Annotated in this window: 107 protein-coding genes, 1 tRNA gene, 1 other RNA gene and 2 riboswitches (1 of these 111 running past the window's edge); of the genes, 86 read left to right on the plus strand and 23 right to left on the minus strand. The window is 59.1% G+C overall.

Going from position 1 to position 115343, the window contains the following annotated elements:
- Positions 1–134: 134 nt before the first annotated feature.
- From GXN74_RS01045 to GXN74_RS01065, 5 genes are all read left to right on the plus strand, one after another.
- The gene (locus tag GXN74_RS01045; RefSeq protein WP_162369064.1) at positions 135–500 is read left to right on the plus strand and encodes a NifB/NifX family molybdenum-iron cluster-binding protein; all 366 of its coding nucleotides are present in this window, start codon (positions 135–137) and stop codon (positions 498–500) included.
- Positions 501–668: 168 nt separating this feature from the next.
- Positions 669–974 (plus strand): carboxymuconolactone decarboxylase family protein, encoded by a 306-nt coding sequence (locus GXN74_RS01050; protein WP_162369065.1) that lies wholly within the window; start codon positions 669–671, stop codon positions 972–974.
- A 7-nt stretch (positions 975–981) separates the two neighbouring features.
- Positions 982–1587 carry a DNA-3-methyladenine glycosylase gene (locus GXN74_RS01055; RefSeq protein WP_162369066.1) on the plus strand — a complete coding sequence of 202 codons (606 nt, stop codon included), beginning with the start codon at positions 982–984 and terminating at the stop codon, positions 1585–1587.
- Positions 1584–2057 carry a VanZ family protein gene (locus GXN74_RS01060; RefSeq protein ID WP_162369067.1) on the plus strand — a complete coding sequence of 158 codons (474 nt, stop codon included), beginning with the start codon at positions 1584–1586 and terminating at the stop codon, positions 2055–2057. The genes GXN74_RS01055 and GXN74_RS01060 overlap by 4 nt, the downstream gene beginning before the upstream one ends.
- Positions 2044–2808, plus strand: coding sequence for a nitroreductase family protein (locus GXN74_RS01065; RefSeq protein WP_162369068.1), 765 nt, complete (start codon positions 2044–2046; stop codon positions 2806–2808). Before GXN74_RS01060 ends, GXN74_RS01065 begins: the two co-directional genes overlap by 14 nt.
- Positions 2809–2814: 6 nt before the next feature.
- Here the strand turns inward: GXN74_RS01065 and sfsA are convergent, their stop codons facing one another.
- On the minus strand, positions 2815–3510 hold the full coding sequence (gene sfsA / locus GXN74_RS01070) for a DNA/RNA nuclease SfsA (protein WP_162369069.1): 696 nt from the start codon (positions 3508–3510) through the stop codon (positions 2815–2817).
- On the minus strand, positions 3507–4166 hold the full coding sequence (locus GXN74_RS01075) for an alpha/beta hydrolase (protein WP_162369070.1): 660 nt from the start codon (positions 4164–4166) through the stop codon (positions 3507–3509). Before GXN74_RS01075 ends, sfsA begins: the two co-directional genes overlap by 4 nt.
- Positions 4167–4288: 122 nt before the next feature.
- Between GXN74_RS01075 and GXN74_RS01080 the strand changes: the two genes are divergently transcribed.
- Complete coding sequence (locus tag GXN74_RS01080; RefSeq protein ID WP_162369071.1) at positions 4289–5677, plus strand: hypothetical protein; 1389 nt, start codon at positions 4289–4291, stop codon at positions 5675–5677.
- On the plus strand, positions 5631–6029 hold the full coding sequence (locus GXN74_RS01085) for a HEPN domain-containing protein (RefSeq protein WP_162369072.1): 399 nt from the start codon (positions 5631–5633) through the stop codon (positions 6027–6029). The genes GXN74_RS01080 and GXN74_RS01085 overlap by 47 nt, the downstream gene beginning before the upstream one ends.
- Before the next feature lie 56 nt (positions 6030–6085).
- Here the strand turns inward: GXN74_RS01085 and melA are convergent, their stop codons facing one another.
- The 5 genes from melA to GXN74_RS01110 are packed head-to-tail and all read right to left on the minus strand — an operon-like array spanning position 6086 to position 11587.
- Positions 6086–7384, minus strand: coding sequence for an alpha-glucosidase/alpha-galactosidase (melA, locus tag GXN74_RS01090; RefSeq protein ID WP_162369073.1), 1299 nt, complete (start codon positions 7382–7384; stop codon positions 6086–6088).
- A gap of 45 nt (positions 7385–7429) precedes the next feature.
- A complete protein-coding gene (locus GXN74_RS01095; RefSeq protein ID WP_162369074.1) occupies positions 7430–8464 on the minus strand; it encodes a LacI family DNA-binding transcriptional regulator in 1035 nt (344 codons plus the stop codon).
- A 57-nt stretch (positions 8465–8521) separates the two neighbouring features.
- Positions 8522–9361: a carbohydrate ABC transporter permease gene (locus GXN74_RS01100; RefSeq protein ID WP_162369075.1), complete on the minus strand. Its 840-nt coding sequence runs from the start codon at positions 9359–9361 to the stop codon at positions 8522–8524.
- 11 nt (positions 9362–9372) lie between these two features.
- The gene (locus tag GXN74_RS01105) at positions 9373–10272 is read right to left on the minus strand and encodes a carbohydrate ABC transporter permease (protein WP_162369076.1); all 900 of its coding nucleotides are present in this window, start codon (positions 10270–10272) and stop codon (positions 9373–9375) included.
- Between the two features lie 31 nt (positions 10273–10303).
- Positions 10304–11587: an ABC transporter substrate-binding protein gene (locus tag GXN74_RS01110; protein WP_162369077.1), complete on the minus strand. Its 1284-nt coding sequence runs from the start codon at positions 11585–11587 to the stop codon at positions 10304–10306.
- A gap of 392 nt (positions 11588–11979) precedes the next feature.
- Between GXN74_RS01110 and GXN74_RS01115 the strand changes: the two genes are divergently transcribed.
- The gene (locus tag GXN74_RS01115; protein ID WP_162369078.1) at positions 11980–13323 is read left to right on the plus strand and encodes a glucose-6-phosphate isomerase; all 1344 of its coding nucleotides are present in this window, start codon (positions 11980–11982) and stop codon (positions 13321–13323) included.
- Positions 13324–13399: 76 nt separating this feature from the next.
- On the opposite strand, the gene GXN74_RS01120 is transcribed toward GXN74_RS01115, so the two are convergent.
- Complete coding sequence (locus GXN74_RS01120; RefSeq protein WP_162369079.1) at positions 13400–13918, minus strand: shikimate kinase; 519 nt, start codon at positions 13916–13918, stop codon at positions 13400–13402.
- 164 nt (positions 13919–14082) lie between these two features.
- Between GXN74_RS01120 and GXN74_RS01125 the strand changes: the two genes are divergently transcribed.
- The 13 genes from GXN74_RS01125 (at position 14083) to recR (ending at position 26716) form a co-directional block, all read left to right on the plus strand.
- On the plus strand, positions 14083–15447 hold the full coding sequence (locus tag GXN74_RS01125) for an FAD-dependent oxidoreductase (protein WP_162369080.1): 1365 nt from the start codon (positions 14083–14085) through the stop codon (positions 15445–15447).
- A 40-nt stretch (positions 15448–15487) separates the two neighbouring features.
- Positions 15488–16894, plus strand: coding sequence for an NADP-dependent phosphogluconate dehydrogenase (gndA, locus tag GXN74_RS01130; RefSeq protein ID WP_162369081.1), 1407 nt, complete (start codon positions 15488–15490; stop codon positions 16892–16894).
- A gap of 240 nt (positions 16895–17134) precedes the next feature.
- Positions 17135–18418, plus strand: a complete 1284-nt coding sequence (locus tag GXN74_RS01135) for a glucose-1-phosphate adenylyltransferase (RefSeq protein ID WP_162369082.1) — start codon at positions 17135–17137, stop codon at positions 18416–18418.
- Positions 18411–19532, plus strand: coding sequence for a glucose-1-phosphate adenylyltransferase subunit GlgD (gene glgD / locus GXN74_RS01140; protein WP_162369083.1), 1122 nt, complete (start codon positions 18411–18413; stop codon positions 19530–19532). Before GXN74_RS01135 ends, glgD begins: the two co-directional genes overlap by 8 nt.
- A 174-nt stretch (positions 19533–19706) precedes the next feature.
- Positions 19707–21086: a PhoH family protein gene (locus tag GXN74_RS01145; protein ID WP_162369084.1), complete on the plus strand. Its 1380-nt coding sequence runs from the start codon at positions 19707–19709 to the stop codon at positions 21084–21086.
- A 34-nt stretch (positions 21087–21120) separates the two neighbouring features.
- A complete protein-coding gene (locus GXN74_RS01150; protein ID WP_162369085.1) occupies positions 21121–22059 on the plus strand; it encodes an AAA family ATPase in 939 nt (312 codons plus the stop codon).
- A 118-nt stretch (positions 22060–22177) separates the two neighbouring features.
- Positions 22178–22876: a 5'-methylthioadenosine/adenosylhomocysteine nucleosidase gene (locus GXN74_RS01155; protein ID WP_162369086.1), complete on the plus strand. Its 699-nt coding sequence runs from the start codon at positions 22178–22180 to the stop codon at positions 22874–22876.
- Positions 22877–23026 carry a hypothetical protein gene (locus GXN74_RS01160; protein WP_162369087.1) on the plus strand — a complete coding sequence of 50 codons (150 nt, stop codon included), beginning with the start codon at positions 22877–22879 and terminating at the stop codon, positions 23024–23026. It abuts the gene before it with no gap.
- Between the two features lie 206 nt (positions 23027–23232).
- On the plus strand, positions 23233–23694 hold the full coding sequence (gene tadA / locus GXN74_RS01165; RefSeq protein ID WP_162369088.1) for a tRNA adenosine(34) deaminase TadA: 462 nt from the start codon (positions 23233–23235) through the stop codon (positions 23692–23694).
- Between the two features lie 58 nt (positions 23695–23752).
- Positions 23753–24014, plus strand: an RNA gene (gene ffs / locus GXN74_RS01170) — signal recognition particle sRNA large type.
- Positions 24015–24111: 97 nt separating this feature from the next.
- On the plus strand, positions 24112–25731 hold the full coding sequence (gene dnaX / locus GXN74_RS01175; protein WP_162369089.1) for a DNA polymerase III subunit gamma/tau: 1620 nt from the start codon (positions 24112–24114) through the stop codon (positions 25729–25731).
- 34 nt (positions 25732–25765) lie between these two features.
- Positions 25766–26113 (plus strand): YbaB/EbfC family nucleoid-associated protein, encoded by a 348-nt coding sequence (locus GXN74_RS01180; protein WP_162369090.1) that lies wholly within the window; start codon positions 25766–25768, stop codon positions 26111–26113.
- A 3-nt stretch (positions 26114–26116) separates the two neighbouring features.
- Positions 26117–26716 carry a recombination mediator RecR gene (recR, locus tag GXN74_RS01185; protein WP_162369091.1) on the plus strand — a complete coding sequence of 200 codons (600 nt, stop codon included), beginning with the start codon at positions 26117–26119 and terminating at the stop codon, positions 26714–26716.
- A gap of 90 nt (positions 26717–26806) precedes the next feature.
- Here recR and GXN74_RS01190 read toward each other — a convergent pair whose 3' ends face one another.
- The 3 genes from GXN74_RS01190 to pflB all read right to left on the minus strand — a co-directional run bounded on the left by GXN74_RS01190 (position 26807) and on the right by pflB (position 30083).
- A complete protein-coding gene (locus tag GXN74_RS01190; RefSeq protein WP_162369092.1) occupies positions 26807–26977 on the minus strand; it encodes a DUF362 domain-containing protein in 171 nt (56 codons plus the stop codon).
- 113 nt (positions 26978–27090) lie between these two features.
- Complete coding sequence (pflA, locus tag GXN74_RS01195) at positions 27091–27828, minus strand: pyruvate formate-lyase-activating protein (protein ID WP_162369093.1); 738 nt, start codon at positions 27826–27828, stop codon at positions 27091–27093.
- A 23-nt stretch (positions 27829–27851) separates the two neighbouring features.
- Positions 27852–30083, minus strand: a complete 2232-nt coding sequence (gene pflB / locus GXN74_RS01200) for a formate C-acetyltransferase (RefSeq protein WP_162369094.1) — start codon at positions 30081–30083, stop codon at positions 27852–27854.
- A 195-nt stretch (positions 30084–30278) separates the two neighbouring features.
- On the opposite strand from pflB, the gene GXN74_RS01205 reads away from it, so the two are divergent.
- Together GXN74_RS01205 and GXN74_RS01210 are read left to right on the plus strand one after the other, a co-directional pair.
- A complete protein-coding gene (locus GXN74_RS01205) occupies positions 30279–30983 on the plus strand; it encodes a GntR family transcriptional regulator (RefSeq protein ID WP_162369095.1) in 705 nt (234 codons plus the stop codon).
- Between the two features lie 67 nt (positions 30984–31050).
- Positions 31051–31254, plus strand: a complete 204-nt coding sequence (locus GXN74_RS01210; RefSeq protein WP_162369096.1) for a DUF1858 domain-containing protein — start codon at positions 31051–31053, stop codon at positions 31252–31254.
- Between the two features lie 75 nt (positions 31255–31329).
- On the opposite strand, the gene GXN74_RS01215 is transcribed toward GXN74_RS01210, so the two are convergent.
- A complete protein-coding gene (locus GXN74_RS01215) occupies positions 31330–32037 on the minus strand; it encodes an adaptor protein MecA (RefSeq protein ID WP_162369097.1) in 708 nt (235 codons plus the stop codon).
- Positions 32038–32297: 260 nt separating this feature from the next.
- Here GXN74_RS01215 and GXN74_RS01220 point away from each other — a divergent pair, with 260 nt between their 5' ends.
- The 6 genes from GXN74_RS01220 to GXN74_RS01245 all read left to right on the plus strand — a co-directional run bounded on the left by GXN74_RS01220 (position 32298) and on the right by GXN74_RS01245 (position 40877).
- Entirely contained in the window at positions 32298–33572 is a 1275-nt protein-coding gene (locus tag GXN74_RS01220; protein ID WP_162369098.1) for an adenylosuccinate synthase, read from the plus strand.
- A 122-nt stretch (positions 33573–33694) separates the two neighbouring features.
- Positions 33695–34261: an aminoacyl-tRNA hydrolase gene (gene pth / locus GXN74_RS01225; RefSeq protein ID WP_162369099.1), complete on the plus strand. Its 567-nt coding sequence runs from the start codon at positions 33695–33697 to the stop codon at positions 34259–34261.
- 14 nt (positions 34262–34275) lie between these two features.
- Positions 34276–34950 carry a class D sortase gene (locus tag GXN74_RS01230; protein ID WP_162369100.1) on the plus strand — a complete coding sequence of 225 codons (675 nt, stop codon included), beginning with the start codon at positions 34276–34278 and terminating at the stop codon, positions 34948–34950.
- Positions 34951–35077: 127 nt separating this feature from the next.
- Positions 35078–35159, plus strand: a riboswitch (cyclic di-GMP riboswitch).
- 63 nt (positions 35160–35222) lie between these two features.
- A complete protein-coding gene (locus tag GXN74_RS01235; RefSeq protein ID WP_162369101.1) occupies positions 35223–36140 on the plus strand; it encodes a transglutaminase-like domain-containing protein in 918 nt (305 codons plus the stop codon).
- Between the two features lie 100 nt (positions 36141–36240).
- A complete protein-coding gene (mfd, locus tag GXN74_RS01240; RefSeq protein WP_162369102.1) occupies positions 36241–39774 on the plus strand; it encodes a transcription-repair coupling factor in 3534 nt (1177 codons plus the stop codon).
- 59 nt (positions 39775–39833) lie between these two features.
- On the plus strand, positions 39834–40877 hold the full coding sequence (locus GXN74_RS01245; RefSeq protein WP_162369103.1) for a SurA N-terminal domain-containing protein: 1044 nt from the start codon (positions 39834–39836) through the stop codon (positions 40875–40877).
- A 107-nt stretch (positions 40878–40984) separates the two neighbouring features.
- Here GXN74_RS01245 and GXN74_RS01250 read toward each other — a convergent pair whose 3' ends face one another.
- Positions 40985–41929, minus strand: a complete 945-nt coding sequence (locus GXN74_RS01250; RefSeq protein ID WP_162369104.1) for a magnesium transporter CorA family protein — start codon at positions 41927–41929, stop codon at positions 40985–40987.
- Between the two features lie 189 nt (positions 41930–42118).
- On the opposite strand from GXN74_RS01250, the gene GXN74_RS14665 reads away from it, so the two are divergent.
- The 15 genes from GXN74_RS14665 (at position 42119) to GXN74_RS01325 (ending at position 57572) form a co-directional block, all read left to right on the plus strand.
- The gene (locus tag GXN74_RS14665; protein WP_162369105.1) at positions 42119–43582 is read left to right on the plus strand and encodes a protein kinase domain-containing protein; all 1464 of its coding nucleotides are present in this window, start codon (positions 42119–42121) and stop codon (positions 43580–43582) included.
- On the plus strand, positions 43528–44142 hold the full coding sequence (locus tag GXN74_RS01260) for a hypothetical protein (protein ID WP_162369106.1): 615 nt from the start codon (positions 43528–43530) through the stop codon (positions 44140–44142). Before GXN74_RS14665 ends, GXN74_RS01260 begins: the two co-directional genes overlap by 55 nt.
- Positions 44143–44179: 37 nt before the next feature.
- The gene (locus GXN74_RS01265; protein WP_162369107.1) at positions 44180–45016 is read left to right on the plus strand and encodes an SAF domain-containing protein; all 837 of its coding nucleotides are present in this window, start codon (positions 44180–44182) and stop codon (positions 45014–45016) included.
- A 12-nt stretch (positions 45017–45028) separates the two neighbouring features.
- Positions 45029–45589 carry a hypothetical protein gene (locus tag GXN74_RS01270; protein WP_162369108.1) on the plus strand — a complete coding sequence of 187 codons (561 nt, stop codon included), beginning with the start codon at positions 45029–45031 and terminating at the stop codon, positions 45587–45589.
- 4 nt (positions 45590–45593) lie between these two features.
- The gene (locus tag GXN74_RS01275; protein WP_162369109.1) at positions 45594–46406 is read left to right on the plus strand and encodes a CpaE/TadZ family protein; all 813 of its coding nucleotides are present in this window, start codon (positions 45594–45596) and stop codon (positions 46404–46406) included.
- Positions 46391–48268 (plus strand): ATPase, T2SS/T4P/T4SS family, encoded by a 1878-nt coding sequence (locus GXN74_RS14815; RefSeq protein WP_162369110.1) that lies wholly within the window; start codon positions 46391–46393, stop codon positions 48266–48268. The genes GXN74_RS01275 and GXN74_RS14815 overlap by 16 nt, the downstream gene beginning before the upstream one ends.
- The gene (locus GXN74_RS01285; protein ID WP_162369111.1) at positions 48265–50322 is read left to right on the plus strand and encodes a hypothetical protein; all 2058 of its coding nucleotides are present in this window, start codon (positions 48265–48267) and stop codon (positions 50320–50322) included. Before GXN74_RS14815 ends, GXN74_RS01285 begins: the two co-directional genes overlap by 4 nt.
- A gap of 63 nt (positions 50323–50385) precedes the next feature.
- Positions 50386–50871: a hypothetical protein gene (locus GXN74_RS01290; protein ID WP_162369112.1), complete on the plus strand. Its 486-nt coding sequence runs from the start codon at positions 50386–50388 to the stop codon at positions 50869–50871.
- 3 nt (positions 50872–50874) lie between these two features.
- The gene (locus tag GXN74_RS01295; RefSeq protein WP_162369113.1) at positions 50875–51306 is read left to right on the plus strand and encodes a hypothetical protein; all 432 of its coding nucleotides are present in this window, start codon (positions 50875–50877) and stop codon (positions 51304–51306) included.
- Entirely contained in the window at positions 51303–51821 is a 519-nt protein-coding gene (locus tag GXN74_RS01300; protein WP_162369114.1) for a hypothetical protein, read from the plus strand. The genes GXN74_RS01295 and GXN74_RS01300 overlap by 4 nt, the downstream gene beginning before the upstream one ends.
- Entirely contained in the window at positions 51808–52674 is an 867-nt protein-coding gene (locus GXN74_RS01305; protein ID WP_162369115.1) for a hypothetical protein, read from the plus strand. Before GXN74_RS01300 ends, GXN74_RS01305 begins: the two co-directional genes overlap by 14 nt.
- Before the next feature lie 57 nt (positions 52675–52731).
- Positions 52732–53787: a rhomboid family intramembrane serine protease gene (locus GXN74_RS01310; protein WP_162369116.1), complete on the plus strand. Its 1056-nt coding sequence runs from the start codon at positions 52732–52734 to the stop codon at positions 53785–53787.
- Positions 53788–53874: 87 nt separating this feature from the next.
- Positions 53875–54291 (plus strand): HIT family protein, encoded by a 417-nt coding sequence (locus GXN74_RS01315; protein ID WP_162369117.1) that lies wholly within the window; start codon positions 53875–53877, stop codon positions 54289–54291.
- A gap of 213 nt (positions 54292–54504) precedes the next feature.
- Positions 54505–54695: riboswitch (cobalamin riboswitch) on the plus strand.
- 133 nt (positions 54696–54828) lie between these two features.
- Positions 54829–56919: a ribonucleoside triphosphate reductase gene (locus GXN74_RS01320; RefSeq protein WP_162369118.1), complete on the plus strand. Its 2091-nt coding sequence runs from the start codon at positions 54829–54831 to the stop codon at positions 56917–56919.
- Positions 56919–57572, plus strand: a complete 654-nt coding sequence (locus tag GXN74_RS01325; protein WP_162369183.1) for an anaerobic ribonucleoside-triphosphate reductase activating protein — start codon at positions 56919–56921, stop codon at positions 57570–57572. The genes GXN74_RS01320 and GXN74_RS01325 overlap by 1 nt, the downstream gene beginning before the upstream one ends.
- Before the next feature lie 52 nt (positions 57573–57624).
- On the opposite strand, the gene GXN74_RS01330 is transcribed toward GXN74_RS01325, so the two are convergent.
- Positions 57625–58689, minus strand: coding sequence for an undecaprenyldiphospho-muramoylpentapeptide beta-N-acetylglucosaminyltransferase (locus GXN74_RS01330; RefSeq protein WP_162369119.1), 1065 nt, complete (start codon positions 58687–58689; stop codon positions 57625–57627).
- Between the two features lie 172 nt (positions 58690–58861).
- Here GXN74_RS01330 and GXN74_RS14670 point away from each other — a divergent pair, with 172 nt between their 5' ends.
- The 6 genes from GXN74_RS14670 (at position 58862) to GXN74_RS01360 (ending at position 70944) form a co-directional block, all read left to right on the plus strand.
- Entirely contained in the window at positions 58862–60013 is a 1152-nt protein-coding gene (locus GXN74_RS14670) for an S-layer homology domain-containing protein (protein ID WP_162369120.1), read from the plus strand.
- A gap of 444 nt (positions 60014–60457) precedes the next feature.
- The gene (locus GXN74_RS01340; protein WP_162369121.1) at positions 60458–63208 is read left to right on the plus strand and encodes a DUF5704 domain-containing protein; all 2751 of its coding nucleotides are present in this window, start codon (positions 60458–60460) and stop codon (positions 63206–63208) included.
- A 130-nt stretch (positions 63209–63338) separates the two neighbouring features.
- Positions 63339–64679 (plus strand): efflux RND transporter periplasmic adaptor subunit, encoded by a 1341-nt coding sequence (locus GXN74_RS01345; RefSeq protein WP_162369122.1) that lies wholly within the window; start codon positions 63339–63341, stop codon positions 64677–64679.
- Positions 64676–67798, plus strand: coding sequence for an efflux RND transporter permease subunit (locus GXN74_RS01350; protein ID WP_162369123.1), 3123 nt, complete (start codon positions 64676–64678; stop codon positions 67796–67798). Before GXN74_RS01345 ends, GXN74_RS01350 begins: the two co-directional genes overlap by 4 nt.
- On the plus strand, positions 67795–68442 hold the full coding sequence (locus GXN74_RS01355) for a TetR/AcrR family transcriptional regulator (protein ID WP_162369124.1): 648 nt from the start codon (positions 67795–67797) through the stop codon (positions 68440–68442). The genes GXN74_RS01350 and GXN74_RS01355 overlap by 4 nt, the downstream gene beginning before the upstream one ends.
- 129 nt (positions 68443–68571) lie before the next feature.
- Positions 68572–70944: an S-layer homology domain-containing protein gene (locus GXN74_RS01360; protein ID WP_162369125.1), complete on the plus strand. Its 2373-nt coding sequence runs from the start codon at positions 68572–68574 to the stop codon at positions 70942–70944.
- Between the two features lie 895 nt (positions 70945–71839).
- Here the strand turns inward: GXN74_RS01360 and GXN74_RS01365 are convergent.
- Positions 71840–72091, minus strand: coding sequence for a hypothetical protein (locus GXN74_RS01365; protein ID WP_162369126.1), 252 nt, complete (start codon positions 72089–72091; stop codon positions 71840–71842).
- 7 nt (positions 72092–72098) lie between these two features.
- Positions 72099–72233, minus strand: a complete 135-nt coding sequence (locus tag GXN74_RS14675; RefSeq protein ID WP_281355197.1) for a hypothetical protein — start codon at positions 72231–72233, stop codon at positions 72099–72101.
- 789 nt (positions 72234–73022) lie between these two features.
- Here GXN74_RS14675 and GXN74_RS01370 point away from each other — a divergent pair.
- The gene (locus GXN74_RS01370) at positions 73023–73592 is read left to right on the plus strand and encodes a DNA-3-methyladenine glycosylase I (RefSeq protein ID WP_162369127.1); all 570 of its coding nucleotides are present in this window, start codon (positions 73023–73025) and stop codon (positions 73590–73592) included.
- Positions 73593–73924: 332 nt separating this feature from the next.
- Here the strand turns inward: GXN74_RS01370 and GXN74_RS01375 are convergent, their stop codons facing one another.
- Entirely contained in the window at positions 73925–74224 is a 300-nt protein-coding gene (locus GXN74_RS01375) for a hypothetical protein (protein ID WP_162369128.1), read from the minus strand.
- A gap of 486 nt (positions 74225–74710) precedes the next feature.
- Between GXN74_RS01375 and GXN74_RS14890 the strand changes: the two genes are divergently transcribed.
- The 5 genes from GXN74_RS14890 to GXN74_RS01400 all read left to right on the plus strand — a co-directional run bounded on the left by GXN74_RS14890 (position 74711) and on the right by GXN74_RS01400 (position 79549).
- Positions 74711–75115 (plus strand): DUF6431 domain-containing protein, encoded by a 405-nt coding sequence (locus tag GXN74_RS14890; RefSeq protein WP_425481800.1) that lies wholly within the window; start codon positions 74711–74713, stop codon positions 75113–75115.
- Positions 75116–75204: 89 nt separating this feature from the next.
- Complete coding sequence (locus GXN74_RS01385; RefSeq protein WP_162369130.1) at positions 75205–76449, plus strand: DDE-type integrase/transposase/recombinase; 1245 nt, start codon at positions 75205–75207, stop codon at positions 76447–76449.
- Between the two features lie 1593 nt (positions 76450–78042).
- Complete coding sequence (locus GXN74_RS01390) at positions 78043–78612, plus strand: DNA-3-methyladenine glycosylase I (protein WP_162369131.1); 570 nt, start codon at positions 78043–78045, stop codon at positions 78610–78612.
- A 294-nt stretch (positions 78613–78906) separates the two neighbouring features.
- Positions 78907–79272 carry a type II toxin-antitoxin system RelE/ParE family toxin gene (locus GXN74_RS01395; protein WP_162369132.1) on the plus strand — a complete coding sequence of 122 codons (366 nt, stop codon included), beginning with the start codon at positions 78907–78909 and terminating at the stop codon, positions 79270–79272.
- Positions 79247–79549 (plus strand): helix-turn-helix domain-containing protein, encoded by a 303-nt coding sequence (locus GXN74_RS01400; protein WP_343032780.1) that lies wholly within the window; start codon positions 79247–79249, stop codon positions 79547–79549. The genes GXN74_RS01395 and GXN74_RS01400 overlap by 26 nt, the downstream gene beginning before the upstream one ends.
- A 416-nt stretch (positions 79550–79965) precedes the next feature.
- Here the strand turns inward: GXN74_RS01400 and GXN74_RS01405 are convergent, their stop codons facing one another.
- Positions 79966–80709, minus strand: coding sequence for a YkgJ family cysteine cluster protein (locus tag GXN74_RS01405; RefSeq protein ID WP_162369133.1), 744 nt, complete (start codon positions 80707–80709; stop codon positions 79966–79968).
- A gap of 191 nt (positions 80710–80900) precedes the next feature.
- On the opposite strand from GXN74_RS01405, the gene GXN74_RS01410 reads away from it, so the two are divergent.
- Both GXN74_RS01410 and GXN74_RS01415 read left to right on the plus strand, forming a co-directional pair.
- A complete protein-coding gene (locus GXN74_RS01410; RefSeq protein ID WP_212505673.1) occupies positions 80901–81806 on the plus strand; it encodes a DMT family transporter in 906 nt (301 codons plus the stop codon).
- Between the two features lie 12 nt (positions 81807–81818).
- Complete coding sequence (locus tag GXN74_RS01415) at positions 81819–83003, plus strand: winged helix DNA-binding domain-containing protein (RefSeq protein WP_162369134.1); 1185 nt, start codon at positions 81819–81821, stop codon at positions 83001–83003.
- A 5-nt stretch (positions 83004–83008) separates the two neighbouring features.
- On the opposite strand, the gene GXN74_RS01420 is transcribed toward GXN74_RS01415, so the two are convergent.
- Positions 83009–84160 carry a serine hydrolase domain-containing protein gene (locus GXN74_RS01420; RefSeq protein WP_162369135.1) on the minus strand — a complete coding sequence of 384 codons (1152 nt, stop codon included), beginning with the start codon at positions 84158–84160 and terminating at the stop codon, positions 83009–83011.
- Positions 84161–84336: 176 nt separating this feature from the next.
- Between GXN74_RS01420 and hprK the strand changes: the two genes are divergently transcribed.
- The 4 genes from hprK (at position 84337) to GXN74_RS01440 (ending at position 87250) form a co-directional block, all read left to right on the plus strand.
- Complete coding sequence (hprK, locus tag GXN74_RS01425; RefSeq protein ID WP_162369136.1) at positions 84337–85251, plus strand: HPr(Ser) kinase/phosphatase; 915 nt, start codon at positions 84337–84339, stop codon at positions 85249–85251.
- Positions 85252–85605: 354 nt separating this feature from the next.
- On the plus strand, positions 85606–86655 hold the full coding sequence (locus GXN74_RS01430; protein WP_162369137.1) for a Wzz/FepE/Etk N-terminal domain-containing protein: 1050 nt from the start codon (positions 85606–85608) through the stop codon (positions 86653–86655).
- Between the two features lie 72 nt (positions 86656–86727).
- Entirely contained in the window at positions 86728–86994 is a 267-nt protein-coding gene (locus GXN74_RS01435; RefSeq protein WP_162369138.1) for a type II toxin-antitoxin system Phd/YefM family antitoxin, read from the plus strand.
- Entirely contained in the window at positions 86987–87250 is a 264-nt protein-coding gene (locus GXN74_RS01440; protein ID WP_162369186.1) for a Txe/YoeB family addiction module toxin, read from the plus strand. The genes GXN74_RS01435 and GXN74_RS01440 overlap by 8 nt, the downstream gene beginning before the upstream one ends.
- Before the next feature lie 101 nt (positions 87251–87351).
- Here the strand turns inward: GXN74_RS01440 and GXN74_RS01445 are convergent, their stop codons facing one another.
- Positions 87352–87813 (minus strand): hypothetical protein, encoded by a 462-nt coding sequence (locus GXN74_RS01445; RefSeq protein WP_162369139.1) that lies wholly within the window; start codon positions 87811–87813, stop codon positions 87352–87354.
- A complete protein-coding gene (locus GXN74_RS01450) occupies positions 87810–87998 on the minus strand; it encodes a helix-turn-helix transcriptional regulator (protein ID WP_162369187.1) in 189 nt (62 codons plus the stop codon). The genes GXN74_RS01445 and GXN74_RS01450 overlap by 4 nt, the downstream gene beginning before the upstream one ends.
- A 447-nt stretch (positions 87999–88445) precedes the next feature.
- Between GXN74_RS01450 and GXN74_RS01455 the strand changes: the two genes are divergently transcribed.
- The 20 genes from GXN74_RS01455 to GXN74_RS01550 all read left to right on the plus strand — a co-directional run bounded on the left by GXN74_RS01455 (position 88446) and on the right by GXN74_RS01550 (position 109083).
- Complete coding sequence (locus GXN74_RS01455; RefSeq protein WP_162369140.1) at positions 88446–88922, plus strand: heme-degrading domain-containing protein; 477 nt, start codon at positions 88446–88448, stop codon at positions 88920–88922.
- A 12-nt stretch (positions 88923–88934) separates the two neighbouring features.
- The gene (locus GXN74_RS01460) at positions 88935–90629 is read left to right on the plus strand and encodes an S-layer homology domain-containing protein (protein ID WP_162369141.1); all 1695 of its coding nucleotides are present in this window, start codon (positions 88935–88937) and stop codon (positions 90627–90629) included.
- A gap of 38 nt (positions 90630–90667) precedes the next feature.
- Entirely contained in the window at positions 90668–90961 is a 294-nt protein-coding gene (locus tag GXN74_RS01465) for an acylphosphatase (RefSeq protein WP_162369142.1), read from the plus strand.
- Between the two features lie 238 nt (positions 90962–91199).
- Positions 91200–92777: a M23 family metallopeptidase gene (locus GXN74_RS01470; protein ID WP_162369143.1), complete on the plus strand. Its 1578-nt coding sequence runs from the start codon at positions 91200–91202 to the stop codon at positions 92775–92777.
- 143 nt (positions 92778–92920) lie between these two features.
- Positions 92921–93619 carry a response regulator gene (locus GXN74_RS01475; protein ID WP_162369144.1) on the plus strand — a complete coding sequence of 233 codons (699 nt, stop codon included), beginning with the start codon at positions 92921–92923 and terminating at the stop codon, positions 93617–93619.
- Between the two features lie 30 nt (positions 93620–93649).
- Entirely contained in the window at positions 93650–95428 is a 1779-nt protein-coding gene (locus GXN74_RS01480) for an ATP-binding protein (RefSeq protein WP_162369145.1), read from the plus strand.
- Between the two features lie 92 nt (positions 95429–95520).
- Entirely contained in the window at positions 95521–96024 is a 504-nt protein-coding gene (locus GXN74_RS01485; protein WP_162369146.1) for a hypothetical protein, read from the plus strand.
- Positions 96025–96039: 15 nt separating this feature from the next.
- Positions 96040–97422: a hypothetical protein gene (locus GXN74_RS01490; protein WP_162369147.1), complete on the plus strand. Its 1383-nt coding sequence runs from the start codon at positions 96040–96042 to the stop codon at positions 97420–97422.
- A 24-nt stretch (positions 97423–97446) separates the two neighbouring features.
- Positions 97447–98316: a two-component system regulatory protein YycI gene (locus GXN74_RS01495; RefSeq protein ID WP_162369148.1), complete on the plus strand. Its 870-nt coding sequence runs from the start codon at positions 97447–97449 to the stop codon at positions 98314–98316.
- A 145-nt stretch (positions 98317–98461) separates the two neighbouring features.
- Positions 98462–99748: a UDP-N-acetylglucosamine 1-carboxyvinyltransferase gene (locus GXN74_RS01500; RefSeq protein ID WP_162369149.1), complete on the plus strand. Its 1287-nt coding sequence runs from the start codon at positions 98462–98464 to the stop codon at positions 99746–99748.
- A gap of 169 nt (positions 99749–99917) precedes the next feature.
- The gene (locus tag GXN74_RS01505; protein WP_162369150.1) at positions 99918–100199 is read left to right on the plus strand and encodes an HU family DNA-binding protein; all 282 of its coding nucleotides are present in this window, start codon (positions 99918–99920) and stop codon (positions 100197–100199) included.
- A gap of 72 nt (positions 100200–100271) precedes the next feature.
- A complete protein-coding gene (locus tag GXN74_RS01510; protein ID WP_162369151.1) occupies positions 100272–100547 on the plus strand; it encodes an RNA-binding S4 domain-containing protein in 276 nt (91 codons plus the stop codon).
- Complete coding sequence (locus tag GXN74_RS01515; RefSeq protein WP_162369152.1) at positions 100528–100824, plus strand: septum formation initiator family protein; 297 nt, start codon at positions 100528–100530, stop codon at positions 100822–100824. Before GXN74_RS01510 ends, GXN74_RS01515 begins: the two co-directional genes overlap by 20 nt.
- Before the next feature lie 8 nt (positions 100825–100832).
- Complete coding sequence (gene tilS / locus GXN74_RS01520; protein ID WP_162369153.1) at positions 100833–102254, plus strand: tRNA lysidine(34) synthetase TilS; 1422 nt, start codon at positions 100833–100835, stop codon at positions 102252–102254.
- On the plus strand, positions 102247–102774 hold the full coding sequence (gene hpt / locus GXN74_RS01525) for a hypoxanthine phosphoribosyltransferase (protein ID WP_162369154.1): 528 nt from the start codon (positions 102247–102249) through the stop codon (positions 102772–102774). The genes tilS and hpt overlap by 8 nt, the downstream gene beginning before the upstream one ends.
- A gap of 83 nt (positions 102775–102857) precedes the next feature.
- Positions 102858–104720 carry an ATP-dependent zinc metalloprotease FtsH gene (gene ftsH / locus GXN74_RS01530; protein ID WP_162369155.1) on the plus strand — a complete coding sequence of 621 codons (1863 nt, stop codon included), beginning with the start codon at positions 102858–102860 and terminating at the stop codon, positions 104718–104720.
- A 91-nt stretch (positions 104721–104811) separates the two neighbouring features.
- Complete coding sequence (locus GXN74_RS01535) at positions 104812–106935, plus strand: glycoside hydrolase family 13 protein (protein WP_162369156.1); 2124 nt, start codon at positions 104812–104814, stop codon at positions 106933–106935.
- A 51-nt stretch (positions 106936–106986) separates the two neighbouring features.
- Positions 106987–107072 (plus strand) — tRNA-Ser (locus GXN74_RS01540).
- 185 nt (positions 107073–107257) lie between these two features.
- Positions 107258–108544 (plus strand): 3-isopropylmalate dehydratase large subunit, encoded by a 1287-nt coding sequence (locus GXN74_RS01545; RefSeq protein WP_162369157.1) that lies wholly within the window; start codon positions 107258–107260, stop codon positions 108542–108544.
- A gap of 14 nt (positions 108545–108558) precedes the next feature.
- Positions 108559–109083, plus strand: a complete 525-nt coding sequence (locus tag GXN74_RS01550) for a 3-isopropylmalate dehydratase small subunit (protein ID WP_162369158.1) — start codon at positions 108559–108561, stop codon at positions 109081–109083.
- Between the two features lie 146 nt (positions 109084–109229).
- Here the strand turns inward: GXN74_RS01550 and GXN74_RS01555 are convergent, their stop codons facing one another.
- Positions 109230–109499: a hypothetical protein gene (locus GXN74_RS01555; RefSeq protein ID WP_162369159.1), complete on the minus strand. Its 270-nt coding sequence runs from the start codon at positions 109497–109499 to the stop codon at positions 109230–109232.
- Between the two features lie 398 nt (positions 109500–109897).
- On the opposite strand from GXN74_RS01555, the gene GXN74_RS01560 reads away from it, so the two are divergent.
- The 3 genes from GXN74_RS01560 to GXN74_RS01570 all read left to right on the plus strand — a co-directional run bounded on the left by GXN74_RS01560 (position 109898) and on the right by GXN74_RS01570 (position 113523).
- The gene (locus GXN74_RS01560) at positions 109898–110887 is read left to right on the plus strand and encodes a sugar ABC transporter substrate-binding protein (protein WP_162369160.1); all 990 of its coding nucleotides are present in this window, start codon (positions 109898–109900) and stop codon (positions 110885–110887) included.
- 92 nt (positions 110888–110979) lie between these two features.
- Positions 110980–112506 (plus strand): sugar ABC transporter ATP-binding protein, encoded by a 1527-nt coding sequence (locus GXN74_RS01565; protein WP_246208544.1) that lies wholly within the window; start codon positions 110980–110982, stop codon positions 112504–112506.
- 39 nt (positions 112507–112545) lie between these two features.
- Positions 112546–113523, plus strand: a complete 978-nt coding sequence (locus GXN74_RS01570; RefSeq protein ID WP_212505674.1) for an ABC transporter permease — start codon at positions 112546–112548, stop codon at positions 113521–113523.
- 6 nt (positions 113524–113529) lie between these two features.
- On the opposite strand, the gene GXN74_RS01575 is transcribed toward GXN74_RS01570, so the two are convergent.
- Complete coding sequence (locus tag GXN74_RS01575) at positions 113530–114366, minus strand: AraC family transcriptional regulator (RefSeq protein WP_162369161.1); 837 nt, start codon at positions 114364–114366, stop codon at positions 113530–113532.
- Positions 114367–114587: 221 nt separating this feature from the next.
- On the opposite strand from GXN74_RS01575, the gene GXN74_RS01580 reads away from it, so the two are divergent.
- Positions 114588–115343, plus strand: partial view of a Gfo/Idh/MocA family protein gene (locus GXN74_RS01580; protein ID WP_162369162.1) — the 5' portion only. 417 nt of this gene lie beyond the right edge of the window; only the first 756 of its 1173 coding nucleotides appear in the window; it begins with the start codon at positions 114588–114590; its stop codon lies beyond the right edge, outside the window.

Raw genomic sequence — 115343 nt, forward strand, 5'->3', positions numbered from 1 at the left:
AATAGCCTTAATCCAGATAGATCCTTATTCCATACTTCTATTATCTAGGAATAGGGTTCAATATCCAAGTGGTTTAAGAAAAAAGCAACTGATAAACCTATGATTTAATTTTATTATACGAGGAGAAAGAGTATATGAAAATAGCGGTAGCAAGTGAAAAGGACATGGTCACAGGACATTTCGGACATTGCGAGAACTTCCACATCTTTGAGGCGCAGGATGCGGAGATCGTGGCAAGCAGCTCCATCCCCAATCCGGGGCACAAGCCCGGGTTCCTGCCCAACTACCTGAACGAACTTGGGGTGAACGTGATCATCTCCGGGGGGATGGGCGGCGGCGCCGTGGACATCTTCAACGAGAAGGGGATCCAGGTGGTCACAGGAGCCAAAGGCCAGGCAAAGGCTGCGGCGGAGATGTTCCTGCAGGGGATGCTCAAATCCTCGGGGGCCGTATGCAGGGACCACAGCCACGGGGACCCCGGGGCCGGCTGCGGGAAATAAGGAAAACAAGCCGGGAATGTGGAAAGGGACTGCCGCGCCAATCGATTGGCGCGGCAGTCCCTTTCCACATTCCCGGAGCCCTTGCCCCCGGGGCCGGTTCGGGGTATAATCCTACCATAGGCAATCAACCGGGGAAGACTCCCCCAGACGACGACAGGAGGAACCGCTATGGGAAGGAATCCGTTGGAACCGATCATGCACCACCATCCCGCCCTTTTCAAACAGATGTCGGAGGCCAGGAACGCCTCCCTTGCCCCCGGGGCTTTGGACAAGAAGACCAAGCTGCTGGTGGCCATGGCCTTGGACGCCACCAAGCATGCCCCCAACGGCGTGCGTGTCCTGGCCAAGCTGGCCATGGAAGCGGGGGCCACCAAGGAGGAGATCATGGAAGTGCTCCATGTGGTCTATTTCATCGACGGCATCGGCAGCATGTACACGGCGGCGGAGGGCATCGAAGGCCTCTTCGAGGAGTAGGGGAGCCATGTCCGGACTGGATCTCGCGTTCTACGGAAGGGACACCTTGGAGGTCGCCCCGGACCTGCTGGGGAAGGTGCTGGTGCGGGTGGTGGCCGGCCGCAGGCTGACGGGCAGGATTGTGGAGGTGGAGGCCTACAAGGGTCCCGTGGACAAGGGCGCCCACAGCTACAACTACAGGAGGACACCCCGGACAAGGACCATGTTCGGCCCTCCGGGGCACGCCTATGTGTACCTGGTCTACGGCATGCACCACTGCCTGAACGCCGTCACGGAACCCGAGGGGGAACCCTGCGCGATCCTGATCCGGGCGGTGGAGCCCCTGGAGGGAAGGGAAACCATGGCCCGCTTCCGGTACGGGAAGGACTGGGACGACCTGACCGCCAGCCAGAGGCGGAACATGACCAACGGTCCGGGAAAAGTGTGCCAGGCCTTTTCCATCACCCGGGAATGGAACGGGGTCCCTCTGGACCGGGAGGAGTTCCACATCGCTCCCGGCGGCCTGGAGCCCGGGGAGCGGGTCCTAAGGAGCCGGCGGATCGGCATCGACTATGCGGAAGAAGCGGTGGACTTCCTGTGGAGGTTCACCTTGGAAGAGGAGGAAGAGGCGTGACGAAAAAAATTGGAGCCTGGCTGCCGGTGGCTGCCTGGTGCATGGTGATCCTTTGGTTCTCCGGGGAAACGGGGGAGGACTCGGCCCAGCGCAGCGGGTGGCTTCTGGAATGGGTCCTGGGGCGGGGAGCCTGGCTGGAGCGGTGGGGAATCCACCGGGACCTGCTGCATCTGGGTCTTAGGAAGGGCGCCCACATGTTCAACTACGCGGTCCTGGGAGGCCTGACGGCGAACGCCTTCGGGCGGACCACACTCCTGGCAGGCGGAAAGGTCCTGGCCGCGGCCCTGGGATTCTGCATCCTGTTCGCGGGGATGGACGAGTGGCGGCAGACCTTCGTGCCAGGCCGGGCGGGGGCCTTCACAGACGTGCTGGTGGACACCGCCGGAACGGTCCTGGGAATCCTGCTCTTGTACGGAATCCGGCTGGTGTCGGGATGCAGAGGGGAGGTGCTGGAAAATGCTTTGGACTGATTGGGAAGGGGCCATCCGGGAGCGGAAATCCGTAAGGAGCTTCCAACCGGAGGCCGTGGAAGAAGGGAAGATGGAGAAGCTTAAGAACTTCCTCCGGCAGATGCGGGTGCCCTTCGAACACCAGGTGGAATGCCGGCTGTTCAGGGCGGAACAGGGAGAGGGCCTGTATCCGGGCATGGACACGCCCCCGGACAACGTGGCCTTCGTCACGGAACTGGATCCGGTGTCCGTCTCCAAGGCGGGATTCGTGGGGGAGTTGCTGCTGCTCTACGCCCAGTCCCTGGGAATCTCCAGCTGCTGGCACGGGACCTACCGGAAGAAATGGGAGGGGGCGGCCCCGGTATGTCTCTCCCCCCTGGGGACACCGGCTCCGGAGCGGCGGGGGCTGCTGGAAAGGGTGTTCAAGGCCGTCACCGTGGGGGGGCGGAAGCCGCTAGAAGAGCTGCTGGTCCGGAAAAAAGGGATGACCATCAACCAGATCACCAACACCGTGCAGTTCGCCCTGCATCTTGCCAGGATGGCCCCTTCGGCCTACAACGGACAGCCCTGGAGGTTCGACGTGTCCGAGGACAGCAGGACGGTCCGGCTCCTCCTGGGGAGCGGAGGCAAATCCAGGAAATGGAAGCACCAGGACCTGGACCTGGGGATTTGCGCCTGCCATTTCTGGCTGGGGTTGACCCTCCGGGGGGTGAAGCCCCGGGTGGAGGTGAAGGAGGAGGACGGCCGGGCCGCCTGGACCTTCTCCCTCTAGGAAACCCTATGCGAGCACCACAGGCAGGGGATCCCCCATCCGGATGCTTCCCGGCGTGACCAGGGAGCCGTGGCAGTGGATCCGCACGCCCGCTTCCGCGGCCGCCAGGAGGGCTTCGGCGAAGCGGGGGTCCGTGGACCGGTTGGGCTCGAACCGATGGACACCTTCCATCTGGACCAGGAAGAAGACATGGTTTTGGTACCCTTGGGACTGTAGGGCCGCAAGCCCGCAAAGGTGCTTTCGGCCCCGCTGGGTGGGGGCATCGGGGAAGCGGGCCACGCCCCCTTCCTCCAGGGTAACCCCCTTCACCTCGATGAAGCCCCTGGCTTCGGCGGTTTCATAGTACAGGTCATAGCGGGAGTCGCCGAAGGCGACTTCCTTTTTCAATTCCCGCAGGCCGGAGAATCCGGGGACCAGGCCCTGGGAGAGGCCTTCGAAGACCACCTGGTTGGGAACCTGGGAATCCATGTTCACCAGCAGGGACAGGGGACCCTTCTCCACCGCCACCAGGTCGAACTTGGTCTTCCGGTGGGGCAGGTCGGCGGGGACCAGGTGGACCCGGGTCCCCGGGACAAGCAGCTCCCGGCAGCGTCCGGTGTTCTTCACATGGACGGTTTCCACGGCCTCCCCCACCCGCACCCGGGCCACGAAGCGGTTGGGGCGCTCCAGGAAGATTCCCTCCACGGTTTGGGGATAGTTCATGGTGTTCCCTCCCCGCCGAAGGCGTCCGCAAGAAGCCATGCGGTCAGGTCCCGGAGGGTTTCGAAAGACACGGTGTGACCCTCAGGATAGGTCCTGTAGGTCGTCTCCTTCCCCAGGGAGGCGAAATGCTCCGCGTTGGCGTTTCCGACCTCGATGGGGAAGACCGGGTCGTAAAGCCCGTGGGCCAGGAAGACGGAAATCCCATCCAGAGGGCGGACGGGGGCCAGAGCCCGCACGTAGGAGGGGAGGAAGCCGTTCAGGGAAACAATCCCCTTCAGGGGCAGGGCGGTCCCCAGGAGCAGGGTCATGGACAGGATGGCTCCCTGGCTGAACCCCAGCAGGTAGACCCGCTCCGGATCCGCCGGCTGGGAGGTCACCACCTCCGGTAGGAACGTAGACAGCTTCTTAACGGCGGCATCGAACAAGTGGCGGACAGGCTTCTTGGGGTTCTTCACATGGAAATAGGCGTAGCCGAAGCCCTGGGGCAGGTCCCCCCGGACGCTGACGACAATGAAGCGCTGCCGCAGCCCCTGGAGCATCTGGTGCATTTCCAGTTCGTTCCCTCCCCGTCCGTGGAGGGAAAAGAGGATGGGAGCGGGATGTTCCCTGGAGCAGCCTGGGGGAAGGCTGATCCGATATTCGTAGTCTGGTTCCATGGTGTTCCTCCTTCTTTCGTTTTCACTCGTTGTGCCGTCCTACCAGTGTACACCCTTTCCGGTCATTGCTCAAGGGAAGGATCCTGTGTTATGATAAGGGAAATGCGGGGAGGTGGAACGGGATGGATTTCGTCCAATGGATCAAGAACCTGGGGAAGAACGACCTCCAGGACCTGGTGTGGTCGGAGGCGAAGAAGATCAACTGGAAGGAAGTGAACAGGGAATCGAACCTGCCCTTCTCCCTTGCCTACGTGGGGGAGGAGGCAGGATTCACCCGGTTCCTGGAGTGGCTGGAGTGGACCCGGTACGGCTTCCTGGGGGTGGCGCTGGAGAAGCGGATCCCCCTGACAGGGATGGCCCGTGCCAGGCTGCTGCATGTGGAGCCGGCCGGGGCCCCGGAGCGCCGGCATCTGCTGGAGAAGGCGGACGTCCTGGTGCTGGAGGCGGGAGGACTGCCGGAAGGGATTCCTCCCAAGGGGTTCCACCTCTTCCTGGGGGATGGCCCCCAGGGGCTGGCCGAGGAGGTCCTGGAGGCGCACAAGCCCATTGGACAAGCGTTGGCCCACCATTTCCCGGCTTTTAGGACCGCCCTGGCCAAGAAGGTCCTGGGGGACGTTTCCCTGCAGAACGCCCTTTTTGCCGGAGCCTCGTCGGCGGCCAATGCGGTGCCGGGTCCCCACCAGGCCGTCACGGCCCCCCTGGAGGCCCTGTCGGACTTCGCGGTGCTGACGGGGAACGAGCTTAGGATGGTCTTCCTCCTGGCGGGAGGATGCGGCAGGCAGGTGTCCCCTTCCCGGCTGGTGCCGGAGTTCCTGGTGGTGCTGGGAGGGGGGAAGGCCGCCCAGATGCTTGCCACCCAGGTCCTGGGGAAGATCCCCGCCGGCGCGGGCAGCCTGGCCAAGGGAACCATCGCCTACGCCTTCACCTATGCCATCGGGGAAGCCGCCTTCCAGAGCCTGAATTTCGGGATCCGGGGCAGAGCCGGGAGCATCCGGCGCCGGATGCGGGAGCTGGAAGGATATGCCAGGGAGCAGCTGAAGGGAGCCGTCGGCATGGGCAAGCCCAAGGAAGAGGATTTCTTCCGGGAGATCGAGGGGCAGCTTAGGTTCGGCCATCCGGGGACGGTGAACCGTTTTCCCCTGGTGGTGGAGGAGGAGCGGTACCGCCGGATCCATCCGGTGAAGCAGAAGGTGCTGGCCCGGCTGGTGAAGGACCTGCTGGAGAAGGACAGGGAGGGGAAGATCCGGAAGATCCTGGTGTTCGGAAGCGCCCTGACCCTCTACTGCAACAGCTTCAGCGACATCGACCTGGTGGTGCTGGGGGATTTCCGGGAATTCGACCCGGGGCTGCACCTCTACGAGTACGGGGATGTGGACCTGTTCGGCTACAACGAGGAGGAATTCATGAAGGAGCTTAAGGACAACCGGTTCTACCGGGAAGTATGGGAAAGGGGGTATGTGCTGTATGAGCAGTTTCCTGCATCTGGCCAAGGCGGACCTGAAGTACGTTAGGTTCGGCCTGCAGAATTGCGACGACGAAATCGAGCTGAACTATGCGGCCTACCATCTCCATCAGGCCATCGAGAAGCTGGTGAAGGCCTCCCTGGAACTCGCGGGGATCGACCTGCTGGACCGGACCTTCCGGACCCACGACATCGATTTCCTGATCTCCCGCCTGCCGAAGGAGGTGGAGGTGCCGGAGGCCATCCGCAAGAACCTCTACAAGATCAACCGCTGGGTTTCGGAACCCCGGTACAACATCAACTTCCGCCAGTCCCGGGAGGACGTGGAGGCCATCTACAAGGCCGCCCTCTGGTGGCTGGACGGGATCCTGAAGGACATCGGACAGGGGGAGGAATCCTGAGCCGCCTTCCATGGGAGCAAACGGAAAGAGACCCGAAGGTCTCTTTCCGTTTGCTCCTACTTGTATTTGGGAAGCCAGTCCCCGTGGGCGGAAATCATGTCGTCCACCATGCTGCGGATGTCGTCCAGGGACAGTTCCGCGGAGGTGTGGGGATCCAGCATGGCCGCATGGTAGATGTGCTCCTTCTTCAGGGTGCGGGCGGCCTCCAGGGTCAGCAGCTGCACGTTGATGTTGGTCCTGTTCAGTGCCGCCAGTTGGGCCGGCAGTTCGCCCACATGGCAGGGGGTGACGCCGCTGCCGTCCACCAGGCAGGGCACCTCCACCACCGCCTGGGAGGGAAGGTTGGTGATCAGGCCGGTGTTCAGCACGTTCCCGTTGATCTTGTAGGGCACGTTGGTCTCCATGGCCTCCATGATGTAGGAAGCGTATTCGTGGGAGCGCTTGTGCTCCAGGCTGGCGTCGTTCACGATCTGCTCCCGCATGGTCTCCCAGTCGGCGATCTGCTTGACGCACCGCCTGGGGTACTCGTCCAGGGGGATGTTGAAGCGGTCGACCAGCTCGGGATACCGGGACTTGATGAAGTAGGGCAGGTATTCGGCGTTGTGCTCGCTGGACTCCGTCACGTAGTAGCCGAACTGCTTCATCATCTCGTAGCGAACCATGTCGTCGTGCTTCCCTTCCCTTGCCAGGGCCCGCCGCTTGATCTCCGGATAGAGGTCCTCCCCGTCCCTGGTGACCTCCAGCAGCCAGGCCATGTGGTTGATGCCAGCGATTTTGGCGACCACCCCTTCGGAGGGCATGTCCAGGCCCTTGAGGAGGTCCGGGGCGCAGACCTGGACGCTGTGGCAGAGGCCCACGGTCTTCACTCCTGTGTCGTGGAGCATGGCTCCGGTGAGGATGGACATGGGATTGGTGTAGTTCAGGAACCAGGCGTCGGGGCAAAGCTCCTCCATGTCCCGGGCGAAGTCCATCATCACAGGGATGGTCCGCAGGGACCGGAAGATGCCGCCGATGCCCAGGGTGTCCGCGATGGTCTGGCGCAGGCCGTACTTCTTGGGGATCTCAAAGTCCGTGATGGTGCAGGGGTCGTAGCCGCCCACCTGGATGGCGTTGACCACGTAGTCGGCACCCGCCAGGGCCTTGCGCCGGTCCGTATAGGCGACGATGTCCGCCCGCCCCCCGTTGCAGTTGCCGTTGATGTTCTCGAGCATCCGCTGGGATTCCCCCAAGCGCTTCTGGTCGATGTCGTACAGGGCGATTTCGGATTCCCGGAGGGCGGGGGTCAGGAGGCTGTCCCCCAATACGTTCTTCGCGAAAATGGTGCTTCCGGCACCTAAAAAAGTGATTTTTGGCATGATTTTCTCCTTGTATGTGGCGGCCTTTCCAAGAAGGCCCCACCCTCAATACAAGGGCCGGCAGGAATCCCGCAGGACCAGCTTCGTATTGAGGATCACCTTCTTGTAGCCGGTATTTTGTCCGTTCTCTATGGTATCGATGATCATCCGGGCCGATTGGAGGCCCAATTCCTCCGTGTTGATGTCCACGGTGGTCAGGAGCGGATTGCTGATCTTGGCCAGCAGCCCGTCGTCGAAGCCCACGATGGAAAGGTCTTCCGGAACGCTCAACCCCAATGCCTTGGCCCCGTGGATCAGGGAAATCCCCATGACGTCGTTGGCGGCGAAGAAGGCGGTGGGAGGGTCCGGTTTCTGGAACCTGCTCCGCAGGACCTCCACCGCATCCGCCACCTCGATGATCCGGGTACCCAATTCCCCGGGAAGGCGGAGGATGTTGTCGGGATTGAAGGGAAGCCCCTTCTCCTGGAGGAACTCCTTGTAGGCCTTCTCCTTGATGCCGTATGCGTAGACCTTGGGGTCCAGGCCGGTGACATAGGCGATCTTCCGGTGGCCCAGGGAATGCAGGTAGCGCAGGGCGTCCTTGGCCCCCGTCTCCTGGTCCGCCATCACATGGTTGACCTTGTATCCCTGGTGCAGGCCGTTGATCAGCACCAGGGGGACCTCCTTGGAAATCCTTTCGAAGTAGCCGTTGTTCCGGTTCTCCGAGGTGCCGTCCACGATGATGATGCCGTCCACGCTGCGCTGGATCAGGTTCCTTATGTAGTCGTACTCTTCCTTGGCGGTCACCGCATAGCAGAGGAACGCCATGTAGTTGTGTTCCTTCAGCACGGCCTCGATCTTGTGCACGATCTGCCAGAAGTAGGGGTTCATCACGCTGGGAATGACGACTCCTATGGAGTTGGTCCTTTTCATCATCAGGCCTTTGGCCAGGATGTTGGGGCTGAACTCCAGCTTCTCTATGGCGGCCTCCACCCGTTCCCGGGTCTTGGGGGCGACGGGATAGTTCCTGTTGATGACGCGGGACACGGTGGCGGTGGATACGCCGGCCTCCCGGGCGACATCGTCAATGGTAACCTTCAAGCGGGTCACCTCCTTTGTTTGAGCATGGTTGCAACAAAGGAATTATAGCATAGTTTCTTAATTTTTGCTTCCGGTGGATGCAATCCCTTCGATGAATTGGCGTTGGAACAGGATGAAAAGAAGGATCATGGGCCACATGGCGATCAGGGAGCCGGCCATGAGCACCGGATAGTTGGTGGTGAAGGTCCCCTTCAGGTTGGCCAGCCCGGTGGATAGGGTCATCTTGTCCGCCGAGGTGTTGACGATCAGGGGCCACATCAGGTCCTTCCAGGCGAAGAGGGCGGTGAAGATGCCCAAGGCCACCATGCCGGAGCGGGCCAGCGGCATCATGACATGCCAGTAGGTCTGCCACTGGTTGCAGCCGTCGATCCGGGCCGCCTCCTCCAGGTCCTTGGGCAGGCTCAGGAAGAACTGCCGCATGAGGAAGGTACCGAAGGCGCTTACGATTCCTGGGGCCACCAGGGCCTTCACCGTATCCAGCCAGTCCAGCCGGGCCATCAGCAGGAACTGGGGAATCAGGAAGATCTGCCCCGGCACCATCATCTGGATCAGGACCATGGCGAAGAAGAAGTTCTTCAGCGGGAAATCGATCCTGGCGAAGGCGTAGGCCGCCATGGTGCTGAACATGATGGCGGCAAGGGTGCGCGCCCCCACCATGACCGCCGTGTTGTAGTAAAGGGTCCCGAAGTCCACCCGGATCATGGCTTCCGTGTAGTTGGCGAAACGCATGGCCTCGGGGAGCAAGGTCGGGGGAATCCGCATGGATTCCGTGATGCTCTTCAGGGAGGTGGTGATGGTCCAAAGGAAGGGGAACAGCATCAGCAGGGACCCCAGGACCAGAATAAGGTAGACCAGCAGGGTGTTGCGGTTCGTTCGTTTGTTCTTACTGCTTTTCATGGTTTGCCTCCTCAATCATAGTGCACCCACTTCTTCTGCAGATGCATCTGCAGCGCCGTGATGGCCAGGATGATGGCCAACAGGAAGACCACGATGGCGGAAGCGTATCCGCGGTCATAGATCTGGAACGCGTATTTGTAGAACAGGAAGACCAGGGTCTGTACGGAACCCATGGCCACATTGCCCCGGTCCACCATCATGTAGATGAAGTCGAACATCTGGAGGGAGCTGATGAAGGTCAGCACCAGCACGAAGAACAGGGTGGGGGAGACCAGGGGCAGGGTGATGAAGAAGAATTTCCGGATGGGGCTGGCTCCGTCGATGTCCGCCGCCTCATAGAAGGTCTTGGGTATCTCCTGGAGGCCCGCAAGGAGCAGGACCATGTTGTAGCCCAAGGTGCTCCAGATCCCCACCACGATCAGGGAGAACATGGCGTATCGGGAGGTGGTCAGCCAGCCGACAGGACCCGCCCCGAAGAGGGAGAGGAGGTAGTTGAGCAGCCCGAACTCGGTGTTGTAGAGCCACCTCCAGACCATGGCCACCGCAACAGGAGTGGAAACCACGGGAAGGAAATAGATGGTCCGAAAGAGGGTCTTCCCCTTGATGTTCGCATTCAGGAGCACGGCGAAGAACAGGGCCAGCAGCACGCCCACAGGAACCACGCCGATGGTGTAGCGGAAGGTGTTCCAGGTGGCCTGCAGCACCTCCGGATCCTTGAACATTTTCGTGTAGTTGCCGATGCCGGTGAAGCTGGAAGCACCGAAATCGCCGGTTTTCGTGAAACTTAGGTAGATGGTGCTGATTACCGGATAGATGTTCAGCACCAACAGGCCAAGGATGGTGGGGGCAATCATCAGATATGCCCAGCCCAGGTCGCCCCACCTCCTTTTTTTCATTTTCTGCAGCTTCATTTCTTTACCCCTTTCGTGGGCTTTAAAAGGTTCACTCGTCCGCCAGGATCGCATTCATTTCGGATGCGAGGGCCTTGCAGCCTTCCTCCACGCCCAGCTGTCCGGACAGGATCTGGCGCATGTAGTCGTTTTCCGCAACGTCCCAACGGGGGCGCGTTTTGGAGGTGGGATAGATGTACGCATACTCCAGCATGTCCACATATTTGCCCACATTGAAGGTGGTGATGCTGTCGATCCAGGGCTGCTGGGTGCCTTCATAAGCGGGGATGGCGGATACATGTTCGGCCTGGAGCAGGTTGGCTTCCTCCGTGCCCGTGAACTGCACGAACTTCAGTGCGGCCTCCTTGTTGGGGGACTTGGCGGAGACGGCGTTGCCCAGACCGTTGTAGACGGTTGCCCTCTGCTTCATCTGGGGCAGTACGGCCACGTCGGCGTTGGCTGCGGAGTACTCGTTGTTCTTGAGCTCGGTCACCATCCAGGATCCCAGCATCACCATGGCCACCCGACCGGAAGTGAACAGGTTGCTTGCGCTGCTTTCCACCAGGGTCTCATAGGGCGGGGACACCTTGTGTTCGTGGATCAGGTCGTGCCATACCTGGACCGCCTCGATGGTCTCCGGCAAGTCGTATCCGGAGGACTTCTTGTCTTCGGAAATCACATGGCCTCCGTTCTGGAAGATCAGGTTGTAGAAGCCCTGCTGGTTCTCGGCGGAGTGGCCTGCCATCAGCCCGAATACCCCCGCAGACGGGTCGGTCAGCTGTTTGGCGACCTCGATGGCCTTGTCCCAGTCCCAGCTCTCATCGGGGTAAGGGATGCCCTTTTCGTCGAACATGGTCTTGTTGTACCAGAGGCCGATGGTGTCGAAGTCCTTGGGCACCGCATAGCTGGTTCCGTCGACGGTGTAGAGGTCCACAAGGCCTTCGGGGAACTTGGACATGTCCACACCCTCAGTGATGGGCTCCAGCATGGCGGCATCGGCATACTTGCGGAAGTTGTTGATGTGCATCCAGAACGCGTCCGGCAGCACGCCGCCGGTGGCGCCCGCTTCCAGCTTGGTCCAGTACTCGTCCCATCCGGTCACTTCCACCTTCACCTTGATGCCGGGGTTCTGGGCTTCGAAGGCGTCTGCGATGGCCCGCATGCCGGGCTCCTGGTTCTTGTCCCAGATGGCGTAGGTGATGGTGGTTCCTTTCCCGCCACCGGAACCGTTTGTCTGTGAACCGCCTGACGGTGTGGTGCTGGAATTGCCGCAGGCTGTGATGCCCAGGGTCAGGGTCAGTGCCAGGAACAAGGCGACCAATTTCTTTGCTTTCATGTTTTTCCTCCCTAAATCGTTTTCTTTGTAGGTTTGGTGGCAAAGGTGTTTCTCCAAAGATTTTCCTGTAGAATAGCAAGCGCTTACTATGAGTATCATTATAGATGCGGATGGAGAATATGTCAATATAGATTCATAAGAAAGGATAATAAGGGGGTAAGTTTGTTTAAAACCTACAAAAAACAATAAAAAAACCCCGGGAAAAGGGAGGTTGCCATGGAAGAATCCCATAGTAAAGAAAAAGTAAAATAGCAAACGTTTTCTGAAAAAGCGGAGAGAGGCCGAAAAAGACCCTCCAGGATGCGCTTGTCAAAGGAGAACCAATCTTGTACAATGGATGGGAGAACCGCTGAAATGGGCGGTCCGAGAGAGAGAAGGAGGAGGATTCGAATATGTTGAAAGTGGATTTGAGCAAGTTGAAGGGATTTCTGAATGAGGGGGAACTGGAGAATCTGGCGCCCATGGTGGAGCTGGCACATACGATCGTAAAGGAAAAGAGCGGCGCCGGGAACGATTTCCTGGGATGGGTGGACCTTCCTGTGGATTACGACAAGGAAGAGTTCGCCAGGATCAAGGCTGCGGCGGAGAGGATCCGCAAGGATTCGGACGTCCTGGTGGTCATCGGCATCGGCGGCTCCTATCTGGGAGCCAAAGCGGCCCTGGAGATGCTTACCCACCGGTTTTACAATGAGCTGGACAAGAGCGTGCGCAAGGGGCCCAAAATCCACTTCCTGGGACAGAACATTTCCGGGGACTACATGAACGACCTGCTGGAAGTCCTGGAAGGCAAGGATGTTTCCGTGAATGTCATCTCCAAGTCCGGAACCACCACCGAGCCGGCCATCGGATTTCGGGTCATGAAGGACCTTCTGGAGAAGAAGTACGGAAAGGAAGAGGCTTCGAAGCGGATTTACGCCACCACCGACAAGGCAAGGGGAGCCCTGAAGACCTTGGCGGACGCGGAAGGCTATGAAACCTTCGTGGTCCCCGACGATGTGGGGGGGCGGTTCACCGTGCTCACCGCCGTGGGCCTGCTGCCCATCGCCGTGGCGGGACTGGATGTGGACAAGATGATGGCGGGAGCCGCCGCCGCCAGGGAAGAGTACCTGGGAAAGAGCTTCGCGGAGAACGACTGCCACCGGTATGCGGCAGCCCGGGCGGCCCTCTACAACAAGGGCAAGGTGACGGAGATTCTGGTGAACTACGAGCCCTCCCTGCAGTACTTCTCCGAGTGGTGGAAGCAGCTCTTTGGGGAAAGCCACGGCAAGGACGGAAAAGGCCTGTTCCCGGCATCCGTCAACTTCTCAACGGACCTCCATTCCATGGGGCAGTACATCCAGGACGGCATGCGCAACATCTTCGAGACGGTCATCCATGTGAAGAATCCCCGCAGGGACTTCGTCCTGGAGTCCAACGAGGACAACCTGGACGGCCTGAACTTCCTGGCGGGCAAGACCATGGATTTCGTCAACGGGAACGCCTTCAAGGGGACCCTGCTGGCCCATATCGACGGAGGCGTCCCCAACATCGTGGTGGATGTGGACACCCTGGACGAGGAGAACTTCGGAGCGCTGGTGTATTTCTTCGAGCTGGCCTGCGGCATCGGCGGCTACATGCTGGGAATCAACCCCTTCGACCAGCCGGGTGTGGAGGCCTACAAGAAGAACATGTTCGCCTTGCTGGGCAAGCCGGGGTACGAGGAGCTGAGGGCGGCTCTGGAGGAACGGCTGAAGTAAGCCCTTTCTGTCAACTTTTCAATGAAGGAGGAGCCGGCGCATCCCAAAGACTGGGGCTGCGCCGGCTCCTTCGGTTTCATGGCCGCCGCTGTCCGCAAGGGGCCCCCAGCAGCTCCAGGATGCGGGCCACGCTCTCTTCCAGGGATTCCTGCCGCCAGGCGTAGACCAGGTCCGCATGTTCCCGGTACAGGGGCTCCCGTTCCTGGTACAGGTCCCCCAGGCTGCGGCCGGGGGCCGCGGCGATGCCCCTGGTGGCGATGTTGCTGACCCGCCGCTGGATCTCCTCCAGGGGAATCTGCAGGTATACCACGGTCCCCTGGGACCGCAGGTGTTCCATGGCCTTCCGGCCGTATACCACGCTGCCGCCGGTGGCGACGACCGTCTCCCGGGGGCGGACCCCCAGGATGACCTGTTCCTCCAGGGCCAGGAACCGGTCCAGGCCCTGGGTGGCCAACAGCTCCGGCAGCAGCATGCCGGCTTCCTGCTGGAGGAGCAGGTCCGTGTCCAGAAAGCGGTATCCCAGGCATTTGGCCAGGAGGACGCCGATGGTGCTTTTGCCCGAGCCGGGCATTCCGATCAAGGTGATGTTCTTCATGGCAAAGCGTTCCTTTCTTGAAAACATGGAATAATTCACCATCATACCATAGGATGCGGAAATTATGTGAAAAAATGAAGATTTTTTAGCGGTTGCTTGATTTGTCCGTATGGCGTAAAATACAAGAAAGCATACCAATGAAGCTTGCTGGAGGAGGAATTGTGATGGAGAAGGCGTTCAGATGCATGGTCTGTGGATATGTCCACTACGGGGAGGCTCCCCCGGAAAGCTGCCCCTTGTGCGGTGTGGGACCTGAAATGTTCGAAGAGATAGAAAACACGCGGCAGCCCGCGGCCGATGCGGTCCTGGAGGCGGACCGGCCGAAAGGGGACTGGAAGGTGGTCGTCGTGGGCGGAGGCGTCGCAGGATTCTCCGCGGTCCAGGAGATCAGGAACGAAAACCGGCAGGTGCAGGTGACCCTGGTTTCCGGAGAACCCCATCTGCCCTATTACAGGATGGGGCTGACCAAATACCTGGCAGGCGAGATGAAGGAGGAGGACCTTCCCTTGGAAGGGGAGGACTGGTACGGGGAGAACGGCATCCGCCTCCTACGGGGCGCTGTGGTGGAGAAGGTCCGACGGGAAAACAGGGAGGTGGTCCTTGGGGACGGCCGGATCCTTCCCTACGACGCGCTGGTGCTGGCCACCGGAGGGAACCCCTTTGTTCCCCCCATCGAAGGGGCGGACAAGGCTGGGGTGCATACCGTGCGCACCCTGGATGACGCCAAGAACCTGCTGGAAGGGCTTGCGGGAATCAATACCTGCATCTGCATCGGAGGAGGCCTCCTGGGGCTGGAGACGGCGGGAGCCATCGCCAGAAAAGGCGTGGGGGTGAAGGTGCTGGAGGGGTTGCCTTGGCTGATGCCCCGGCAGTTGAACCGCCAGGCGGCCGAAGTGCTGAAGGGGCATGTGGAAGCCATGGGCATGGAAGTCCGGGAAGGGGTGAAGATCGTCCGGATCCTGGGGGAAGGCGCATGTGAAGGCGTGGCGCTGGATACGGGAGAGGAGATCCGAGGGGATATGGTGGTCATCACCGCGGGCATCCGCCCGGAAACCGGACTGGCGAAGGCGGCGGGACTGGAAGTGGAGGGGGGCATCGTGGTGGACGACCGGATGCGCACCTCGGATCCTGCCATCCATGCGGCCGGGGACTGCGCCCAGCACCGGGGGGTCCTGTACGGCGTATGGCCTGCGGCCCAGTACCAGGGGATGGTGGCGGGGCTCAACGCGGTATCCGTGGATACGGAATTCGGCGGCATCCCCAGAGCCGCAACCCTGAAGGTGCTGGAAGTGAAGGTCACCAGTGTGGGCGACGCGGCGGAACCGGAGGATACGGACGTGCTGCTGGAGTCTGCGGCCGACGGAAACTACACGGGATTCCTGCTCCGGGGGGACAGGCTGTCCGGAGCCATCCTCATCGGCAACGACGCCCTGGCCTTCAAGGCCAAGGAGTGGATTGAAAAGGAGAAGACGCTTGGGCCGGAATGCCGGAAGGATGTGGCGTCCCTGCAGGCCTGCCTGGAGAAATGAAAATAATCATCCGCAAAGAGCGGATATGGAAAGGAGCATTATGGGAAAACAAAAAATAGGCGTGGTGGGCCTGGCCGTCATGGGCAAGAACCTGGCATTGAACATCGAAAGCAAAGGATTTGGGGTGTCCGTCTACAACAGGACCGCCACCAAGACGAAAGACCTGGTGGCGGAAGCGGCCGGGAAGGACCTGGTGGGCACCTACAGTCCGGAGGAATTCGCGGCCTCCCTGGAAGTCCCCAGGAAAGTGGTCATCATGGTGAAGGCGGGAAAGGCGGTGGACGACACCATCGAAGCGCTCAAACCCTACATGAGCCCCGGGGACATCTTCATCGACGGAGGGAACTCCTTCTATGAGGACACCATCCGCAGGAATAGGGCGCTGGAAGCGGAGGGGTTCCGCTATATCGGTGCAGGGGTTTCCGGCGGAGAAGAGGGGGCCCTGCTGGGACCCGCCATCATGCCGGGAGGACAGAAGGACGCCTATGCGCTGGTGGAGGAGATCCTGACCGCCATATCGGCCCATGTGGACGGGGAACCCTGCTGCACCTACATCGGAGCCGACGGGGCCGGGCACTATGTGAAGATGGTCCACAACGGCATCGAATACGGGGACATGCAACTCATCACGGAGGCCTATTTCCTCCTGAAGAACCTGCTGGGCCTGGAGGCTCCCGCACTGCACCAGGTCTTTGCGGAATGGAACGAGGGGGAACTGGACAGCTATCTGATCGAGATCACCCGGGACATCTTCACCCAGTACGACCAGGAGACCGGAAAGCCCATGGTGGACGTGATCCTGGACACGGCAGGCCAAAAGGGGACGGGAAAATGGACCAGCCAAAGCGCCCTGGACCTGGGGGTGGCGACCCCCACCATCACGGAAGCGGTCTTCGCCCGCTGCGTCTCCGCCATCAAGGAGGAGCGGGTGGCGGCCGGCAAGGTCCTTAAGGGGCCGGAGGTCAAACCGTATGCGGGAGACCCCAAGGAGCTGGTGGAAGCCATCCGCAAGGCCCTCTACGCCAGCAAGGTCTGCTCCTACGCCCAGGGGTTCGCGCTGCTGAAGGCCGCCGCCCAGGAATACGGATGGGACCTGGAATACGGAAAGATAGCCATGATCTTCAGGGGCGGCTGCATCATCCGGGCCCGGTTCCTGCACAAGATCAAGGAGGCCTACGACAAGGCGCCGGAGCTGGCGAACCTGATGCTGGACCCCTACTTCAGGGACATCCTGGAAGGCTATCAGGAAGCCTGGAGGGATGTGGTCGCCGTCGCGGTGAAGAACGGGCTTCCCGTGCCCGGGTTCTCCAGCGCCCTGGCATACTTCGACAGCTACCGCACCCCAACCCTACCGGCCAACCTGCTGCAGGCCCAGAGGGACTTCTTCGGGGCCCACACCTTCCAGCGTGTGGACAAGGAAGGGGTTTTCCACCACCAATGGTTCTAGGTCTGGCCGGGGCATGGTTTTCTTTCGGGCATCCGATGGAAATGCAAAAAAATTCCCATAGTAAGGAAGGGTTTCCGGCTTGGGCATCGAATATTTATAGATAGGGGTGTGAATTGTCGGCAATCGGACGCCAAACACATCGGATGTCAGGCAATGGACCGGCCGTCCGTTTCCTGATGCGGACATGAACCAAAAACCAACAATCAAGGGGTTGCAAAAGAACGAAGAGGAGATGAGAGAATGGTAGCAAAAGAGATGGTGGCGCTGCTGCTGGCTGGTGGCCAGGGAAGCAGGCTGGGCGTTCTTACGACAACAATTGCAAAACCGGCGGTTTCTTACGGAGGAAAGTACAGGATCATTGACTTTCCGCTGAGCAACTGCGTCAATTCGGACATCGACACGGTGGGTGTCTTCACCCAGTACCAACCGTTGGAATTGAACACCCATATCGGCATCGGAAAGCCCTGGGACCTGGACCGGGTGAACGGAGGGGTGACCATCCTGTCCCCCTATCTGAAGGCCGACGAGGGGGAATGGTTCAAAGGCACCGCCAATGCGGTCTGCCAGAACATCCACTATGTGGACAAGATCAATCCCGAATACGTGATCATCCTTTCCGGAGACCACATCTACAAGATGGACTATTCCAGGATGCTGGATTTCCACAAGCAGAACAATGCGGACGCCACGATTTCCGTCCTGAAGGTGCCCCTGGAGGACGCCAGCCGTTTCGGCATCATGAACGCGGACGAGAACAACAAGATCTATGAATTCGAAGAGAAGCCGAAGAACCCCAAGAGCGACCTGGCCTCCATGGGCGTCTACATCTTCACCTGGCCGGTGTTGCGGGAATATCTGCTGCGGGACGACAAGAACCCGGATTCCGACAACGACTTCGGAAAGAACATCATCCCCATGATGCTGGGAGAAGGACGTTCCATGTACGCCTATGCCTTCGAGGGGTATTGGAAGGACGTAGGCACCATCCAGGCCTATTGGGAATCCAACATGGACCTGATCGAGCGGGTTCCGGAATTCAACCTGTTCGACAGGGACTGGAGGATCTACACCAGCAATCCGGTGAAGCCCGCCCATTACATCGCGCCCAGCGGAAGCGCCAAGAAATCCATCATTGCGGAGGGCTGCCTGGTCTACGGCACCGTGCGCAACTCCATCCTGTTCCCCGGTGTGGTCGTGGAGGAGGGGGCCGTCATCCAGGACTCCATCATCATGAGCAACACCAGGATCGGCAGGAATGTGGAAATCTACAAGAGCATCCTGAGTGAGGACGTCCAGGTCGGACACGAGGCCAAGATCGGCATCGGGGAGGACGTGGTGAATGAGGACAAGCCCCACATCTACGATTCCGGAATCACCGTCATCGGAGACCATGCGGTCATACCGAACCATACGGAAATCGGAAAGAACGTGGTCGTGGAACAGTTCGTCACGACCAGCGACTTCACAAGCAAGGTGGTGCCGTCCGGCAAGAGCGTAATCAAAGGAGGGGTAGAGAATGAATAATGTAATGGGGATCATCGTCACGGGAGGACGGAACGAGCGGATGATGGAACTTTCCAGCAAACGTTCGGTCGCGGCCATTCCCGTGGGTGGAAAATACAGGGCAATCGACTTCGTGTTGTCCAACATGGTCAATTCCGGCATCAACAAGGTGGGGGTCGTCACCCAGTACAGTTTCCGGTCCCTGATGGACCATCTGGGATCCGGGAAGGAGTGGGACCTGGACCGCAGGAAAGACGGGCTGTTCCTGTTCCCGCCCTATCTGGCGGGAGACAACACCGGCTGGTACAAGGGTTCCGCCGACGGGATGTACAACAACATCAGCTTCCTGCGCAGAAGCAACGAGGAGTACGTCCTGATCAGCACAGGCAACTGCGTCTACAAGACCCAGTACCATGACCTGCTTGCGTTCCACAAGGAAAAGGACGCCGACATCACCATGATGTACAGGGACTGTTACGACTTCGCGGACGAAGACATGCAGAACCTGGGTGTCGTGGAAATCGGGGAAGACGGCAGGGTCCTGGACATCCAGGAGAAGCCCCTTTTCCCCAAGTCCAAAAACGCCAACATGGCAGTATACCTCCTGAAGAGGACTTTCCTCATCTCCCTTCTGCAGGAGAGCGCGTCCCATGCCCAGTACGACTTCGTGACGGACATCCTGATCAAAAAGCTGGCCGAACTGAAGGTCTTCGCTTATGAATACAAGGGCTACTGGAAGCCCATGAATTCCATCTCCATGTTCTATGGTTGCAACATGGAGCTGCTGAATCCGGAAATAAGCAGCGAGCTTTTCTTGAAGGACGGAAGGGTATTCACCAAGGTCAAGGACGAGACGCCCGCCAAGTACAACGAGGAGGCGGAAGTCAACAACGCCCTGATCGCCGACGGTTGCATCATCGAGGGGACGGTCATCAACAGCGTCCTCTTCAGGGGCGTGGTCGTACGCAAGGGAGCCTTGATCAAGGACAGCATCGTCATGCAGGACAGCGTCATCGAGGAAGGGGCGAACCTGGAAAGGGTGATCCTGGACAAGGAAGTGCATGTGACCCAAGGCAAGATGCTGAAGGGGGAAGCCACTTATCCCATGATCGTAAGCAAGAATTCTGTCATATAGGACCATGGATGAAGCGGAATGTGGATGCATTCCGCTTTTGTTCACACTTCTCACAAGGATGTGCATAGAAGAAATCCAAAGGTTACCCACAGATATCCGGGGGTTATCAACACAAAACTGTGGAAAACTTGCATGGATTGCTTCAAAAAAGGGCATTTTTAAGGAGGTTTTGCGATGATAAAGAACTATGTGATCGACACAAACGTCATGGTCCACGACCCATCCTTCATGTACAACTTTTCAGACAACCATGTGGTCATCCCCTTGATCTGCCTGGAGGAATTGGACAACCTGAAGCGGAAGGAAGGCCTGGTGGGCTTCAGCGCACGGAAAGTGGCCAAGGAACTGAAGAGGGTCATGGAAACCGGGGACATCTGCGAGGGCATCCCGTTGGACAACGGAGGAACCCTCCGGGTGGAGCAGAATTTCCTGGACACCAGCGTACTGCCCAACGGGGCAGACGTCCACAAGACGGATTCCCGGATCATCGCCGTCGTGAAGAACATGCAGGCGGCCTTCCCGGACATCCCCACCATCCTGGTCACCAAGGACCTGTACATGAACATCAAGGCCAGCAGCCTGGGGATCACCGTACAGGACTACAAGAACGACCAGATAGAAAACGAGGCCATCTACAAGGGGTACAGGGAAGAGGAGATGAGCTCCGAGGAGATGAACGCCATTTTCGAGGACGGACTGCCCTTGCCCGAGAGCGTGGAGGGTACGGTCTATCCCAACGAGTTCTTCCACATCAAGAGCACGGACCGGGTGGGCCACGAGGTGCTGGCCAGATACGACGGCAAGAGAATCGTGCCCCTGCGCCACGCCAACGATGTGGCCTGGGGCCTGACCCCCTTGAACCGGGAGCAGAAGATGGCCTTCGAGCTCCTGATGAATCCGGACATCCACTTCTGCACCATCATCGGCGGGGCCGGCTCCGGCAAGACCATCCTGGCCACCGCCACCGCCCTGGAGAACGTCATCGAGAGCAACCAGTACAGGAAGATCGTGTTCGTGCGCCCGGTGGTGGCCGCGGGCAATGACATCGGATACCTGCCCGGCGACGAGAGGGAGAAGCTGCGGCCCTGGATGGGCAGCTTCTACGACGCCATCGAGAACCTGACGGACCTGAAGGAAAGCAACCGGGAGGCCTACAAGGACACGGTGGTCAAGGACCGGAGGAATTTCGGGAAGCCGGCCTTTACGGTGGAAGATTTTATTGAACAATACCGCCAAAGGGGTATAATAGAGACAAAGACCTTCACCTATATGCGGGGCAGGACCTTCACCAACTCCCTGATCATCGTGGACGAGGCCCAGGAGATGACCCCCCATATCGCCAAACTGATGCTGACCCGGGCAGGCCAGGAGTCCAAGTTCGTGTTCCTGGGGGACCCGAGCGACAACCAGATCGACAACCATTATGTGGATGCCAAGTCCAACGGCTTGATCTACACGGTGGAAAAGATGAAACCTTTCGACATCACCGGTCATGTGACCTTGAAGCGGGTGGAAAGAAGCCCCCTGGCGGAAATCGCCGAAAGGAGCATGTAGTCCGGAAAGGAAGACGATCCATGGAGGTGTGCACATGCGAGCATTGAATGCAAGACTGAATGAACTGAACCAAAAGCGCCATGAAAGGGACGTGCTCTCCAAGAGGCTGGAGCAGCTGGGAAGGCAGAAGCTTCTCCTGGCCATGCGGCTGGAGGCCCTCCAGAACGAGCTGAAGGAAGAGAAGAGCAATCTGGAGACCCTGGAAAAGGTAACCTTTTCCTCCGTCGTCAACGCCCTGCTTTCCGGCAAGGTGGAGAAGCTGGAAGCGGAAAAGGAGAAGGTGTACAAGGACCAGCTGAAGTACGAGCAGACCAAGGACGAGTACAACCAGCTGCTCCGGGAACTGGACTACCTTTCGGGCAAATTGCGGGAGTACGATGCGGTGGAGCAGTCCTACCTTCATGTGGTCGCGGATGTGGAAAAGCAGATTTTGAAATACAAGCCTTCGGAGGCCGCGTCCCTGCGGGTGATCCTGGGGGAGAAGGAGTCCCACGAGAAGGAGATCCGGCAGTGCCAGGAAGCCATCAACCTGGCCACCGAGGTCCTGAGCGAGCTGAACATGACCCGGAAGAACCTGGAGAAGGCAAAGCTTTGGGGGGACTACGACGTGTCCGGCGGGGGGACCGTGGCCACCATCCAGAAGTACGCCTACCTGGACGAGGCCCAGGAGCAACTCCACAAGATCCAGTGGATGCTCAGGAAATACCACAATGAGCTGGAGGGCCTTTGGATGAAGCGGATCGTGGACATGGAGGTCGGAAGCTTCCTGGAGGTGGCCGACGACTGGATCGAAGGCGTGTTCGAAGACCGTTCCATCCCCAACGCCGTGCAGAAGCTCCTGGACAGCCTGGACAAGCTGATCGCCAAGGTGCTGGAGGTGGACGAGGCCATGCGCAAGACGTCGGGTGAGGCCAGGGAGAAGCTGGAAATGGTGGACGGAAAGCTGGAGACCTTCCTGACCGACAACTTCTAGGCCGGAGGCGGGGGGAATTCCCTGATTGCCAGGTGGAGAGGGTATCTGTTATAATGGAGGCAATCATCAATGGTACATCAAACAGAAACCATCAGGCATTCGGTCAAGGAGGTCACATATGAAGCTAATCGGAATCATCGGCGCCATGCAGGAAGAGGTCATGGGACTGCAGGACGTGATGGAAATAAAGGAAACACGCAGCATCGCATCCCTGGATTTTTATCAGGGAACGCTCTTCGGCCATGAGGTCGTGCTGGTCAAAGGCGGCGTGGGCAAAGTGAACGCGGCGGTCTGCACCCAGATCCTCATCGACTGCTTCTATGTGGAAGCCATCATCAACACGGGAGTGGCCGGCGCCTTGAACGGCAAGCTGGAAATCGGGGATGTGGTGATCTCCAAGGATACGCTGCAGCATGATGTGGATGCCACCGGATTCGGCTACGCCCTAGGGGAAATCCCCCGGATGGAGACCAGCATCTTCCCTGCGGACGAGCACCTGGTCAAGATCGCCCTCCAGGCGGCGGACAGGCTTCCGGTGCGCACCAGCGTCTATGTGGAGAGGATCGTCAGCGGCGACCAGTTCATTTCCGATCCGGTCAAGAAGGAGATGCTGGAACAGACCTTCCAGGGCTTCTGCACCGAGATGGAAGGGGCCGCAGTGGCCCAGGTGTGCCATCTGAACAAGATCCCTTTCGTGATCCTCCGTTCCATTTCCGACAAGGCGGACGACACGGCGGAAACCAATTTCAACGAATTCATCGCCATGGCGGTGGCCAATTCCTCAAAAATCCTGGAAAGGATGCTGGAGCTGTTGTAAATGGGAAATTTCAGGAAGCGTTATAGGAAGCTGCGGAAAGGGGTCCGTCTGACCCGGAAGGTCTACAAGGGCTTTCTGGCCTTGGTGGGCATCGCCACCTTCGGATTGTCCCTGTTCCTGATGATCGATGACATCACCCACACCCGTTAGGGTGTGGGTGATGTCATTTGCAGGAAGGGCGCCCCGTACAAAAGAAAAAGCACCGTTGCATGCGCAAGGTGCTATTGTAAAGGATGAGGGGGAGAGTATTAATATGTAAGAGGTAATTGTTCTTACCCGGTTATACTATCGCAATAATGTGTATAGAAAATGTAAATTACATGAACATTGTGTGAACAAATGGAAGGATCGGGCATATGACGGAAGAGGATTACATGCGGGAGGCCTTGGAGGAGGCCATGAAGGCCTATGCCCTGGAGGAGGTCCCCATCGGTGCGGTGGTGGTCCACGAGGGAAAGGTCATCGGGAGGGGCTACAACCGGAGGAACACGGACAAGAGCACCCTGGCCCACGCCGAGCTGACCGCCATCATGGAGGCCTCGGCGGCGCTGGGGGACTGGCGCCTGGAAGGGTGCACCATGGTGGTCACCCTGGAGCCCTGCCCCATGTGCGCGGGGGCCATCGTCCAGGCCCGGATGGACAAGGTGGTGGTGGGGGCCCCCAACCACAAGGCGGGAAGCGGGGGCACCCTCATGGACATCCTCCGTTTTCCCGGATTCAACCACCAGGTGGAGGTCCGGGAAGGGGTGCTGCTGGAGGAGTGCCGGGAGCTGCTGCAGCGGTTCTTCCGGGAGTTGCGGGAGCGGAAAAAGGCTTGACATCCGCTGCCAAATGGACTATACTTGACCTTGCTTTATAAGTTGGGTTTTAAAGTTTCCGTGCAGCCGGGGAGTCAGCGGTGCCCTGTACCTGCAATCCGCTACAGCAGGGGTGATGCCAATCCGAGGCTTGCATCTTGCAAGGCTGGCTTTGATAAGTGGCAATGACGACCGGGTCTTGCGCAACAGGACTCCATGAACCGTGTCAGGACCGGAAGGTAGCAGCACTAAGTGGAACCCCCTGTGTGCCGCAAGGGCGCCTGGTCTGAGTCAACTGTCAGGGTAACGCTTGTGAATGCCTGTCGAAGTGCGGCGCACGGATTTAAAATTATAGAAACCATTGAAACGAAACCAGGACTATTGATGGGACGGACAACCGTTCCGTGCGTAGTCCTTTTTTTGCAAGGAGGGATTCCTGTGTCTTATACCGCCCTATATCGGAAATGGCGCCCCGTGGACTTCCACCAGGTGGTGGGCCAGGACCCCATCGTCCGCACCCTGTCCAACCAGATCAAGGCAAGCCGCATCGGCCACGCCTACCTTTTTTGCGGAACCCGGGGTACGGGGAAGACCACCCTGGCCAAGATCTTCGCCAGGGCGATCAACTGCCAGGCGCCGGTGGAAGGGAACCCCTGCAACCGGTGCCCGGTCTGCAGGAACCTGCTGGACGGGAAGAGCATGAACGTCATCGAGATGGATGCGGCCTCCAACAACGGGGTGGACAACATCCGGGAGATCCGGGAGGACGTCCGCTACACACCCACGGAAGGGAAGTACAAGGTCTACATCATCGACGAGGTGCACATGCTTTCCACGGGGGCCTTCAACGCGTTGCTGAAGACCCTGGAGGAGCCGCCGCCCCATGTGGTCTTCATCCTGGCCACCACGGACCCCCACAAGATCCCGCCCACCATCCTGTCCCGTTGCCAGCGCTACGACCTGCGGCGGATCCCCATGGAGGTCATCGCCCATACCCTGGCCGGCTACATGGTGGAGGAGGGGATCGGGCAGGAGGAGAAGGCCATCCGTTACGTGGCCCGGGTGGCGGACGGCTCCATGCGGGACGCCCTGAGCATCCTGGACCAGTGCATCGCCTTCTACATCGGGGAAAGCATCACCTTCGAGAAGGTCCTGGAGGTGCTGGGGGCGGTGGACAGCACCGTTTTCATGGAGCTGGTGGAAAGCATCCACCAACAGGACGCCAGAGCGGCCCTGGACCTTCTGGACCGGGTGGTCATGCAGGGGCGGGACCTGGTCCAGTTCCTGGTGGACCTGCTTACCCACCTGCGGAACATGCTGGTGGTCAAGAACATGCCCCAGGCCCAGGAGGCCCTGGACCTGTCGGCGGAAAGCCAGGAGGCCATCCGCCAGGCCGTGGGGGACTACAGGGACGAGGAGATCATGCATCTGGTCCAAGCCTTTTCCGACCTTGAGGGGAAGGTGAAGGGGGCCGCCGCCAAGCGGGTCCTCATCGAGATCGAGGTCCTCCGGCTCTGCCGGAAGACCATGGACAGCACCCCCCAGGGTCTACTGGACCGGATCGGGGACCTGGAGAAGAGGATGGCCGAAGGGGTGCCCCAGGCCCCCCCCCCGGTCCGGGCGCCCAAGGAGCCCAAGGAAGGGAAGGCCCCAGTCAAGAAGGAGCGGACCGTCCTTCCGGAAGCCTATCCGGAGGACATCCGGGCCGCCATCAGCCACTGGGGTGCCCTGGTGGACCGGACCGAGGCGTTCCTGAAGGCGGCCCTGCGCCAGGCCACCCCCCTGTATCTGGAGGGGGACCAGAACCAGGAGGCCCCGGTCCTGACAGTGCTGGTGGAGAACGAGACCCAAAAAAACATATTGTCACAGGAAGAATATTTGGGTACAATGATAAGGATCTTGGAGGAGCTGCACAAGAAGCGGTTCCAGGTGGCGGTGGTGGACGAGAAGGACTATATGGCCAGATCCTCCAGCCACAGCAGGGATACCTTGGAGGAAGCGAAAAGCGTGTTCGAGGAGCTCTCGTCCAAAATAAATTTTACCATCGAAGTGAAATGACACGGAGAGGAAATGGACCGGAAAGGAGAACGACATGGCAAAAAAAGGCGGTTTTGGGGGCGGAATGCCCGGCAACATGAACAACCTGATGAAGCAGGCCCAGAAGATGCAGCAGCAGATGCAGGAGATGCAGGAGAACCTGGATGACCTGACCTTCGAATCCACCGCGGGAGGCGGGGTGGTCAAGGCCGTGGTGAACGGCAAGAAGATGCTCAAGTCCATTGAGATCAAGCCGGAGGCTGTGGACCCGGACGATGTGGAGACGCTGGAGGACCTGATCGTGGCTGCCGTGAACGGCGCCGTGAAGGCCGCGGAGGACGCGGTCAACAGCCAGATGTCCAAATTCACCGGCGGGATGAACCTGCCCGGAGGCCTGTTCTAGTCCATGGACTACTACGGCAGCCATATCGGCCAGCTGATCGAGGAGCTGGGCAAGCTCCCGGGCATCGGCCACAAGACGGCCCAGAGGCTGGCTTTCCATCTGGTGAACAGTCCTCCGGAGACGGCCAGGAGCCTGGCGGAGGCCATCCTGGGGGCCAAGCAGAACACCCGGTATTGCGAGCAGTGCTTCACCATCACGGACCAGGCCCTGTGCCCCATCTGCGGCAATCCCAAACGGGACGCCCGCACCATCATGGTGGTGGAGCAGTCCCGGGACCTGGCGGCTTATGAGCGGACCCGGCAGTACAAGGGCCTCTACCATGTGCTCCAGGGGGCCATCTCCCCCATGTTGGGCATCGGTCCCGGGGAGCTGAAGGTCCGGGAGCTTCTGGTGCGGCTCCAGAAGGAGGACATCGACGAGGTGATCCTGGCCACCAACTCCACGGTGGAAGGGGAGGCGACGGCGGTCTACCTGAGCAAGCTGATCAAGCCCTCGGGCATCCGCACCACCCGGATCGCCAACGGCGTCCCCGTGGGCGGCGACCTGGAGTATGTGGATGAGGTGACCCTGTCCCGGGCCCTGGAAGGCAGGACGGAGCTCTAGAACAAGCGTGGACGAACGTTTTCGATGGACAAAAAAACAGGCAGGGCCTTTGGGGCTTCTGCCTGTTTTCGCATTCAAAATCGCTTTTGACTACTCGGGCTGGGGTGCGTCTACGGGACAAACATCCGCGCAAGCGCCGCAGTCGATGCATGTGTCCGCGTCGATCACATACTTGGAATCCCCTTCGGAAATTGCGTTGACCGGACATTCGGGCTCGCAAGCGCCGCAAGAAATACACTCGTCGTTGATTACATATGCCATGTTGACACCTCCTCATTCTCGTTTTACAAGTTCCATTTTAACCCATACCCTGGGAGAATACAAGAAGCAGAAGGTAAAAATTTTCGGCGCTGTCAGACAGCGCCGAAGGGCCTTCAGGTGGTGGCCACCTGCAGGTTGTACTCCTTGAAGATGGCCATTGCGGCCACCAGGGATTCCTTGGAAGGCTCGGGGGTGTCCCCCAGCTTGTATTCGTAGCCCAGCTCGTTCCACTTGTATTCCCCCATCTTGTGGAAGGGAAGCACGTCGATCCGCTGGATGTGCTGGAACCCTCCCAGATACGCCGCCAGGGCCCGGATGTGCTCCGGCTGGTCGGAGAGGCCCGGAACCAGCACGTACCGGATCCACACGGGAATCCCCTGGGCCTGGGTGTATTCGAAGAATTCCAGGGTGGGTCCCAGACCGGCGCCGGTGATGGCCTTGTATGTTTCCGGGTCGAAGTGCTTGATGTCCAGGAGCACCAGGTCCGTAAGGCCCAGAAGCTCCTTCACCCGGTCGTTGAGGAGGAAACCGGAGGTGTCCAAGGCCGTATGGATTCCGGATTCCCGGCAGAGTTTGAAGAGCTCCACCAGGGGGCCGGCCTGGAGCAGGGGATCCCCCCCCGTGACGGTCACCCCGCCCTTGGAGAACCGCATGTAGGACTTGTACTTGGAGATTTCGGCAAAGAGCTCCTCCACGGTGTACGCGGTCCCTCCGGACATCTTCCAGGTGTCCGGATTGTGGCAGTACTGGCAGCGCAGGGCGCAGCCCTGGAGGAACACCACGAAGCGGATTCCGGGGCCGTCCACGGTGCCGCAGCTTTCCAATGAATGCACTTTCAGTGTTGCGGACATAAGAACACCTCCTTGGGAATCAATCAGATCTTTTCATGGAAGGTACGGTGGATCACATCCAGCTGCTGTTCCCGGGTCAGCTTCACGAAATTGACCGCGTAGCCGGAAACGCGGATGGTCAGCTGGGGGTATTTCTCCGGATGGTCCATGGCGTCCAGCAGGGTCTCCTTGTCGAACACGTTCACGTTGATGTGATGGCCGGTGTCGTGGAAGTAGGCGTCCAGCATCCCCGCCAGGTTGTCCACCCGGCTGGCGGCATCCTTGCCCAAGGCCTTGGGGACGATGGAGAAGGTGTAGGAGATGCCGTCGGCCGCATGCTTGTAGGGCAGCTTGGCCACCGAAGCCATGGAGGCGATGGCGCCGTTCTTGTCCCGGCCGTGCATGGGGTTGGCGCCGGGAGCGAAGGGCTCCCCTTTTTTCCGGCCGTCGGGGGTGGCCCCGGTCTTCTTGCCGTACACCACATTGGAGGTGATGGTCAGCACGGAAAGGGTGGGGATGGAATCCCGGTAGGTCTTGTGCTTGCGCAACTTGTTCATGAAGGTCTCCACCAGCCCGTTCGCCAGCTCGTCCACCCGGTCGTCGTTGTTCCCGAAGGCGGGATAGCTGTCCGGATCCACCTCGTAGTCCACGGCCAGCCCCTCCGCGTTCCGGATGACCCGGACCTTGCTGTGCTTGATGGCGGAAAGGGAGTCGGCCACCACGGAAAGTCCGGCGATGCCGCAGGCGGAGGTGCGCAACACGTCTTTGTCGTGGAGGGCCATCTGGACCCGTTCATAGGCGTACTTGTCGTGCATGTAGTGGATGACGTTCAGGGTGTTGATGTAGAGCTGGGCCAGCCAGTCCATGACCTGGTCGAACTTGCGCATGACCTCTTGGTACTCCAGGGTGTCCCCGGTGATGGGGGCGAATTCCGGCCCCACCTGGATTCCCAGGTACTCGTCCTTCCCGCCGTTGATGGCGTAGAGCAGGGCCTTGGCCAGGTTGGCCCGGGCGCCGAAGAACTGCATCTGCTTCCCGATCCGCATGGCGGACACGCAGCAGGCGATGCCGTAGTCGTCCCCATAGGACTCCCGCATCAGGTCGTCGTTCTCGTACTGGATGGAGCTGGTGTCGATGGAGACCTGGGCCACATACCGCTTGAAGGGCTCCGGCAGCTGCTCGGACCAGAGGATGGTCAGGTTGGGCTCCGGGGCGGGGCCCAAGGTGTAGAGGGTGTGCAGCATCCGGTAGCTGGTCTTGGTCACCAGGGGGCGGGCATCCAGCCCCACGCCTCCGATGGCTTCCGTCACCCAGGTGGGGTCTCCGGAAAAAAGGTCGTTGTACTGTGGGGTGCGCAGGAAACGCACCATCCGAAGCTTCATGACGAAGTGGTCCATCAGCTCCTGGGCCCCGGCCTCGGTCAGGGTGCCGTTCCGCAGGTCCCGTTCGATGTAGATGTCCAGGAAGGTGGAGACCCGGCCCAGGGACATGGCGGCCCCGTCCTGCTCCTTGATGGCGGCCAGATAGGCGAAATAGGTCCACTGGATGGCTTCCCGGGCGTTTTCGGCAGGGCGGCGGATGTCGAAGCCGTAGGACCGGGCCATGGCCACCAGCTCCTTCAGGGCCGCGATCTGCTCGGAAAGCTCCTCCCGCAGGACGATGGTGTCCTCTTCCATGTAGTCCATGTCCAGCTGGCGCTTCTCCGCCTCCTTGGCCTGGATCAGGAAATCCAGGCCGTAGAGGGCCGCCCGGCGGTAGTCCCCGATGATCCGTCCCCTGCCGTAGGCGTCCGGAAGTCCCGTGATGATGCCGGACTTCCGGGCGGCCAGCATCCCTTCGGTGTAGGCGTCGAACACCCCGTCGTTGTGGGTCTTGCGGAAGCTGGTGAAGATCTCCTCCGTCATGGGGTCCAGCTGGTAGCCGTAGGCCTCCAGGGCGCCCTTCACCACCCGGATGCCGCCGTTGGGCAGGATGCCCCGCTTCAGGGGGGCGTCGGTCTGGAAGCCCACGACGGTTTCCCGATCCCGGTCCAGATAGCCCGGACCATGGCTGGTGATGGTGGAGGGGATCCGGGTTTCGGCGTCCAGGATGCCCCTTTCGGTCTCCTCCTGGTACAGGCCCTGGACCTGCTCCCAAAGGGCCTTCGTGTCCTCGGTGGGGTCCGCCAGGAAACCGGCGTTTCCCAGATAGGGGGAAAAGTTCTTCTGTATGAAATCACGGACATCCACGCTCTTCGTCCAATCGCCGGGCGTGAAGCCCTTCCATGCGTTTTGCATAAATACCTCCTGTGGTGTGCTGTTGTATGTGGGGCCTCGGGGTATTCCCACCGGTCCGGTAGGAATACCCTGCTTCCATTATATAAGTATACTGTATACACGTCAAGTGGTTTCTAGCAAATAATTGTTATGGTTTGCAAGGGCCCCTCCTTTGTGCTATCATCAAGGGAGAGTTTTGGCGGCGGGAGGAAGAAGATGGACAGTCTGTATTTGCGCTTGAAGAAGGACCTTGCGGGGAAGATCCAGGACCAGACCTACAAGCCGGGGGACAAGCTGCCCCCGGAGAGGACCCTGGCGAAGGACTACGGCGTCAGCCGGATGACCCTGCGGCAGGCCCTGAAGGAACTGGAAGAGGAGGGGGCCCTGCTGCGGGAACCGGGGCGGGGCACTTTTGTGGCCTCCCCCTCCTTCCTGCAGCAGAACGTGAAGAGCTTCACGGAAACCATCCGGGGCCAGGGCTACGAGCCCACCACCCGCATCCTGGAATTCTCCACCATCTATGATTCCCAGGTCCTCAGCCAGCGTCTGGGGGTGGACCGGGGGACCCGCTTCTACAAGCTGAAGCGCCTGCGTCTGGGGAGCGGCACCCCCATCGCCCTGGAGACCCTCTATATCCCCGAGGAGAGCTGCCCCGGCCTGGGGGAGAAGGAACTGGAGGGCTCCCTCTACAAGGTCCTGGAGGAGGAGTACGGCTTCACCGTCACCAACATCTCCTGCCAGATGGATGCGGTCATGGCGAACCGCAGCCTCATGGAGATCCTGCAGCTCGGGAAGCCCATGGCGCTGTTGAAGGTCAATGGCATCACCTACGCACAGAACGGGCGGAAGCTCTTCTACGAGGAGTCCTGGTACCGGCCGGACCTCTACCGTTACCAGGTGGACATCCTGAAAAGAAATTGAGAGCCCCTTGAAAACGGGCCAGAACTGTATTATAATAGCCTATACCATTTGAACAGGAGGAATACCCATGGCACAGATTACAAAAGAAATGATCATCGCAGATATACTCCGTGTGGACCAAGGCATCATCCCCATCCTCATGGAAGCCGGCATGCACTGCATCGGCTGCCCGTCCTCCCAGGGAGAGACCCTGGAAGAGGCCTGCATGGTGCACGGCATGGACGTGAACGAACTGGTCAAGAAGATCAACGACCATCTGGCGTCCAAATAGGTCCCCAAAGGTCCCATGCATGGATAAAGGGCTGCATCCGAAGCCATCGGCTTCGGATGCAGCCCTTTTGGTGCGCTAAAGGTCGCTCAGGACCTTGACTGCGTTTTCCTTGATGAGCACGTCGTAATGCTCCTTGAAGTAGTGGGCCACTTGTTTCCTTGCGGGAACGGCCTCGCCGTATTCGGAAATCCTGCCGAAGATGAGCTTGTCCTCCGACCGGGGGAGGTTCTCCGCCACCACGGTCAGATAGTATTTGAGGTGCTTTCCTTCCTTGTACAGGGCGCTTTCCTTGATGTCCATGGAGGCCAGGTACTTTGCCGCATCGGTGGCGTGATTCAGGGAATCGAACCGGTACACAAGGAATGTGCCGACGTTTTCGGGCACACCCTCCGGGGAGCGGACGGGCAACCGGGAACCTGTTTCCGTTTCCGCCTCCTGGGCCGCCTTGGAGGCGCCGTTGGTGGCGTATTCCCGCTTCCTGAAGGTGCGGGTGTTGGGAACAGGCAGATTGGAGAACCTGTCCTCCAGCTCATCGGGATTCTCCACTTTGGTGATGATCAGCATGATGCTGTCCGAAGAAAGGGGGACCGCCTCGATCATCAGGGGGGAATCGTTGGGGTCGAATCCGAACTGGTCGGATGCCTGGTCCATCATGTCCCTGAAAAGCGCCTGGGCCTTTTCCGTGCCGTAGGCCAGTTCGCTGACCTTGATTTCCCTGGACTGGAGGTCCGATTTGTTCAGCACGCACTTGATTTGGTTGCTGTTCACTTTTTCGATTTTCATAAAATCACTTCCTTTCCTGCAGCATCGCAATGCTGGAATTCCCTTCTGGAAGGGCGGAAGCCTAGCGCAGGCATGCTTCCCTAACTTTATTATACAATAGATGTTCTCCCTTTGCCATGGATATTTGTTGCGGCGGCTACCAAAGATCCCCGGAAAAAGGCCCTTCCCCTGTGGCAGGTTGATGGAGAAGTTGTTGATTTATGCGGATTAATCTGATAAACTGGTTGTGCAAATCGGATTTTTAGAAAGGAGCTATGGCTATGGCTACAAAAGTTGTGATCGGTGCCCAATGGGGTGACGAAGGAAAAGCCAAAATCATTGATATATTATCGGAGGAGGCAGAGGTTGTCATTCGTTCCCAGGGCGGAAACAATGCGGGGCATACCGTAGCTGTGGAAGGAAAAGTATACAAATTCCATCTGGTGCCTTCGGGCGTCCTGTACCCCGGGACCCTGTGCGTCATCGGGAACGGCGTCGTAGTGGACCCGGAAGGGATTTTAGAGGAAATAGACGGGCTGCAGGCCCAAGGCATCAGCACCGACAATCTGCGGATCAGCCTCCGGGCCCATCTGGTGATGCCCTACCACAAGGTGCTGGACGGCATCAGCGAGGAGTCCCTGGGCGAAGGGGACATCGGCACCACCAAGAAGGGCATCGGTCCCTGCTACATGGACAAGGCGGAGCGCAGCGGCATCCGGATCTGCGACCTGCTGAAGCCCGAGGTCTTTGCGGAGAAGGTCCGCAAGAACGTGCTGGTGAAGAACAAGATCATCAAGTTCGTGTACGACAAGGACGTCCAGCTGGATGCCGAGGAGATCATCGCCAAGTACCTGGCCTATGGGAAACGGCTGGAGAAGTACTTTGCAGACACCACGGTCATCGCCTATGAGGCCATCAAGGCGGGAAAAAGGGTGCTCTTCGAAGGCGCCCAGGGGACCCTTCTGGACCTGGACCTGGGAACCTATCCCTACGTGACATCGTCCCATCCTGTAACGGGAGGCGTGTGCATCGGCGCGGGCATCGGCCCCACCATGATCGACGAGTGCATCGGCGTCATGAAAGGCTATGTGACCCGGGTGGGCAAAGGCCCCTTCCCCACGGAGCTCCATGACGGAATCGGGGAGGCCATCCGCACCGCCGGAAACGAGTTCGGCACCACCACCGGAAGGCCCCGCCGTTGCGGTTGGTTCGACGCCGTCATCGGCAAGTATGCCGTCCGGACCAGCGGCCTCACCGCCATCGCCCTGAATAAGGTGGACGTGATGGCAGGCCTTCCGGAAGTGAAGATCTGCACCGCCTACAAGCTGGCGGGCAAGGTCGTGGAGCACTTCCCCGCCAGCCTGGAGGACCTTTCCGCCTGCGAGCCGGTCTACGAGACCATGCCCGGCTGGGGGGAGATTTCCCACATCACCACCTACGGCGAACTTCCCGAGCAGGTGAAGAACTACGTGAAGCGCCTGGAAGAGTTGTGCGAATGCAAGATCACCATGGTGGGCGTGGGCCCCGAACGGAACCAGAACATCCTGGTGGACTGACCGGGACCGACCGGAAATAGACCGGGCAAGAACGATGCCCGCAGACGGGGGACGTACAGCGGCCGCAAGACGGCCTGCAGGGTGCGTCCCCTGTGCCTATTCCGGGAAAAGGAGGGAAGGAAATGCTGATCATCATCGGCCTGGGGAATCCAGGCCTGAAATACGAGGAGACCCGGCACAACGTGGGGTTCAAGGTCGTGGACCTATTCGCCCGGGAGCACGGGATCGCCTTCGACAGGAGCCGGCACAAGGCCCTGCTGGGCCAGGGGACGGTGCGGGGGCAGAAGGTCCTGCTGGTGAAGCCCCAGACCTACATGAACCTGAGCGGGGAAAGCGTCCGGGCGGTCCTGGACTTCTACAAGGAGGATCCCGCCGACATCGTGGTCATCTACGACGACATCAGCCTGGCGCCGGGAGCCCTGCGCATCCGGCTGAAAGGCAGCGCTGGAGGCCACAACGGCATCAAGAGCATCCTCTCCCACATCGGGACGGACGCCTTCCCCCGGATCAAGGTGGGCGTGGGCAGCCAGCCCCCCGGCTGGGACCTGGCGGATTTCGTCATGACCACCTTCAACAAGGAAGAGAAGGTCCTGATGGAGGAGAGCATCGCCTATGCGGTCAAGGCCATCGAAGGAATCCTGGAAGAGGGAGCCCAGGCGGCCATGAACCGCTACAACCGGAAGGCCTGAAAGGAGGCGATCCCATGGACAAGAGGAAAGCGCTCAGCCGTCTGCTGATCCTGCTGGGAGGGGTGTTGGTGCTCTATGCTGCGGGAGGACGGCTGTGGGGAAGCTACAAGCAGAACCAGATGATGGAAAGCCCCCTGCTGGAATGGGCGGCTCCGGAGGAGACCGTCCTGGGCTACGCCGGACTGGAGGATGTCTTCCAGGAAGCCGGCGGCGCCCAGGAGGCGGCCCAGGCCCAGGACCGCTGGTCCATCCAGGAGGAGCCTTTGCTCCAGGAGGCTGCCCCCGCCCTCCCCACGGGGACCCGGATGGGGACCATCCGCATCCCCAAACTCAAGCTGGAACTGCCCATCGCCGAAGGTACGGACGCGGCCACGCTGAACTACTTCGTGGGGCATATGGTGGGGACCACCTATCCCGGAGAGGTGGGGAATTCAGTGGTTTCGGCCCATCGGAGCCACACATTCGGCAAGTTCTTCAACCGGCTGGACGAGCTGGAGAGCGGGGATACGGTGACGGTGGAGACCGCCCGGGGAAAGACCACCTACGTGGTCTACAAGAAGCTGTTGGTGGAGCCGGACGACCTGTCCGTGCTGAAAAGCACCGACAGGCACAAGGTGCTCACCCTGATCACCTGCGACCCCATGATCAACCCCACCCACCGGCTGGTGGTCCATGCGGTGGAGCGCTAGCCGAAAACGGACATTACAGATTCGTTACATCTATTGCGGCCGGGGCGGGAATATGGTAAACTACAGACATGTGAATGTGAATGTGAATGTGAATGTTAATGTCCGATGAGAATTCCAGGAAAACCATCACCGACAACGGCAAACCAGTCGAAAGGCTGGGACGCAAAGCTACAGGGCCTTTCCCTTCGGGGTGGCAGCCAGCTGCCGAAAGAGGGTTTTTTTCCTTTTTATGGAGTAGGTGGGGGAGTCCTCCGACAAAGGAGATGATTGCCATGAAGAAGACTGTGTTATTCCTAGGAACCTTCGCCCTGCTTCTGGGCCTGGGCTTCCTGGCCGGCCCGGTGGAGGCCGCAAGCGTTGGGGGAGGGGCTGTCCCCACGGTCCAGACGGCCGTTCCGGAAGTGCCGGAGGAGACGGTGGCCCGGGGCTACGGAATCGACTTCAGCAAGAGCGACCAGGGGATCGTCCGGGTCTACTTCAACACCGGCACCGCCGCCAAGGTGAAGCTGATGGTGGTGAAGGATGCCGAACAGTATGTGTACAACCTGAAGAACGGCACGGAGTACGTGAACTTCCCTCTCCAGATGGGGGACGGGACCTACACGGTCTCCATCTTCGAGAACACGGTGGACAGCAAGTACCGCAGGATCGCCGGGGCGACCGCCCAGGTGGCGCTGCCCGATCCTAAGGCGGTGTACCTCCAGTCCGTCCAGGAGATCGACTGGACTCCCCGGAATGTGGCCATCCTGACAGGGAAGCAGCTCCTGTCCAACCTGGAGGCGGCCAGGCTGAAGAACAACCAGCCCCCGGTGCTGACCGGCAAGGATGTGGTGAACTCCTTCCATGGCCACGTGATCCGGAAGATCGCCTACGATTACGAGAAGATCAAGAGCCTCTCCTACGACTACCTGCCCCAGATCGACAAGGTGCTGGCGGAGGAGAAGGGCATCTGCTACGACTATTCGGCCCTGCTGGCCTCCATGTTGCGGAGCCAGGGGGTGCCCACCCGGATGGTGAAGGGATATGCCAGCACCACCGACGTGTACCACGCATGGAACGAGATCTACCTGGCGGCGGAAGACCGTTGGGTGGTGGTGGACTCCACCTTCGACGCGGCCAATTTCCGGGGAGGCAGGGCCTTCAACCTGGAGAAGGCCACGGCCAGCTACCGGAAGCTGAAGCAGTACTAGAAGCATAAAGGTGCCAGGCACTGTGAACATTCGTTCACAGTGCCTGGCACCTTTATGCTATAATGTTAGCAACAGAGTTCCGATGAAAGAAGAGGCGAGGATGGAGAAAGAGATGGAAACGGATCAGATCATAGGACAACTCAAGGACTTGGAGGCCTTCGAGGCCATCCGCCACAGGATCCGGTACGGAGGGCTGCCGGTGTACGCCACGGGGGTGGCGGATTCCCAGAAGTGCCATTTCGTCCACGGGATCATGCCCCGGGGGCAGCGGCTGGTTGTCACCTACAACGAGCTGAAGGCCAAGGAGATGGCCGAGGACCTGCGGTACTTCACCGGGGGGGAGGTCCATTACTACCCCTCCAAGGACATCATATTCTACAGCGCCGATGTCCACAGCAACGACATCATCCGGGAGCGGATCCGGATCCTGGAGAAGCTGCTGTCCGGAGAGGAGGCCATGGTGGTGCTCTCAGTGGAGGCCCTGATGGACCCCCTGGTCCCCCCGGAGATGTTCCAGGGAAGCTTCCTGGAGGTGGAGACCGGCGGGGAGCTGGATATGAAATCCCTGCCCAAGGTCCTGGTGCGGATGGGCTACGAGCGGGTGGAGCAGGTGGAAAGCAAGGGGCAGTTCGCCATCCGGGGAGGCATCGTCGACCTGTATCCGGTGCAGGAGGAGAACCTCTACCGGATCGAGCTTTTCGACACGGGGGTGGACTCCATCCGGCAGGTCAACCCGGAGAGCCAGCGCTCCATCCAGAACGTGGAGCGGCTCCGGATCATCCCCGCCCGGGAGGTGGTGGTGGACCAGGCCGCCATGGAGCGGGCGGCGGCGGGAATCCGGAAGGACCTGGCCACCCTGGAGAAGAAATTCAAAGCCGCGGGGAACAAGGAAGCCCTGGAGCGGCTCAAAAGCCATGCCCAGGGGACCCTGGAGAAGGTGGAGAACCTGGGGAACTTCAGCGGCATAGAGAGCTGCTTCAACTACTATTTCGACCAGGCGGCCTCCCTGCTGGACTACATGCGGAAGCCTTTCCTGTTCCTGGACGAGCCGGTCCGGATCCAGGAGCGTTTCGCGGGGATCCAGAAGGAATTCACGGAAAGCATGGCCCACCGGTTCGAGAAGGGGTATCTGCTGCCGGGACAGATGAAGGTGGGGCACGACCTGGCGGACATCCTGGGGCAGGTGGAGAAGCATCCGGTGGTCCTGTTGGGGACCCTGTACTCCCAGCGGAAGCTCCTGGACTACAAGTTCCATGTGGAGGTGGAGGTCAAGTCCGTGCTCCCCTACCACAACGACTTCGACAGTCTCCGGGGGGACATGAACTACCTCCTGGGGCAGGGATACCGGCTGGTGCTGCTCAGCGGCTCCCGGACCCGGGCCCAGCGCCTGGTCCAGCTCCTGGACGACTCCGGGATCCCCTCCTACTACCTGCCCCGTCGGGAGGTCCCCTTGGAGAAGGGGAAGGTGGCCGTAGGGGTGGGGAGCATCCACAAGGGCTTCCTCTACCCCCAGATCCAGTTCGGGGTCCTGACGGAGACCGAGCTCTCCGGCAGCGGCAAGAAGCGGGGAACCGCCCGGAAGAGCGGGAAGAAGCGGAACAAGATCGACTCCTTCACGGACCTGAAGGTGGGGGACCATGTGGTCCACGACAACTACGGGGTAGGGGTCTTCAGGGGCATCGAGACCATCGAGGTGGACGGGATCAGCAAGGACTTCATCAAGCTGGGATACCGGGACAACGGGAACCTCTACATCAGCACCAACCAGCTGGACGTGATCCAGAAATACATCGGTGGGGAAGGCAAGCAACCCAAGCTGAACAAGCTGGGAGGGTCGGAATGGAAGAAGGCCAAGGCCAAGGTCCGGGGAGCAGTGGAGGAGCTGGCCAAGGACCTGGTGGAGCTCTACGCCCGCCGGGAAAACGAGAAGGGGCACGCCTACGGCCCCGACACCCCCTGGCAGCGGGAGTTCGAGGAGATGTTCCCCTATGAGGAGACGGACGACCAGCTGACGGCCATCGAGGAGACCAAGGCGGACATGGAAAGCGGCAAGATCATGGACCGGCTGCTCTGCGGGGACGTGGGGTACGGCAAGACGGAGGTGGCCATCCGGGCGGCCTTCAAGGCGGTCCAGGAGGGGAAGCAGGTGGCCTACCTGGTCCCCACCACCATCCTGGCCCAGCAGCACTACAACAACTTCGTCCAGCGGATGAAGGACTTCCCCATCCAGGTGGAAGTCCTCTCCCGGTTCAGGAGCGCCAAGGAGCAGAAGGATGTCCTCAAGAACATGGAAAAGGGGCTGGTGGACATCGTCATCGGGACCCATCGGCTGGTTTCCAAGGACGTCCGCTTCAAGGACCTGGGCCTGCTGATCATCGACGAGGAGCAGCGCTTCGGGGTGGCCCACAAGGAGAAGATCAAGAAGATGAAGGAGACCGTGGACGTCCTCACCCTCACGGCCACCCCCATCCCCCGGACCCTCCACATGAGCCTGGTGGGGGTCCGGGACATGAGCATCCTGGAGCAGCCTCCCCAGGAGCGCCAGCCCATCCAGACCTATGTCCTGGAGCATGACGAGGAGCTGGTGAAGGACGCCATCTACCGGGAACTCTCCCGGGAGGGGCAGGTCTACTACGTCTACAACCGGGTGGACAACATCCAGGACGTGGCGGGGAGGATCAAGGCCCTGGTCCCCGAGGCGGAGGTGGCCTTCGCCCACGGGCAGATGAGCGAGCGGGAGCTGGAGAACATCATGTTCGACTTCATCAACGGGGAGATCGACGTCCTGGTCTCCACCACCATCATCGAGACGGGGCTGGACATCGGGAACGTGAACACCATCATCATCCAGGACGCCGACCGCATGGGCCTCTCCCAGCTCTACCAGCTCCGGGGGCGGGTGGGCCGGACCAACCGGCTGGCCTTCGCCTACCTGACCTACCGGCGGGACAAGATCCTCCAGGAGACCGCGGAAAAAAGGCTGACCGCCATCCGGGAGTTCACGGAATTCGGCTCCGGCTTCAAGATCGCCATGCGGGACCTGGAGATCCGGGGTGCCGGGAACCTGCTGGGCCAGCGGCAGCACGGCCACATGGACGCCGTAGGCTACGACATGTACTGCAAGCTGCTGGAGGAGGCCGTCCACCAGCACCAGTTGGGGGACGGTCCGGCCAGGGAGAAGTTCGAGACCAGCATCGAGATGGATGTGGACGCCTACATCCCCGGAACCTACATCGAGGACGAGGTCCGGAAGATCGAAAGCTACAAGAAGATCGCCGCCATCCAGAAGGAGGAGGATTACCTGGATGTCCAGGAAGAGCTTCTGGACCGCTACGGGGAGCTGCCCCAGCCGGTGCAAAACCTCCTGGAGATCGCCCTGGTGAAGGCCATGGCCCACGACGTGGACATCCTGAAAGTGGAGGAGCGGAAGGGGAAGGTCCTCCTGGAGGTCAAGCAGGACGCGGCCCTCCAGGCGGAGAAGCTGCCGGCCCTCATCGCCAGGCACCCCAAGCGCCTCCGCTTCACGGTCCACGAGCGCCCCTACTTCACCCTTCTGCTCCAGGATGTGGACAGGAAGGAAATATTCAGTCATATTAAGAATACGTTACAAGACATAAAAGAATTGATGTCCTAGAAGCCCTGGCCTATAATGAAGGGGAGGGAAATGACGCAAAAAAGGAACGGTGGTTTCACATGGGACAGATGAACCGGAGATTCAAGCTGGCCGCAGCCAGGGCATCGGCCCTATTGCTGGCGGCCTTCATGCTTTTTGCGGGATGCGGCAGGGAACCGGAAGGGAAGGACCCTGTGGTGGTCACGGTGAACGGCTGGGAAGCCTCCCGCGCGGAAGTGATGCTCTACATGCTCCAGGTCCAGACCGAGTTCGAACGGGCGGCCGGACCGGGGGTCTGGGAGATCGAGGACTTCAGCGGAGGCAAGACCGCCTCGGAGGTGGCCAAGCAAGGGGCCCTGGACAACCTGGTGCGGGTTAAGGTCCTGAACGCCAAGGCCCGGGAGACGGGGCTGGAGGTGCCGGCGGACCTGGCCTCCCTGGTGGAGCGTCAGGCGGACGACCATTACAGCGCCTTGGAACCGGCCTACCGGGACGGGAACCACATCACCCGGGACCTGGTGCGCAAGGTTTTCCTGGAGTTCCAGCTGGCCGCCATCATGGGGGAGTCCGTGGCCGCGGAGGTCCAGCCCACCCAGGAGGAAATCCGGCAGCGGCTGGACCGGATGGAAGCGTACGCCCAGATTGCAGGCCTGGACCAGGAGAAGCTCCATGAGGATTACACCCTGGGCTACCTGCGGGTGGGCAAGGCCGATGGCCCCCAAGCCAGGGAACTGCTGGAGGAGGCCAGGATCCAGGTGGAGGAAGGGGCTTCCCTGGAGGAGGCGGGAGAGGCCTGGTTCGGGGAGGAGGTCCCCTACAGCCTGGGCACCCTGGAGGCCAGCCGCCTGACGGCGGACCCCCGGCATCTGGAGGCCTTCACCAAGGCCCCTGGAGAGGTCACCCGGATCCTGGAGGACCAGGACGGGTTCCTTTTCTTCCTGGTGGAGGGCATCGCCCCCGGGGAACCCGATCCGGAGATCTACCGCCGATGGCTGGACGGCCAGACGGAAGCGGCGAAGGAACTGCTTAGGAGGGAGACCTTCGAACGGATCTACCAGGAATGGAAGCTGAACGCCCAGGTCCAGGTCAGGGAAGACCTGTGGAGCGGAATTAGGATCCAGTGACGGAAAACAGGAAGGACAACAAAAAGCTGGGGCAAAACCACATGCGGAGACGCATTTGGTTTTGCCCCAGCTTTTTCCATTTCCATGGAAGGGGAAGGGATCCGGGCCTAGAACAGGTTCTTCTTCAGCATGACGAGCCCCAGGACCCCGGCGATCACACTGGAGATCAGGAAGATCCAGAGGAAGGCGTGTGGTTCGTCCGCCAGGGGAACCGCCACGTTCATGCCGAAGAAGCTGGCCACGATGGTGGGGATGGACAGGACGATGGTGATGGAGGCCAGGATCTTCATGACGATGTTCAGGTTGTTGGAGATCACGGAGGCGAAGGCGTCCATGGTCCCGCTCAGGATGTTGCTGTAGATGCCGCTCATCTCGATGGCCTGCTTGTTCTCGATGATGACGTCCTCCAGGATTTCCTGGTCTTCGGGATACATCTTGACGGGATTGAAGCGCATCATCTTCTCCAGCACCACCTCGTTGCTCTTCAGGGAGGTGGAGAAATACACCAGGGACTTCTCCAGGCCAAGGAGCTGGATCAGCTCCTTGTTCTTCAGGGAACGGTGGAGCTCCATCTCGACCTGATTGCTGCGCCTGTCGATCTGGCGCAGGTACTGGAGGTAAAAGGCGGCGTTCTTGTACAGGATCTGGAAGATGAACCGGGTCTTCTTGTAGGTGAAGAAGCCTTTCACCCGCCGGTTGATGAAATCGTCCAGGATGGCGTGCTCCTTCATGCAGATGGTGATGATGTTGTGGTCGCTGACGATGATGGACATGGGGACGGTGATGTAGAGTCCCGCGTACTCCTCGCTGCTGGCCACAGGGATGTCGATGATGATCAGGGTGTAGTCCTCGTCGGTCTCTATCCGGGAGCGCTCCTCTTCGTCCAGGGCGGCCAGGATGAAATCCTCGGGAACATCCAGGGCCATCTTCAAGAAGGTGATTTCCTCCGGTGTGGGTTGGACCAGGTTGATCCAGGCCCCCTTCTGTATGTTTTCTATTTGCAGGAACTCCGTACCGGTGGGCAGGTCATTGGTCATGAATATTTGCAGCATGGGAAATCACCTCCATTAGGTTTGTAAGCGGTCGCGCCCTCTTTACATTAGCATCTGGAGGGGGCAAAGTCAATAAAGTTGTTGCAAAGTTGCAACCCAGGGTGGCGGCGGGCGTGGATTGATATGCTCGTCCACCTGGGCCATAATGGTCCCAAGGGGCCAAGGCGCCCGGAAAGGGAGGGACCGGCTGTGGAAGTGGAAAAAGAAGGGATACTGCTGGGGAGGTACCAGGTCCTTAAGGAACTGGGCCGGGGCGGGGGAGGCCAGGTCTTCCAGGTGCGCCACCTGCGGCTGAACAACCTGTGGGCGGTGAAGAGGGTCCGGGTGGGAGACCAGGACGCCCTCCGGGAATACCGGCTCCTGAAGGACCTGGACCATCCGGGGATTCCCCGGACCATCGACATCGAAGAGGAAGGAGGGAGCCTGTACCTGGTACAGGAATATGTGGAGGGTACGACCCTGCTGGACTACAAGGCCCAAAACCCCGGCATCCCGGAGGAGGAATGCGTGGACTACATGCTCCAGCTGGCCGACATCCTGGCCTACCTCCACGGCTTCGCGGACACCCCCATCCATTACAGGGACATCAAGCCGGAGAACATCCTCCGGACCCCCCAGGGGAGGCTGAAGCTGGTGGACTTCGGCATCGCCAGCACCCGGGAGGAAGGGGAAGGGGGCATCCCCCTGGGGACCAGGGCCTATGCGGCGCCGGAGCAGTACGGCATGGCCGCCAGCGACGGAAGGACCGACATCTTCTCCCTGGGGGTGGTGATGTACTTCCTCCTGACAGGGCTCCATCTCCTGGACCCGCCCTACAGGATCCAGCCCCTGGGCGGGCTGAACAGCGAGGCCACCCAAGCCTTCGGGGAAATCCTCCGGAAATGCACCATGACCCTCCCGGCCAAGCGCTACCAGGACGTGGGGGAGCTCAGGAAGGCCCTGGAGGGCCTGCGGCGGGACCGGCTGGCCGGGGAGGCGGCGGACCTTTCCGAGCGCTTTGGCGGCAAGCCCATCCTGGTCTGGGGGATCCGGAGCAGGATGGGCGCCACCCACATCGCCATCCTGCTGGGGAGCTGCCTGGTGAAAAGGGGCTTCAAGGTGGCCCTCCTGGAATGGAACGGCTCCCGGGACTTCCAGCGGTTGGAGCACCGTTCCCGGGACGCGGTCTCCTGCCGGGACCGGTTCACCAAGGGGGGCCTGGACTTCTACCCGGAGTGCCGGACCCGCCTCCCCCGGAAGGGGCAGCTCCCCTCCTACGACTATGTGGTGGTGGACGGAGGCTGGAAAGGCCGGGAGACGGAGGAGCCCCAAGCCCCCGGAGCCCTCCGGTTCCTGGTGGCCGGGGGCAAGGAATGGGAGCTGGAGGCTTTCGAGGAGTACCACCTGGGGCCGGAAGCGGGGGAAGCGGTGGACAGCCGCTACCTCTTCAACTTCCTTGAAGAGGAGGCCTTCGGAGGGATCCGGGAGGACGCCTCCCCCAGGGTCAGCCACCGGGTGCCCTACTGTCCGGACCCCTTCGCCCCTGGGGAGGAAACCCTCCGGGAAGTGGACAAGTGGCTGGACCTGGAAGGAATCTGTGGAAAAAAGGAGGAAAGCCCATGGGGATTTTCAAGAAAAGGGAGGAAGGCCCGAAAAGGGGCGGCGTCCGGCTGATCGGCGTCTGCGGGGTGGTCCCCGGCGGGGGCGCCACCCACACCGCCATCCTGCTGGCCAACTATCTCCGGCAGAAAAGGCGCCGGGTGGCCCTGCTGGAATGGAACGGGAAGGAGGACTTCGCCAAGCTCCAGCGGTTCTACGAGGGCAGGAGCTACCGGGACGGGGAGGGGAGGCGGTTCTCCATCGGCGGGGTGGACTACTACAAGGCCTTTACCCTGGAGGACCTGCCCGCCATCCTGGAGCGCAGGTACGACGACATCCTCTTCGACAAGGGCAGCCGCCCCGGGGGAGGCCAGGACCGGATCTTCTGCGAGGTGAACCTGCTGGTGGCCCACGCCAGCGAATGGCGGCAGGAGGGGCTGCTGGAATGCTGGGAAGGCCGGCAGGGGGCGGGAGGCCTGGGGGAGAACTGGCAGGTCCTGGTGCCCCTGGGGATCGAGGAGAACATCCGGAGCCTCCAGAAGCGGGTGGGCATGCCCATCCACCGGATCGGCTGCTTCGAGGACCCCTTCACCAAAAACAAGGCGCTGCTGGAGGTCTTCGGCAAGGTCCTTTGACCCGACGGGGGCGGAGGCAACAGGAAAGGGAGGTCGAATGATGTCGTTGATCGGACAGAGGAAGAGGAACCTGCTGCTGGGGATCCTGGGAGGCGCCCTGCTGGGGGCAGCCCTGGCCCTGGGGGCGTCGGGGATCCTGGACAGGAAGGAGGAGGCCCAGGCCCCCCCGGTCCAGTCGGTGGTGGTGGCCAGGAACACCATCCCCTGGGGGACGACCATCGCCCGGGAGGACCTGGGGATGGAGCTGATGGAGACGGACCGGCTGCCGGAAGGGACGGCCGGGGTCTGGGAAACGGTGGCGGGCCGGGTGGCCCTCTTCGACATCCCCCCGGGCACCATTTTGACGGAGGCCATGAGCAGTCCCTGGGAGAAGCCCCCGGACGGGCTCCGGCTCCACGAGTACGAAAGCTTCCTCCTGCCGTGGAAGCTGGGGGTGGCGGACCGGGTGGACGTGCGGATCCAGTTCCCCACGGGGGAGGATTTCGTGGTCCTCACCCACAAGAAGGTGGAGGACATGGACCGGGAGAACAACCGGATCTGGATGGTCCTGGAGGAGGAGGAGCTCCTGCGGATGTCCAGCGCCCTGGTGGACACCCTGCTGGGTGCCGGGACCCGGCTGTACCTGGTCCCCTATGTGGAGCCCAAGCTCCAGGCCCCGGCGGCGGTGGACTATCCGGTCAACAAGAAGGTGCTGGCCCTGCTGGCCCGGAACCCGGGATACGGGGACCAGCTGGCGAAGGAGCTGGAACTGCTGCGCCGGGGGCAACTTGAGGGGAACCTGGCCGCCTCCGACCCGGAACTGGTCCGGGCGGTGGAGCAGGTGCTGGGGGTGGAACCCGTGCCGGACCGGCCTTTGGATCCGGTGGACTTTTAGGAGGAGGAGACAATGGAGAGAATCTATTTTTTGGGAGAGGGAAGCCGGGAAAAAAGGGATTTCCTGGCCTATCTGCAGGCATCGGGGGGAGCGGCCCTGGAGGGGGTGGAGCTTTCGGACATCGGGGAGCTTTCGGAGCTGGCTTTCTTCGGGGAAGGGCGGGGCGGACGGCTGGAGCGGGGAGAGGCCCTGCTGGAACTGGGGAAGGTGTTCCTGGTGAGCGGCATGGACCGGGAGGCCCTGGAGGGCACCCGGGAACTGGTCCGGGCCTGGTTCGACAAGACCGGCCAGGCGCCCTACCTGCTCCTGCTGGACACCAGCTGGGGAAGCCGTCTGGGCAGCCGGTTCGCCGTGCGTTACCTGGAGAAGGGCTCCCGGCAGGACTGCTTCATGGAGGTGGTTTCCCTGGAGCACAGGGAGGAGGACCACCGGTTGCGGATCGAGGACGGGCATGAGGGGACCTGCCGGCACAGGAAGCTTTCCAGGCCCTACAGGAAGGCCCTGGAGAAGGTACTGGAGCTGATCCGCGCGGAGACGGCGGAAGTGCGGACACAGGAAGGGAAGGGGGAATGACGCCATGCAGATCGCATTCTGGTCCAGGGTGGGCGGCCAGGGAGGGACCACCTCCGCGGCCGCGGCCCATGGGGCCATGCTGGCCCTGGCCCATCCGGTGAAGGTGCTCCTGGCCCAGGTCCAGGGGGAGACCCTGGAGCGGTGCTTCTTCAGCCGCAGGGACGCCCAGCCGGGGCCCGGGTCCTACGGGGGCTATGTGGAAGGGGGGATGGAGGCCCTGCTGCGCCTGGCCCGGAACAACCGGCTGGGGACCGGGGACTTCGCGGACTACACGGTCCCCCTACTGAAGCAGGGGAAGCTGGACCTGCTCCAGGGCCACGGAAGCCTGGACGCCCAGGGCCTGGCCCTGCTGCCCCAAGTGCTGGAGACGGCGGGGAGGTGCTACGACCTGGTGGTCCTGGACTTCCCCAACGGCCGGGGGCATCCGGGCGGGGAGCTGCTGGAACGGGCGGACCTTCTGGTCTTCTGCCTGAACCAGAACATCCACGTCCTGGAGGGGCATGTGAAGGAGGTGCTCCTGGAGAAGCGCCCCGCCCCCAAGGACCATCTCTGCCACATCAACTTCTACCGGAAGGAGCTGAAGGCTTCGGAGGGGAACCTGCGCCGGCAACTCCTGGAGAAGGAGCTCCTCAGGCTGCCCTACGACCCGGGATTCCAGGACGCCTGCAACCAGGGGGGGCTCCTGGAGTTCCTCATCCGGCACGTGGACCGGCCCTCCGGGGAGAAGGGGCACCCCTTCCTGGAGAGCCTGAAAAGGAACACCACCCTCCTGATGGACAGGATGGAGAGAGGAGGCGGACGGTGGATACAGGACTGAACCTGCTGCTCAACTGCACCCTGCTGGCCCTGGTCCTCCTGGGCCTGGCCCTGCGCCGCAAGGGGGCTGCACGGGGAGGGCATGCGGCCGAAAATCCCCGGGACACGGGGAGACCCCTGGACCTTGGGGGCCTCCTGGAGGAGGTGAAGCGGACCGTGAACGACATGACCAGGACCAACCTGCAGGAATGTTCCATGAGCGAGGAGGCCTTCCTCCGGGAGCTGAACAAGCGGAGCACCCTGAAGAAGGCCCTGCGCAACTGCAGCTGCGGAAGCGAGGAGGACAAGGGGTATGTGAAGGACTTCCTCTACGACGTCCTCCGGCAGCGGGACCTGAGCCCCCGGCAGCTGGAGGGGCTGCTCCCCTTCGGCACCCCCGCCAGGCTCAGCCCCCAGGACAAGTTCGAGATCCTGCTCCACCTCTACAGGAAGGAGCATGGGGGCAGGGCCCTGGAACGGTTCCTGGAGGACCACGGCCTAGACGAACCCCGGTGGGGCATCGAGGACGGGACGGTCCAGTCCTATCTGGTCACCGCCGGGGACCTGGAGCGGATCTACGGGGAGGAGACCCCCGTGCTGGACCGGGAGGACAAGCTCCGGATCCTGACCCAGCGGATCTACCAGTCCTACAAGGGCTACGGGGTGGTGGACGAGCTGCGGGACATGGAGATCGACGGGGTCTCCGGCGGGGTCTCCGGGTTCGGGGAGAACGCCCCTTTTTACGGAGGGGAAGGGGAGGAGGAAGGGCTGCTGCGGATGTCCCGGAGCGTGGACAGCGTCTGGATCTTCTACAAGGGGAAGCCCATCCACCTGTCCTTCCTGTCCTTCGGGACCCAGAGCGAGCTGCGGCGGATCTGCCAGAACATCTACCGCTACAACAAGGCGGGGCAGCTTTCGGAGACGGCGGGCTTCAAGGTGAATGAGATGCGGGACGGGAGCCGGGTGGTGGTGGTCCGTCCCTCCTTCTCGGAAAGCTGGGCCTTTTTCGTCCGGAAGTTCCACATCCGGGACGTGAGCCTGGAGGAGCTGGTCCAGGACGAGGGGAACGCCCTTCCCCGGGAAATGCTCCGGCACCTCATGCAGGGGGCCCGTATTGTGGCGGTGACCGGTGCACAGGGGACGGGGAAGACCACCCTCCTGATGGCCATGGTGAAGCACATCCACGGGACACTGACCCTCCGGATCCAGGAGATGGCCTTCGAGCTGCACCTTAGGAAGGTCTACCCCCTGCGGAACATCCTGAGCTTCAAGGAGACGGGCAGCATCTCCGGCCAGCAGGGGCTGGACCTGCAGAAGAAGACGGACGGGTCCGTGAACATCCTGGGGGAGGTGGCCACCGACGAGGTGGCGGTCTGGATGCTGCAGATGGCAATGGTGGCCTCCCTGTTCACCGTTTTCACCCACCACGCCAAGACCACCCGGGACCTGGTCCTCTCTCTCAGGAACTCCCTGCTCAAGTGCGGGATCTTCCGGGACGAGACCGTGGCGGAGGCCCAGGTGGTCCAGGTCCTGGACTTCGACGTCCATCTGGCCAAGGACGTCCTGGGCCGCCGCTACATCCAGCGGATAACAGAAATCGTGGAGCTGCGGGAGAAGGAGGGGTACCCCCTGGACTACAGGGACGCGGGCTCCTTCCAGGAGCAGGTCCTGGGCTTCATGGACACCATGGCCGCATACTTCCAGCGGAAGACGGAGCGGACCACCTATGAGGCCCGGGACGTGGTGTACTGGAAGGACGGGGCCTACCGTCCCGGGGAAAGGCCAACCCGAGCCACCCTGGAAAAAATGGAGGAGCACATGGAGCCGAAGGAGCGGGTCCGCTTCCAGGCCTTCCTCCGGGAGCATTGGGGGGAGGGCCTATGAACGGGGGAATCCAAAGCCTTCTGCCCTGGATCATGGCAGCCAGCCTGGGTGGGGTGCTGGGAGGCTCCCTCCTGTTGGGGAGGGTCCTACTGGAGGAAGGCCGCCGGCGCCGGGGGCAAATGGAGAGGAAGGGGGAGGGGAACCGGGGCGTCCGGTGGGGGCGCTTCCACCAGGACCTGTACCGGCTCCTGGGAGCCCTGCCCCCCACCCGGAGGCTGCTCCTGGAGATCCGGACACAGCTCTCCATCCTCCACAGCGGCTCCGAGCGGAACCTCCGCCACAGCGCCGCGTCCCTGGCCCTGAAGGTCTACGGCGGCCTCCTGCTGCTGTGGGTCCTCTTCGCCCTGCTGGCGGGGGAGCCCCATCTGCTGGCCCTCTTCATCCCCCTGACCTGGTTCCTGGGGGAGACGGTGGCGGACTACTTCGTGGTCCGGCTCCAGAACCGGTTGCTCCACCAGCACATCCACTTCAACGAGCGGCTCCGGCAGCGCTATTACGAATGCGGGACCGTGGACGAGGCCCTCTACGAGGTCTGTGGAAATGCGGGGAAGGACATGGAGCTGATGGCCATCCAGGGGCAGAGGATCCTGGAGGTCCTCCAGTCCAAGGAACCGGAGCGGGAGATGGAGGCCTACAACGAGACCGCCCCCAACAACTACCTGAAGATGCTCCTGGGCCTCTGCTTCCTGACCATGGAATACGGGGATGTGGCGGTGGGGGGCCAGAGCGGCTTCATGCGGAACCTGGGCACCCTTTCGGACGAGCTCCGGATGGAGGCCGGGAAGCGGGAGAGGCTGAACTACGCCCTGAAGAGCCTCCACGGGATCATCCTCCTGCCCCTCTTCTGCATCGGTCCGGTAAAAGGGTGGGCGGGGGAGAATTTCCGTCCCCTGGAGGTGTTCTACGCCAGCCCCCAAGGATTCCTCTTCGAATGCCTGCTGCTGGTCCTGGTGGGGGCCGCCTTCGTGGCCCTGCGCAAGATCCAGCAGCTGGAGTCCAGGAGGCTCCCGCCTCCGGGGCATGTGCCCCTGGAGGAAAGGCTCCTGGGGGGACGGCTGAAGGGGCTGCTGCTGCCTTTCGTCCCCCCGGCGGGGAGCCCCGGGGGGAGGCGTCTGCACCAGAAGCTTTCGGACAGCCTGTCCCCCCTCTCCTACGAGAACTACCAGGTCCGCCGGATGCTGGTGGCCATCCTCTTCTTTCTGGGGGCCGCTTCGGTCCTGGGGGGGATGAAGGCGGTGGCCGTAAGGAACGTCTGGAACGCCCCCACCCTGGAGACGGGCTTCCTGGGAGGGAGCCTGGGGGAGGAGGCCCTGGCGGAGGCCCGAGAGGCCACCGCCTTCGACAGCGGCTGGCTCCAGCGTCCGGAGAGCGCCAGCCTGGAATCCCTGGTCCCCGCCTTGGCAGGGGCCACCGGACTGGACCCCCGGGAAGCTTCGGTCCTGGGGTTGAGGATCCTGGCCAAGCGCCGGACCCTGGACGGCCTGGGCCTGGCCTGGGAGGAGCTCCTGCTGGTGCTGGGGGTGGGGCTCCTGGGCTACCGGATGCCGGACCTGTGGCTGTTCTTCAGCGAGCGGGTCCGGCGGATGGAGATGGAGGAGGAGGTGGCGGGATTCTCCACCATCATCCTGATGCTCATGCACCACCCCCGGGTTTCTGTGCTGGAGCTGCTGGAGTGGATGGAGCTCTTCTCCTTCAACTTCAAGAACAGCCTCATGGGGTGCCTGAACGACGCCTCCCATGGGTTGGACACTGCCCTGGACAGGCTCCAGGAGGGATCGGGCTGCGGCCCCTTCACCCATCTGGTGGAGCGGCTGCGGATGGCGGAGGACGGGCTGGCCATCGCTCAGGCCTTCGAATCCCTGGAGGTGGAGAAGCACTACGAACTGGTCCGGAGGAAGGAGGCCAACAACCGGATGGTGGAGCGGAAGATCGCCCTGGGCCAGACCATCGGTTTCCTGCCGGTGTACGGCCTGATCCTCCTGTACATGATCGTCCCCATGGTGGGGTCAAGCATCCGGGAGATGGACACCTATTTCCAGCAGCTCATGGGATAGGAAGCAAGGGGAACCGGACAACAAGACGAGCGCATGAAGCGGCAAGAAAGCGGAGGTAGGACTATGGATTCAAACATTCAAAAGGCGTTGTGGCTGGGCGTGGGCATCCTGTTTTTTGTGGCGGTGGTGAGCACGGGGCTGTTCCTGTTCGGGAAGGGGAAGGCGGTGGCCTCCAGCAGCGGGGACCAGCTGGACGGCATGACCAAGCAGCTGTCGGAGATAGAGTATGCGGACTACGACAATGTGGAGATCACCGGGAACGACGTGGTGAACGCCCTGCGGAAGTACAAGGGGGAAGGGGGCAGGTTCATCATTGAAGTGACTACTTTGAACGGAACATTCGCCCAGTATATCAGCAGTGGCACAGTAACAGGTGGTATTTTGACAAGTCCTATGAGCGCATTGACCCTTTCTATTATCGAGGGTAGTCTGAAAAATGCACAATCCATAAGTCATGGTAGCTACATCAACCCCCTCGGACGTTTTGCGGTGACCCTTGTCTACGACAAGAACCGGGTGGTCCGGGGCATCTCCGCCGTGCAGCAATAGCCCATGGAAGAGTCCTATGGGAAGCTGATGGAAATCGCCCTGGGGGTGCTCCTCTGCCTGGGGGCCTTGGGGTCCTTCCTGACCGGCCACGCCCAGCTGGAAGCCTACCGGGTGGCCAGCCGGGAGCGGATGGAGCAGGCGGCCTCCACCGGCCTGGTCCTGGAGGCGGTCCCTCCCGTGGAGGACAGGGAATGCCTGCCGGGAACCTCTTTGGTGCCTCTCCTTTGCCTGGACCCGGTCCGGGAGGGGGAGGTGCTTTTCTTTGAGGGGGTGCCGGTGGAGGGGCTGTATCCGCCCCAGGCATCCCTGGAGGAGAAGCTGGACCGGCTTGGGGAACTGGGCTTCGACCCGGCCGGGACGTACCGGGTCTTCCTTACCCTGGACGGGGAGGGGCGGACGGTGGAAGTGGATTGCAGGAAGGAGGAAGACGGATGATCGAGAACAGCCTATGGAAGCTTTCGGCCCTGCTGCTCCTGGTGGCGCTGCTGTATGTGGCGCCCCTGGCCAGCCTGTTCGAGCGGCAGGGGGACATCACCTACGAGCGGGTCCGGGTGGAGACGGCGGCCCTGACGGACCGCGTCCGGAACCTGGGGGTACTGGAGAAGGACCAGTGGGAGGCCTACCTCCGGAAGGTGTCGGCCACCGGGGAGGTGTACCAGGTGGAGCTGGAGCACCAGAAGCGGAGCTACACCCCGGTCCTGGACGGGGCGGGGGAGCCCACGGGGGACTGGCGGACGGTCTACGCGGGCAGCTACGACGGGGACATCACCGGGGAGCTGGCGCTTTCGGGACGGTATCCCCTGGCCTTGGGGGACTTCTTCTATGTGACGGTGCGCTCGACCTCCAGGAGCAAGGACCAGGCCCTGAAGTCCATGCTCTTCGGGCGGAGCGGCGCCTTCCCCGCGGTCTACACCCGGAACGGGGGGATGGTGCGCCATGAGGATGACTAAGTACACCCTGCTGGTGCTGCTGGCCCTGCTGCCCCTCCTGGCGGTCCAGTACTTCACCTGGGAGTGGGAGCGGATGGCCGTCCGGCTGGAGGAGTCCTACAAGGAGCGGCTGGAGGACGCCATGGCGGACGGGGTGGCGGCCATTAAGGCCTACAGCCATGAGGAGTTCCGGGGGGAGCAGACCAAGCGGGTGGCCCTGAACACGGAGGCGGTGCTGGGGAGCTTTAGGCAGAGCCTTTATTTCCGCTTCCAGGTCCTGGACCCGGCGGGCCGGCGGAACCTTGAGAAGCTGTTCCCGGCGGTGGTTCTTTTGGGCTACGACGGCTTCTACTGCCAGGGGTGGCAGGCGGTGGAGATGGAAGGAGAGGAGGCATTCGAGAAGGTGCTGGGGGTGAAGCGGCCTTACGCCGTCCCCCTGGGAGGGGACCGGGTCCTCTACCTGCGCCTGGACCGGCAGGTGGCCTACGGGGACCTGGGGGCCGGGCGGCTGCTGGAGATGGAGTACGGGGAGCTCCATGCCCTGCTGGAGGGGGAGGATGCCCTGCCGGACGCCCTGCCCCCGCCGGAAGGCTTCGAGGACTTTCGCAGGCTGGCCATCACCGCCCAGGTGAACCGGGCCATGACCGAGGCCGGACGGCGGAGGGACCTGGCGGCCCATGGCAGGGAGCGGGCCCAGGGTTCGGTGGCCTTCCCCCCCGTGGACGGCCACCGGTTCGGGGCAAGCCTGGACGACTTGTCCCTGGCGGTCTGGATGGAGGGTCCACCCTTGGGGCCGGACCGGAAGCTCAACCTTTTTTCCGTGGGGAAGGCCAGCCTCCTGGGGAAAAAAGCCCAATTCCCGGTTTCCTATTGACTTCTTCCGGGGAAGGGTTAGAATGGAGCAATAGGGCTTTGGAAGGGAGGCGGGAGCATGAGCGAGAGGCAAGAGGCGGTGCTGGCCCGGTTGGAAGGGTATTTCCAAGGGCGGGGCTACAGCACCATCGAGACGGGGCTTGCGGGGATGCGGATGTACATGGTGTTCATGAAGAGCAGCCTGTACGTCTTCAACCTGACGAACCTGGACCGGGGGGAAGCCCTGGACCAGGACCGGTTCCAGCGGTTCGAAGAGATGGTCCGCAGGCAGTTCAAGCGGGTGGACACGGACCACGTGGTCTTCCTGAACCTGCTCCTGACGGAGGAGCCGGAGCGGCTTTCGGTGTTGGAATCCATGGAACCGGACATGGAGCGGAAGACCATCTCCATCTATTGGGTGGTGGATACGGAGGCGGGGGCCTTGGTGATCCCCAAGCGCCAGCCCCGGAACCTGCTGGGGATCGAGAAGGACCTGAAGATGCTCTTGGACACGGGGAGCGTCCCCTCCTTCCAGCTGCGGCGGGTGGACAGTTCCATGGGCTTCACCTACGGGCTGATGTTCCTGAACCTGCTGGTCTGGTTCCTCATGGAGATGGGGGGCGGGTCCACGGATGTGGGGGTGCTCCTTCGGTTCGGGGCCATGCAGCCGGCCTTGGTGCTGGGGGAGGGGCAGGTCTGGCGGATGTTCACCGCCATGTTCCTCCACATCGGCCTGGGGCATCTGCTGTTCAACAGCTTCAGCCTGTACATCTTCGGGTCCCGGCTGGAGCGCTACCTGAAAGGCCGGGAGTTCCTGGGGGTGTACCTGGCGGCAGGGCTTGCCGGGTCCTGCTTCAGCCTGCTGGGTGCCCTGCTGTTCCGGCCGGATGTGGTTTCGGCGGGGGCCAGCGGGGCCATCTACGGCCTCATGGGCTCCATCCTGGTCCTATCCAGGGCCGCGGGCAGGTCGGTGGAGGACTTGAGCTCCTACAGCCTGTGGATGATTTTCCTGGTGGGGATGCTCTACAGCATCCTGAACGTCCATGTGGACGCGGCGGCCCACCTGGGGGGGTTCATCGGCGGAATCCTGGCCACCTTGCCCCTGGTGCGGGCCCGGCGGCATAGAGGAGACTGATTTTCCCCTTGTCTTTTTCTCGGCTGTTGTGATAAAATGAGTCTACGATTGTTACTGTACTGTTCGAAAAGGAGATAATGGGAGTCTATGATTAAACAGAATTGCTTGTTTTGCAGTATCGCCACTGGCCTGATGGAGTCGGCCACCGTGTTCGAGAATAATGACTTCAAGGTGGTTCTGGACCGTTTTCCTGCGGCGCCGGGACATACGCTGATCATGACCAAGGAGCATGTGGACAACATCTTCGACCTGGACGCGGAGACGGCGGCCAAGATGTTCGCCCTGGCGACGGTGGTTGCCCGGTCCTTGAAGAAGGCCATGGGATGCGACGGGATGAACATCCTGCAGAACAGCGGGGCTGTGGCGGGGCAGACCGTCCATCACTTCCATCTGCACCTGATCCCCCGGTTCGAGAACGACGACCTGAGCTTCAAGTGGAAGACGAAGGCGTTCCAGGAGGATGAGCTGGAGGAGATCGCAAGGAACATCCAGTCGGAGATGTAAGGGGTTGTGGAGAAAAGACAAGGGCATGGTTCCGGAAGGGGCTGTGCTTTTTTTTGTGACGCAGAGTGATGCAGAGGGACGGTTCTTCCGCATCATTGTCGTTAGATGGCGGAGGGAAGTTGACGATGATGCGGAAGAACCGTCCCCCCGAATCATCGGTGTAGCGGAAAAAGCCTTGACCACAAGATATGGGTGTGGTACAGTGTTAGACAACAACATATTGTGTCCAGAGGTCTTTGCCCGTTCTGCGGGCGAGTGAAAAGGGAAGGAAGTGCGAATCTTCCACAGCCCCCGCTACTGTAATTCGGATGAACGCCAGGTGCCACTGTTCGCGCAAGCGGATGGGAAGGCTGGCAAGTAAGAGGATGATAAGTCAGGAGACCTGCCTCTGGACGGGAATCGAGCTTCGGTGGGAAGCGGATGGTTGCGGCGCTTTGCCGCGCACAGCACATCTGCCGGGGGCAGGTGTTTTTTTCTGCCCTTTTTCCCATCCGTGTCTTGCTTTCCAATCACAACGGATGACGACGGAGGTGCGGGATGGCAACAACGGTAAGGAAAAGGAACGGTGAAATCAAGGGATTCGACAGGGAGAAGATCGCCCGGGCGATCTTCAAGGCGGCAAAGGCCTGCGGGGGAACGGATTACGGGTGCGCCCAGGAACTGGCGGAGCAGGTGGCCCTGCATGTGGAGGCGCGCCATGGGGATCCGGTGGGGATCGAGGACATCCAGGACAGTGTGGAGAAGGTGCTGATCGAGAACGGGCACGCCCGTACGGCGAAGAAGTACATCCTCTACAGGCACCAGCGGACGGAGGCGCGGCAGAAGGATTCCCTGGTGGGGGCCACCGTCCGCCTCATGAACAACTACCTGGAGGAGTTGGATTGGCAGGTCCGGGAGAACGCCAACGGAGCCGACCGTTCCGTGATGGCCCTCTACAACTATACCCGGGAGGAGTTCGTGAAGCTGTACTGGCTGAACGAAATCTATCCGGTGGAGGTCTCCAACGCCCATGAGAGCGGGGACCTGCACATCCACGACCTGGGCTATCTCTCCCCCTACTGTTCGGGATGGGACCTGCACCAGCTGATCCGGCAGGGCTTTCGGGGGGAACGCCAGTCCAGCGCCCCCGCCGGCCATTTTTCCACCATCCTGGGGCAGCTGGCCAACTCCATCTTCGCAACCCAGCTGGAGAACGCCGGGGCCCAGGCCTTCTCCTCCTTCGACACCTACCTGGCCCCCTTCATCCACTACGACGGCCTCACCTATGGGGAGGTGAAGCGGCACATGAAGTCCTTCATCTTCGAGATCAACATGCCCATGCGGGTGGGAGGGCAGGCGCCCTTCACCAACCTGACCTTCGACCTGCGGTGCCCGGGGAACCTGAGGGACACGGCGGTGGTGCTGGGGGGCAGGATGCTGGACCGGTGCTACGGGGAGTTCCAGGCGGAGATGGACATGGTGAACCGGGCCTATGTGGAATGCATGCTGGAAGGGGATGCGGAAGGCCGCCTGTTCACCTTCCCGATCCCCACCCTGAACGTGGACAAGGACTTCCCCTGGGATTCGGAAGTGGTCCGCCATTGGATGGGGCTCACCGTCAAGTTCGGGGTCCCCTACTTCGCCAACTTCATCAATTCCGACCTCTCCCCGGAGGACGCCCGGTCCATGTGCTGCAGGCTGCGGCTGGACCAGCGGGAGCTTCGGAAGCGGGGAGGCGGGCTGTTCGGCTCCAACCCCCTCACCGGCAGCATCGGGGTGGTGACCCTCAACCTGCCCCGGATCGGCTACCGGTCCAAGACCAGGGAGCAGTTCCTGGAGCGCCTGCAGGGCGCCGTGGACCTGGCGGTGGAGTCCCTGGAGCTGAAGCGGAAATGCATCGAGCGGTGGAGCGACGAGGGCCTGTATCCCTACTGCTGCATCTACCTGCAGGAGATAAAGGAGCGGACGGGACAGTACTGGTCCAACCATTTCTCCACCATCGGCATCGTGGGGATGAACGAGGCGGTCCAGAACTTCCTGGGCAAGGACATCGGCTCCGAGCGGGGGATCGCCTTCGCCAACGAGGTCATGGACCGTCTTCGGGACCTGCTCCAGGAGGCCCAGGCGGCCACCGGGAACATGTACAACCTGGAAGCCACCCCGGCGGAATCCACGGCCTACCGTCTGGCCCTGAAGGACAGGAAGCTGTATCCGGACATCTTCTGCCAGGGTACCAGAGAGGTGCCCTACTACACCAACTCCTCCCAGCTGCCCCCCCAATACACAGACGACATCCTCCAGGTGGTGGAGCTCCAGGACGGACTCCAGTCGAAGTACACCGGCGGGACGGTGCTCCACCTGTATACGGCGGACAAGGTGACGGACGGGCAGGTCGTCGGGAACCTGATCCGCAAGATCTTCGGCAGGCACCAGCTGCCCTACCTTTCCTACACCCCCACCTTTTCCCATTGCAAGGCCCACGGCTACAGGAAGGGGGAGCATTACACCTGTCCCGAATGCGGCGGGGAGACCGAGGTCTACTCCCGGGTGACGGGCTACTACCGGCCCGTGTCCAAGTACAACAGCGGGAAGCGGCTGGAGTTCGCCGACAGGATGCGGTTCGACCTGGAGAAGGCGGGGGATTGCTGATGCGCATCGCCGCGTACAACCGCTGCTCCCTGGTGGACTACGAGGGGCGCATGGCGGCGGTGGTCTTCACCCGGGGATGCAACATGTCCTGCCCCTACTGCCACAACAGGGACCTGGAAGGGATGGAGGACTCCGTCTCCGAGGAGGAGGTCCTGGGGCACCTGGCCTTGCGCAAGGGTCTGCTGGAGGGGGTGGTGGTCTCGGGAGGGGAGCCCACCCTGCAGGAAGGGCTTGTCCCCTTTTTGGAAAGGGTCAAGGCCCTGGGGTATCCGGTGAAGCTGGACACCAACGGCACCCGCCCGGACGTCCTGGAAGGACTCCTGGAAAAAGGGCTTGTGGACCACGTCGCCATGGATATCAAGACGGTGCCGGAAGGGTACGGGGAGGTTTCCGGCTGGCCCTACGGCGGAGCGGTGGAGGCTTCGGTGGCCCTTGTCCGGAAGGCCCCAAGCTACGAGTTCAGGACCACGGCCTATCCGGAGATGGGCGTGGAGGCTCTTAAGACCCTGTGCCGGAGCTTCCGGGGGGAACCCTATTACCTCCAGCAGTATCGGCCCGTGGAGGCGGAAGGCCCGACGCCCTTCGGGGAGGACCTGCTCCGGCGGCTCTCCAGGGAAGGGGGCGCCCGGCTGCGGGGGGTGGAAGTCGGCTAGACCAGCGGACGGAGGCGCGGATGACCCTTCATAAAAACAAAGGAGTACGGCCTTAGCGGCTGTACTCCTTTATTGTCTCCAGGACCTTTTCTGTCCCGTCCGTGTGGGGGGCGCCCTCCATGGCCCGGATGCAGGCGTCCCTGTCCGTCCACAGCTGCCGGATGGCCTCCAGCAGGGTCTCCTGGGTGAGTTCCTCTTCCTGGAGAAGGTGGGCGTAGCCGTCCCGTTGGAAGGCCCGGGCGTTTAGGATCTGGTCCCCCCGGCTGGCCCCGGCGGAAAGGGGCACCAGGAGGGCGGGCTTCTTCAGGGCCAGGAATTCGGAGATGGCGTTGGAGCCCGCCCGGGAGAGGACCAGGTCGGCCATGGCCAGCAGGTCCGGCAGCTCCTTGCCGATGAACTCGTACTGCCGGTAGCCCGGGGTGCCTTCCAGTTTGTCGTCCAGGTTCCCTTTCCCGCAGAGGTGGAGGACGTGGAACTCCTCCAGGAGGGTCGGGAGCAGGGCCCTAAGGACCTGGTTGACCTTCACGGAGCCGATGCTCCCGCCCATCATCAGCAGGACCGGCCGCCGGGCGGTGAGGCCGGTGAATTCCCGACCCCGCCCCGCGTCCCCCTGGTAGAGGGATTTGCGGATGGGGCTTCCGGTGTGGACCCCTTTTGTCTTGGGGAGGTGCTCCAGGGTCTGGGGGAAGGTGGTGCAGACCGCCTTGGCGAAGGGCTGGCTCAGGCGGTTGGCCAGTCCCGGGGTCATGTCCGACTCGTGGACCACCACGGGGATCCGGCGGAGCCAGGCACCCAAGACCACCGGGACCGCCACGAAGCCTCCCTTGGAGAAGACCACCGCGGGCCTGATCCTGCCCAGGACCTTCCAGGCCTGGACGCAGCCCAGGAGCACCTTGAAGGGGTCGGTCAGGTTCTTCAGGTCCTTGTAGCGCCGGAGCTTGCCTGAGGAGATGGGATGGTAGGGGAGATGCTGCTGCCGGACCAGCTCCTTCTCGATGCCGTTCCTGGAGCCGATGTAGTGGATCTCGTAGCCGGCCTCTGCGAGGCCCTCCAGCAGGGCGAAGTTGGGGGTGACGTGGCCTGCGGTGCCGCCGCCGGTGAGCACGATTTTCTTCATGGATGTCCTCCTTGGGATTTCTTCTAGCACCATTATGGGACCCCCGGGGGAAAAATTCAAGGCCTTTTCGCAACCCAGGGTGTCGGCGGGCATGGATTGTTTCGGTATGCCCGGTTGGGGTACAATCCAGGAAAGGCATGGCGCAAGAAGGCCATGGAGAAGGAGGCGTCGGATGGGATTGAAAAAAGGGTTGGTGCTGGGAGTGTTGTGCATGGGGTTCTTCCTGGTCCTGCGGCTGGGTGTCAGCGGAAGGGCAGGGTTCACGGATGTGGGGGAGGGGGACTGGTTCCATGGGACGGTCCTCTCCCTGGCCACGGACGGGAGGCGGATCGTCCAGGGATATCCGGACGGGAGCTTCCGCCCCCAGGGGCAGCTTTCGGCGGACCAGTTCGTGGCCCTGACGGTCCGTGCCCTGGGGAATTCCCCGGAGAATGGGACGGGCTACTGGGCCCAGCCGGCCATCGACAAGGCGCTGGAGCTGGGGCTTCTGCTTCCCGGAGAGATAGGGGACTATCGGGCGCCCATCGACCGGCAGAAGATGGCCCGGATCCTGGTCCGGGCACTGGAGCTTTCGGAAGGGACGGGGGAACTCCCGGACTTTGGGGTGCTGGAGCGGTGCCTGGTGGACAGCCGGAACCTGGAGCCGGCTACCAGGGAGGCGGTGCTTGCGGCCTACGGGGCGGGCATCCTGGGGGGCTATCCGGACCACACCTTCCGGCCGGCGGGGATCCTGACCCGGGCGGAGGCCTGCACGGTGGTGGAGCGGTTGCTGTCCCCGGACAAGAGGCTGGTGCTGGAGCCGGAGCGGATCCGGGAGGAGATCCGGGCGGCCATGGGGGCGCAGCTGTACGGCGGGGCGGAGTGGGTGGACCCGGTGGAGCAGGAGGTAAGGGAGCGGATTCGGGTGGATATGGGGTTGCTGGAGAGTGGGATGAAGTACACACCGAATGAAATCAGCTATTCTGAAGGCAGCTTCTTTTTTAATCTAAGCAGTGACAATGCATATGGAGAAATATTGTACAATAGAAATGGTCCTTTGGCAGGCCACGTAGAAGACTTCAAACGGTTGTTGCAACGCAGGTTGCCAGAACAAGAAGTCATTAAGGTCATGACCTATCTTCGGCAGAAAGAGAATTATCAAGACTTGCTTCCTGAAGAGGACAAGGTATTCTATTTGGATCAGGGGCGGTATTTGGTAAGATTGACTATGGTTGTCCATTTCAAAGAAAATCCCACACTAAAAGGATCACCATTAGTAGGTTTTTCTATCTTGTTCAGGGATAAAGAGTTTATTGAAAAATATGAACGGTATGTAGTGGAATAGGGAGGAAATACTATGGGGATAAGGGGAGCGCGTTGGATATTTAGCATGTGTATGGGAGCAGTTTTTCTCTTCGGAATACATCCAATAGAGTCTATGGAGGTGCCTCAAGAGATGCAAGAAGCCATAGATGAGTTGAATGACCGGTTCTGGCATAGTGATGTCATCAATCAGATTAGTTTTAATGTTGACACTTGGAATGTCTATTCGATGATATGTATTGGTGAACCATTTGGTACATTTAAATCAGGCGAATACAGATATTTGGGCTATACGCCTAATGGAGACAATGTTAATAATCCGAATTATTTGGATGATGATCCAGCCAGTACCTTAATAAATAACTGGAACTGGAAGTTAAACGCAAATCCAATTACACAGATTGAAACCTACACCGCCTCCGATCCCACCGAGCTCTCCTTCTACGCCCAAGGCATCCTCCAATCCTTGACCCAGGAATACGGCGGCGGCCAAAGCCCCGGGGACTTCTTCGACGAATCCGAAGGCCCGGAGCCCTGGCTGGAACGGGCCATCCTCCTCCAGCCCATCACCGAGAAGAGCCGGGGACTCCTCCGCTTCGAGCACCTCTGGGACTCCAACAAGGACGGCGTCCCGGAGACCTGGTACATCACCGTGGTGATCCCTTCCAAGTCCGAGGTGGACTCCCTGGTTGAGGTCACCAGCACCATCCAGGTGGAACCCCGGATTCCTTTGGAGACCATGTCCATCGACGGGACTTTCCACTTCGCCATCAACTCCCTGGAGCCTCTGGTTTCCTATGAAATTCTGGAGATGGAGAATGCCATGCCCCAGGATCCGGCCCTCCATCCCCTGGGAACACCCATCCCTATCACGGGAAATTGGTACACAGGAACCGTCCCCCTGTACCACTCCACCCCGACGGCGAGGACGGAAATCCGGATCGTGCTCAAGGCCACGGACCAAAACGGCAGCACAGCTGTCCGGGAGGCGATGGCCGTGGTGGAGAAGTCTGCACCGGCGGCTCCCCCGTCGGACCCCACCCTGGGGGCCGGGGACATCAAGCTTCGGGCCATGGCCCGGGGAGGGGAGATCTTCGACGTGTCCCAGGGAATCCCCACCGGGGAGAAGCTCTATGCCCAGGTGGACGGGAACCTCTATGGGGCGGACTACGCCTGGGTGACCGTCACCGGCACCAGGACCTATACGGTGGTGGTCACGGGAAGGCGCAAGAGCACCACCACCAGCATCGTGGACGGGGAGGTGGTCTACACCACCAAGTACACCAGCTTCAGCAAGACCTACCTGGTCAGCAGGAGCTATTCCTACCGGGACGTGGTCTGGTACTACGCCTACGGGGTGGACAAGGCCCAGGTGGGAAGCGCCGTCCTGGCGGGAGGAAGCCTGGAAATCCCGGCCCTGGGGGGAGCGGTATCGGCTGGCCTGGTCCAGGGGGGCATCCTAAGCGAGCCTTCCGACACCACCGTGAATGTGGGGACCATCTCCTCCACCTCCGGACTCCAGTCCGTGGCGGAAGGAGCCATCGGCAGCATCCTTACAGAAGACGACCGGCTCCTGCTGCAGGGAAGCACCATATTGCCGGGGAATCCACTGCCGGACTCCCCCCGTCTGGGACCTTCCGTCCTCTACAGGGAGAGCCTGGAGATACCCCCGGGCCTGGCCAACCGGGGCCAGGCCCCAACGGCGGGAAGCCTCTGGTACAAGCTGGCTTACAGCTACGGAAGCCACGGCATGGCCGCCGCCCGGGAGCTTGCCCTCCAGGGGAACCCGGTGACGGTCCACACTCCGGTGGTCTGCCGTCCGGTGGTCCTCTCCAGGATTGCAGACTCCACTGCTGCGGTCCCGGACCCCTCCCTCCCCAACCTGCTCCTGGGGGATTCCTTCGAAATCCGGTACCCCACCCAGGGCAGCCACCGGTCCATCCCGGGCTACGGGACCAGGGACTACGCCAAGTACACCCAGGCCCGCCAGGTCCAGTTCCCCTTCGACGTCTACCAGGGTGGGGTGTACCGCAAGGCCTGGACCTGGACGGACTTCTCCGCCGGAGCCCTGTCACAGACCTATTTCCTCCCCGCCTGGGCGGCGGAAGCGAAGGAGGTTACCGTCCGATTCAGGACCCTGCCGACGAACGGGGGGAATCCGGAGACGGCCGCCCAGGAGCCCTACGCCAACCTAGGTGTACTAAACCACCAGGCGGTGGCCGCGGTGAAGGTCTCCTTGACGGGACAGCTCTACAACTTCCGGGTGACCTACAACCGGGACCCGGCCTGGGAAGCACATTATAAAGGTGCGGACACGGTCTTCCATTCCGGGAGGAACAATCCATGGGGCATCCCCGACCCCGCGCGGAAGAACATCCTTCCGGTGACCCCCGGGAAGAACACCGGCAATCCGGGGGCGGCCCTCCGGCTGGGCTACCCCTTTTGTTTCGACTTCCTGACCAATGGGGACACCATGGAGGGGAACGACTTCGCCCTGGTCCGGCCCCGGTTCCACCATGTGGATGCCCAGGGGAAGAACCGCCAGGAGGTGGACGCCTATTACAACAGCGGAGGCAGGCTGGTGAAGCTGGGGGACCCGGGGGACAATTCCCTCCTCCAGATGGTCCTGTACGCTCCGGGAAGGGGGATCATCAAGAAGGAACTGGAGGACACCGCCGCCGCCCTGGCGGCCCAGAACCGGGGGGACGGGAAGGACATGGCCGCCTGGCTGAAGGACCTGGCCAACAGCCAGGCCCGGTCCCTCAAGGCCGGAAATACCATCCGGCTTACGGAACAGCAGCGGACCTTCGTGGGGAACTTCGCCAGCCTCCCCCCGGAGGTGGGGACAAACAGGGCCCGCGCCTCCATCCAGAAGTGGTACGGGCAGTACCACCTGCCCAGCAGCACGGTCTTCGTCCCTGCGGGAACCCGGCTGGGGGACCTGGGGACCGTCCGGCTGGACAGGCCCCCCTTCCTCCAGACGGGCTACATCATGGTGAACTTCCAGGTGGAGGTCCACAAGAACGTGGCCGCGGACATCCAGAAGGACGGTCCTACCAAGGTGGACCAGGCCCTGCAGGCATCCGCTCCCCATCTGCTCTACGACAACCAATGGGACCGGGAGGGCTACGACACCGCCCAGAGCAGCCTGGAGACGGCCGCTGGGGACGTGGTCCTATACCATGTGGACCGACGGGCCAGCGGGAACTACCAATAGGAAGCGCCCAGAAACCGAATTAATCAAAACTTAATTGACAGGCCTCCTGCCTTGTTCTAGAATGGAATTGACTGCCGACCGACTGGTCGGTCGGCAAACCATGAGACAAGAGCAGGAGGTTTTTCGTTCCATGAAGAAGACAGGAAAGATCATCATAGGATTGGCCGCACTGGCCCTGGTGGCGGCGGTCGTCTATCCACGGGTCATGGAAGGGATCCGTACCCGGAACATGGCATCGGTGGAAGGGGAGAAGAAGGTGGCGGTGGAGACCGTTCTGGTGGAACAGGGGTCCATCGCCACCACGGTGGAGCTGATCGGTACCATCGCGGCGGACAAGACGGTGAACGTCATCCCCACCATCCCCGCCAAGGTCTCCAAGCTCCAGGTGAAGGTAGGGGATGAGGTGGAGGCGGGAGACCCCCTCTTCTCCCTCTACACCGACGACCTGGACACCCAGATCACCCAGGCGGGGATCGGGATCAGCAGCGCAGCCGCCAGCCGGGAACAGGCCCAGGTGGCCCTGAAGAACGCCCAGGCATCGGTGGAGTCCGCCCGTCTGGCATACGAGCTGGCCCTCTCCAACTACAGGATGGGCGTGGAGAAGTACGAGAACGGCCAGGCCAACCTGGCCCGGTACAGGACCCTGTATGAGGAGGGCATCATCTCCAAGGCGGACCTGGAGCAGATGGAATTGAACGCCTCCACCGAGACCCTGGTGCTGCTGGAGAAGCAGCTGGCCCAGGCGGAGCAGGGGATGAAGCAGGCGAACATCGCGGTGGAGAACGCCCAGGCCACCATCAAGCAGGCGGACGCAGGCTACCGCCAAGCCACAACCAGCTACTCCAGCGCCCAGGACAACCGGGGGGACATGTTCTTCACCGCCCCCATCAGGGGATTCGTGGTCTCCGTGGGCATCGAGGAGGAGCAGCTGGCCACCAACGCCCAGCCCGCGGTGGTCCTGGCGGACATCGACAAGGTGGTCATCCGTACGGAAGTCTCCGAGAGCCTGGTCAACAAGGTAGCCCAAGGCCAGCAGGTCCAGATCCGGATCGCCTCCCTGGAAGGGGAGGAAATCTTCGGCACCGTCACCACCATCAACCCTGTCGCTGACAGCAGGACCCTCCTTTTTCCGGTGACCATCGAGATCCTAAACCAGGACCACAAGGTGAAGCCGGGGATGTTCGCCACCGTCCTGGTGGACACGGAGAAGCGGGAGGACACCCTGGTGGTGCCCGCCCAGAGCGTGGTCCAGCGGAACCAGGAGAGCTATGTCTTCGTGGTGGAACGCACGGGAGAAGGTGGGGAGGAAACGGCCACCGTCCGCAAGGCGGTCGTGGCAACCGGCCTTGCCCAGGGCGGGAAGGTGGAAATCCTTTCCGGCTTGGAGGCCGGCCTGGAAATCGTCGTGAAGGGCGTGGGCCTCATCGATGAAGACACCCTGATCGACCCGGTGAGGGGGGACGCATCATGAACCTACCTTCCCTTGCCGTAAGAAGACCCATCACCACGGTGATGTTCATGCTGGTGGTGGTGCTGTTCGGGATGGTTTCCTCCTCCCGGCTGCCCATCGACCTATACCCCAACATCGAGATCCCCGTGGCCATCGTGAACACCACTTATGCCAACGTCGCCCCTGAGGAGATCGAGAAGCTGGTCACCCGGCCCATCGAGGAGGTCATGGGGACCGTGGCCGACATCGACGCCATCACCTCCATCACCCGGGAGGGGAGCTCCATCGTCATCGCCCAATTCAAGATCGGCACGGACATGGACTTCGCCACACTGGACATGCGGGAGAAGGTGGACATGGTCGCCGGCTTCCTGCCGGACGGAGCCTCGGACCCCATGGTCATGCGAATCGACATCAACGCCACCCCCATCATGCAGGTGGCGGTCTCCGGCGCCGACGTGGCCACCCTCCAGCGGTATGCGGACGATGTGCTGAAACCCTCCGTGGAGCGGGTACAGGGGGTCGCCTCCGCGGAAGTCTCCGGAGGCTATGAGGAATACGTCTCCATCCAGGTAGACACCGCCAAGATGGAGGGCTACGGCCTGACCCTGGACAGGGTAGCTGGAATCCTGGGGGCGGAGAACATCAACATGCCTGCAGGCACTGTGTTCCAGGGGGACAAGGAGCTGCTCCTTCGGGGCATCGGGGAGTTCGAGGACCTGGAGGAGATCCGGGACCTGCCCATCCCCCTGGGCACCGGCGGCATCCTCCGGGTCCGGGAGATCGCCGTGGTGGAGATGGCAAACAAGGAGCAGAGCTCCATCACGAAGGTGGACGGGGAGCCGGCGGTGAGCATTGCCGTCCAGAAGCAGTCCGGCACCAACACGGTGGCCGTGGCGAATGCGGTCCGGCAGTCCCTCCTGGAGACGGCAAAGGGCAGCGAGTATGAGGTCCGGGTCATCTACGACCAGTCCGACTTCATCAAGCGCTCCATCAACCAGGTGGCCAACAACGGCATGGTGGGAGGGATTCTGGCGGTCTTCGTGCTCTTCATTTTCCTGCGGAGCGTGCGGAGCACCATCATCATCGGGCTCGCCATCCCCATCTCCGTCATCGCCACCTTCATCCTGATCTACTTCAACGGCATCACCCTGAACATGATGACCCTGGGGGGACTTGCCCTGGGGATCGGGATGCTGGTGGACAACGCGGTGGTGGTACTGGAGAACATCTACCGGTTCGTCCAGGAAGGGAAGCCCAGGAAAGAGGCGGCGGTGGAAGGGGCCAGGGAAGTGGCCATGGCCGTCACCGCCTCCACCCTGACCACCATCGCCGTGTTCCTCCCCATCGTTTTCGTGGAAGGGGTCACCTCCATCATGTTCCGGGAGCTGGCGCTGACCGTCACCTTCTCCCTGGTCTCCTCCCTGGTGGTCTCCCTGACCTTGGTGCCCATGCTGGCTTCCAAGCTTCTGGTGGTGGACGAGCAGCAGGGCATGCACCATGCGAACAGGGCCAAGCCGGTGGCTTTCCTTCTGGACCAGGCGGACAGGTTCTACAGCCGGCTGGAGGAGGGGTACCGGAATCTTCTCCGCTGGGCCCTGCACCACAAGAAGACCGTGGTCCTGGGGGCCTTCGTCTTCTTCGTGGCGTCCATGCTCTCCATGGTCCTGGTGGGCAAGGAGTTCATGCCCATGACCGACGAGGGGACCTTCACCATCAACCTGGAGACCGAACCAGGGGCCGGGGTGGAAGAGATCGGCTCTCTGGTGGACCAGGTGGTGGAAGCCATCCTGGACGTGCCGGAGCTGGATTATGTCTTCACCAATGCCTCCATCAGCAGCGGCATCCGTATGATGAATTCCGGAGCCGTACAGGGGATGCTGGTTCCTCTGGACCAGCGGAACCGGAGCGTGGACGACGTGGTTGTGGACATCGAAGGGCGGATCGCCCGGATTCCGGGCATGAAAGCCACCGTGGCCGCCACCAGCTCCACGGGCATGATGGGGGGCGGCAGCGCCATCTCCATCCAGATCAAAGGGGACGACCTGGAGCTTCTGGAGGATCTGGCGCTCCAGGTGGGGGACAAGGTGGGCACCGTCCAAGGGGCCCGGAACATCTCCAACAGCCTGGAGGACGCCATCCCCCAAGTGGAGATGCGCCTGGACAGGAACAACGCCTCCCGGTTCGGCCTGACCACCGCACAGGTGGCGTCGGAAGTCAAGAACGTGCTGGACGGGAAGACCGCCACACGCTATAGGATCGAAGGGGATGAGATCGACGTGGTCCTGGAAGGGGACACCCGTTACCAGGAGAGCATCACGGCCCTGGAGCAGATGCCCATCGGCACCCCGGCGGGAGGCACCGTGCCCCTGGGATTGGTGGCGGACATCCAGGGCCGCTCCGGCCCCCTGCAGATCAACCGGGAGGACCAGGCAAGGACCGTTACCGTCTCGGCGGACGTCTACGGCAGGGACCTGGGATTGGTCTCTGCGGAAATCCAGACCCTGGTGGACGCCATGGAGCTGCCCCGGGGCTACACCATCGAATTCGGGGGACAGAACCAGGAGATGGTGGAAGCCTTCTCCGACCTGGGACTGGCCCTCATCCTGGCACTGATCCTGGTGTACATGATCATCGCCTCCCAGTTCGAGTCCCTCCTGGCACCCTTCATCATCATGTTCACCACCCCGCTGGCCTTCTCGGCGGGGACCTTGGGACTCTTCCTGACCAACAGGAACCTGAACGTCCCCTCCATCATCGGCTACATCATGCTGGCGGGGATCGTGGTGAACAACGCCATCGTCCTCATCGACTACATCCAGACCCGGATGGCCCGGGGGGAGGACACCTACACGGCCATCACCAACGCGGGTCCCATCCGCCTGCGGCCCATCCTCATGACCACCCTCACCACGGTTCTGGCCCTCTTCCCCCTGGCCTTGGGGATAGGGGAGGGGGCGGAGCTCCAAGCCCCCATGTCCACCGTGGTCATCTTCGGCCTGAGCATCTCCATGTTCCTGACCCTGGTCTTCATACCCGTCCTCTTCAGCATCATGGACAACCGGCACAGGAAGTTCCTGGCGGCCAGGGAGGCCAGGCGCATGAAGCGGGAGCTGAAAAGGAAGGGGGAAGCCCTATGACAGAGCAAAAAAATCTGTCCACCAAGGACCGGATCCTCCACTCCGCCGCCGGAATCCTCTGCAGGGAGGGGGTGGGGGAGGTCACCATGTCCAAGGTGGCCCACCAGGCGGAGCTGGGAAAAAGCACCATCTACGAGCACTTCAGGAGCAAGGAGGACCTGGTGGCCCAGGCCATCCTATTCGTCTTCCAGGAGATGGTGGAAGGCCTCCATGCCCAGGCGGGCGGGCCGGAAACCCCGGCGGCGGAGCGGCTGAGGAACACCGTGGTCCTGCTGCTGGCGGCCCTTTCCCAGGACCAAAGCGGCCTGGGAAGGCTCTTCGAGCATACGGACGTCCTGGTCCTCCAGGCGGTCCTGGGGGAGGAGCACCAGAAGCGGATCCTGGAGCTCCACAAGAAGGGGATCGGCTACACCCTGGAACTGCTCCGGGACCATTATAAGGAAAGGAAACTGCAGGTGGAGGTGGGGGAATTCGACGCCCTCTGCTTCCAGCGGCAGCTCTTCATCCACTGCGCCGCCTTCTGCGGAAAGGACCTGGTGGCCAACCTCTACAAGGACCAGGTGGCGGACCCGGCCGGGTACGTCCTGGGGCTCATGCAGGGCTTCCTGGGCGCGCTGGAGGCCCGCTCGGGAAAGGCCCGCTAAATTACAGAAATGTTACAGGTGCTGTTAACAGGTTGACGATGGCCCTACTAAATGCTATAATTTGCATGTATTCAGAACATATGCGTGTATGTTCAAAAACAAAAAAACTTTATAAGGAGGACACTTTTTATGAGAAATCTCAAAAAAGTAGTGGCGCTGGTACTTGCGTTCGCGTTGATGCTTTCAACCGCAACCGTATCTTTCGCCGCAACAGGTTATTCAGATCTCGAAAACGGAAAGACTCTCGAGTCCGTAAACCTGTTGACAACACTGGGTGTAATCAATGGTTACCCCGATGGCACATTCCAGCCTAATGGAATCGTAACAAGAGCAGAAATGGCCAAATTGACCATCGCAGCTCTGGGCTACACAAAGCTTGCCACAGGTACAACAAGCAGCTTCAGCGACATGTGGGCAGCACAATGGGCACAGGGATTCGTAGCTTTGGCTAACGGAACCGGAATCGTTATCGGATATCCCGACAACACATTCAAGCCCAACGCTCCTGTAACTTATGCAGAAGCGGCTACAATGATCGTAAGAGCTATTGGCTACACAGACGCTTCTCTGGGTGGCACATGGCCCAACAACTACCTTGCTAAAGCTATGGACATGAAATTGTTCGACGACGTAGAAATTGCTGGAACAGGTGCTAGAAGAGGCGACATCGCAATCATGATGTACAATGCGATTGATCAACAGATTGGCAAAGTGAACGCAGACAACGAGTGGGTTGCTAACGCAAACAACGACACCATGATCAAAAGACTTGGCGCTAAAGAACTTGCTAAGGATGTTATCACTGGAGAAGAAGACACAGTAATCAACCTGCGTCCTTGGGTTGGTGTGTATGCTTCCGGTTACATGAACGATGAAGATGAAATCATCCTGCTGAACCAAGAAGAGTCTGTTCTTGTTGGTGAGTTCGATGGAATCGGAACATTCGAAGTTGACGGAAAAGACTACACTGTTGCAGCTGCTGCACAAACAGCATTGATTTCTACATCTCCTGCCGCAATATTCTTCACGAATGGTGTGGTTGTAAACAGATACACTGTAGAAACTAGTGATGTTGAATACATGCTTGCAGCTAAAGTATCCGGATCTAGAATCACAGAAGTATATGCAATTTCTCAGTGGGTTGTCACAGAAGCTGATGTATTTACTACAGCTGATGCTGATGATATCTCCGAAGATCAAAAACTGTTTACAAGAGAATTTGAGCTTGATGATAATGACGAAATCGACATGAATTCATTTGAGCTTGTTGGTGTAGCTAGCCTGGACGATATTGAAAAAGACAATGTTGTTTATGTCTATGTTGGCGGAAGCTATATCACAAAAGTTGCGGTTGGAACTGAAACTGTAGCAGGAACAATCACAAGAATTAGCAGTGACAACAAAACATATACAATTGCTGGAAAAACTTATGACATTTCTTCAGAGTTCGTTGGCGTAGCTCAATCTACTGGAACAAAAGTAGACGTTAAGCTTGATGCATATGGCGAAATCTATGAAATGGAAGAAGCAGAAGATGCAGCAGGAACGGATTATGCAGTTGTTCTTGAAACTGGAAGTGGTGAGCCTGGATTGACTGGAAAAGATACTCTGGTTAAGATGTTCATCGCAGATGGAAGCTCTAAAGTGTTTGTTGTCGATGGTTCTAGCGACGATGTAGCATTTATGGCTAACGACTATGCATGGTTGAGTACTTTTATTGGAACAACTCCTGCAGCAACTCTGGTTAAGTATGGTGTTGATTCTAATGGGGAAGTTGACTACTTGCAAAGCGATCTTGTAGGAGACTACAATGTTGCAGCAGACATTTCCACAAGAGGATACTATAAAGGTTATGAAATTTCCACAAATGCATTGATTTATGTATACGATGGAAATGTTGAATCTGCTTCTCAAAAAGCTGACGACGACAACTATAGTGTTGTATCACGTTCAAGCATCTTGGGAACAGACAATGCTAAAGCTCAAATCATCCTGAATGACAACAACCAAATCGTTGCTATGCTGATTCTTGAAAGCGACACAATTGTTGATGGCTTGTATGGTGTAATCAACGAGTGGGCAAATGTTGATTCTGATGATTACGATTTTGAAGTTGTAATGTGGGTAGATGGCAAAGCAGTAACTTATGGTTATAAAGGAACTGTAGCACCATCCACACTTATTGCAAGCAAAGTATTGTACGAAATCAAAACAAATGCTAACGGAGTAATCACTGAGTTGGTTAATGTTGCAGCCGATGCAGATGACGATACTAGCGTTTATGAGATTGCGGCTACTGGAACAGGATTCACAGTAGAAGGATCTCAGTTGAAAAATGATGGTGTCTTTGTAAGAACACTGGATACTGATGTTATTGTTTACAAAGTTGATGGAAGCAAATACACTTTGGGATCCACAAGAGACATCAGAAGCTTCAGCACCCTTAGAGCATACGATGTAGTTGATGCAGACGGTGTTGTTGATGTAGTAGTTCTTTACTAAGAATTGCTAGTGGAAAAGAGGATGGGCCAACTGGCTCATCCTCTTTTTTTGGTGCGTCCGGCATGGGCGATAACTTGGTGGTGCAAGTCCACTACGCGCTTGGTAGCAGGAAGCGTTAGCTGAAGGTAGCAACCTCGCCGGGCCTCCAATCGTTTCGAGCAACCTCGCTGGGCTTCCGATTTATTCTCAGCTCGAGCAACCTCGCCCGGCTCGGCAGGGGCCAGGCCGTGCGTCTAAGCAATGTCGCACCATATAGTGGGAGGGAACCCCACCGGGTAAGGTAGACCAACCGCCCGTAGTTAGCCTTGGAGCTTGCCCGGCGACGGGTAAGTTTAAGCGTAGGCAAACAAGATAGCAGGCTGAAAGCTGAAAAGTTGAAGTGATTAAGCCCCGTAATCCCAAATCGGTGAAGGCAGATGCTCTGGTCTGAAGCAGAATGCAAAACCGCAGCAGACGCAAATGGTAAGAATGCTGCGGCTTCCCCGGGGTCGTTGAACTCGGCATGCTAGACATTGATATGGTGCGGTAACTTAGGAGACCCTAACAGCTCTTCGGGTGCAGACCTGGAGTACGCATAACAAGCGATAATAAAGCGAGGAAGGCGGAAGGCGTTAGGGAGTCGGACTGTGTAATAGTACTGATGAAACGGGGTAATTCCCGCGGAGGGAAGGACACAGCATACGAGCAACCTCGCCGGGGCGAGTGATCTTTTCATACCGCAAGGGGAAAGCCCCGTCGAGGAAAGGGGCCAGGCCCCCTCAATTATTATTAAATCGGCGGGAAACGCTTGACAAGACTTGCGCTTCAGGAAGGACCAGCCGATCGACTGGTCCTTTGCCATGCCGGAGAGCAGCAAGGAGAGTGACCGCTTTTCCTGGAGGCATCGTGTTGGCGGCTATCGACTGGTGTTGCCCTCGGATATGTTCCTGCTGTTTGCCAGAAGGCCTGCAGCGATTGCGGTCAGGATGGCGATAGTCAGCTTCAGCTCCCAATTGTGCAGGAAGTTTTCAAGAAAATAATTGGTTCCGTCCTGAACGCCTGCAGTTCCGGCCAGGGGCGCAAGCTTTATTCTGAAAGAAGGTAGGAAGCCGATTGAGATGTACACCAAAAGCAGGGCGAGTACAAATGCTTGTTTGTAATTTCTCATCACGCCATCATAGGAGCGTCCGAAGGCGCGCCATCAGTCCATCCCGGTCCAAGGTGGAATAGGCCTGGTACCAGGGGTCATCAAACCCGTCCCGCTGGACAAAATAGTCGTAGATGAAATAAAACAGCGGATACTGCCGCAACTCGACCACCTCTTGGGATGGAAGGGCAGAGAAACAACCTCGCCGGGCTTCCAATCTTTTCCAACAAGTTGGCAACCTCGCCCGGCTCGGCAGGGGCCAGGCCCCCTCAATTATTATTAAATCGGCGGGAAACGCTTGACAAGACTTGCGCTTCAGGAAGTACCAGCCGATCGACTGGTCCTTTGCCATGCCGGAGAGCAGCAAGGAGAGTGACCGCTTTTCCTGGAGGCATCGTGTTGGCGGCTATCGACTGGTGTTGCCCTCGGATATGTTCCTGCTGTTTGCCAGAAGGCCTGCAGCGATTGCGGTCAGGATGGCGATAGTCAGCTTCAGCCCCCAATTGTGCAGGAAGTTTTCAAGAAAATAATTGGTTCCGTCCTGAACGCCTGCAGTTCCGGCCAGGGGCGCAAGCTTTATTCCAACAACCTCCCCGGGCCTCCAATCTTTTCCAACAAGTTGGCAATTTCGCCCGGCTCGGCAGGGGCCAGGCCCCCTCAATTATTATTAAATCGGCGGGAAACGCTTGACAAGGCTTACGCTTCAGGAAGGACCAGCCGATTGGCTGGTCCTTTGTCATGCCGGAGAGCAGCCAGCGGGGTTTCGCATTTTCAATGCGAGAAAGGGCGGCATGAAGACCGGCACTAAGCCACTGGACTGTTTGTAAATGTTGAATTCTGCCCTAGGATATGATACTGTGACCTTATCCCCCAGGGGGATAGGGAGGGATCATGTGTAGGGATAACAAGCATACTTTAGTAAGATAACTCCTATTGAAACGAAAGGAGAAAAATGATAGTCAAACGATGTTTCGGTGATCAAGAAGGACAGGAAGATTATGCCAAGTATCACGATACAGAATGGGGAATTCCGCTTCACGATGATCAGGAGCTATTTGAGTTTCTGATTCTGGAAGGGGCTCAGGCAGGATTGAGTTGGTACACCATATTAAAGAGAAGAGAAGGCTATAGAAAAGCATTTCATCACTTTGATCCAAAAAAAGTTGCTGCTATGACCGATGAAGAGTTGGAAGCGCTTCGGGAGGATGCAGGAATTATTCGAAACCGTCTCAAAATCCATTCCGCACGGAAGAATGCACAGGTGTTCCTTCAACTCCAAGAGGAATTTGGTAGCTTTGATGCCTATCTTTGGGGATTTGTTGAGGGAAAACCGATTGTGAATCACTATGATGATATGTGTCAGATTCCTGCATCTACAGCGGAAAGCGACAAATTGTCAAAAGATTTAAGAAAACGTGGAATGTCTTTTGTGGGCAGTACGATCATGTATGCCTATATGCAAGCAGTGGGATTGGTTGATGATCATTTGGAAAGTTGTTTCACCAGACAAAAGGAGGAATAGAGCAATCTCGCCGGAGAGCAGCAAGGAGAGTGACCGCTTTTCCTGGAGGGATCGTGATGACGGGAGATTGTACGGCGATGGATGGAAATCCGAGTTTCAAAGAAAATAGCAAGATGAAAATGCCGAGAACCCCCTGATTGCAAGGGTTCTCGGCATTTTACATGCGGGAAAAAGTGATATAAAAACAGGTACTAAGTGAACTGGTGTGGAATTTGAGGTGGCGGCTATCGACTGGTGTTGCACTCGGATGTGTTGCGTGTTCGTAATTTCTCATCACTCCATAAATCAAAACCACTAGCGAAATCACAATAAGGCTGATGCCCAAGGCCATGTCACAGGAGCGTCCTAAGCCGCGCCATCAGTCTATCCCGGTCCAAGGTGGAATACGCCTGGTACCAGGGGTCGTCAAACCCGTCCCGCTGGACAAAATAGTCGTAGAGGTAATAAAACAGCGGATACTGCCGCAACTCGACCACCTCTTGGGATGGAAGGGCAGAGGGGTCGGGGGTGATTTCACTGACGGAAAGGATTTCCTTCTGGAAGGACTGGAGATCCGCTTGCCAACGTCTGGCCGAGGCGGCAGAACGCATTTCGGAACAAACGGCGCCCTGGTCCCAGGTATCGGTGAACAAACAACCTCGCCGGGCTTCCAATCTTTTCCAACAAGTTGGCAACCTCGCCCGGCTCGGCAGGGGCCAGGCCCCCTCAATTATTATTAAATCGGCGAGCAACCTCGCCGGGGCGAGTGATCTTTTCATACCGCAAGGAGGAAGGCCCCGTCGAGGAAAGGGGCCAGGCCCCCTCAATTATTATTAAATCGGCGGAGAACGCTTGACAAGGCTTTAGCTGTTTTTGACCAGTTGAAATGACTTTAAAAAGAATTGATTGCCTGTCGCAGAATTGATTAGTATACTGTCATTAAAAAAGAAAAGGAAAAACCCCAAGGAACTCATCTTCGCAGGATCGCGTTCCTCGGGGCCAACCGTGATGATAATTATATCAAAATACACGCTGATGTACAACGAGGAACTTGATTTTTTTATCTTACGGGACAAGAAACAGACGGGATCTGTCCGGAATGCGGTTCTGACCTGACCTATCGCGACAGCCGCCTGCGCATATGCCGCCAATACGGTGGACACAAAAGCCGCATCCAGATTCGAAGGATGAAATGCAGCTGTGGACGACTCCACAACGAGCTGCCGGATTGTCTTGTCCCGCACAAACACTATGCATGCACCGTCATTGAAGATGTCCTGGATGGCGTGTCGACGCCATCCGACCTTCCCAGCGAGGATCATCCCTGCGAAGCAACCATGGGACGCTGGCAGAATTTCCTGAAGCGAAACACACTGCGGATTGAAGGAATGCTCCGCAGCATAGGGCATTCGCTGCTTGGCTTTTCCGACGAGCTTTTGTCGGCCGGCATATCCCTTGTGGAATTCCTGCGCCGGATGGGAAGCGGTTGGCTCCCTGTCCTTGTCCGCCCTATCTACAATGCGGGGCATCGGCTGCGGCCGTGACCGCCCACCCTGTGCACCTGATTTGTTTTGTTGTCGGATTTCCCATCGTGCTATGATACCTCCATCAATAGATCAGGAGGAACCAAACCATGACAACGGATACCGAAAACTGGCGGGATGAAGCCGCGCTGAACCGGCACCAGATGATTTCGCCATTGCTGGACGAAACGCTCGATCCGCAGAAGAGACAGATGCTCCGCGAACGGCAGGCCGAGAAATACGGCTGTTCCGTCAGAAGCATCCAACGCTATGAGCATGCCTACCGTAAAAACGGCTTTTCCGGACTGAAGCCCTGCCCCCAGAAAAGAAAGCCCTCTCCAAAACTGCCGGCGGATTTCGGCGAGCTGGTTCAGGAGGCGATCCTGTTGAAACGCGAGGTGCCGACGCGCAGCGTCCAGCAGATCATCCGGATTCTCGAAATGGAGGGGAGGGTCGAACCCGGCATCCTCACGCGCCCCACGTTGCAACGATATCTGTACAACGCCGGTTTCGGCAAGAAACAGATGAGGAGATATGTGGAGGCGAAAAACAACGGTGCCGGACGATTCGCCAAACCCCATCGCATGATGCTGATCCAAGCGGACCTGAAATACGGGCCGAAACTGCCGATTGGAAAGAACGGCGCCAAGGTCCAGACCTACCTTTCCGCCGCCATAGATGACTGCACACGATACATCGTGGCGTCCGGATTCTATGACAACCAGGAGGCCACCATCGTGGAGGACACCTTCCGAAAGGCCATCCTAAAACACGGCAAGTTTGATGCAGCCTATCTGGACAATGGAAAGCAATATGTCTCAAGGCAGCTGCGGACCAGCTGCGCCAAGCTGGGGATCCGGTTGATCCACCACAAACCGTATACCGCAAAGTCCAAGGGCAAGATCGAGAAGTTCAACGATTCGGTCAACGCCTTCATCGCAGAGACAAAAGCGGCCAAGGTCAAAACCCTCGAGGAGCTGAACCGGCTGTGGCAGATCTGGCTGGACGCCTATTATCATGACAGTCCGCACAGCGCACTGGGGGAGGGCGTATCACCGGCCATGGCCTTCAACCGGGACAGCAGGCACCTGACGTTCCTGGATGTCGGCCTGGTCGCCGAAGCGTTCCTCCACCACGAAACACGCATGGTGGACCGGGAGCAACCTCGCTGGGCTTCCGATTTATTCTCAGCTCGAGCAACCTCGCCCGGCTCGGCAGGGGCCAGGCCCCCTCAATTATTATTAAATCGGCAGGAAACGCTTGACAAGGCTTATGCTTCAGGAAGGACCAGTCGATCGGCTGGTCCTTTGCCATGCCGGAGAGCAGCAAGGATAGAACCTCACCGGGGCGAGTGATCTTTTCATTCCATAAGGAGGAAGGCCCCGTCGAGGAAAGGGGCGAGCAACCTCGCCGGGGCGAGTGATCTTTTCTGGCAACCTCGCCCGGCTCGGCAGGGGCCAGGCCCCCTCAATTATTATTAAATCGGCGGGAAACGCTTGACAAGACTTACGCTTCAGGAAGGACCAGCCGATCGGCTGGTCCTTTGTCATGCCGGAGAGCAGCAAGGAGAGAGTGACCGCTTTTCCTTGAGGGATCGTGCTGACGGGGCATTGTAGGGCGATGGACGGAAATCCGGGTTTCAAAGAAAATGGTAAGATAAAAACGCCGAGAACCCTTGCAATCAGAGGTTTCTCGGCATTTTCCATGCGGGAAAAAGTGATATAAAAACCGGTGCTAAGTCACCTTGCTCTATCAAGAACAGGCGCTTGTTTGTTTAGAATAGATCGCTATGTGTTCCCGTTCGTGTGAGATAGAGCAACCTCGCCGGGGCGAGTGATCTTTTCATTCCATAAGGGGGAAGGCCCCGTCGAGGAAAGGGGCCAGGCCCCCTCAATTATTATTAAATCGGCGGGAAACGCTTGACAAGGCTTACGCTTCAGGAAGGATCAGCCGATCGGCTGGTCCTTTGTCATGCCGGAGAGAAGCCAGCGGGGTTTCGCATTTTCCATGCGAGAAAGAGCGGCATGAAGACCGGTACTAAGCCACTGGACTGGTTGTAAATGTTGAATTCTGCCCTAGGATATGATACTGTGACCTTATCCCCCAGGGGGATAGGGGGGATTATGTGTAGGGAACAACCTCGCCGGGGCGAGTGATCTTTTCATTCCATAAGGGGGAAGGCCCCGTCGAGGAAAGGGGCCAGGCCCCCTCAATTATTATTAAATCGGCGGGAAACGCTTGACAAGGCTTACGCTTCAGGGAGGACCAGTCAATTGGCTGGTCCTTTGTCATGCCGGAGAACAGGCTGGCAGGTAGAAAATAAAACAATCTTCCCATTGAAATAAGTTATCGTATATCCTGTCTTTGACAGTTGTAGAATCTAAAAAGCTTGGAAACCCTTAAGGATAGGGGCTTTCAAGCTTTTTCTGTTCAAGAGGAAGTGCGTACTTTCTTCATTGTTTGGTAAGCTTTTGGATTTTTTTCATTTCTGGTGCCTTCACGATCTGGTAATCTGTTCTGAAACCAAATGCCTCGTGTAAGTCATCGGAAACAACCTCGCCGGGCTTCCAATCTTTTCGAGCAACCTCGCCGGGCTTCCAATCTTTTCCAACAAGTTGGCAACCTCGCCCGGCTCGGCAGGGGCCAGGCCCCCTCAATTATTATTAAATCGGCGGGGAACGCTTGACAAGGCTTATGCTTCAGGAAGGGCCAGCCGATTGGCTGGTCCTTTGTCATGCCGGAGAGAAGCCAGCGGGGTTTCGCATTTTCCATGCGAGAAAGAGCGGCATGAAGACCGGTGCTAAGCCACTGGACTGTTTGTAAATGTTGAATTCTGCCCTAGGATATGATACTGTGACCTTATCCCCCAGGGGGATAGGGAGGGGTCATGTGTAGGGATAACAAGCATACTTTAGTAAGATAACTCCTATTGAAACGAAAGGAGAAAAATGATAATCAAACGATGTTTCGGTGATCAAGAAGGACAGGAAGATTATGCCAAGTATCACGATACAGAATGGGGAATTCCGGTTCACGATGATCAGGAGCTATTTGAGTTTCTGATTCTGGAAGGGGCTCAGGCAGGATTGAGTTGGTACACCATATTAAAGAGAAGAGAAGGCTATAGAAAAGCATTTCATCACTTTGATCCAAAAAAAGTTGCTGCTATGACCGATGAAGAGTTGGAAGCGCTTCGGGAGGATGCAGGAATTATTCGAAACCGTCTCAAAATCTACTCCGCACGGAAGAATGCACAGGTGTTCCTTCAACTCCAAGAGGAATTTGGTAGCTTTGATGCCTATCTTTGGGGATTTGTTGAGGGAAAACCTATTGTGAATCACTATGATGATATGCGTCAGATTCCTGTATCTACAGCGGAAAGCGACAAATTGTCAAAAGATTTAAGACAACGTGGAATGTCTTTTGTGGGCAGTACAATCATGTATGCCTATATGCAAGCAGTGGGATTGGTTAATGATCATTTGGAAAGTTGTTTCACCAGACAAAAGGAGGAATAGAGTAACCTCGCCGGAGAGAAGCAAGTACCAACCTCGCCGGGCTTCCAATCTTTTCCAACAAGTTGGCAACCTCGCCCGGCTCGGCAGGGGCCAGGCCCCCTCAATTATTATTAAATCGGCGGAGAACGCTTGACAAGGCTTTAGCTTCAGAAAGGACCAGTCGATTGGCTGGTCCTTTGTCATGCCGGAGAACAGGCTGGCAGGTGGAAAATAAAAAAATCTTCCCATTGAAACATATTATCGTATGTGATAACATATAATCATAAAGAAGGCACTATGTGTGGAGGTGAACGCTTGGGATACGATGTAGAATTCTATGCTAAAGAAAATGGGAGTATCCCAGTACAGGAATTTCTTCTATCTTTAAATCCCAAAATGAGAGCAAAGGTATTCAGTGAAATCGAATTATTGGAAACCCACGGTCCCAACCTAAGAGAGCCTTACGTTAAGCCGGTCAAGGGAAAGATCTATAAGGGTTTATTCGAATTGCGAATCAAGTTTTCTACGGATATCAGCAGAATCTTTTATTTTGGCTATCGAGACAATACATACGTGCTTTTGCATGGTTTTACCAAAAAGACACAAAAGACGCCTGTAAGGGAGCTGGACAAAGCTAAGCGATACATGGAAGATTATGAAAGAAGGTGTAATGATGGCTAAGGCTGGTGTTAAGTTTGAGATGATTAAAGAAAACTTGATGAAGGACAAAGAGTTCCAAATCGAGTATGAAAAGTTGAAGCCTCGATATGAGGTGATTTCTCAAATAATTGAAGCAAGAAGCGAGATGAATATTACCCAGGAAGAACTGGCAATGCGTGTAGGAACTCAGAAATCCAATATTTCAAGGTTTGAAAGCGGTTCACAGAACCCAACCTTGGATTTCATAGTAAAAGTTGCTAGGGGATTGGGAAAAGAAGTGCATATTGAGATTAGGTAGAGCAACCTCGCCCGGCTCGGCAGGGGCCAGGCCCCCTCAATTATTATTAAATCGGCGGGCAACGCTTGACAAGGCTTACGCTTCAGGAAGGACCAGTCGATTGGCTGGTCCTTTGTCATGCCGGAGAGAAGCAAGGAGAGAGTACCCGATTTTCCTGGAGGTATCGTGTTGAGGGCGCATTGTACGGGGATGGATGGAAATCCGAGTTTCAAAGAAAATGGCAAGATAAAAATACCGAGAACCCTTGCAATCAGAGGGTTTTCGGTATTTTCCATGCGGGAAAAAGTGATATAAAAACCGGTACTAAGTGAACTGGTGTGAAATTTGAGTTGGCGGCTATCGACTGGCGTTTTCCCATCACTCCATAAATCAAAACCACCAGTGAAATCACAATAAGGCTGATGCCCAAGGCCATGTCATAGGAGCGTCCGAAGCCGCGCCATCAGTCCATCCCGGTCCAAGGTGGAATAGGCCTGGTACCAGGGGTCGTCAAACCCGTCCCGCTGGACAAAATAGTCGTAGAGGTAATAAAACAGCGGATACTGCCGCAACTCGACCACCTCTTGGGATGGAAGGGCAGAGGGATCGGGGGTGATTTCACTGACGGAAAGGATTTCCTTCTGGAAGGACTGGAGATCCGCTTGCCAACGTCTGGCCGAGGCGGCAGAGCGCATTTCGGAACAAACGGCGCCCTGGTCCCAGGTATCGGTGAACGAGCTCCCCGTGGTGCGGCAAATCAAGGGACGAACGGGGTAAATGGTGCAGCTGCCCTGTGCGGAGAGAAACAGGCAGGGGATATGGATCTCATAACGGGCATCATCGTTGAAATAGCTCTCGGAATCGAAATCCTGCCCGTCGTCTTCCTGGAAATAGGCCTGATAAAAACCAGGGAACTGTTCCTTCAACATCCCGACTGCCTGTCTTGCATGCAGGATTAGACGGGCCAAGGCATCGTTGCTGCAGGTTCTTTCCAAATGCCGCATGATGCCCATGTACTCCAGTTCGGATATTTCGAAAAATTGGGAGCAACAGGAAGAGCAGCCCTTGGCACAACGCATTTTGCGGCGGGCATTGGGAGTTGCTGCATAGTGTGTCCGGATGGCGTCGTCGATTCTGTCGTATAAGCCGACCAATGCGTCAAGCGCGGTCATTATGGCCATGGTTGCCTCCTTGCAAGGGTGGTCGCCCGCTGTACGGGCAAGATGGATGGACTCCATTATAATATGGTTGCCATCCGGACCGCAAGACCTGCGGCAATAAGTCAAGAAAAAAACCGTTGCTGACGTACATGTTGAACTCTGCCGCAGGATATGATAATGTTGCCTTATCACCTAGGGGAGAAGGAGGGATTATGCGTAGCGACAACGGGCATGCTTCGGCAAGTGGATCATCAGACAAACGAAACGCGGCCATCATGTATGCGATTGCAGCTGCGGCCTTTTACGCGCTGAGCGCACCGGTCTCCAAAATCCTTTTGGCCGGTATGGCGGAAACAATCCTTGCCGGCCTGTTGTATTTGGGTGCCGGCATTGGCATGTTAATCTTATCCGGCATCCAAAAAAAGGCCAAATTCATTTCCTCGGAAGTCCCTTTGGGCCGAGCGGAGCTGAAGTATGTTGTCGCAATGGTCCTGCTGGACATTCTGGCTCCGATCCTCCTGCTGGTCGGATTGCGGACCACCGCGGCCGCAAACGTATCCTTGTTGAACAATTTTGAAATTGTGGCAACAACCTTGATTGCAAGTCTTGCATTCAAGGAGCATGTCTCAAAGAAACTTGGCTTGGGAATTGCGCTTGTTACCCTCGCGACCCTGCTCTTGAGCATCCATGATGAAGGCAGCCTGTCCTTTTCCATGGGATCCATATCTATCTTGCTTGCATGTGTCTGTTGGGGCCTGGAAAACAACTGTACACGCATGATTTCCAGCAAGGACACAAAGCAGATTGTGATCATCAAGGGCCTCGGCTCCGGCTTGGGGGCCTTGGGCATCGGCTTGTCTCTTGGCGAAACTTTACCGGAACCAGGAATTCTGGGGATTGCGTTGTCGCTGGGGTTTGCGGCATATGGATTGAGCGTATATTTTTATGTCAAAGCACAAAGGCACCTTGGCGCATCCAAAACCAGCGCATATTACGCGTTCGCTCCGTTCCTTGGTGTCGCCTTGTCGATTGCGGTGTTGCATGAAATCCCGGGGCCGAGCTTCTGGATTGCGCTGGTCATCATGCTTATCGGTTCGCGTTTCACAAATCAAGGATAGGAGAGGGGATCCATGACAGAGATGAAGGTTCAGAATATCAGGCTGTTCCGCCTGCATGCGCATCATCTGGATGTGCGGCGCAAAAAGGGGTGCATCCCTGAAATCGCAGGTGCCTGCGGGATGCAGAACACGCCCCCCGGCGCGTGGGAAACCTCGCTGTTCAACCGTGTTTCCGACTGCAGCCTTTCGGACATGAAGGCGCTCCTTTTTCCGGAAAAATCGCTCTTGCAGGCGTGGAGCTTTCGTGGCGCGCCTGTGGTGTTCCCTGTGGGAGAAAGCGATGCATTTCTGACCGCACTCGTTCCAAGGGACGGCGAAGACTGGATCTACACCCAGGGAATTGCGGGGGCGCTAGACTTCTTGCAGATGCCTTTTGGCGAACTGCTGGACAAACTGAAACAAGTCATGCCGCTCTTGGATGACAGAACCATAGAAAGCAAAAGCGGCCTTGACCGGACAATGGCGGAATGGATGTTGCCGCTCCTGCCCATGGAAAAACGGGATCTGTGGAACAGCCCCTCCCTGTATGGGACACCTGACCGCCAGACGGTTGGTGGAGCGGTGGTGTCCTTCCTGCTGCGGCCATGCGCCTTCTTGGGGTTGGTGGTGTTCGGGGAGCGCGCAGGTGCCAGCCCTGCCTTCACCTCCTACAAGGGCTGGCTGGGGCATCCGCTTGATCCCGGTGAGGATGCGGCAGGGAAGCTGGTCCGGAAATTCCTGCACTGTTATGGCCCCGCTACCGCCGATGCGTTCGCAAGCTGGCTGGGCTGTTCGGTAAAGCAAGCGCGGCGCATGTGGGAATCCGTTTCCGATGAAATGGAACCGGTCGAGACATGCGGCGGGAAGAAAGCCTTTGTATTATCTGCAGACAAGGACTTGCTGCGTTCTCCGCCTTCCGTGCAAAGGGAACTGCTCCTCCTCGGCGGCCATGACCCCTACCTTGACCAGCGTGACCGGCACATCCTGCTGGACGACAAGGCGCTTCAAAAAAAGGTTTGGCAAACGGCAGCCAATCCGGGCGTCATCCTGCAGCGGGGTGAAATCATCGGCATTTGGGCGGGCAAAAGGAAGGGCGCGGGCATAGAAATCAAGATGACCTTGTGGGACGATGCGTCCGCGTCCAAACAAAAGCTTCAAGACCTGGCGGAAGAATACGTTGCCTTCCGGCAACAGAAACTGTTGAAGATGGAGCTATAGACATTTCAATTCCCCTTCCGCAGACCGGTTCCCAGCCGTCCGGCCAGGGGAGGCACAATCCGGAAAGGCGCCGCTGCCGCGGTTGCCTGGCTGACGGTGCCCGCAAAGAGCATGTCCGTTTCCGGGCAATGGAAGAGCCAGGAGCCGACCGCCCCGGTATGCCCCACCAGGGCGGGCGGCGCACCCAACGGGGAAAGGAAGCGGGGCGTCTCGAAACGCATCATGCCCATCCCATACTGGATGGGCCAGCCGGGCGCCAAGGGGCTGAAGCCGAAAGCGAAGGTCTGCCACCCGCCCCGCATCAGCCCCAAAGTTTCGGGATTTTCGAACAGTTTCCCTTCCAGCAGTCCCCGGAGGAACGCAATCTGGTCCTTCAGGGTGCTGTACAGGTCCCCGAAAGAGCGCATGGCCAGGGGTTTGTCGTCGAAGGGGATGTCCTGCACCCAGGTGGTCGCCATGGCCGTTCCGGGTTGTAGTGGAGACTTGCCGCCGGGAAGGAAGGTTTCGGCCAATCCCAGGGGCCTGAAAATCAAATCCGCATAGACGTCCTCCACGGGTTTCTTCGTCACCGACTCCAGGATGGCGATGAGAATCTGGTAATTGGTGTCGGAGTACCGGATCCGGTACTTTCCACGGCGCAGGTCCTGGGGAGCGAACAGGGGCTTGTTCGCCCTGGCGACCGCCTGCAGGATGTCCCCCACCGACCAAGACCTGTCTTTGCCGGCAAGCACCCGGTCGATCCAGGTCTCCCCGCCTTCGAGCTTTAGTTCCAGGTAGTCGGGTATCCCGGAAGCGTGGGTGAGCAGATGCCGGATGGTCAGCCGGTCATGGAAATCCGTCCCATCCACCACATGGACCCCCTTCATCAGGTCCGCCGGGAGGTGGCGGACCACCAGGTCGTCGACGGAAAGCTGGCCGGATTCCTGTAGCCGGAGGATGGCGGAGGCGATGTAAAGCTTGGTCACACTGGCGATCCAGAACGGCGTTCCGACCTCTACAAGGGTCCCGTCGGGGTTTGCGGCGCCCTTGGCGCCCGCCCACTGGAAAGTCCCGTCGCGGCTTTCCGCAGCCAGGAAGGCGTGGCGCACGCCGCGCACCTTTCCTAGCCGGTCCAAGGAACTTTCCAGCAATCGGTTGTAGGATTCTTCCAAACGCATGATGCAACCTCCTTTGGTATGTTCGCACTAGTTTCCCTTGCCATAAGCATCCCCCAGAATCGGACTGCTGTCAACTGGAAATTCTTGACAAAAGGCGGAGGCCCACTCCCCAAGAGGGACCATATGGTATATAATGGGGAAGATACCTGCATGACACCGGAAGGAGAGGATACCTTATGAAACTGAAACAGATCATTGATGCCTTCAAGCTGAAAGTCTTGTCGGAAGGACCGGAAGACATGGAGGTCGTCATCGCCAACGTGAACCGTTGCGGCATGAATCTTGGTGGATTCTATGGCCATTTCGATGAAAGGAGGGTCCAAATCATCGGCAAAGCCGAGCATGCCCTGCTGGAAACCTTTTCCCCGGATGAATACCAGCGTGCCATGGTCACCCTCCTGGACAAGGAGATTCCCGGCATAATCCTGACCAACGACTTGACCCTGTCCGATGAGGTCATCGACTACGCCAGGAAATCCAGGAAATGGATATTGTCCACGGAAAGGGAAACCTCCGATTATCTCATTGACCAGGCCCTCTACCTCCAGAACCAGCTGGCGCCTTCCATCACGATCCACGGCGTGCTCCTGGACCTGTTCGGCATCGGTGTCCTGATCAAAGGCGACAGCGGCATCGGAAAGAGCGTCACCGCCATCGAGCTCATCCGCCGCGGACACCTGTTCGTTGCCGACGATGTGGTCATCGTGAAGAAGCTCAGCTCCCACCTGCTGGTTGGCGAGCCCCAGCAACTCACCAAGAACCTGATTGAATGCCGGGGGGTGGGGATTGTGAACGTGAACTCCCTCTTTGGAAAAAGCGCCGTCCGCCAGTCGGCCACCATCGACATGATCATCGGCCTGCACAAATGGGACGATGAAAAGAACTACAAGGGCATTGGTGAGGTGATCGAGACGGAAACCCTGATGGGTGTGGAATTGCCGGTCATCAACATCCCAGTCAAACCCGGCCAGCTGGTTCCAACCTCCATCATCGAAATCGGTGCATTGAACCTGCGCCAGAACCAGATGGGCTACAACACCGCCAGAGAGCTGCTCAAGAGCGTAAGGTCCATGATGTCGCCGGGTGCCTAATGCGCACTTGGGGACAGACCCCAAGTGCGCATCCTGGGTGTCTTGGCCGTCATCATCTTCTCCATAACCGAAAGCGCAGACGGGGATAAAAGGAAGCTTTCCGACTAGGTCAACCTGGCACTGATCCTCCTTGCCTGCCATTGTGTTCCGGCTCTCCTCCTATGGGTTCACGCCCAACAGGATCGCTGTCTTGGGGGTGAATCTGCTGGTCTGGGCGGCATTCGTCATTGTCATCTTTCCGCTGGCATTCAGGTAACAATGCGCACTTGGGGACAGACCCCAAGTGCGCATTCCTTTTTTTTCGGGTTTGTGGTATAATTTGTTTTCGTATGATAAAAGAGGAGGCGACAGGAAATGAGTGAACCGGTACAGCAGCACGAACACGAGTATGACGAGATCAGCATCAAGGAATTGATACTGGCGGTGTGGGGACAGAGGAAGGTCGTGGTGGCTGTGGCCGCGCTGGTGTTCGCCCTGGCCGCCGTTTATGCGTTTGCGTTCAATTCGCCCAGCTATGAATCCTCCACGGGGCTGATCATGAAGGCTCCCAAGGAGATTGTGACCCGCTACGGGAGCTACACCTTTCCCTCCGAGAACATCGGGGATTACACCAACTACATCTACAGCACGGATGTGGCCCGCAGGCTGATCGGAAAGCACCAGCTGGGAATGACGGAGGAACAGTTCAACCGGATGGTCCAGGTGGACCTGGTGAAGGATTCCAACCAGTTTGCCATCAAGGTCAGCCATGAAGACCCGGAAACCGCCTACACCTTGAACAAGGACCTGGTGGACGCATTCATCCAGAACCTGCGGATCGCCTTCAAGACCAATGCGGTCCGGACCTTCTCCTCGGAGATGGAGACAGAAACCGCCCGGCTGGAGAATGAGATCCGGGTCCAGGAGAAGATCCTGGTGGGCCTCACGGAGGTTCTGGAATCCGTCGAGCCCGTGTACACCCTCCAGAGGCTGCTGGTCTCCGACCCGGTGACCGCCGCCCAAGTGGCCAACCGGTTCAACCTGGACCTGGCTTCCCTTTCCGACGACAGGATGGTGGAAGAGTTCGCCAACGAGAACTACTTCCTGGTCCAGGCCCAAGCCTTGGAGGTCCAGACCGCACTTGTCAAGCTTAGGGAGGAGCAGGCAAACAAGCAATTGCTGAAGCAGGAGCTGGTGGAGGAGCAGCAGTTGCTGACGGAGCTTCTGGACACCCCCAAGGAAGGGGAAATCCTGAACGGGAAGCTGGACGTGCTGGCCAACAACCTGCTGATCACCTCCCCGCCAATCCTGCCCCAGAGCCCGGTGGGCACAGGCAAGATGCTGATCCTGGCCATCGGAGCGGTGCTGGGAGCCATGATGGGACTGTTCGTGGGCTTTTTCCTCCACTACTGGAAGAACAGCTAGACTTGCTTGACATGACCCTGAAGCAACCGTATAATGAATGTACAGGATACTGTACTTAAGGAGGTGCTGGGAATGCTGGCTGTCAACTATACCACTCTCAGAGAGCATCTGAAGGATTATTTCGACAAGGTCAACGATGACTATGAGACATTGGTCGTGACCAGGAAAGACAACAGGAACGTGGTCGTGTTGTCCGAAGAGTCCTACAACAATATTATGGAAAACATGTATGTCCGAAGCAGCAGAAAAAACTATGAACGGCTGTTGCAGGCAAAAGAGCAGGTGGAGCGGGGGGAAGGGCTGCCTCGTGCACTGATCGAGGTCGATGACGATGATTAAGGTCTTTTCAGATGCGGGATGGGAAGACTATCTGTTCTGGCAACAGGAAGATTGGAAAATGTTGAAAAAAATAAACACATTGATCAAGGACATTGAACGGAACGGGAATATTGGCATCGGGAAGCCAGAGGCGCTAAAGGGTGATTTGAGTGGTTATTGGAGCCGTAGGATCAATGACAAAGATCGCTTGATCTATAGGATGACGGAGGAGCAGGTCATTATCCTGGCATGCAGAACCCATTACGGGGAACACTAGGATCTGGATCCGGGGGAATTCCCCGCTCAAGAATCGCAAAGGAAGGGAAGGGGACCGACGCACCCATCGATGGGTGCGTCGGTCCCCTTCCCTTCCTTTGCTCATTCCTCCCGTTTGTTCTGCCGATGCCGGATTAGGGCGGTGACGCCGCTGATGGCCAGGAAAACCAGCGCCATGACCAGCAGGATCTGCGCTCCCCCTCCGTCCGTTGCGGAGGGGGAGCGCGTGCCAGCCTCCTGTAGCAGCCGGGGGATTCCCATGCCCAGCGCCACCCCCAGGAGGGTGGCGGCCAGGAGCAGGAGAACGGTCTTCGCACCCCGCCGCTCCCGGCCGTTGGAGGGCCCCACGTAGGAATTATGGAGGATCAGGCGCAGGGTATAGCTGCCCGAGGCCAGCAGGAACAGGACCATGGTGTTGACCGGATAGGGCAGCCAGCGGAATCCGAAGCCATAAAGCCCCATGTCCAGCAACAGCAGGTAGGCCAGGAGCAGGAAAGTCTGGTTTCCGATCCGGTCCCGGTTCTGCTTTTGCATCTCGTCCAGACCTTGTTTCTTGGTTTTCATTCTTCGTCCACCTCCCAGAAAAGCTCGTCCAGTGTCTTTTCCAGCACCTGGCAGATGGTCCTGCAGAGCCGGATGGTGGGGTTGTAGTCCCCGCTTTCGATGGCCCCGATGGTCTGGCGGGTCACGCCAACCAGGTCCGCCAGGTCCTTTTGAGACAGGTCTTTGGCCGCACGGGCCGATTTCATCCTTAAATTTTTGGCCACGGCAACACCCCCGTTTTTCGGCAACTGCGGTTTCGACGATTCCCTTCAATATAAAACATAGCACCTGGAAGACTAAATGTCAAATATATACTGCAAATTAACGGATATAAAATGCATTTGCAGAAAGGATCCCCATCCAGGGATTCTATGGTAAAATGGAAAGAAACGAAAGGGGTTTGCGTACGGATGGAGAAGAAACTCTGCCAGATCTGCAACAAGCGGGAAGTGACGAGCACCATCGCATTGGACGGGGAGAACAGGTTGTCCCTATGCCCCAGCTGAAGATCCGGGACATCCGCATCGATTTCTGACGGAGACCGCCCCCCAAGCCCTGGGGTCCGGGATGACAGTCCCCGGGCTTTGTGGTATGATGGATAATAAGCGGAAACACACAGACACCCACGGACGGCACAGAAAGGCGGGCAATGTATGATCAAGGAAGCAAAGGAAAAAATGGAAGCTTTGGCGGCAGAGGAGCAGGCGCTGGGCTTCGACCGGTTTTCCCGGGCGGACGCACTGGAGGTGGGCCTTCTGGTCCTGAAGAAGGCGAAGCGGCATCCCGACCCCATCGCCATCGAAATCACCATCAACGGCCTGGTGGTCTTCCGGCATTTCACGGAGGGTTCCCTCATGGACAGCGAGCTGTGGCTGGCCAGAAAGCGGAATTCGGTGGACCTGATGTCCATGTCCTCCCTCCGGTTCAAGTACTGGCTGGAGTCCCAGGAGATCACCGTGGCGGACCGGATGCTGGACCCCAACGCCTATGCGGCGGGGGGCGGCGGCTTCCCCATCCGGCTTACGGGCACCGGGGTGGTGGGATCCATCTGCGTGTCCGGGCTGCCCAACCACCTGGACGACCACCAGCTGGTGGTGGACGCCCTGACGGAATTCAAGCAAAAGGCATAGGAGGTTGTTGAAATGAGGAAGAGACTGCTTGTTGCCGTGGTCCTGGCCGCCATGCTGGGAAACGCCACGGCCTATGCCGCCCCTGCGGATGTGGAGGACCCCCTCCAGCAGGAGGCGGTAGACACCCTGCTCTCCCTGGGGGTGGTGGACGGCTATCCGGACGGCACCTACCGGCCGGAGAACCTTGTGACCCGGGCGGAGATGGCCAAGCTGGTGGTCACCGCTCTGGGATACACCGACGTCTCCAACTTCACGGAGACCGGATTTGAAGACCTGGACCAGGCCGCCTGGGCCGTGGGTCATGTGGAACTCGCCAGCCGGCTGGGCGTCATCGGCGGCTATCCGGACGGCACCTTCGGACCCTTGCGGCCGGTGCGCCTGGAGGAGGCGGTCACCATGCTCCTCCGGGCCCTGGGCTATGTGGAAGGGGCCCTGGAAGGGGAGTGGCCGGAGAACTACCTGGAGAAGGCCGATGAACTGGGCCTCCTGGAGGACCTGGACGTGACAGGGGAAGACGCCTCCCGGGGCCAGGTCGCCCTGCTGCTGGCGGGCGCCCTGGACAGCCCCATCGGACAGCTGGACGACCGGGGGAACTGGACGGCCGTCGAGCCGGAAGACACCCTGCGGATCCGCCTGGAAGCCATCCCCAGGGAATGGATCAACCTCTCCCTGGAGGAGGCTCTGGAGAAGATGCTGGAGGACGGTGCCGGCGCCAAGGCGGCGGACCTGGGACTCCAGTCCGCAGAAGCCCTGACCAAGGGATACACGGAGTCCATCCGCAACCTGCAGGACATGATTGACGCCTACAAGGCCCTGGGGATCCTGTCGGCTTCGGCCCCTACGGACTTCGACGCCAACCTGGTCCGGATGCAGAGGGAATTCGCCCGGACCCAGGGACCCTTGAATTACGAAGCGGAAATCAACGCCCTGGAGCTGGACCTGACCCAGACCTACTTCCAGGTCCTCCATGCGGAGGAGGGACTGCGGATCCAGGAGGAGAACCTGGCGGTGCAGGAAAGGATCCTCTCCAACACCCGGAAGCGCTTCGCCCTGGGGCAAGTGACCAGGATGGACGTGACCCAGGCGGAGGTGGCGGTGGAAGACGCCAAGGCCGATGTGCGGGCTGCGGAGAACGGCCTGCGCAAGGCCCGGATGGGAATGAACCTCCTGCTGGGCTATGAGCTGGCCCAGAACCTGGTCCTGACGGACCGGCTGGAAGTGGTCCCCCTCTCCGATGTGCCCTTGGAGGATGCGGTGGCCCTGGCACAGTCAAACAGGAACGAGACCAAGGCCGCGGCCTTTGGATTGCAGATGCAGGAAGTGATGTTCAACCGGATCAAAATGACCTATCCTTCCAACTCCTCCACCTACCTGAAGCAGGAGCTGGGGCTGCTCCAGGCCCAGACCTACCAGAAGAACACCCTCACCAACCTGGAGATGGACGTGCGGAGCAGGCAAATGGACATGGTCCGCCTCCGGGCGGCCATCGACACCAAGACGGCGGCGGTGGAGAAGGGCAGGCAGCTCCTTAGGGCTGCGGAAATCTCCTATGACTTGGGCTACCGGACCATCCTGGAAGTCCAGCAGGCCCAGCTCATGGTCCTGGGGGACCGGCTGGCCCTGTCCCAGGCGGTCCTGGACTACAACCTGGCGGTGGAGCGGTACCGGCTGTCCATGACCGTGGGCACCTTCGCAGCCCCCTTATGATTCGGGATCCCCTTGACGATCAGGAAGGGAGTGGTACCATGGAAGCGAACGGCAAGGTCAGGCGGCACATCCTGGTCCATGGCATGGTCCAGGCCGTAGGGTTCCGGTATTTCACCCTCCGTACGGCGTCCCGCCACCATATCACCGGCTGGGTCCGGAACCGGTGGGACGGGACGGTGGAGATGGAGGTACAGGGAACCGAAAGGGAAATTGCCTCTTTTATGGAAGAAATCCGGGAGGGCCCCAGGTCCGCCCGGGTGGAACGGTTGGAAATCCGGGAGATGGAACCTGGAACGGACCTGGAAGGGTTCGTTGTGGAAGATGACGGCTGAAACGGCCGGAAGGCACAAAAAGAGACGGAAACCTCGAGGGGTTTCCGTCTCTTTTTGTGCATAAAGCACATTCGGCGAAATGCACAAAACATAGCGGGGAAGTGGGTGGTTTTTCACCAAAGAGGAAAAAAGCTTTACAAGCAAAAAAAGTTATGATATTATTATGAAGAATTATTACAAAAGTATTAATTTTTAAGGTGCGGAATCGAAGGCACCGAATTCAACGGAGGCAACAGAAATGTACGGTGTACCTAAATTCAAAGAAGGCGTGTTCCTGAAATTCAAGAGGGAAATCGTTCTATCCGTTTGCGCGTTGCTTACAATCGTGACGGTTGCGGAATATACACCTGCCATGGGGGCGGGGGTCCAACAGATGGGAAGTCCTTTTTCCACCGTCTGGGCGAAGGACAGCATCAACAGCTACAAGGTGGTCTACAACAAGACAGAAGTGGGGGTCGTCGCCGATGCGTTTGTGGTGGAGGCGGCAAAGGAGAAGGCAGTTTCTGCGTTGGTGGCGACGCTGGGATATACACCCGACATCAATCCGTCCGTGACCTTGGTGGGCGTCCATACCAGCGACTCCAAGACCATCCTGGAAGGCAATGCCTTGGCGGAGGAACTGTACCAGGCCTATCATTCCGGACTAGGCGTGGTGAAGCAGGAAGCGTATGTGATGAAAATCGGTGACGGATTCACGGTGGCACTCCATTCCGAAGAGGAAATCAAGGAAGTGCTCAAGGGAGTGCAGAGCCATTACATCACAGACAAGGAAGTGGACATCACCTTGGACAAGGACCAGCACAACACCTTGGTCATGAGCCCGAAAATCAGCATGCTGGACGAGGACAGGGTATTCGCCACCGCCGGAGCGGCTTCCGAACCGGAAACAAGCAACAGGAATAAAGAGAAAACCGTGGATGTGGAATTCTCCGACAGGATCATGGTGGTGAAGGCCTTCGTGGACCCGGCGGAAATCAAGGACGTCCAGACGGCAACGGAACTGATCACGCAAGAAAACGCAGAAGCGGAAGTCTACACGGTGAAGCCTGGGGATAGTGCATCCACCATCGCGTCTGCAAACGGAATGGGACTAAGCGAGCTTTACGAATTGAACCCGGTGTTGAAACAAAAAGAGAAGACACTGCAGATTGGAGACGAAGTGGTCGTACAAGTCTCCCAACCTGAACTTTCCGTATCGGCGGCAGTCGAGATCACATACACCCAGGCCATCCCTTTCACCACGGTCCGGGAAAAGGACAACAGCCTCTATGTGGGCAAATCGGAAGTGCGGCAGGAAGGCAAGAACGGCACCATGGAGGTGCAGGCCCTGGTGACCAGGGTGAACGGCCAGGAGACCGGCCGTGAGATCCTCCGGCAGACCGTGCTGGAAGAGCCCCAGGAAAGGATTGTCGTGGAAGGCTCCAAGCCTGTTCCCACGCAGCCCAGCGGAAGGCTGATGTATCCCACGGTGAACTTCCGCATGACCTCCCCCTACGGGAGCCGCTCCGGCGGATTCCACACGGGCATGGACTTCGCGGCCCCCTACGGAACCAAGATCGTGGCCGCCGACGGGGGCAGGGTCGTGTTCGCCGGCTGGAAGAGCGGCTACGGCTACACCGTAGACATCGACCACGGCAAGGGAATGGTCACCCGCTACGCCCATGCAAGCTCCATCAGCGCAAAAGTGGGCCAGGCCGTGAAGAAGGGCCAGACCATCGCCCGGATCGGAAGTACAGGCAACAGCACAGGAAACCACGTGCACTTCGAGGTGCGCATCAACGACGCCCCAAGGAACCCAGCCACCTACCTCAAGTAGGGGGCGGTCCCGGAAGGGCCCATAGAGAACAGCAGCAGTGCGGCAGGAAGACATCCGGGTGGAGCGTTTTCCTGCCGCATTTCCGGCTTTACGCTGGAAGCGAAGTTTGCTATAGTAGAGATACATTTGCAGGAGGATGAGCCATGAGGGAACGGATTCTGGTCGTAGACGATGAAAGGGCCATTACGGACATACTGAAATACAACCTGGAGCGGGAGGGATTCGATGTCTCCACCGCGGAGGACGGGGAGGAGGGGCTTTCCCACTACCGGAGCCTGCAGCCGGACCTGTTGCTGCTGGACATCATGATGCCCAAGATGGACGGGCTCCAGCTCTGCAAGACGGTCCGGGGGGAATCCGCCGTTCCCATCATCATGCTGACGGCCAAGGCGGAAGAGGTGGACAAGGTCCTGGGACTGGAGTTCGGGGCCGACGACTACATCACCAAGCCCTTCTCCATGCGGGAGCTGGTGGCCAGGGTGAAGGCCAACCTGCGCAGGACCAGCCTGGACAGGGACAAGAAGGAGAACGTCGACCTTCTGGATTTCGGACAGCTGCAGCTGAACCTGGATCGCTACGAGGTCCGCAAGCGCCAGGAGGTCCTGGAGCTGACCGTGCGGGAATACGAGCTGCTCAAGTTCCTTGCGGTGCGCAAGGACCAGATCTTCAGCCGGGAGCAGCTCCTGGAACAGGTTTGGGGCTACGAATACTACGGGGATGTGCGCACGGTGGACGTGACCGTCCGGCGTCTGCGGGAAAAGGTGGAGGACGACGCCTCCTCTCCGGAATACATCCAGACCAAGCGGGGTGTGGGATACTACTTCAAGTCCAAAAAGGGTTGACCGCCCAGGGGCTTTCTAGGGAGGCGAACGATGTCGAAGAGCATACGCTGGAGGCTGGTCATGATCTATGTGCTGCTGGTGGTGATCGTCATGATCGCCAGCGGCAGCCTGATCGTCTGGCTCACCAGCAGCAATGAAAAGCAGGCCATCGAAGAGGAGCTCAGGAGCTCCGTGGCCAACATCAGCATCTGGATCGATACGGACAAGCCGGTGGAGGAGGTCAAGCAGGACATCCAGGCGGTGATCCAGAACGCGGCGGACTACTACTCCACAAAAAAGGTGTATCTGCTGGATCCGGAGGGGAACATCCTGTACCCTTTCCTGGAAAACCCCCAGGAGTACCGGTTCTACACGCCCCAGGTCATGGCCGCAGGGGTGAACCGGAGCCTGGAAGCCATGGACGAAGTCCAATTGAGGGGGGAATCCACCCAGTACAGGGGATACGCACAGCCCATCCTCCTTGGGGAGGAAGTGGTGTACGTGATTTATGTGCTGGCTCCCGTCACCGCGGCCCTGCAGAAGCTGCAGGACACCCTGATGGTCCTCCTCCTGTCCGTGGTGCTGGCCATGGCGGTGTCCGTGGTGCTTGGCTTCGTGTTCTCCAGTTTCCTGACCCAGCCCATCATAGCCCTGACTTCCAAGGCCCGGGAGATGGCCCTGGGTAACCTGAACAACCCCATCGCCGTCCATTCCGACGACGAAATCGGGGACCTGTCCAAGGCCTTCAACACCATGGCCTCCTCCCTGAACGAGATGCTGGAGCAGGTCTCCAGCGAGAAGAGCAAGCTGGAAACGGTGTTCCACCACATGACCGACGGAATCCTGGTGTTCGACAGGGAGGGCAGGCTGGCCCACAGCAATCCGGCATCGGAGAAGATGTTCCAGGTGCAGCCGACGGCCGGGTTCCGGGAGATCCTCGGCGCCCACCTGGGGACGGATTATCCCTCCATCATGGAAATCCTGGAGAAACCGGGCCAGGAAACTGCCGTGGTGAAGTACCTGGTGCGCCTCGGGGAGACCTACCTGAACCTGTCCTTCGCCCGCTACCTGGACAAGAACAGCCAGTTCAAGGGGATCATCTGCGTGATCCAGGACATCACGGACCACAAGAAGCTGGAGGAGCTGCAGAAGGAGTTCGTGGCCAACGTGTCCCATGAGCTCCGCACCCCCCTGACCACCATCAAGAGCTATGCGGAGACCCTGCTGGACGGGGCCCTGGAGGATCCGGAGACGGCCAAGCGATTCCTGGAGGTCATCAACCATGAGGGGGACAGGATGACCACCCTGGTACAGGACCTGCTGGAGCTGTCCCGCCTGGACAACCGGAACGTGCGGTTCTCCATGGGGGTTCTGGACCTGGACCGGCTCATCCAGGAGAACATTGACAAGTACAGGATCCATGCGGCCAAGAAGTTGCAGGTCCTGGAATACCAAAGGCCCCCCGGGCCCACGGAAATCCTGGGGGACATGAACCGGATCGAGCAGGTCTTGAAGAACATCGTCTCCAATGCGGTGAAGTACAGCCCGGAAAGGACGGCCATCCGCCTGGGACTCCATCTGGAAAAGGAATGGGTGGTGGTACGGATCCAGGACAACGGCATCGGCATACCGGAGGAGGACCTGCCCCGTGTCTTCGAACGGTTCTACCGGGTGGACAAGGCACGGTCCCGTTCCATGGGAGGAACCGGACTGGGGCTTGCCATCGCCAAGGAAATCATGGAGATGCACGGCGGCAGGATCGTTGTGGAAAGCGTCCTGGGGGAGGGGAGCAGCTTTAGGCTGTATTTCCCCCGGACCCGGGTGGTGTAATCTGTTAACCAATAGTTATCAGGATGTAATCAAACTGTAACATTGGCGCGGTATAATGCTCTTATGGTACATAAATTGAGAGAGGTGGGCACATGATGCGTAAAATGTTGATGATGATCATGGTGTTGGGAATGTTCTTCCTGTTGGGCACCACGGCATATGCTTCCTCAGACCTTAGGACAGAGTATTTTTTCCAGAATATGGAGTTCGGCAGGGATGTCCTTCCGGCCGATGCTCCCGCCAACCAATTCGGCGGCTTCACCATGACCAGGGGACTGGACAGGCAGAAGATCGCCACCTTCGCCACAGGAAGGACCATTTCCGGTTCGGGAGACATGGGGGTCAACGTGGGATACCGGTTGTACGCGAAGGATTTCATGGGCAACACCAGGGTGCTGGCGCAGACCATGAAGACTTTGGGAGCAACAGGGTTCTTTACGGACTACCTGGATTTCAACCGGGTGGGCACCTATTTCCTGGCGGTCAAGGTTGTGGACGGAAAAGGCACTTGGATCCGCTGGTATGAGATCACCAGGCGGGAGGAAGCCACAAGAAACTATCTGGAGAATCTGCAGATCAACTTTCTGAATCTCTAAAATGGGGCGCTCTGCATGGGAAAGATTTTACTGAAGACAATGTTTCTAGGAATGCTCATAACGCTGGGCGTGTACCAGACAGGGACGTTATGGTTTGACACGATGTCAAGCCATAGCGTTTTTTATGATGGGGAGGAAAAGGATTCCCTGCCCCGGGCCGCCGCCAGCCTGGAGGCGGTGTCCCTGGTGTCCCCCCAGTACATCGCCCTGTACTTCGCGGACGGCAACCGGGAGTTCGCGGTGTTGGCCAGGGACGGCGGGACCAGGGAAATCTTCACGGACAGCCTGCGGATCCTCCGGGAGGGTTTCCGCCAGGGGAGCGGCCTGGACCAGGTTCCCCTGGAACAGGTGTGGAGCCAGCGGGGGATCTTCGTCAAGCTCTCCTTTCCCCTGCTGCTGGAGCAGATGTACGGGGAGCTGGGAGTGCCTGCCCCGGTGAACCTGTCCAAGGCAGGGATCGACCAGGTGGTGGTGTGTCCCGCCCTGGAGCTGCAGGACAACCGGGTGGACATCTATTTCCTAAGCGACGCACAGGAGGAAGCCCTGCACCTGTCCGTGGACAAGGCCCAGGTCCGGGAGGACAACCTCCGGCTGGGACAGGCTATGGAGCGGGAAGGGGCCAGGGAGCATGTGGTACACATCTCCAGCCGGAAGGAGGGGATCCCCTATTTTTCCGGAGACGTGCTGTTGCCGGTCACCACGGAGAACATCCTCTACCGGGAGCGGTTCCCGCTGGAGAAGCGGCTGCTGGACGCCAAAGGCGCCCTGGACGTAGGGGCTGTGGAGGGCTTTGTGAACCCCTTCTTCGTGAACCGGGACACCAAGCGGCGGTTGGACGGCGACGGGCTGGTCCAGTTCTATGACGAGCAGGTGCAGACGGCCTATGGGACCAACGGCGTGTTCCAGTACACCAACCTCGGTGTGGGGGAGGGCGGTGGCGGCATCAGCGTCTCGGCGGCCCTGTTGGCGGCCAACCGGTTCCTGGACAGGGACGGCCTTCTGGAGCGGCAGGAGCATTATCTGGAGAACTACGAGATCCAGGAGCAACAGGTCACCTTCTATTACCGCTACGGTTTCGGAGGGACCCCCCTGGTGCTGGGGACGGACTTCCAGATCCGGGAGGGCATGGAATACCCCATGGAAGTGACGGTGCGCAACGGGGTCGTGAAGAGCTACCGGCGCCTGCTGCTGCAGGAGGGGAAGGCGGACCAGGACAGGATCCGTCTGTCCTACTCCTTCGAGGAGGTGCTGGACCGGTTCCTGGGCGGAGAACCCGGCCGGGAATGGAAGGTCCAGGACCTGTACCTGGCCTACCACTGGGACGGGGCCGCGCCGGCTGCCCAGATCCGCTGGGTGGTGGACACAGGGCAGGAGAACCATGTCATGCCGCTGGAGTAGGCGGACCGAGGAAAGGAGGGTGCCATGAATTGGAACAGGGTGCTGAATGTGTTCATTGCGGTTTTCCTGCTTCTCAACCTGGGGATTTTCGGTTTCAGGTACATGGAGAGCCGGAAGAGCCACAGCCTTTCCCCGGAGCGGGAGGCCCAGTTGAAGGCGGTGCTCCAGGAGCGCAAGGGGATCATGATCTACGACCATCTTCCGGACTTCTACCCGAAGAGCAGGCTGGAGCTCCAGCCGCCGGTGCTGGACCAGGGGCAGAAGGAAAAGATCCGGAACCATCTGGTGGGGGGACAGGCGCGATTCAGCATCGCTCCTGGGAACGGGGAACGGTATGCCGGCGAGGAGGGGGACGTGGTCTTCTCCTCCGGTACGGATGCGGGCAGGATCCTCTTCCAAGGCCGTCCCTCCGCCTATGCGGTGCAGGGGACCGGACGGGAGGGGATGGCGAAAGCGGCCCAGCAATTCGCGGGGGACCTGTATCCCGGTAAGGTGGGGATGGTCCTGACCCAGCAGCGGATGGAGGGGGACACGGTGGTGTTCCTTTTCAACGAGCGGTACAAGGGGGAGCTCCTGTTCTGCAACCAGGTGGAGGTGCGGATCGACGGGAGCGGCCGGTGGGAGGTGGAGGCCATCCGCTACCCGCCCTTGGAATTCAGGCCCCCCGCCTGGGAGGTGGTGCCGGTGGACGAGGCGCTGTACCAGTTCATGCTGCATCTGGAACCCCGGGAGGGGGACCTGGTGAAAATAACGGACATCGACCTGGGATACGACCTGGATCCGGGGACCGGTTCCGGGGCCGTGGTCCTGGAAGCCATGCCTTACTACAGGATCCGGACGGCGGATCACGGGGAGCACCGGATCCATGGGTTCACCAACAAGCTGCAGCCGTAAAAACGGTGCTTGTAATCCTGGGGTAAACTGTGTTATAATTTTGTGTGGTTGGAGCGTTTTTTAAGAGAGAGAGCAGCCGGCCTGGGAAGACATCGGAACGGATGTCGGTTGGACAATAACCAAGAATTGAATCTGAGGTGTGCGAATGGAGCAATATGTTATCAGGGGTGGAAAGAAACTGAAGGGTTCGGTGGCGGTCAGCGGAGCGAAGAACGCCGCGCTGGGAATCCTGCCGGCGGCGATCTTGAGCAGGGACATCTGCACGATCGAAAACGTACCCTGTGTGAACGACATCAAGGTTTTGCTGGAAGCAATGGAAGACTTGGGTGTGAAAGTCACCTATCTGGACGAGCATACGATCAAGATCGACAGCCGCAATGTGGACAAGGTTGTCGTGGATTATGAGCATATAAAGAAAATCAGGGCCTCCTACTATCTGCTGGGATCCCTCCTGGGACGGAAGAAGGAGGCCCATGTGGCCCTGCCCGGGGGCTGCAACATCGGCACCCGGCCCATCGACCAGCACATCAAGGGCTTCGAGGCCCTGGGGGCCCAGGTGTCCCTGGAGTACGGAATGATCAACACCCGTGCGGAGAAGCTGACGGGAACCCACATCTATTTCGACGTGGTGAGCGTCGGAGCCACCATCAACGTGATGATGGCGGCGGTGCTGGCGGAAGGGGTCACGGTCCTGGAGAATGCGGCCAAGGAGCCCCATATCGTTGACGTGGCCAACTTCCTGAACAGCATGGGTGCGGACGTGAAGGGCGCAGGTACGGACATGATCAAAATCCACGGGGTGGACACCCTCCACGGGACGGACTACATGATCATCCCCGACCAGATCGAGGCGGGAACCTACATGGTGGCCGCGGCCATCACCGGCGGGGACGTGACCGTGACCAACCTGATCCCCAAGCATATGGAGGCCATCTCTGCCAAGCTGCATGAGATGGGCGTTAAGATCGAGGAAGAGGATGAGGCCATCCGGGTCTATGTGGACGGTCCGTTGAAGAACATCCACGTGAAGACCCTTCCCTATCCCGGCTTTCCCACGGACATGCAGCCCCAGATGACGGCCCTCCTGTCCGTGACCGAGGGTCTGAGCATCATGACGGAGAGCATCTTCGAGAGCCGGTTCCAGTACATCGACGAGCTGAACCGGATGGGTGCCAACATCAAGCTGGAAGGCAATTCCGCCATCATCAAGGGCGTGAACCAGGTCACAGGGGCCCATGTGACCTCTCCGGACCTGCGGGCGGGGGCTGCCCTGGTACTGGCCGGCCTGGTTGCCGACGGGGAGACGGTGGTCCACCATGTGGATTACATCGACCGGGGCTACGAGCATCTGGAGACCAAACTGAAGGGTCTGGGAGCGGACATCGTGCGCGTCAGGGAAAAGCATGGAAAAGGCCTGTTCCGGGCAGTTTAGTGAATATGACCAGAAAACCCCTGGAAACCAGGTTTTTATTGAAAAAACCTTGACAAACAGGGGGGAAAAGCTTATAACTAATTTGAGAGTGAAGAGCACCCGGGACACCGTGTTCCGGCAGGGTTGACTCAAAAACTACAAATTGCCCAGCGCATAGGAGGACTCATTTATGAACAAAGCTGAATTGGTGGCTGCAATCGCAGCAAGTGCGGAAATTAGCAAGAAAGATGCCGAGAAGGCGCTGAAAGCCTTTGTAGACGTTGTGACCGACGAGATGGTCAAAGGGGAGAAGGTCCAACTGGTTGGATTCGGAACCTTTGAAATTTCTGAAAGACCTGCAAGAACCGGACGCAACCCCCAGACTGGTGCGGAAATGGAAATCGCAGCTTCCAAAGCGCCCAAGTTCAAGGCTGGAAAAGCATTGAAAGACGCGGTCAACGGAGAAGCATAGAAGAAACAAACAAATGTCGGACACAAGAATCTACACTGACCCTGGTGTAGATTTTTTGCAAGGTGGGGAAAGATGAGACTGGACAAATATCTGAAGATATCAAGATTGATCAAGCGACGGACGGTGGCCAACGACGCCTGCGATGCGGGGCGGGTCTCCGTCAACGGCAAGCCGGCCAAGGCACATACGGCGGTTTCCGTGGGGGATGTGATCCGGATCGCTTTCGGCAACAACACCGTCAAGGTCAGGGTGACCGAGGTCAAGGAAACCATGAAGAAGGACGAGGCAAGGGAAATGTACGAGGTCCTCACAGACGAGGTGGAAGACCATGAGGAAAAAACGGATTGACAACGAACGCAGGTCCATCGGATTCATGATCTTCGTGCTGGTGATGCTGACCGGGGCCGTTTTCCTGCAGGTCTCCAACATCTATTCCAGGAACCTGGAGCGGGAGAAGGAGATCGGCCGGTTGGAGCAGGAGCTGCAGGCGGCCAAGGAGCTGCAGGTGGAGCTTCTGGAGGAAAAGGAGCATGTGAAGTCCGCGGAATTCATCGAGGCGGCGGCCAGGGAGAAGTTCCGGCTGATCAAGCAGGATGAGAAGGTCTTCATCCAAGACGGGCCATGAGGTTGGAGATGCAGAATCGTGTGAAGGAAACCATTCTGAAGAATGGGCTGATCGAACAGAACCAGAGAGTGCTGGTGGGGGTTTCCGGCGGAGCCGACTCCATGGCACTCTTATTTGTATTGTGGAAGCTGGCTGCGGAGGGGATGGGATTCACCCTGGGGGCGGTCCATGTCCACCACGGGATCCGGGGGGGGGAGGCGGACGGGGATGAAGCCCACGTAGCCTCCTTTTGCCGGAAGCTGGGGGTTCCCCTGGCCGTCCGGCGGGTGGACGTTCCGGGACTGGCGGCCCGGGAGGGGCTGTCCCTGGAAGAGGCCGGGCGGAAGGCCCGGTACCGGGCCTTCCAGGCCCTGGTCCGGGAGGAGGGCTGGGACAGGGTTGCTGTGGCCCACCACAGGGACGACCAGGTGGAGACGATCCTGTTGAACCTGTTCCGGGGCACGGGACTTCCGGGACTGGCCGGGATGCCCCTGCGCAGGGGGAACATCATCCGGCCCCTGCTGCACTGCAGCCGGGCGGAAGTGGAGGAATGGTGCGAAAGCCAGGGCATCGGCTACCGGACGGACGCCACCAACCTGGAGGCGGTCCACACCCGGAACAGGATCCGCCTCCATCTGCTGCCCCTGGTGGAGCGGGAGGTGAATCCCCATGTGCGGGAACAGCTCCTGGGGATGGCGGAGCTGCTGGAGGAGGAGAACCGCTTCCTGGAGTCGGAGGCGGAAAAGGCCCTGGAAGCGGTGGCGGGGCCTGGGGGGGACCTGGCGCTGGAGCCCCTGCTGGCCCTTCCCCTGGCCCTTCGGCGGCGGGTGGTGCTTGCCGCCTGCGCCGCCGCGGGGGGAGGAAGGCGGGACCTGGGAAAGGTCCATGTGGACGCGGTGCTTGCCCTGGCGGCCAGGCCTCCCGGCTCCCGACAGCTCCATCTGCCGGGCGGCCTCCGGGCCCGGGTGCGGTACGGGAAGCTGGAGCTGGGATTGGAGCCTTCCGGCCCGGAATTCGGCCCGGAATCCGGCCCGGTGGAAGCGGTTCCCACCCGGGAGGAACTGGAAGCGGGAACGGAGCTCTTTTTCCTGGGACGGAGGTTCGGATTCCGGGTGCTGGAATATGACGATTCAATGAAAATTCCTAAAAATTTATATACGAAATGGTTCGATTATGATAGAATAAATAATGATTTGCGTATAAGAACCAGACAAACAGGGGATTTCATCGCGGTCAAAAAAGAGACAGGGGCCCTGGGGCGCAAGACGCTGAAGGCCTGGTGCATCGACGAGAAAATCCCGAAGGAAGCCAGGGACAGCATACCGCTGGTGGCAATGGACCACCAGATCCTTTGGATCGTGGGACACCGGATGGGCGAAGCCGCCCGGGTGGAAAGCGGGACCAGGCGGGTCTTGGAAATATCGGTTTTTGAGGAGAAAAGCAATGAATGAGAAAATGGCCGTTTTGATCTCCAGAGAAGAGGTTGAAAGCAGGATCAAGGAACTGGCAAAGGAGATTTGCCGCGATTACGCAGGAAAAGAACTGCATCTGATTTGCGTGCTGAAGGGCAGCGTGATGTTCATGGTGGATTTGGCGAAAGAGATCGACCTTCCCCTGACCATGGATTTCATGGCCGTCTCCAGCTACGGGGACGGTATCCGGAGCAGTGGGATCGTCAGGATCGTGAAGGACCTGGACGATGCCATCGAAGGCAAGGACGTACTGATTGTGGAGGACATCATCGACTCCGGCAGGACCCTGTCCTATCTGGTGCAGATCCTGAAGGAACGCAAGCCGTCGAGCATCCGGATCTGCACCCTGCTGGACAAGCCGGACTGCAGGGTGGTCGGTGTGCCCGTGGATTATGTGGGTTTCGTCATCCCGGATGAGTTCGTGGTGGGATACGGATTGGACTACCAGCAGAAATACCGGAATCTGCCCTACATCGGACAGTTGCTGGATGTAAACTAAGGGAGATATGGATTTGGCCCTTGCCGGGCCATCGATGGGCTATCGTTGGGTTATCGCTGGGTCATCGCGGAAAGGAGGAAGCTATGGGAAGAAATTTACGTGGATTGAGTTTTTACGCCATTTTGATTTTGGTGCTGATGTTCGCTTTGATCATGTCGAACCCGGACAACAACACCATGCGGGAAAGTTATGGATATTCCGAGCTTTTGGAAAACATAGAGGATGTGGAACGGGTGGAATTGCGGCAGAACGTGGAGATTCCTACGGGCTCCGCCACAGTGTACATGAAGAACGCCGAAACCAAGACCTTTTTTGTCCCCAACGTGGAAAACCTTCGGGCGGAAATGGTGGAGCAGGGGATCAAGGTGTATGCGGGTGACGTCCAGAGGCCAAGCTGGCTGATGACGGTGCTCCCCTCCCTGATCGTGCTGATCGCGGTGGTGTTCCTGCTGTTCTTCATCATGAACCAGGCCCAGGGCGGAGGCGGTGGAAACCGTGTCATGTCCTTCGGGAAGAGCAGGGCCAAGCTGGTTGTGGACGACAAGAACAAGGTCACGTTCAAGAATGTGGCCGGCTTGGAGGAAGAGAAAGAGGAGCTGGAGGAAGTGGTGGAGTTCCTGAAGAGCCCCAGGAAGTTCGTGGAGCTGGGTGCCAGGATCCCCAAGGGAGTCCTTTTGGTGGGCCCTCCCGGAACAGGAAAGACCCTGCTTGCCAAAGCGGTGGCGGGGGAAGCCGGAGTTCCGTTCTTCAGCATATCCGGTTCCGACTTTGTGGAAATGTTCGTGGGCGTGGGCGCCTCCCGTGTGCGGGACCTCTTCGAGAACGCCAAGAAGAACGCCCCCTGCATCGTCTTCATCGACGAAATCGACGCAGTGGGACGGAAGAGGGGTGCCGGGCTGGGCGGTGGACATGACGAGCGGGAGCAGACCCTCAACCAGCTGCTGGTGGAAATGGACGGCTTCGGGATCAACGAGGGCGTCATCGTCGTGGCGGCCACCAACCGGGTGGACATCCTGGATCCCGCGCTGCTGCGTCCCGGCCGCTTCGACCGGAAGGTGTTTGTGGGTACGCCGGACGTGAAGGGCCGCGAGGAAATCCTGCGGGTCCATGCCAAAGGCAAGCCCCTCTCCGACGAAATCAACCTCCAGGAGGTGGCCCAAACCACAGCCGGCTTCACCGGTGCGGACCTGGAGAACCTGTTCAACGAGGCGGCCATCTATGCCGCCAGGGAAGACAAGAAGGTCATCGAGCAGTCCCATATGCGGAGGGCTTTCGTGAAGGTGGCCATCGGCACCGAGAAGAAGAGCCGCGTCATATCCGAAAAGGAGAAGCGGATCACCGCCTACCATGAGGCGGGCCATGGGGTCATCCACCATGTGCTGGAGGACATCGATTCGGTCCACAGCATTTCCATCATCCCCACGGGGATGGCGGGAGGCTACACCATGCCTTTGCCCAGCAAGGACACCATGTACATCACCAAGAAGAAGATGGAGCAGGAGATCATCGCCCTGTTGGGCGGCCGTGCGGCCGAGAAGCTGGTGCTGGACGACGTGACCACGGGAGCCTCCAACGACATCGAACGGGCCAGCGCCATCGCCCGGAACATGGTGGTGAAATACGGCATGTCCGATGTGATCGGTCCCATCCAGTTCGGAAACGACAGCGACGAGGTGTTCATCGGCAGGGACTGGGGGCACACCAGGAATTACGGCGAGAACATCGCCGGGCTGATCGACAGCGAGATCAAGCGGATCGTGGACGGCGCATTCCAGGACGCCATCAACCTGCTGGAGAAGCACAGCACGGTCCTGCACAAGACCGCCGCGCTGCTGATAAAAAAAGAGAAGATCACCGGTGCAGAGTTCGAAGCCATTTTCGAAGCGGAAGGCTATGTGAGCCACAAGGAAGATCCCTTCAAGGATCTGACGCCTGCAACCGAATAACCGCAACCATGCATAGGCGAAGGGGGATTCCCCCTTCGCTGTCTGCATATATGCGAGACTGATGCAAGTGGAGGAGGTTTGGCCCCACCGTATGAGCATACATATTCCTTTCGAGAGCCTGAGCCGGGCGCACAAGCTTTTTGCCTATGTGCAGACCCGCCAGCCGATTCTGGACGAGAGAGCCATCTTTTCGGACGAGACGAAGAACTACAAGATCCCCCAGGAGCCCACGGCAAATGACCAGACCAAGGTCAGGATCCGGACGGCCAAGGACAACATCGACGAGGTCTACCTCTGCTACGAGGACCAGCGGATCCAGTTGTATGTGGAAAGCGAGGACCAGCTTTTCGACTACTATTCGGGGACCATCCCCCCCACCCGGAAGAAGGTGGAGTACCATTTCGAGCTGTTGGTGGGGCGGTTGCGCTGCTACTACAACAAGAAGGGCGTGACCCGGGAGCCGGACCCCTACTACAACTTCAAGGTCGTTCCAGGTTTCTACACGCCGGAATGGGCCAAGGGGGCGGTCATGTACCAGATATTTGTGGACCGCTTCCACAACGGGGACAAGAGGAACGACGTGGTGGACAACGAGTACTTCTACATCAACGACACCGTGAAGCGGGTGCGGGACTGGTCGAAGCTGCCGGATGCGGACGGGGTGAAGGAGTTCTACGGAGGGGACCTGCAGGGGGTCATGGACAAGTTGGACTACCTCCAGGAGCTGGGGGTCAACGTGATCTACCTGAACCCGATTTTCGTCTCCCCTTCCAACCACAAGTACGACACCCAGGATTACGAACATGTGGATCCCCATTTCGGCGTGATCCGAAAGGACGATTCCCGGGTGCTGGACCCGAAGGATCCGGACAATCTGAAGGCGTGGAAGTACATCGCCAGGACCACCCGCAAGGAGAACCTGGAGGCCAGCAACGCGCTTTTCGCCAGGCTGGTGGAGCAGGCCCACAAACGGAGGATCAAGGTCATCCTGGACGGCGTGTTCAACCACTGCGGATCCTTCAACAAGTGGCTGGACCGGGAGAAGTTCTACGAGAAGGCCCACAGCTACGCTCCCGGGGCATACACCTCGGAGAAAAGCCCCTACAGGAGTTTTTTCCATTTCCAGAAGAAGGATGCCTGGCCGGACAATGCCCATTACGACGGCTGGTGGGGCTACGACACGCTGCCGAAGCTGAACTACGAGGGGTCCCCCAAGCTGACGGAAAAGATCCTGGAGATTGGGGCCAAATGGGTTTCCCCCCCCTACAATGCGGATGGATGGAGGCTGGACGTGGCGGCGGACCTGGGCTATACCAAGGAGTTCAACCACCAGTTCTGGAGGAAGTTCCGGAAGGCGGTGCGGGCTGCGAATCCCAATGCGCTGATTCTTGCGGAGCACTACGGCGACCCCACGGACTGGCTGGCGGACGGGGACCAGTGGGACACGGTGATGAACTACGACGCCTTCATGGAGCCGGTGACCTGGTTCCTGACGGGGATGGAGAAGCACAGCGACGAGTTCCGGGGGGACCTGCTGGGGAACCACTGGGCCTTCTTCGAGGCGATGAAGCACAACATGGCCCGCTTCCATGCGTCCAGCCTGCAGGTGGCCATGAACGAGCTGAGCAACCACGACCATTCCCGGTTCCTGACCAGGACCAACCACATGGTGGGGAGGACCCATACGGTGGGGCCGGAGATGGCGGAGAAGAACCTGAACAAGGGGATCATGAAGGAAGCGGTCATGATCCAGATGACCTGGGTGGGGGCGCCCACCATCTACTACGGGGACGAGGCGGGCCTTTGCGGCTGGACGGATCCGGACAACCGGAGGACCTATCCCTGGGGCAAGGAAGACACGGAGCTGCTGGCGCTGCACAAGGCGCTGATCAGCATCCGGAACGCGATGCCGGTGTTGAAGACGGGTTCCCTGAAGTTCCTCTACGGGGAGCACATGGTCCTCAGCTACGGCAGGTTCGACGACCAGCAGGTGGTGGTGGTGGCGGTGAACAACGCCCGGGAAGAGCGGACCATCCGGGTTCCCGTGTGGGAGCTGGGCATCCTGAACTCCGACATCCTGCAGCAGATCCTGGAGACCACGGTGGAAAGCCACACCACGGAAAGCAAGAACTATGTGGTGGAAGGCGGAAGGGTGACCTTGAAGATGAAGCCCTTCAGCGGCGTGATGTTGAGGAAAAAAGCCTACAAGCATTGACAAAGGGGCGGATTTCAGATAATATGGTTCCGATGGCTTCATGCCATCCTTGGAGAGATGTCCGAGCGGCTTAAGGTGATAGTCTCGAAAACTATTGTACCCAAAAGGTACCGGGGGTTCAAATCCCCCTCTCTCCGTAAAAACCGCGGTTTTCCTCAGTTGGGGGAAGCCGCTTTTTTGACCAAACACCCCCGCGCATACTGGGCCATGGATTTTCCCTGAATATGGAAAAGAGCCTTTTGGATTTGTGCGCAACGAGGTATAATGGAAACATCCGATATCGGATGGGCCACGCTATCGACATTAGAATAAGGAGAATAAGATGGGTAAAACGCTAGCTGAGAAGATTTTTGACGCACACAGAGTCGACATGCCGTTTCCGGATACACATGTCTTGAAACTGGACAGGGTTTTCTGCCACGAAATCACCACACCCATAGCCATTACCGACCTGATGGCAAGGGGACTGGACAGGGTATTCGACCCGGAGAAGATCAAGGTGGTCATCGACCACGTGACGCCCGCCAAGGACTCCAAGACCGCCGAGCAGGGCAAGATCCTTCGGGACTGGGCAAGAAGGCAAGACATCAAGGACTTTTTCGACATCGGCAGGAACGGGGTATGCCATGCGATCTTCCCGGAAAAGGGCTTCGTCCGTCCCGGGTTCACCGTCATCATGGGCGACTCCCATACATGCACCCATGGTGCCTTCGGAGCTTTCGCCGCAGGCGTGGGAACAACCGACCTGGAAGTGGGCATCCTGAAAGGGGTCTGCGCCTTCCATTTCCCGAAGACGATCAAGGTTGTCCTGGAAGGCACAATGAGGGAGGGCGTCTATGCGAAGGATGTAATCCTCCACGTCATCCAGCAGCTGACCGTGAACGGAGCCACCAACATGGTCATCGAATTCACCGGCCCTGTGGTGGACGCCATGTCCATGGAAGCAAGGATGACGCTTTGCAACATGGCCATAGAAGCCGGCGGCACCAGCGGGGTCTGCTACCCCGACATGACCACCGTGGAATACCTCTGGGATTTCATCAAGGAGGAGTATCCCTCCAAGGAGGCGGCCCTCGAAGACTACAGCCAATGGGTTTCCGACGAGGATGCGGAGTATGAGAAGGTCCTAAAGATCGACGTGTCGGACCTGGAGCCGATGGTCACCTTCGGATACAAGCCCGACCAGGTCAAGCCGGTCCGGGAAATGGAAGGTGAAAAGCTGGACCAGATCTATATCGGCAGCTGCACCAACGGCCGCATAGAGGACTTGCGGGTGGCTGCGCAAGTGCTGAAGGGACAGAAGGTCAGCGATGACGTCCGTGCCATTGTCAGCCCGGCCACACCCAACGTCTACAAACAGGCGCTCAAGGAAGGCATCATCGAGATTTTCCAGGATGCAGGCTTCTGCGTGACGAATCCGACCTGTGGCGCCTGCCTCGGCATGAGCAACGGCGTTCTGGCTGAGGGTGAGGTCTGTGCTTCGACGACCAACCGGAACTTCAATGGCAGGATGGGCAAGGGCGGCATGGTTCATCTGATGAGCCCGGCCACCGCCGCTGCGTCCGCCATTGCCGGCAAAATCGCCAACTCACCGCTGTACAAGGGATAATCGGGAGGATAAAGATGAAAAGTTTCAATGGAAAAGCACTGTTTTTGGACAGAAACGATATCAACACGGATGAAATCATACCGGCCAGATACCTGACCGAAATCACGAAGGAGGCCCTCAAGCCCTATCTGCTGGAGGACTTGTCCCTTCCCGGCTTCGACAGCAGGGAGGATGTTGCCGGCAAGGCGGTCATCGTGACCCGGGAGAACTTCGGTTGCGGCTCCTCCAGGGAGCATGCCCCCTGGGCCTTGGAAGTCAACGGCATCAACGTGGTCATTGCGGAGAGCTTTGCAAGGATCTTCAGACAGAACATGTACAACTGCGGCATGTTCGCAATCGAGTTGCCCAAGGAAACGATTGCCCACCTTTTCGACAAGTACGCGGGAAAAGAGACCCAAATCACTGTGGATGTGGATGGGAATAAGATCATCCTATCCGCAGGGGAAGGGACGGAGGAAATCCCTTTCAGTGTCGGCGGCTTCGACAAGACGCTGGTAGTAGAAGGCGGATGGGTAGGTTACGCCGACAAGAACTATTAGAACGGTCCCCAAATGCACATTGAAAAAGGCGCCGGCCTGGTTTTCCTAGAGAAAACCAGGCCGGCGCCTTTTTTGTTGCGGCCTTCCTTGCAGGCCTTGGCGTCGGCAAGACGGTGTTGACTGGAAACCTGAAACCATGGAAGGGCCTACAGCTTCCGCATCAGATAGCAATAGACTTCCATCTCCTTCTCGTCCTTGCAGATGGCGATGTCGAACCGGAGCTTTTTGCCGTCCTTGGTATCCAGGATCAGCTCCTTGAACCTGTTGGGACCCATTTCGGCGATGCCCTTCTCCTCCGCATAATGCTTGGTGAACTGCTCCAGCTGGAGTGCGGAATCCAATACCCCTTCGGAGTCCATGAGCTCGCACATCTTGGAAAAATATCCGCTGTTACAACCAACAAAACTGGAATGCATATGATCCTCCTTTGCCACACCGGTGGCTGCTGTCTCCGCTTGCCGACGCCAGGGGGAAGGCCTCCCTTCTATGTATCCATTATAGCACAGCAGGGGCAAGCGGTACAGGGGGACGGGCCGTCCTCCCCCTGCATGTTGAAAAAGCGGGTGGCGACAGCAATATCCATAAACTATACAACAAGACATCCTATTTAACTTTGGCGAAAGTTGTTTATAATAACTGATATAAGGACAAAACGCAACAAAACAACAGCGAAATGTACAGCAAACCGAAAGGGTGCCGTCGGTATTGCAGAGAAAGGCTGGGTCCTAAGAAACAAATTTGTGCAACTTTCCGGCAAGGCCAAATGCTGAACCGGAGTGTAAAAAAAACAAGATATATACAGGAGGATGTTGTTATGAAAAGATTCAAAAGAATCACCAGCTTGCTTGTCGTAGGCGCTTTGAGCGTGGCCATGTTCGCAGGATGCGGAAAGAGCGAGCCGACCACACCACCGGCAGGAGGCGAAACCGGATCCGGTACGGAAGCCCCTGCAACGGACACCGTCTACAAAGTGGGCTATGTGAACAGCAGTGACACGGACTTCTTCGACAAGCTGAAAAGGGACACCTTCGAAACGGTCGTCAAAGACGACAAGACACTGGAAGTCAGCTACTCCGAAGCCAACATGGACGTGCAGCGCCAGCTGGACCTGATGGACAACTACATCGCCCAGGGCGTCGACGCCATCATCCTGGTTCCCGCGGACTTCTCCGGCGTCACACCCGGTATTGAAAAAGCCAATGCCGCAGGCATTCCGGTCATCTGCATGGGCATCGAGGCGGAAGCCGGAGACTTCATCTTCGTAGGCTCCCAGAACTTCGACGCCGGCGTGATGCAGGGCGAATTCATGGCGGAAGCCCTTCCGGAGAACGCGAAGGTCCTCTACCTGCAAGGCACTCCCGGCCTGTACCACTCCGTGGAGCGTGAGGACGGATTCAAAGGCGTCCTGGCGGAGAAACGTCCCGACATCGAAGTCATCGCCACCCAGACCGGCATGTACGAACGTGCCAGGGGCATGCAGATCACCGAGGACTGGGTCCAGACATTCCCTGCATTCGATGCCATCGTAGCGGCCAACGACCAGATGGCGCTGGGTGCGATCGAAGCCTTGAAGGGCGCCAACCGGTTGGAAGGTGTGGCAGTGAGCGGAATCGACGGAACCCCCGAAGCCAAGACGGCCATCGGAAATGGGGAGATGGCGCAATCCGTGCTGCAATCCGCGGACGGACTGGCCCAATACACCTATGAGACCATCCAGACCCTGCAATCCGGAGGCACACCCGAAGCAAGGATCATCGTGCCTTTCGAGTCCATCACGGCGGAAAACCTGGCAGACTACCAATAAGCACGACGCACCGAGTTGACTTGAAAAAAATGGAAAATCCAACCATATCCGAGAATGTGGTTGGATTTTTTTTAAAAAAGAAAGGATAACCTATGGAAAGCAAAGAGACGAACTATATCCTGGAGATGCGGGACGTGGTGAAGGTGTTCCCCGGAGTGCGCGCCCTGGACGGGGTGAACCTTAAGCTGCGGCCGGGAACGGTCCATGTCATCTGCGGGGAGAACGGGGCGGGAAAATCCACCCTGATGAAGGTCATCAACGGGACCCACGACGCGGACGAAGGGGAGATGGTCTTCAAAGGGGAACTGATCGGGAAGCGGACCATCGAGGACACCATCCGGATGGGGATCGCCATGATCTACCAGGAGCTGAACCCGGTGCTGGAGATGACCATCGCGGAGAACATCTTCCTGGGCCGGGAGCCCAAGGCGGGGCTGTTCGTGGACTACAAGGCCATGTACAGCCAGACCCAGGAGCTGCTGGACCAGCTGAAGATCCCCTACAAGGCCAAGCAGAAGATGCGGGAGCTGAGCATCGCCGGCCACCAGCTGATTGAGATCGCCAAGGCCATCGCCAGGAACGCCTCGGTCATCATCATGGACGAGCCCTCCTCGGCCATCGCGGACACGGAGATCGACGTGCTCTTCAACCAGATTTTCGACTTGAAGGCCAAAGGGGTGGGGATCCTCTACATCACCCACAAGATGGAGGAGATCTTCCGGATCGCGGACGACATCACCATCATCCGGGACGGCCAGTGGGTGGATTCGGGACCGGCAGGGAACTACAATCCGGAGAAACTGGTCTCCCTCATGGTGGGCCGGGAAATCAAGAACGTCTTCCCCAAGGACCTGGACGTGGAGATTGGGGAAGTGGTCCTGGAGGTGAAGAACCTGACCCAGGAGAAGCAGCACGGGGGCCGGTTCAAGGACATCAGCTTCCAGCTGCGCCGGGGAGAGATCCTGGGCTTCTCGGGGCTGGTGGGCGCCGGACGGAGCGAGGTCATGCGGGCCATCTTCGGCCTGGACCCCTTCACCTCCGGGGAGGTGCTCCTGGAAGGGAAGAAGCTGGACATCAGGGACACCACGGACGCCATCAAGCATGGGATCGCCATGATCTCCGAGGACCGGAAGGGCTACGGCCTGGTGCTGGAGCGGAACGTCCATGAGAACATCTCCCTGGTGAACCTGAAGAAGTTCATAAGGAACGGCCTGATCGACGACAAGGCCATCGTGGAGGAAGCCAACCAGATGGTGGAGATGCTGCAGATCAAGGTGGCGAACCTGAACGTGGCGACCAGCACCCTGTCGGGGGGGAACCAGCAGAAGGTGGTCCTGGCCAAGTGGCTCATGGGGGACGTGAAGGTCATGATCCTGGACGAGCCCACCCGGGGCATCGACGTGGGGGCCAAGTCGGAGATCCACCGGCTGATGTGCAAGTTCGCAAAGGAAGGCATGGCGGTGATCATGATCTCCTCGGAGCTGCCGGAAATCCTGGGCATGAGCGATCGGATCGTGGTCATGCAGGAGGGCCAGATCACAGGCATCCTGGACCGGGGGGAAATGGCCACCCAGGAAAGCGTCATGAAGCTGGCCACCCACGGCACCAAATCCAAATGAGAAAAAACATCACTTTAAAATAGGGAAGGGAAAGAAAAAATGACGAAAGCAGAGAACAAGTCCAAGAAGAAAATGAATCTGGCGGAGCTGTACGGGAAGTACGGGACCTTCGCCATCCTGGTCATCATCTTCACACTCTCCTCCATCTTCACCAAGGGCTTCGCCACCCAGGCGAACCTGACCAACGTCCTGCGCCAGATCACGGTGGTGACCATCCTGGCCCTGGGGGCCACCTTCATCATCATCCTGGGGCACATCAACGTAGCCTACGGATCCATGATCGCCCTGATCGGGGTCATCTCCACGGCCATCATGGTGGCCACAGGCAGCGTGTTCGTTGCGGTGATGGGAGCCGTGGGCCTGGGCCTGGTCATCGGAGCCATCAACGGCTATGTCATCACCAAGTTCCACATCCCGGCCTTCATCATGACCCTGGCGGTCACCACGGTGGCCCGGGGAGCGGTGCTCCTCTTCACCAACGGGGTGCCCATCACGGGCATGGGCAAGTCCTACACCTTCATCGGCCAGGGCTACATCGGCTTCATGCCGGTCTCCGTTCTGATCCTGCTCATCCTCTTCGTCATCTCCTGGATCATGCTGAACAAGACCCGCTTCGGCAGGCACGTGTACGCGGTGGGCGGGAACGAGCAGGCGGCCATCGCCTCCGGGATCAAGTCCAAGAACGTGGTCCGGAAGGCCTTCCTCTTCGACGGCTTCACCGCCGCCATCGCGGGGGTGGTGCTCATGAGCCGGATGAACTCCGGACAGCCCGCCGCCGGTCTGGCCTATGAGTTCGACGCCATCACCGCCGTGGTCGTGGGCGGGACCAGCCTTGCGGGGGGAGCCGGAACCATCGTGGGAACCATCATCGGCGCTGTCATCGTAGGGATCATCAACAACGTGCAGAACCTGGCCAACGTCAACACCTACTGGCAGCAGATCGTCAAGGGCCTGATCATCCTGATCGCCGTCATCATCGACAAGATGACCAAGCGGGCGTCCAGCGCAAAAAAATAAAGCCCCTCAAATGGGGGCCTTGCGAAACTGGGTAGGGGACATGCCGGTCTTCTGCACGAAAAGGTTGATGAAGCTGCCGCTGTTGGCGTAGCCGATTTCTCCCGCAATCTCCGCTATGGATAGGGAAGTGCTCTTCAGCAGGACCTTTGCCCGGTCCAGACGGGTGCTGATCACATACTCCATGGGCGAATAGCCGGTCTGGGCCTTGAAGATGTGGGAAAAATAGTAGATGCTCAGGTTCGTCAGCCGGGCCAGGTCGTCCAAGGTGATCTTCTCCCCCACATTTTCCCGGATATATTGGATGGCCCGGTCCACCGGGGTGGGCTCCGCATGGGGCTCCAGCGGGCGCTCCACCAGGATGGCAAGCATCCGGTAGAGGAAGGAGGAGAACTCCAGGGGGGCGAAGCTGCCGCCGCCCTGGTAGGTCTCGATCATGTCGTTGAGCATCTTGCCCAGAGACAGCAGGTGCTCCCCCTGGAAAAGGATGCCGTTGGTGTTCATGATGTGGGCGCACAGGTCGTGGGAATTGACCCCGTCGAAATGCACATAAAGGAATTCAAGGCCGTCGGAAGCCTGGTAAAAATGGGGTTCCCGGCAGTCGATCAGAAAGACGTCCCCCTTCCGGGCGGTCATCTTCTTTCCCCGGTATTCGATGTAGAATTCACCCTTCCGGACGAATACCAGCAACAGATAGGGATAATATTCCCGCTTCATGAAATAATGCTGGTTGCAGAAGTAATGGCCGCACCAGACAGGATAATAATAGAGTTCCTTCGCCGTCTCGGAAGGGGTGAAGGAGAAGCATACGGAACGGGTCAAGACCCCGGGATCCACACTTTGCATGGGTACCTCCTTGGCATGGTCGGATTGGAAAGGAAGCCTGTTCCATTTCATTATACAATGCCATTTGCAACAAAGCAAGAAAAATGAACTCTTGGGCAAATGCGCCTATTTCCCGAAAGGGGAAAAGCCTTTATAATAAAGAACATAAGGTGATAAACAGCAACAACGCAAAGCGTGCCAACAAAAAAACAATATCAATAAATCAAGGGAGGAAAAACAAGATGTTGAATGGAGAAAGATTGATTGCAAAACCTTACCGCTGGGCAATGGTGGGAGGCGGACGTACGGGCAACGTGGGATACAAGCATAGGATCGGAGCCCTCAGGGACAACACGGCTTTCGAACTGGTGGCGGGTGCTTTCGACATCGACGCCGAGCGGGGCAAGGATTTCGGAACGAACCTGGGCGTGGACCCCAGCCGCTGCTATGCGGACTACAAGACCATGTTCGCGGAAGAAGCCAAGAGGGAAGACGGGATCCAGGTGGTCTCCATCGCAACCCCCAACGGCACCCACTACGAGATCACCAAAGCCGCTCTGGAAGCCGGCCTGCACGTGATCTGCGAGAAGCCCCTGTTCTTCGAGGAAGAGGAAGGCATTGAGATCAAGAAACTGGCCGAAGAGAAGGGCAAGATCATCGGCGTGACCTACGGCTTCTCCGGCCACCAGCTGCTCCTGCAGATGCGGCAGATGGTGGAGAACGGGGACCTGGGCGAGATCCGGATGCTGGACCTGCGCTACACCCACGGCTTCAACGCCACCGACACCGAATCCGCCAACGCCAGCCAGAAATGGCGCGTGGACCCCAAGGTGGCCGGCAAGGCCTTCGTATTGGGGGACATCTCCACCCACACCTACTACATGTCCCGTCTGATCTGCCCCGAGCTGAAGGTGAAAGAGCTGCTGTGCGACCGCCAGAGCTTCATCAAGAGCCGGGCTCCCATGGAGGACAACGCCTATGTGCTGATGCATTATGAG

It is taken from the genome of Anaerotalea alkaliphila (assembly GCF_010179735.1).
Taxonomy (GTDB): Bacteria; Bacillota; Clostridia; order Lachnospirales; family Vallitaleaceae; genus Anaerotalea; species Anaerotalea alkaliphila.

Coding starts and splice junctions, on each gene's coding strand:
- GXN74_RS01180 (WP_162369090.1), top strand. CDS start 25,766: ATGGCAAAAAAAGGCGGTTTTGGGGGCGGAATGCCCGGCAACATGAAC.
- GXN74_RS01400 (WP_343032780.1), top strand. CDS start 79,247: ATGAAAGAAGGTGTAATGATGGCTAAGGCTGGTGTTAAGTTTGAGATG.
- GXN74_RS01275 (WP_162369109.1), top strand. CDS start 45,594: ATGCAGATCGCATTCTGGTCCAGGGTGGGCGGCCAGGGAGGGACCACC.
- GXN74_RS01210 (WP_162369096.1), top strand. CDS start 31,051: ATGGCACAGATTACAAAAGAAATGATCATCGCAGATATACTCCGTGTG.
- GXN74_RS01545 (WP_162369157.1), top strand. CDS start 107,258: ATGGGTAAAACGCTAGCTGAGAAGATTTTTGACGCACACAGAGTCGAC.
- GXN74_RS01250 (WP_162369104.1), bottom strand. CDS start 41,929: ATGCTGCAAATATTCATGACCAATGACCTGCCCACCGGTACGGAGTTC.
- GXN74_RS01325 (WP_162369183.1), top strand. CDS start 56,919: ATGCGCATCGCCGCGTACAACCGCTGCTCCCTGGTGGACTACGAGGGG.
- GXN74_RS01385 (WP_162369130.1), top strand. CDS start 75,205: ATGACAACGGATACCGAAAACTGGCGGGATGAAGCCGCGCTGAACCGG.
- GXN74_RS01485 (WP_162369146.1), top strand. CDS start 95,521: ATGATGCGTAAAATGTTGATGATGATCATGGTGTTGGGAATGTTCTTC.
- GXN74_RS01330 (WP_162369119.1), bottom strand. CDS start 58,689: ATGAAGAAAATCGTGCTCACCGGCGGCGGCACCGCAGGCCACGTCACC.
- GXN74_RS01420 (WP_162369135.1), bottom strand. CDS start 84,160: ATGCGTTTGGAAGAATCCTACAACCGATTGCTGGAAAGTTCCTTGGAC.
- GXN74_RS01345 (WP_162369122.1), top strand. CDS start 63,339: ATGAAGAAGACAGGAAAGATCATCATAGGATTGGCCGCACTGGCCCTG.
- GXN74_RS01460 (WP_162369141.1), top strand. CDS start 88,935: ATGAGGAAGAGACTGCTTGTTGCCGTGGTCCTGGCCGCCATGCTGGGA.
- GXN74_RS01120 (WP_162369079.1), bottom strand. CDS start 13,918: ATGAAGAACATCACCTTGATCGGAATGCCCGGCTCGGGCAAAAGCACC.
- GXN74_RS01410 (WP_212505673.1), top strand. CDS start 80,901: ATGCGTAGCGACAACGGGCATGCTTCGGCAAGTGGATCATCAGACAAA.
- GXN74_RS01405 (WP_162369133.1), bottom strand. CDS start 80,709: ATGGCCATAATGACCGCGCTTGACGCATTGGTCGGCTTATACGACAGA.
- GXN74_RS01535 (WP_162369156.1), top strand. CDS start 104,812: ATGAGCATACATATTCCTTTCGAGAGCCTGAGCCGGGCGCACAAGCTT.
- GXN74_RS01135 (WP_162369082.1), top strand. CDS start 17,135: ATGGTAGCAAAAGAGATGGTGGCGCTGCTGCTGGCTGGTGGCCAGGGA.
- GXN74_RS01435 (WP_162369138.1), top strand. CDS start 86,728: ATGCTGGCTGTCAACTATACCACTCTCAGAGAGCATCTGAAGGATTAT.
- GXN74_RS01230 (WP_162369100.1), top strand. CDS start 34,276: ATGGACAAGAGGAAAGCGCTCAGCCGTCTGCTGATCCTGCTGGGAGGG.
- GXN74_RS01390 (WP_162369131.1), top strand. CDS start 78,043: ATGATAATCAAACGATGTTTCGGTGATCAAGAAGGACAGGAAGATTAT.
- GXN74_RS01160 (WP_162369087.1), top strand. CDS start 22,877: ATGGGAAATTTCAGGAAGCGTTATAGGAAGCTGCGGAAAGGGGTCCGT.
- GXN74_RS01555 (WP_162369159.1), bottom strand. CDS start 109,499: ATGCATTCCAGTTTTGTTGGTTGTAACAGCGGATATTTTTCCAAGATG.
- GXN74_RS01470 (WP_162369143.1), top strand. CDS start 91,200: ATGTACGGTGTACCTAAATTCAAAGAAGGCGTGTTCCTGAAATTCAAG.
- GXN74_RS01305 (WP_162369115.1), top strand. CDS start 51,808: ATGAGGATGACTAAGTACACCCTGCTGGTGCTGCTGGCCCTGCTGCCC.
- GXN74_RS01115 (WP_162369078.1), top strand. CDS start 11,980: ATGTTGAAAGTGGATTTGAGCAAGTTGAAGGGATTTCTGAATGAGGGG.
- GXN74_RS01570 (WP_212505674.1), top strand. CDS start 112,546: ATGACGAAAGCAGAGAACAAGTCCAAGAAGAAAATGAATCTGGCGGAG.
- GXN74_RS01350 (WP_162369123.1), top strand. CDS start 64,676: ATGAACCTACCTTCCCTTGCCGTAAGAAGACCCATCACCACGGTGATG.
- mfd (WP_162369102.1), top strand. CDS start 36,241: ATGGAGAAAGAGATGGAAACGGATCAGATCATAGGACAACTCAAGGAC.
- hprK (WP_162369136.1), top strand. CDS start 84,337: ATGAAACTGAAACAGATCATTGATGCCTTCAAGCTGAAAGTCTTGTCG.
- GXN74_RS01145 (WP_162369084.1), top strand. CDS start 19,707: ATGATAAAGAACTATGTGATCGACACAAACGTCATGGTCCACGACCCA.
- GXN74_RS01475 (WP_162369144.1), top strand. CDS start 92,921: ATGAGGGAACGGATTCTGGTCGTAGACGATGAAAGGGCCATTACGGAC.
- GXN74_RS01290 (WP_162369112.1), top strand. CDS start 50,386: ATGGATTCAAACATTCAAAAGGCGTTGTGGCTGGGCGTGGGCATCCTG.
- gndA (WP_162369081.1), top strand. CDS start 15,488: ATGGGAAAACAAAAAATAGGCGTGGTGGGCCTGGCCGTCATGGGCAAG.
- GXN74_RS01100 (WP_162369075.1), bottom strand. CDS start 9,361: ATGAAAAGCAGTAAGAACAAACGAACGAACCGCAACACCCTGCTGGTC.
- GXN74_RS01125 (WP_162369080.1), top strand. CDS start 14,083: ATGGAGAAGGCGTTCAGATGCATGGTCTGTGGATATGTCCACTACGGG.
- GXN74_RS01270 (WP_162369108.1), top strand. CDS start 45,029: ATGGAGAGAATCTATTTTTTGGGAGAGGGAAGCCGGGAAAAAAGGGAT.
- GXN74_RS01450 (WP_162369187.1), bottom strand. CDS start 87,998: ATGAAATCGGCCCGTGCGGCCAAAGACCTGTCTCAAAAGGACCTGGCG.
- GXN74_RS01080 (WP_162369071.1), top strand. CDS start 4,289: ATGGATTTCGTCCAATGGATCAAGAACCTGGGGAAGAACGACCTCCAG.
- GXN74_RS01155 (WP_162369086.1), top strand. CDS start 22,178: ATGAAGCTAATCGGAATCATCGGCGCCATGCAGGAAGAGGTCATGGGA.
- GXN74_RS01285 (WP_162369111.1), top strand. CDS start 48,265: ATGAACGGGGGAATCCAAAGCCTTCTGCCCTGGATCATGGCAGCCAGC.
- GXN74_RS01075 (WP_162369070.1), bottom strand. CDS start 4,166: ATGGAACCAGACTACGAATATCGGATCAGCCTTCCCCCAGGCTGCTCC.
- pflB (WP_162369094.1), bottom strand. CDS start 30,083: ATGCAAAACGCATGGAAGGGCTTCACGCCCGGCGATTGGACGAAGAGC.
- GXN74_RS01150 (WP_162369085.1), top strand. CDS start 21,121: ATGCGAGCATTGAATGCAAGACTGAATGAACTGAACCAAAAGCGCCAT.
- GXN74_RS01205 (WP_162369095.1), top strand. CDS start 30,279: ATGGACAGTCTGTATTTGCGCTTGAAGAAGGACCTTGCGGGGAAGATC.
- GXN74_RS01265 (WP_162369107.1), top strand. CDS start 44,180: ATGATGTCGTTGATCGGACAGAGGAAGAGGAACCTGCTGCTGGGGATC.
- tadA (WP_162369088.1), top strand. CDS start 23,233: ATGACGGAAGAGGATTACATGCGGGAGGCCTTGGAGGAGGCCATGAAG.
- GXN74_RS01085 (WP_162369072.1), top strand. CDS start 5,631: ATGAGCAGTTTCCTGCATCTGGCCAAGGCGGACCTGAAGTACGTTAGG.
- GXN74_RS01415 (WP_162369134.1), top strand. CDS start 81,819: ATGACAGAGATGAAGGTTCAGAATATCAGGCTGTTCCGCCTGCATGCG.
- GXN74_RS01550 (WP_162369158.1), top strand. CDS start 108,559: ATGAAAAGTTTCAATGGAAAAGCACTGTTTTTGGACAGAAACGATATC.
- GXN74_RS01490 (WP_162369147.1), top strand. CDS start 96,040: ATGGGAAAGATTTTACTGAAGACAATGTTTCTAGGAATGCTCATAACG.
- GXN74_RS14670 (WP_162369120.1), top strand. CDS start 58,862: ATGGGATTGAAAAAAGGGTTGGTGCTGGGAGTGTTGTGCATGGGGTTC.
- GXN74_RS01465 (WP_162369142.1), top strand. CDS start 90,668: ATGGAAGCGAACGGCAAGGTCAGGCGGCACATCCTGGTCCATGGCATG.
- GXN74_RS01110 (WP_162369077.1), bottom strand. CDS start 11,587: ATGAAAGCAAAGAAATTGGTCGCCTTGTTCCTGGCACTGACCCTGACC.
- GXN74_RS01320 (WP_162369118.1), top strand. CDS start 54,829: ATGGCAACAACGGTAAGGAAAAGGAACGGTGAAATCAAGGGATTCGAC.
- tilS (WP_162369153.1), top strand. CDS start 100,833: ATGCAGAATCGTGTGAAGGAAACCATTCTGAAGAATGGGCTGATCGAA.
- GXN74_RS01505 (WP_162369150.1), top strand. CDS start 99,918: ATGAACAAAGCTGAATTGGTGGCTGCAATCGCAGCAAGTGCGGAAATT.
- melA (WP_162369073.1), bottom strand. CDS start 7,384: ATGCCAAAAATCACTTTTTTAGGTGCCGGAAGCACCATTTTCGCGAAG.
- GXN74_RS01300 (WP_162369114.1), top strand. CDS start 51,303: ATGATCGAGAACAGCCTATGGAAGCTTTCGGCCCTGCTGCTCCTGGTG.
- GXN74_RS01045 (WP_162369064.1), top strand. CDS start 135: ATGAAAATAGCGGTAGCAAGTGAAAAGGACATGGTCACAGGACATTTC.
- pth (WP_162369099.1), top strand. CDS start 33,695: ATGCTGATCATCATCGGCCTGGGGAATCCAGGCCTGAAATACGAGGAG.
- GXN74_RS01445 (WP_162369139.1), bottom strand. CDS start 87,813: ATGAAAACCAAGAAACAAGGTCTGGACGAGATGCAAAAGCAGAACCGG.
- GXN74_RS01560 (WP_162369160.1), top strand. CDS start 109,898: ATGAAAAGATTCAAAAGAATCACCAGCTTGCTTGTCGTAGGCGCTTTG.
- GXN74_RS01065 (WP_162369068.1), top strand. CDS start 2,044: ATGCTTTGGACTGATTGGGAAGGGGCCATCCGGGAGCGGAAATCCGTA.
- GXN74_RS01105 (WP_162369076.1), bottom strand. CDS start 10,272: ATGAAGCTGCAGAAAATGAAAAAAAGGAGGTGGGGCGACCTGGGCTGG.
- GXN74_RS01440 (WP_162369186.1), top strand. CDS start 86,987: ATGATTAAGGTCTTTTCAGATGCGGGATGGGAAGACTATCTGTTCTGG.
- GXN74_RS01370 (WP_162369127.1), top strand. CDS start 73,023: ATGATAGTCAAACGATGTTTCGGTGATCAAGAAGGACAGGAAGATTAT.
- GXN74_RS01310 (WP_162369116.1), top strand. CDS start 52,732: ATGAGCGAGAGGCAAGAGGCGGTGCTGGCCCGGTTGGAAGGGTATTTC.
- ftsH (WP_162369155.1), top strand. CDS start 102,858: ATGGGAAGAAATTTACGTGGATTGAGTTTTTACGCCATTTTGATTTTG.
- GXN74_RS01365 (WP_162369126.1), bottom strand. CDS start 72,091: ATGAGAAATTACAAACAAGCATTTGTACTCGCCCTGCTTTTGGTGTAC.
- GXN74_RS01495 (WP_162369148.1), top strand. CDS start 97,447: ATGAATTGGAACAGGGTGCTGAATGTGTTCATTGCGGTTTTCCTGCTT.
- glgD (WP_162369083.1), top strand. CDS start 18,411: ATGAATAATGTAATGGGGATCATCGTCACGGGAGGACGGAACGAGCGG.
- GXN74_RS01315 (WP_162369117.1), top strand. CDS start 53,875: ATGATTAAACAGAATTGCTTGTTTTGCAGTATCGCCACTGGCCTGATG.
- GXN74_RS01220 (WP_162369098.1), top strand. CDS start 32,298: ATGGCTACAAAAGTTGTGATCGGTGCCCAATGGGGTGACGAAGGAAAA.
- GXN74_RS01360 (WP_162369125.1), top strand. CDS start 68,572: ATGAGAAATCTCAAAAAAGTAGTGGCGCTGGTACTTGCGTTCGCGTTG.
- GXN74_RS01515 (WP_162369152.1), top strand. CDS start 100,528: ATGAGGAAAAAACGGATTGACAACGAACGCAGGTCCATCGGATTCATG.
- GXN74_RS01565 (WP_246208544.1), top strand. CDS start 110,980: ATGGAAAGCAAAGAGACGAACTATATCCTGGAGATGCGGGACGTGGTG.
- GXN74_RS01215 (WP_162369097.1), bottom strand. CDS start 32,037: ATGAAAATCGAAAAAGTGAACAGCAACCAAATCAAGTGCGTGCTGAAC.
- GXN74_RS01055 (WP_162369066.1), top strand. CDS start 982: ATGTCCGGACTGGATCTCGCGTTCTACGGAAGGGACACCTTGGAGGTC.
- GXN74_RS01500 (WP_162369149.1), top strand. CDS start 98,462: ATGGAGCAATATGTTATCAGGGGTGGAAAGAAACTGAAGGGTTCGGTG.
- GXN74_RS01480 (WP_162369145.1), top strand. CDS start 93,650: ATGTCGAAGAGCATACGCTGGAGGCTGGTCATGATCTATGTGCTGCTG.
- hpt (WP_162369154.1), top strand. CDS start 102,247: ATGAATGAGAAAATGGCCGTTTTGATCTCCAGAGAAGAGGTTGAAAGC.
- GXN74_RS01355 (WP_162369124.1), top strand. CDS start 67,795: ATGACAGAGCAAAAAAATCTGTCCACCAAGGACCGGATCCTCCACTCC.
- GXN74_RS01190 (WP_162369092.1), bottom strand. CDS start 26,977: ATGGCATATGTAATCAACGACGAGTGTATTTCTTGCGGCGCTTGCGAG.
- GXN74_RS01050 (WP_162369065.1), top strand. CDS start 669: ATGGGAAGGAATCCGTTGGAACCGATCATGCACCACCATCCCGCCCTT.
- recR (WP_162369091.1), top strand. CDS start 26,117: ATGGACTACTACGGCAGCCATATCGGCCAGCTGATCGAGGAGCTGGGC.
- GXN74_RS01455 (WP_162369140.1), top strand. CDS start 88,446: ATGATCAAGGAAGCAAAGGAAAAAATGGAAGCTTTGGCGGCAGAGGAG.
- GXN74_RS01575 (WP_162369161.1), bottom strand. CDS start 114,366: ATGCAAAGTGTGGATCCCGGGGTCTTGACCCGTTCCGTATGCTTCTCC.
- GXN74_RS01245 (WP_162369103.1), top strand. CDS start 39,834: ATGGGACAGATGAACCGGAGATTCAAGCTGGCCGCAGCCAGGGCATCG.
- GXN74_RS01235 (WP_162369101.1), top strand. CDS start 35,223: ATGAAGAAGACTGTGTTATTCCTAGGAACCTTCGCCCTGCTTCTGGGC.
- GXN74_RS01510 (WP_162369151.1), top strand. CDS start 100,272: ATGAGACTGGACAAATATCTGAAGATATCAAGATTGATCAAGCGACGG.
- pflA (WP_162369093.1), bottom strand. CDS start 27,828: ATGTCCGCAACACTGAAAGTGCATTCATTGGAAAGCTGCGGCACCGTG.
- GXN74_RS01430 (WP_162369137.1), top strand. CDS start 85,606: ATGAGTGAACCGGTACAGCAGCACGAACACGAGTATGACGAGATCAGC.
- GXN74_RS01260 (WP_162369106.1), top strand. CDS start 43,528: ATGGGGATTTTCAAGAAAAGGGAGGAAGGCCCGAAAAGGGGCGGCGTC.
- sfsA (WP_162369069.1), bottom strand. CDS start 3,510: ATGAACTATCCCCAAACCGTGGAGGGAATCTTCCTGGAGCGCCCCAAC.
- GXN74_RS01295 (WP_162369113.1), top strand. CDS start 50,875: ATGGAAGAGTCCTATGGGAAGCTGATGGAAATCGCCCTGGGGGTGCTC.